The sequence below is a fragment of the Stygiolobus caldivivus genome (genome assembly GCF_019704315.1).
GTDB lineage: Archaea > Thermoproteota > Thermoprotei_A > Sulfolobales > Sulfolobaceae > Stygiolobus > Stygiolobus caldivivus.
In genome coordinates this window covers 2,794,150-2,909,492 of record NZ_AP024597.1, presented here as the reverse complement: position 1 = coordinate 2,909,492, position 115,343 = coordinate 2,794,150, and the positions used below count along the sequence as shown (strand labels likewise).

At 39.5% G+C, this 115,343-nt stretch carries 97 protein-coding genes and 2 pseudogenes (1 of these 99 running past the window's edge); 46 read left to right on the top strand and 53 right to left on the bottom strand.

The annotated features are described in order from the left end of the window. Positions 1 to 287 precede the first annotated feature (287 nt). The 5 genes and pseudogenes from KN1_RS14375 to KN1_RS14360 all read left to right on the top strand — a co-directional run bounded on the left by KN1_RS14375 (position 288) and on the right by KN1_RS14360 (position 6,477). Complete coding sequence (locus tag KN1_RS14375; RefSeq protein ID WP_221288482.1) at positions 288 to 1,877, top strand: APC family permease; 1,590 nt, start codon at positions 288 to 290, stop codon at positions 1,875 to 1,877. Between the two features lie 6 nt (positions 1,878 to 1,883). Next, positions 1,884 to 2,945, top strand: a complete 1,062-nt coding sequence (locus tag KN1_RS14370; RefSeq protein WP_221288480.1) for a saccharopine dehydrogenase family protein — start codon at positions 1,884 to 1,886, stop codon at positions 2,943 to 2,945. Between the two features lie 58 nt (positions 2,946 to 3,003). After that, positions 3,004 to 3,455, top strand: a pseudogene (locus KN1_RS14865) (RNA-guided endonuclease TnpB family protein); the annotation flags it as partial. 316 nt (positions 3,456 to 3,771) lie between these two features. Continuing rightward, entirely contained in the window at positions 3,772 to 4,959 is a 1,188-nt protein-coding gene (locus tag KN1_RS14365) for an FAD-binding oxidoreductase (protein WP_221288478.1), read from the top strand. A 408-nt stretch (positions 4,960 to 5,367) separates the two neighbouring features. Continuing rightward, positions 5,368 to 6,477, top strand: a complete 1,110-nt coding sequence (locus tag KN1_RS14360) for an MFS transporter (RefSeq protein WP_221288476.1) — start codon at positions 5,368 to 5,370, stop codon at positions 6,475 to 6,477. A 106-nt stretch (positions 6,478 to 6,583) separates the two neighbouring features. On the opposite strand, the gene KN1_RS14355 is transcribed toward KN1_RS14360, so the two are convergent. Beyond that, a complete protein-coding gene (locus KN1_RS14355; protein ID WP_221288475.1) occupies positions 6,584 to 8,029 on the bottom strand; it encodes a cytosine permease in 1,446 nt (481 codons plus the stop codon). 232 nt (positions 8,030 to 8,261) lie between these two features. On the opposite strand from KN1_RS14355, the gene KN1_RS14350 reads away from it, so the two are divergent. Then, on the top strand, positions 8,262 to 9,671 hold the full coding sequence (locus tag KN1_RS14350; protein ID WP_221288472.1) for a nitrite/sulfite reductase: 1,410 nt from the start codon (positions 8,262 to 8,264) through the stop codon (positions 9,669 to 9,671). Between the two features lie 43 nt (positions 9,672 to 9,714). After that, positions 9,715 to 10,344: a type 1 glutamine amidotransferase gene (locus KN1_RS14345; protein WP_221288470.1), complete on the top strand. Its 630-nt coding sequence runs from the start codon at positions 9,715 to 9,717 to the stop codon at positions 10,342 to 10,344. On the opposite strand, the gene KN1_RS14340 is transcribed toward KN1_RS14345, so the two are convergent. The 10 genes from KN1_RS14340 to KN1_RS14295 form a co-directional block, all read right to left on the bottom strand. After that, the gene (locus KN1_RS14340) at positions 10,341 to 10,934 is read right to left on the bottom strand and encodes an urease accessory protein UreD (protein WP_221288468.1); all 594 of its coding nucleotides are present in this window, start codon (positions 10,932 to 10,934) and stop codon (positions 10,341 to 10,343) included. The genes KN1_RS14345 and KN1_RS14340 overlap by 4 nt on opposite strands. Further along, the gene (gene ureG, locus KN1_RS14335; RefSeq protein WP_221288467.1) at positions 10,912 to 11,541 is read right to left on the bottom strand and encodes an urease accessory protein UreG; all 630 of its coding nucleotides are present in this window, start codon (positions 11,539 to 11,541) and stop codon (positions 10,912 to 10,914) included. The genes KN1_RS14340 and ureG overlap by 23 nt, the downstream gene beginning before the upstream one ends. Beyond that, positions 11,538 to 12,137, bottom strand: coding sequence for an urease accessory protein UreF (locus KN1_RS14330; protein WP_221288465.1), 600 nt, complete (start codon positions 12,135 to 12,137; stop codon positions 11,538 to 11,540). The genes ureG and KN1_RS14330 overlap by 4 nt, the downstream gene beginning before the upstream one ends. Continuing rightward, a complete protein-coding gene (locus tag KN1_RS14325) occupies positions 12,124 to 12,609 on the bottom strand; it encodes an urease accessory protein UreE (protein WP_221288463.1) in 486 nt (161 codons plus the stop codon). Before KN1_RS14325 ends, KN1_RS14330 begins: the two co-directional genes overlap by 14 nt. An 11-nt stretch (positions 12,610 to 12,620) precedes the next feature. Then, a complete protein-coding gene (gene ureC, locus KN1_RS14320) occupies positions 12,621 to 14,294 on the bottom strand; it encodes an urease subunit alpha (protein ID WP_221288461.1) in 1,674 nt (557 codons plus the stop codon). Continuing rightward, the gene (locus KN1_RS14315) at positions 14,291 to 14,953 is read right to left on the bottom strand and encodes an urease subunit gamma (protein WP_221288459.1); all 663 of its coding nucleotides are present in this window, start codon (positions 14,951 to 14,953) and stop codon (positions 14,291 to 14,293) included. Before KN1_RS14315 ends, ureC begins: the two co-directional genes overlap by 4 nt. Before the next feature lie 414 nt (positions 14,954 to 15,367). Further along, a complete protein-coding gene (locus tag KN1_RS14310; protein WP_221288457.1) occupies positions 15,368 to 16,444 on the bottom strand; it encodes a hypothetical protein in 1,077 nt (358 codons plus the stop codon). Positions 16,445 to 16,455: 11 nt separating this feature from the next. Further along, a complete protein-coding gene (locus KN1_RS14305; protein ID WP_221288455.1) occupies positions 16,456 to 17,181 on the bottom strand; it encodes a 7-cyano-7-deazaguanine synthase in 726 nt (241 codons plus the stop codon). Between the two features lie 21 nt (positions 17,182 to 17,202). Continuing rightward, entirely contained in the window at positions 17,203 to 17,505 is a 303-nt protein-coding gene (locus KN1_RS14300) for a hypothetical protein (RefSeq protein ID WP_221288453.1), read from the bottom strand. A 346-nt stretch (positions 17,506 to 17,851) separates the two neighbouring features. Then, positions 17,852 to 18,829, bottom strand: a complete 978-nt coding sequence (locus tag KN1_RS14295; RefSeq protein WP_221288451.1) for a metallophosphoesterase family protein — start codon at positions 18,827 to 18,829, stop codon at positions 17,852 to 17,854. A 239-nt stretch (positions 18,830 to 19,068) separates the two neighbouring features. On the opposite strand from KN1_RS14295, the gene KN1_RS14290 reads away from it, so the two are divergent. From KN1_RS14290 to KN1_RS14275, 4 genes are all read left to right on the top strand, one after another. After that, a complete protein-coding gene (locus KN1_RS14290) occupies positions 19,069 to 20,382 on the top strand; it encodes a circularly permuted type 2 ATP-grasp protein (RefSeq protein WP_221288450.1) in 1,314 nt (437 codons plus the stop codon). After that, positions 20,370 to 21,170 carry a transglutaminase family protein gene (locus tag KN1_RS14285; protein ID WP_221288448.1) on the top strand — a complete coding sequence of 267 codons (801 nt, stop codon included), beginning with the start codon at positions 20,370 to 20,372 and terminating at the stop codon, positions 21,168 to 21,170. Before KN1_RS14290 ends, KN1_RS14285 begins: the two co-directional genes overlap by 13 nt. After that, on the top strand, positions 21,167 to 21,562 hold the full coding sequence (locus KN1_RS14280; protein WP_221288446.1) for an alpha-E domain-containing protein: 396 nt from the start codon (positions 21,167 to 21,169) through the stop codon (positions 21,560 to 21,562). The genes KN1_RS14285 and KN1_RS14280 overlap by 4 nt, the downstream gene beginning before the upstream one ends. Before the next feature lie 67 nt (positions 21,563 to 21,629). Next, positions 21,630 to 22,088, top strand: a complete 459-nt coding sequence (locus KN1_RS14275; RefSeq protein ID WP_221288444.1) for an Lrp/AsnC family transcriptional regulator — start codon at positions 21,630 to 21,632, stop codon at positions 22,086 to 22,088. Here KN1_RS14275 and KN1_RS14270 read toward each other — a convergent pair. From KN1_RS14270 to KN1_RS14260, 3 genes are read right to left on the bottom strand one after another with little or no spacing between them, the layout of a single operon-like run. Then, positions 22,080 to 23,246, bottom strand: coding sequence for an amidohydrolase family protein (locus KN1_RS14270; protein WP_221288442.1), 1,167 nt, complete (start codon positions 23,244 to 23,246; stop codon positions 22,080 to 22,082). The two genes, KN1_RS14275 and KN1_RS14270, sit on opposite strands and share 9 nt — an antisense overlap. Then, positions 23,243 to 24,550 (bottom strand): amidohydrolase family protein, encoded by a 1,308-nt coding sequence (locus KN1_RS14265; RefSeq protein WP_221288440.1) that lies wholly within the window; start codon positions 24,548 to 24,550, stop codon positions 23,243 to 23,245. Before KN1_RS14265 ends, KN1_RS14270 begins: the two co-directional genes overlap by 4 nt. Before the next feature lie 2 nt (positions 24,551 to 24,552). Continuing rightward, positions 24,553 to 26,493, bottom strand: a complete 1,941-nt coding sequence (locus tag KN1_RS14260; RefSeq protein ID WP_221288438.1) for a xanthine dehydrogenase family protein molybdopterin-binding subunit — start codon at positions 26,491 to 26,493, stop codon at positions 24,553 to 24,555. A gap of 152 nt (positions 26,494 to 26,645) precedes the next feature. On the opposite strand from KN1_RS14260, the gene KN1_RS14255 reads away from it, so the two are divergent. Further along, positions 26,646 to 27,443: a carbon-nitrogen hydrolase family protein gene (locus KN1_RS14255; protein ID WP_221288436.1), complete on the top strand. Its 798-nt coding sequence runs from the start codon at positions 26,646 to 26,648 to the stop codon at positions 27,441 to 27,443. On the opposite strand, the gene KN1_RS14250 is transcribed toward KN1_RS14255, so the two are convergent. The 4 genes from KN1_RS14250 to KN1_RS14235 all read right to left on the bottom strand — a co-directional run bounded on the left by KN1_RS14250 (position 27,423) and on the right by KN1_RS14235 (position 32,331). Then, positions 27,423 to 28,655: an amidohydrolase family protein gene (locus KN1_RS14250; RefSeq protein ID WP_221288434.1), complete on the bottom strand. Its 1,233-nt coding sequence runs from the start codon at positions 28,653 to 28,655 to the stop codon at positions 27,423 to 27,425. The two genes, KN1_RS14255 and KN1_RS14250, sit on opposite strands and share 21 nt — an antisense overlap. After that, positions 28,652 to 29,803: an FAD-binding oxidoreductase gene (locus tag KN1_RS14245; protein WP_221288432.1), complete on the bottom strand. Its 1,152-nt coding sequence runs from the start codon at positions 29,801 to 29,803 to the stop codon at positions 28,652 to 28,654. The genes KN1_RS14250 and KN1_RS14245 overlap by 4 nt, the downstream gene beginning before the upstream one ends. Positions 29,804 to 30,095: 292 nt before the next feature. Further along, positions 30,096 to 31,352 (bottom strand): amidohydrolase family protein, encoded by a 1,257-nt coding sequence (locus tag KN1_RS14240; protein WP_221288430.1) that lies wholly within the window; start codon positions 31,350 to 31,352, stop codon positions 30,096 to 30,098. 31 nt (positions 31,353 to 31,383) lie between these two features. After that, entirely contained in the window at positions 31,384 to 32,331 is a 948-nt protein-coding gene (locus KN1_RS14235; protein ID WP_221288428.1) for an aromatic ring-hydroxylating oxygenase subunit alpha, read from the bottom strand. Between the two features lie 206 nt (positions 32,332 to 32,537). On the opposite strand from KN1_RS14235, the gene KN1_RS14230 reads away from it, so the two are divergent. Beyond that, the gene (locus tag KN1_RS14230) at positions 32,538 to 34,082 is read left to right on the top strand and encodes an APC family permease (RefSeq protein ID WP_221288426.1); all 1,545 of its coding nucleotides are present in this window, start codon (positions 32,538 to 32,540) and stop codon (positions 34,080 to 34,082) included. Here KN1_RS14230 and KN1_RS14225 read toward each other — a convergent pair. After that, complete coding sequence (locus tag KN1_RS14225; RefSeq protein ID WP_221288424.1) at positions 34,061 to 34,972, bottom strand: DUF1177 family protein; 912 nt, start codon at positions 34,970 to 34,972, stop codon at positions 34,061 to 34,063. The genes KN1_RS14230 and KN1_RS14225 overlap by 22 nt on opposite strands. After that, positions 34,962 to 36,146 (bottom strand): FAD-binding oxidoreductase, encoded by a 1,185-nt coding sequence (locus KN1_RS14220; protein ID WP_225905723.1) that lies wholly within the window; start codon positions 36,144 to 36,146, stop codon positions 34,962 to 34,964. Before KN1_RS14220 ends, KN1_RS14225 begins: the two co-directional genes overlap by 11 nt. Before the next feature lie 91 nt (positions 36,147 to 36,237). Between KN1_RS14220 and KN1_RS14215 the strand changes: the two genes are divergently transcribed. Further along, positions 36,238 to 37,227 (top strand): acetamidase/formamidase family protein, encoded by a 990-nt coding sequence (locus KN1_RS14215; protein ID WP_221288420.1) that lies wholly within the window; start codon positions 36,238 to 36,240, stop codon positions 37,225 to 37,227. Here the strand turns inward: KN1_RS14215 and KN1_RS14210 are convergent. The 3 genes from KN1_RS14210 to KN1_RS14200 form a co-directional block, all read right to left on the bottom strand. Continuing rightward, the gene (locus KN1_RS14210; protein ID WP_221288418.1) at positions 37,205 to 38,806 is read right to left on the bottom strand and encodes an APC family permease; all 1,602 of its coding nucleotides are present in this window, start codon (positions 38,804 to 38,806) and stop codon (positions 37,205 to 37,207) included. The two genes, KN1_RS14215 and KN1_RS14210, sit on opposite strands and share 23 nt — an antisense overlap. Positions 38,807 to 39,614: 808 nt before the next feature. After that, on the bottom strand, positions 39,615 to 40,859 hold the full coding sequence (locus KN1_RS14205) for an amidohydrolase family protein (RefSeq protein WP_221288416.1): 1,245 nt from the start codon (positions 40,857 to 40,859) through the stop codon (positions 39,615 to 39,617). A gap of 5 nt (positions 40,860 to 40,864) precedes the next feature. Continuing rightward, on the bottom strand, positions 40,865 to 42,457 hold the full coding sequence (locus KN1_RS14200; protein WP_221288415.1) for an APC family permease: 1,593 nt from the start codon (positions 42,455 to 42,457) through the stop codon (positions 40,865 to 40,867). A gap of 561 nt (positions 42,458 to 43,018) precedes the next feature. On the opposite strand from KN1_RS14200, the gene KN1_RS14195 reads away from it, so the two are divergent. From KN1_RS14195 to KN1_RS14175, 5 genes are all read left to right on the top strand, one after another. After that, positions 43,019 to 44,230, top strand: coding sequence for an FAD-binding oxidoreductase (locus tag KN1_RS14195; RefSeq protein ID WP_221288413.1), 1,212 nt, complete (start codon positions 43,019 to 43,021; stop codon positions 44,228 to 44,230). A gap of 305 nt (positions 44,231 to 44,535) precedes the next feature. Continuing rightward, on the top strand, positions 44,536 to 44,985 hold the full coding sequence (cynS, locus tag KN1_RS14190; protein WP_221288411.1) for a cyanase: 450 nt from the start codon (positions 44,536 to 44,538) through the stop codon (positions 44,983 to 44,985). Positions 44,986 to 45,209: 224 nt separating this feature from the next. Beyond that, a complete protein-coding gene (locus tag KN1_RS14185) occupies positions 45,210 to 47,327 on the top strand; it encodes a molybdopterin-containing oxidoreductase family protein (RefSeq protein WP_221288409.1) in 2,118 nt (705 codons plus the stop codon). Positions 47,328 to 47,840: 513 nt separating this feature from the next. Next, positions 47,841 to 48,047: a VapB-type antitoxin gene (locus KN1_RS14180; RefSeq protein ID WP_225905722.1), complete on the top strand. Its 207-nt coding sequence runs from the start codon at positions 47,841 to 47,843 to the stop codon at positions 48,045 to 48,047. Continuing rightward, complete coding sequence (locus KN1_RS14175) at positions 48,040 to 48,435, top strand: PIN domain-containing protein (RefSeq protein ID WP_221290827.1); 396 nt, start codon at positions 48,040 to 48,042, stop codon at positions 48,433 to 48,435. Before KN1_RS14180 ends, KN1_RS14175 begins: the two co-directional genes overlap by 8 nt. A 498-nt stretch (positions 48,436 to 48,933) precedes the next feature. Here the strand turns inward: KN1_RS14175 and KN1_RS14170 are convergent, their stop codons facing one another. Then, on the bottom strand, positions 48,934 to 50,067 hold the full coding sequence (locus KN1_RS14170; protein WP_221288407.1) for an arginine deiminase family protein: 1,134 nt from the start codon (positions 50,065 to 50,067) through the stop codon (positions 48,934 to 48,936). A gap of 46 nt (positions 50,068 to 50,113) precedes the next feature. After that, positions 50,114 to 51,700, bottom strand: coding sequence for an APC family permease (locus KN1_RS14165; protein WP_221288405.1), 1,587 nt, complete (start codon positions 51,698 to 51,700; stop codon positions 50,114 to 50,116). A gap of 300 nt (positions 51,701 to 52,000) precedes the next feature. Between KN1_RS14165 and KN1_RS14160 the strand changes: the two genes are divergently transcribed. Then, positions 52,001 to 52,927 carry a metallophosphoesterase family protein gene (locus KN1_RS14160; protein WP_221288403.1) on the top strand — a complete coding sequence of 309 codons (927 nt, stop codon included), beginning with the start codon at positions 52,001 to 52,003 and terminating at the stop codon, positions 52,925 to 52,927. Between the two features lie 428 nt (positions 52,928 to 53,355). Here KN1_RS14160 and KN1_RS14155 read toward each other — a convergent pair whose 3' ends face one another. Then, complete coding sequence (locus tag KN1_RS14155) at positions 53,356 to 54,147, bottom strand: hypothetical protein (protein WP_221288401.1); 792 nt, start codon at positions 54,145 to 54,147, stop codon at positions 53,356 to 53,358. Positions 54,148 to 54,481: 334 nt separating this feature from the next. On the opposite strand from KN1_RS14155, the gene KN1_RS14150 reads away from it, so the two are divergent. Further along, the gene (locus KN1_RS14150; RefSeq protein WP_221288400.1) at positions 54,482 to 55,252 is read left to right on the top strand and encodes a GNAT family N-acetyltransferase; all 771 of its coding nucleotides are present in this window, start codon (positions 54,482 to 54,484) and stop codon (positions 55,250 to 55,252) included. 48 nt (positions 55,253 to 55,300) lie between these two features. Then, positions 55,301 to 55,732, top strand: a complete 432-nt coding sequence (locus KN1_RS14145; RefSeq protein ID WP_221288399.1) for a GlcG/HbpS family heme-binding protein — start codon at positions 55,301 to 55,303, stop codon at positions 55,730 to 55,732. Positions 55,733 to 55,972: 240 nt separating this feature from the next. Here the strand turns inward: KN1_RS14145 and KN1_RS14140 are convergent, their stop codons facing one another. Continuing rightward, the gene (locus tag KN1_RS14140) at positions 55,973 to 57,277 is read right to left on the bottom strand and encodes an MFS transporter (protein WP_221288398.1); all 1,305 of its coding nucleotides are present in this window, start codon (positions 57,275 to 57,277) and stop codon (positions 55,973 to 55,975) included. Positions 57,278 to 57,349: 72 nt separating this feature from the next. Next, on the bottom strand, positions 57,350 to 58,312 hold the full coding sequence (locus KN1_RS14135; RefSeq protein ID WP_221288397.1) for an alkaline phosphatase family protein: 963 nt from the start codon (positions 58,310 to 58,312) through the stop codon (positions 57,350 to 57,352). A 222-nt stretch (positions 58,313 to 58,534) separates the two neighbouring features. Between KN1_RS14135 and KN1_RS14130 the strand changes: the two genes are divergently transcribed. From KN1_RS14130 to KN1_RS14120, 3 genes are all read left to right on the top strand, one after another. Continuing rightward, positions 58,535 to 59,860: a class-III pyridoxal-phosphate-dependent aminotransferase gene (locus KN1_RS14130; RefSeq protein WP_221288396.1), complete on the top strand. Its 1,326-nt coding sequence runs from the start codon at positions 58,535 to 58,537 to the stop codon at positions 59,858 to 59,860. 198 nt (positions 59,861 to 60,058) lie between these two features. Continuing rightward, positions 60,059 to 61,273: an FAD-binding oxidoreductase gene (locus KN1_RS14125; protein ID WP_221288395.1), complete on the top strand. Its 1,215-nt coding sequence runs from the start codon at positions 60,059 to 60,061 to the stop codon at positions 61,271 to 61,273. Positions 61,274 to 62,171: 898 nt separating this feature from the next. After that, the gene (locus KN1_RS14120) at positions 62,172 to 62,420 is read left to right on the top strand and encodes a hypothetical protein (RefSeq protein WP_221288394.1); all 249 of its coding nucleotides are present in this window, start codon (positions 62,172 to 62,174) and stop codon (positions 62,418 to 62,420) included. Positions 62,421 to 62,894: 474 nt separating this feature from the next. Here the strand turns inward: KN1_RS14120 and porB are convergent, their stop codons facing one another. The 5 genes from porB to KN1_RS14095 all read right to left on the bottom strand — a co-directional run bounded on the left by porB (position 62,895) and on the right by KN1_RS14095 (position 67,033). Further along, positions 62,895 to 63,800 carry a pyruvate synthase subunit PorB gene (porB, locus tag KN1_RS14115; protein WP_221288393.1) on the bottom strand — a complete coding sequence of 302 codons (906 nt, stop codon included), beginning with the start codon at positions 63,798 to 63,800 and terminating at the stop codon, positions 62,895 to 62,897. Next, positions 63,769 to 64,956, bottom strand: coding sequence for a transketolase C-terminal domain-containing protein (locus KN1_RS14110; RefSeq protein ID WP_221288392.1), 1,188 nt, complete (start codon positions 64,954 to 64,956; stop codon positions 63,769 to 63,771). The genes porB and KN1_RS14110 overlap by 32 nt, the downstream gene beginning before the upstream one ends. Continuing rightward, entirely contained in the window at positions 64,953 to 65,213 is a 261-nt protein-coding gene (locus KN1_RS14105) for a 4Fe-4S binding protein (RefSeq protein WP_221288391.1), read from the bottom strand. The genes KN1_RS14110 and KN1_RS14105 overlap by 4 nt, the downstream gene beginning before the upstream one ends. Then, a complete protein-coding gene (locus KN1_RS14100) occupies positions 65,203 to 65,754 on the bottom strand; it encodes a 2-oxoacid:acceptor oxidoreductase family protein (RefSeq protein WP_221290825.1) in 552 nt (183 codons plus the stop codon). The genes KN1_RS14105 and KN1_RS14100 overlap by 11 nt, the downstream gene beginning before the upstream one ends. A gap of 67 nt (positions 65,755 to 65,821) precedes the next feature. Further along, on the bottom strand, positions 65,822 to 67,033 hold the full coding sequence (locus KN1_RS14095) for a DmsC/YnfH family molybdoenzyme membrane anchor subunit (protein WP_221288390.1): 1,212 nt from the start codon (positions 67,031 to 67,033) through the stop codon (positions 65,822 to 65,824). 602 nt (positions 67,034 to 67,635) lie between these two features. Between KN1_RS14095 and crn1 the strand changes: the two genes are divergently transcribed. After that, positions 67,636 to 68,184, top strand: a complete 549-nt coding sequence (gene crn1, locus KN1_RS14090) for a CRISPR-associated ring nuclease Crn1 (RefSeq protein WP_221288388.1) — start codon at positions 67,636 to 67,638, stop codon at positions 68,182 to 68,184. Positions 68,185 to 68,250: 66 nt separating this feature from the next. Beyond that, positions 68,251 to 68,388, top strand: a complete 138-nt coding sequence (locus KN1_RS14085; protein WP_221288386.1) for an aCcr1 family cell cycle regulator — start codon at positions 68,251 to 68,253, stop codon at positions 68,386 to 68,388. Positions 68,389 to 68,445: 57 nt separating this feature from the next. Here the strand turns inward: KN1_RS14085 and KN1_RS14080 are convergent, their stop codons facing one another. After that, the gene (locus KN1_RS14080) at positions 68,446 to 70,044 is read right to left on the bottom strand and encodes a serine protease (protein ID WP_221288384.1); all 1,599 of its coding nucleotides are present in this window, start codon (positions 70,042 to 70,044) and stop codon (positions 68,446 to 68,448) included. 523 nt (positions 70,045 to 70,567) lie between these two features. Between KN1_RS14080 and KN1_RS14075 the strand changes: the two genes are divergently transcribed. Beyond that, positions 70,568 to 71,959 (top strand): outer membrane protein assembly factor BamB family protein, encoded by a 1,392-nt coding sequence (locus tag KN1_RS14075; RefSeq protein WP_225905719.1) that lies wholly within the window; start codon positions 70,568 to 70,570, stop codon positions 71,957 to 71,959. Here KN1_RS14075 and KN1_RS14070 read toward each other — a convergent pair. Beyond that, positions 71,938 to 73,065: an MFS transporter gene (locus KN1_RS14070; protein WP_221288382.1), complete on the bottom strand. Its 1,128-nt coding sequence runs from the start codon at positions 73,063 to 73,065 to the stop codon at positions 71,938 to 71,940. The two genes, KN1_RS14075 and KN1_RS14070, sit on opposite strands and share 22 nt — an antisense overlap. Positions 73,066 to 73,492: 427 nt before the next feature. Here KN1_RS14070 and KN1_RS14065 point away from each other — a divergent pair, with 427 nt between their 5' ends. The 3 genes from KN1_RS14065 to KN1_RS14055 all read left to right on the top strand — a co-directional run bounded on the left by KN1_RS14065 (position 73,493) and on the right by KN1_RS14055 (position 75,866). Next, positions 73,493 to 74,668 carry a DUF973 family protein gene (locus KN1_RS14065; RefSeq protein WP_221288380.1) on the top strand — a complete coding sequence of 392 codons (1,176 nt, stop codon included), beginning with the start codon at positions 73,493 to 73,495 and terminating at the stop codon, positions 74,666 to 74,668. 453 nt (positions 74,669 to 75,121) lie between these two features. Then, a complete protein-coding gene (locus KN1_RS14060) occupies positions 75,122 to 75,544 on the top strand; it encodes a HEPN domain-containing protein (RefSeq protein ID WP_221288378.1) in 423 nt (140 codons plus the stop codon). A gap of 55 nt (positions 75,545 to 75,599) precedes the next feature. Continuing rightward, the gene (locus tag KN1_RS14055; protein WP_225905718.1) at positions 75,600 to 75,866 is read left to right on the top strand and encodes a nucleotidyltransferase domain-containing protein; all 267 of its coding nucleotides are present in this window, start codon (positions 75,600 to 75,602) and stop codon (positions 75,864 to 75,866) included. A 733-nt stretch (positions 75,867 to 76,599) separates the two neighbouring features. Here KN1_RS14055 and acs read toward each other — a convergent pair. Further along, the gene (gene acs, locus KN1_RS14050; RefSeq protein WP_221288376.1) at positions 76,600 to 78,591 is read right to left on the bottom strand and encodes an acetate--CoA ligase; all 1,992 of its coding nucleotides are present in this window, start codon (positions 78,589 to 78,591) and stop codon (positions 76,600 to 76,602) included. 92 nt (positions 78,592 to 78,683) lie between these two features. On the opposite strand from acs, the gene KN1_RS14045 reads away from it, so the two are divergent. Next, positions 78,684 to 79,238 (top strand): acetate uptake transporter, encoded by a 555-nt coding sequence (locus tag KN1_RS14045; protein ID WP_221288375.1) that lies wholly within the window; start codon positions 78,684 to 78,686, stop codon positions 79,236 to 79,238. 408 nt (positions 79,239 to 79,646) lie between these two features. Here the strand turns inward: KN1_RS14045 and KN1_RS14040 are convergent, their stop codons facing one another. Further along, the gene (locus KN1_RS14040) at positions 79,647 to 81,704 is read right to left on the bottom strand and encodes a xanthine dehydrogenase family protein molybdopterin-binding subunit (RefSeq protein ID WP_221288374.1); all 2,058 of its coding nucleotides are present in this window, start codon (positions 81,702 to 81,704) and stop codon (positions 79,647 to 79,649) included. Positions 81,705 to 81,811: 107 nt separating this feature from the next. Further along, complete coding sequence (locus tag KN1_RS14035) at positions 81,812 to 82,426, bottom strand: helix-turn-helix domain-containing protein (protein ID WP_221288373.1); 615 nt, start codon at positions 82,424 to 82,426, stop codon at positions 81,812 to 81,814. Between the two features lie 185 nt (positions 82,427 to 82,611). Here KN1_RS14035 and KN1_RS14030 point away from each other — a divergent pair, with 185 nt between their 5' ends. After that, positions 82,612 to 82,902 carry a hypothetical protein gene (locus tag KN1_RS14030; protein ID WP_221288372.1) on the top strand — a complete coding sequence of 97 codons (291 nt, stop codon included), beginning with the start codon at positions 82,612 to 82,614 and terminating at the stop codon, positions 82,900 to 82,902. Between the two features lie 62 nt (positions 82,903 to 82,964). Here the strand turns inward: KN1_RS14030 and KN1_RS14025 are convergent, their stop codons facing one another. From KN1_RS14025 to KN1_RS14010, 5 genes are all read right to left on the bottom strand, one after another. Continuing rightward, entirely contained in the window at positions 82,965 to 83,825 is an 861-nt protein-coding gene (locus KN1_RS14025; RefSeq protein ID WP_221288371.1) for a fumarylacetoacetate hydrolase family protein, read from the bottom strand. A gap of 256 nt (positions 83,826 to 84,081) precedes the next feature. Beyond that, the gene (locus tag KN1_RS14020) at positions 84,082 to 85,545 is read right to left on the bottom strand and encodes a 4-hydroxyphenylacetate 3-hydroxylase family protein (RefSeq protein ID WP_221288370.1); all 1,464 of its coding nucleotides are present in this window, start codon (positions 85,543 to 85,545) and stop codon (positions 84,082 to 84,084) included. Between the two features lie 2 nt (positions 85,546 to 85,547). Further along, positions 85,548 to 86,489 (bottom strand): 3,4-dihydroxyphenylacetate 2,3-dioxygenase, encoded by a 942-nt coding sequence (hpaD, locus tag KN1_RS14015; protein WP_221290820.1) that lies wholly within the window; start codon positions 86,487 to 86,489, stop codon positions 85,548 to 85,550. A 64-nt stretch (positions 86,490 to 86,553) separates the two neighbouring features. Then, on the bottom strand, positions 86,554 to 86,676 hold the full coding sequence (locus tag KN1_RS15015; RefSeq protein WP_258712527.1) for a hypothetical protein: 123 nt from the start codon (positions 86,674 to 86,676) through the stop codon (positions 86,554 to 86,556). Beyond that, entirely contained in the window at positions 86,673 to 87,425 is a 753-nt protein-coding gene (locus tag KN1_RS14010) for a dienelactone hydrolase family protein (protein ID WP_221288369.1), read from the bottom strand. The genes KN1_RS15015 and KN1_RS14010 overlap by 4 nt, the downstream gene beginning before the upstream one ends. Positions 87,426 to 87,649: 224 nt before the next feature. Between KN1_RS14010 and KN1_RS14005 the strand changes: the two genes are divergently transcribed. After that, a complete protein-coding gene (locus KN1_RS14005; protein ID WP_221288368.1) occupies positions 87,650 to 88,369 on the top strand; it encodes a hypothetical protein in 720 nt (239 codons plus the stop codon). Between the two features lie 499 nt (positions 88,370 to 88,868). Here the strand turns inward: KN1_RS14005 and KN1_RS14000 are convergent, their stop codons facing one another. Beyond that, the gene (locus KN1_RS14000; RefSeq protein WP_221288366.1) at positions 88,869 to 89,642 is read right to left on the bottom strand and encodes an MBL fold metallo-hydrolase; all 774 of its coding nucleotides are present in this window, start codon (positions 89,640 to 89,642) and stop codon (positions 88,869 to 88,871) included. Continuing rightward, positions 89,626 to 90,645: a ketol-acid reductoisomerase gene (gene ilvC / locus KN1_RS13995; protein WP_221288364.1), complete on the bottom strand. Its 1,020-nt coding sequence runs from the start codon at positions 90,643 to 90,645 to the stop codon at positions 89,626 to 89,628. Before ilvC ends, KN1_RS14000 begins: the two co-directional genes overlap by 17 nt. A gap of 383 nt (positions 90,646 to 91,028) precedes the next feature. Here ilvC and KN1_RS13990 point away from each other — a divergent pair, with 383 nt between their 5' ends. Beyond that, positions 91,029 to 91,727, top strand: a complete 699-nt coding sequence (locus tag KN1_RS13990; protein WP_221288362.1) for a helix-turn-helix domain-containing protein — start codon at positions 91,029 to 91,031, stop codon at positions 91,725 to 91,727. A gap of 58 nt (positions 91,728 to 91,785) precedes the next feature. On the opposite strand, the gene KN1_RS13985 is transcribed toward KN1_RS13990, so the two are convergent. After that, positions 91,786 to 93,135, bottom strand: a complete 1,350-nt coding sequence (locus KN1_RS13985; protein WP_221288360.1) for an MFS transporter — start codon at positions 93,133 to 93,135, stop codon at positions 91,786 to 91,788. Positions 93,136 to 93,393: 258 nt separating this feature from the next. Beyond that, positions 93,394 to 94,563 carry an enolase C-terminal domain-like protein gene (locus KN1_RS13980; RefSeq protein ID WP_221288358.1) on the bottom strand — a complete coding sequence of 390 codons (1,170 nt, stop codon included), beginning with the start codon at positions 94,561 to 94,563 and terminating at the stop codon, positions 93,394 to 93,396. A gap of 51 nt (positions 94,564 to 94,614) precedes the next feature. Here KN1_RS13980 and KN1_RS13975 point away from each other — a divergent pair, with 51 nt between their 5' ends. Beyond that, positions 94,615 to 95,649 (top strand): NAD(P)-dependent alcohol dehydrogenase, encoded by a 1,035-nt coding sequence (locus KN1_RS13975; protein WP_225905717.1) that lies wholly within the window; start codon positions 94,615 to 94,617, stop codon positions 95,647 to 95,649. Between the two features lie 163 nt (positions 95,650 to 95,812). On the opposite strand, the gene KN1_RS13970 is transcribed toward KN1_RS13975, so the two are convergent. Beyond that, positions 95,813 to 97,528, bottom strand: coding sequence for an acyl--CoA ligase (locus tag KN1_RS13970; RefSeq protein ID WP_221288354.1), 1,716 nt, complete (start codon positions 97,526 to 97,528; stop codon positions 95,813 to 95,815). 870 nt (positions 97,529 to 98,398) lie between these two features. On the opposite strand from KN1_RS13970, the gene KN1_RS13965 reads away from it, so the two are divergent. The 5 genes from KN1_RS13965 to KN1_RS13945 all read left to right on the top strand — a co-directional run bounded on the left by KN1_RS13965 (position 98,399) and on the right by KN1_RS13945 (position 104,307). Next, positions 98,399 to 99,802: an ABC transporter substrate-binding protein gene (locus KN1_RS13965; protein ID WP_221288352.1), complete on the top strand. Its 1,404-nt coding sequence runs from the start codon at positions 98,399 to 98,401 to the stop codon at positions 99,800 to 99,802. A 13-nt stretch (positions 99,803 to 99,815) separates the two neighbouring features. Next, positions 99,816 to 100,652: a carbohydrate ABC transporter permease gene (locus tag KN1_RS13960; protein WP_225905716.1), complete on the top strand. Its 837-nt coding sequence runs from the start codon at positions 99,816 to 99,818 to the stop codon at positions 100,650 to 100,652. Beyond that, a complete protein-coding gene (locus KN1_RS13955) occupies positions 100,649 to 101,452 on the top strand; it encodes a carbohydrate ABC transporter permease (protein WP_221288348.1) in 804 nt (267 codons plus the stop codon). The genes KN1_RS13960 and KN1_RS13955 overlap by 4 nt, the downstream gene beginning before the upstream one ends. Further along, entirely contained in the window at positions 101,449 to 102,426 is a 978-nt protein-coding gene (locus KN1_RS13950; protein WP_225905715.1) for an ABC transporter ATP-binding protein, read from the top strand. The genes KN1_RS13955 and KN1_RS13950 overlap by 4 nt, the downstream gene beginning before the upstream one ends. A gap of 783 nt (positions 102,427 to 103,209) precedes the next feature. Next, positions 103,210 to 104,307 (top strand): cytochrome P450, encoded by a 1,098-nt coding sequence (locus KN1_RS13945; protein ID WP_221288346.1) that lies wholly within the window; start codon positions 103,210 to 103,212, stop codon positions 104,305 to 104,307. A 128-nt stretch (positions 104,308 to 104,435) separates the two neighbouring features. On the opposite strand, the gene KN1_RS13940 is transcribed toward KN1_RS13945, so the two are convergent. Together KN1_RS13940 and KN1_RS13935 are read right to left on the bottom strand one after the other, a co-directional pair. Beyond that, a complete protein-coding gene (locus KN1_RS13940) occupies positions 104,436 to 105,113 on the bottom strand; it encodes an HAD family hydrolase (RefSeq protein ID WP_221288343.1) in 678 nt (225 codons plus the stop codon). A gap of 354 nt (positions 105,114 to 105,467) precedes the next feature. After that, a complete protein-coding gene (locus KN1_RS13935) occupies positions 105,468 to 107,108 on the bottom strand; it encodes a hypothetical protein (protein ID WP_221288341.1) in 1,641 nt (546 codons plus the stop codon). A 606-nt stretch (positions 107,109 to 107,714) separates the two neighbouring features. On the opposite strand from KN1_RS13935, the gene KN1_RS13930 reads away from it, so the two are divergent. After that, positions 107,715 to 107,870 carry a hypothetical protein gene (locus KN1_RS13930; protein ID WP_221288339.1) on the top strand — a complete coding sequence of 52 codons (156 nt, stop codon included), beginning with the start codon at positions 107,715 to 107,717 and terminating at the stop codon, positions 107,868 to 107,870. A 166-nt stretch (positions 107,871 to 108,036) separates the two neighbouring features. Here the strand turns inward: KN1_RS13930 and KN1_RS13925 are convergent, their stop codons facing one another. After that, positions 108,037 to 108,666, bottom strand: coding sequence for an amidohydrolase family protein (locus tag KN1_RS13925; protein WP_221288337.1), 630 nt, complete (start codon positions 108,664 to 108,666; stop codon positions 108,037 to 108,039). Positions 108,667 to 109,023: 357 nt separating this feature from the next. On the opposite strand from KN1_RS13925, the gene KN1_RS13920 reads away from it, so the two are divergent. Together KN1_RS13920 and KN1_RS13915 are read left to right on the top strand one after the other, a co-directional pair. Next, on the top strand, positions 109,024 to 109,458 hold the full coding sequence (locus KN1_RS13920) for a molybdopterin-binding domain-containing protein (RefSeq protein WP_221288328.1): 435 nt from the start codon (positions 109,024 to 109,026) through the stop codon (positions 109,456 to 109,458). Continuing rightward, the gene (locus KN1_RS13915) at positions 109,455 to 110,033 is read left to right on the top strand and encodes a molybdopterin-binding protein (protein WP_221288326.1); all 579 of its coding nucleotides are present in this window, start codon (positions 109,455 to 109,457) and stop codon (positions 110,031 to 110,033) included. The genes KN1_RS13920 and KN1_RS13915 overlap by 4 nt, the downstream gene beginning before the upstream one ends. A gap of 616 nt (positions 110,034 to 110,649) precedes the next feature. Here the strand turns inward: KN1_RS13915 and KN1_RS13910 are convergent. After that, positions 110,650 to 111,174 (bottom strand): hypothetical protein, encoded by a 525-nt coding sequence (locus KN1_RS13910; protein WP_221288324.1) that lies wholly within the window; start codon positions 111,172 to 111,174, stop codon positions 110,650 to 110,652. Positions 111,175 to 111,376: 202 nt separating this feature from the next. On the opposite strand from KN1_RS13910, the pseudogene KN1_RS13905 reads away from it, so the two are divergent. After that, positions 111,377 to 111,712, top strand: a pseudogene (locus KN1_RS13905) (IS200/IS605 family accessory protein TnpB-related protein); the annotation flags it as partial. A 197-nt stretch (positions 111,713 to 111,909) separates the two neighbouring features. Here KN1_RS13905 and KN1_RS13900 read toward each other — a convergent pair. Continuing rightward, on the bottom strand, positions 111,910 to 113,487 hold the full coding sequence (locus tag KN1_RS13900; RefSeq protein WP_221288322.1) for a B12-binding domain-containing radical SAM protein: 1,578 nt from the start codon (positions 113,485 to 113,487) through the stop codon (positions 111,910 to 111,912). Positions 113,488 to 114,921: 1,434 nt separating this feature from the next. Between KN1_RS13900 and KN1_RS13895 the strand changes: the two genes are divergently transcribed. Then, positions 114,922 to 115,343 carry the beginning of a hypothetical protein gene (locus KN1_RS13895; RefSeq protein ID WP_221288320.1) on the top strand. It continues 1,078 nt past the right edge of the window, so 422 of the gene's 1,500 nt are visible here — the first part of the coding sequence; the start codon lies at positions 114,922 to 114,924; its stop codon lies beyond the right edge, outside the window.

The window sequence follows — 115,343 nt, the reverse complement described above, 5'->3', positions numbered from 1 at the left end:
GTAGATCTGAGGTCTCAATTCAACCACCTCAATTTACTATTCATGAAAAAGTATATAAATATTTGGTTGATCATGTTTAAGTTTACGTAAAAACTTATACCCAGATTTCACTTAATATTGATATATGTACGCCTATTATTGAATAATTTTCAAGATATCGGTTATACCTATAGAGAAAGTTAAGCTTAACTTACTTTAATACTGATCATTTTTACCCCTGATAACAGTAAATATGAATCACTAGTCTCCTTAGATATATTTTTTAAATGTTTATCAACTAACATGCTATGGAAAGCAAAAGGGTCTTCATAAGAGAAACTTCAGGACTCGTTAGGGAAGTAAGTCCTTGGTCTTCAATGTTAGCTACTTTTGCCCTAGTAACCGGAGGAGTGCCCATATTAATAATATCATGGCTCTGGTTAGCCCCTGGTATAAATTGGACTTTAGCGTTCCTGATAACACTTGTACCTACACTATCTATGGCATTCCTATTTTATCTTGCAGGGGTCTCAATGCCTAGGGCCGGAGGTGACTACGTTTTTAACAGCAGGGCTACACACCCATCAATAGGGTTTGTTAACTACTTTGCACTCTTCGTGGCATTTGCGTTATCATTAGGGTTGTATAGTTATTTAGGTGCAAGGTGGTTTGCGTACCTATTCTCGGGTCTGGGGATGTTTTTGAACAATAATGGTCTTATGAATTTAGGTTCCTTTTTCTCTAGTACTACAGGTAGTGTAATAGTTGGATTGTTAATAATAGCTATATCAGCAATATTATCCGTTTCTAATAGAACAGTTTGGAAATTTACGTTAGTTAGCGGGATAATAAGTATAATTACTACGATAATAATGTTCTACGCCTTATATACTATTAATCCTACAGAGTTCTCTAATTCCCTCTCTGCCTTTACTGGGATAAACAATGCTTACCAAGAGGTAATATCGTACTCCACTTCAAACGGTTTATCGTTCGTGGCAAACCCCGTGACAGCCGCTGTACTCGGGATCCCAGTTATTTGGTATTATTATACTTGGTATAATTTACCAGCTTCTTGGGCAGGTGAAATGAAAAATATAAGGATAAACGTCCTTTATTCTATTATAGTAGCTATATTAATTATAGCAGTTTACTATATCTTATTTACACAGTTAAATATAAACGCATTTGGTGAGAGGTTCTTAACCTCTTGGGGATATATAAGCTGTAACGGGCTAAATGATACTGTTTACAATAGCCTTTCTTCAATTGGTACATTTACACCTTTCTTTGCCCTTCTCGTAGATAAAAGTATTCCGCTGTATATTATTATGTTCATAGCCTTCTGGTTACCTAATTTCTACAGTAACCCACCGTTAATAGTAGGGCTTACAAGATATTTGTTTGCATGGTCTTTCGATAGGTTAATGCCTGAATGGATGGCAGACGTAAACGAGAGATTTCACATACCCTTAAAATCAACTCTATTAGTATCTATAGTAGGGCTTATCGGTGTCTTACTTTACGCCTACGTCCCGGTAATTTCAATAGTTGACGTTACAGTAATATTTGAGATAAGTTATGCAGTATTTGCTATATCAGCAGCGTTAATGCCCTATTACAGGAAAAACATATACAATAACGCAGTACCAATCAAGAGAAAGATCTTAGGTATACCGCTCGTCACTTGGATAGGTGTCCCTACTTTTGCGTTCCTAATTTACGCACTATATATAACATGGGGAAACCCAATACTTTTACCTATAAACCTACCTACATTAGCGTCATTAGCAATAATCTACGGTTTAGGCTCGGCGTTATATATTTACTCCTATTATGCCAATAGGTCTAAAGGGCTAGAACTGGATCTGGTCTTTAAGGAGATACCGCCAGAGTGAGTAAGGTTGAAAGTTTCCGTACTGGGGGGTTCTGGGCTAATAGGTAGGGTTATAACCAAAGAGTTACTGAGAAAACACGAGGTAAATGTTGTAGATATAATAAGGCCACCATATAAGGAAGTGGACTATATTTACGGTGATTTAAATAACGTAGACGATATTGCCAACAAGATAAAAAACAGTGATTATGTAATAAACTCGGCTCAGTATTACTTTAACTTAAATGCTATGAAAGCGTCGTTAAAGGCAGGAGTAAATTATATAGACCTAGGTGGGTTATATTGGATGACTAGGAAACAACTAGAACTAAACGACGAGTTTGAAAGGGAAGGGCTTTTAGCGCTCGTTGGGATGGGTGCAGAACCAGGTGTTACGAATGTGATAGCAAAATACATTTATAACAGGTTTGGGACTCCAGAGGCAATAAATCTTAGGGACGGATGGATAAATTATAGCGAGAAAATAGACTGGAGCATAGATACACAGATGGACGAAATGGTTATGGACGCACCCGTGTTTGAAAACGGTGAATACAAATATTATAAACCGCTTTCAAAAAGCGAAGAGGTTGACTTCACAATAGGTAGGATTAAAGTATACCTAACTATACACAGCGAACTCGCCACTTTTCCTAGTTCCTTTGAAGGAGTGAAATACGTAGATTGGATGGAAGGTGGGACAGGTTTTGAACAAGTGGCGTTTCTATCGAGATTGTTCGGAGATGACGCAGAGGTCATGGGAATAAAAGCAAGGAGGTATCTTAAAGAGCTCCTGAGGAGTAAAGGGCTATTGGGTTATAATAATGAAAAGCCTAATGAGATGGAAGCATGTAAAGTGATTTTTAAGTACTTAAATAAGGAAGTCTCGATGGAATTCATATCTGGTCCTAAAGGTGAGTTCGACGGTACCCAATACGTTACGGGTATATCGCCGGTAATTACTGTTGATATGAAAGTAGAAGGTAGAGGGGTTTTACCACCTGAAAAAGTAATTGACTCTGAAATATTCTTAAATAGGTTAAAAGAGAAAGAGGTAAAGTTAATTTATTCAGAAAAGATTATGTTATAATAATTTTTATCCTTTAAAATTTTTCTATGATAGAAACCTTTTTCCTAACAACAATTCAATGACTAGGAGGGATAACCCAATCAGATCCACGGTTTCTATAAAGGTTGGTTTATCAGACTCCCTCCTTAGTACTTGTTAATAACTATGTGAAAGCGTTAAAGGTAAACCTTGTTTTGGCTCAGACAGAACGTAAAAGATCCGAAAGAGGAGGGAGTACTAGAAAAAGTCCACGAGGAGTTATACTAAAAAGTTAAGGAGTGAACATACCTCCCTTCAAAGGTAGCTCAGGACTGTTACAGAGACGCATTATCAATCTACAAGGGTTGGTATAATAACCCGAGAAGAGGTAGGTTCCTTAGAGCGTATAAACAGTCAGTTTGGCTAACACCTTGGTTAAGCTATAACGTGGACTTAGATAGGATAGCTGTTAGGATTGCTGGCGTTGGTAGACTCCCCATCCTAGGCTACCTTAGGTACTCCTCAAAGTCATTGCGTGGGCAGAGGATAGTGGAAACTGGACACGATGGTTTAAATGTTCATGCGGTCATGAGGGCGACCGTGATGTTGGCGCTGTTGTGAATTTGAATGGGAGTGGGTTCTCTGAGCCTCTCGACTGCCCCTCAGATGAGAGATGTAGCTCCTGATCGATGAGGTGAACCAAACGCCCTTTAGGGCGTTAAGGAAAGTCTGCTTATAAAGCCTTAAGAAGCATAAGATGATGCTCTTATTGAATTGACAAAGTTTAATTCTGATGTTTAAAATCTTGGAAAATATCCAAGTAGATCCTAATAAATTTTTTATTTATTAAAAAGTAAAAGTGTGATAAATGAGCGTTTTTATTTACCTAACTAAACAAGGCATAGAAGTGTCACAAGATCCTAAAATAGTTGAAGATAAGAGTAAAGATTGGAGTTTTGTGTCTCCACTCTTATCCGAATATACCTCTTTAAAAGCCGACGCCGTGGCTTTCCCTAAAAACGAGGATGAAGTTATGAGCATAGTTGAGTTCGCTCTGCAAATGCACATCCCTCTTATACCTAGAGGTGCAGGTTACGGTACTGTAGGAGGTTTAATCCCCCTGAGGGGAGGACTCATTGTAGATATGACTAAAATGAACAAGATTAGGGAATACGAGGATTATGTGGAAGCAGAAGCCGGTGCAAAATTTTCCTTTAATGCAAGAGTATATCCCACTATATATCAGAAAACCACTGTTGGAGGTTATTTTTGCGGAGGTTCTTGGGGGATAGGATCTTATGAATATGGACCTAACTGGGATCAAGTGATCGAAGTGACTATGGTTAATCCTAAGGGAAAACTCGTTACTCTAAAAGGTGGAGATATTAAAATAGCTGCTCATGCTGAGGGCACTACTGGAATAGTTACCCAATTAAAAATCTTAAAACGAGAAGATACCAACGACACCAGCAAACTTTTCCTTTTCGATACTTATCAAGATGCAATTAAGTTTATACAGAAAATATATGAAGATGAAATACCTTTATATCATATAACTTTAAGGTCTCCAGAAATTGCAAAACTAACTGAAAAATCTACAGGGTTTTCCACTGATAAGTGGCAGGTATTAATTGCATACCCTGAGAACAGGGAGATAAAACTAGAAGGGGGTTACGATGGGACAATGTTATGGAGTAGAAGAAACTTGTTCTTTGCAGCAGTATACGTGACATCTAATATGCTAATGAAGGGGATCTACTATAATCAATATCATATACCAATAGAGGAGTTATCAGAATGGATAACTAAAACTAGAGAAATAAACCCAATAATAGAGAGTGAATTTGCGAATGATTGGAAGGGACATACTTACTTCATAGTCCAAGGAAGAGAAAGATTCAACAAACTCTTAGAACTGTTCTCCGAAAGTTCGTTCAATTTACATTCTATGTATATAAATGATAGATTACCGAGAGAGCATGTAAGTAAGATTGTAAACTATAAGAAGACATACGATAAAGAAGATCTATTTAACCCAGGCAAAGTCAAATTCTAATAAATATTATTTTTGACTAATGAAAAGCTATTTTTACTACGCTCTGACAATTCTTTTGCCTTAAAAACACTAATATTTAATGATTGTATCAATAGTATTATTATATTCACTCAAGCTTAGACATAAAAGCATCTGGAGAAATGCAATAACTTGTGATAATTATTTAACTAGATAGCTTTACAAATTTTTGTAAATAGATATAGAAATTAATGTTATATATAATAGAATAAATTTGAGTTATCTAGATAAGATTTAGTGAAGAACAGTAACATTATATGTACGATAAAAGTGCTGGAGTTATTCGGAAAGTTAAGATATAAGGTAAGAAGTTAAGTATAATACTATAAGGTGAGAAAGTGGTTAAAGTTAACAAATTTTTTTAATTTAAATAAAGAAACTAAATTATATATGTTATCTTCTATTTTAGCGGCTTTTGCTGTGAGAATATTTGGGACTATTATACAACCTTACTTAGGAATCCAATTACAATTTACTATATTTCAGATTTCATTAATTTATCTAATTTTAACTTTAGTTGAAGGGATTATAACTTTAAGCATAGGTATATTAGCCGATTTCCTTAATCCTTATAACTTATTAACGCTTTCATTAATGATAATAAGCATAGGTATTGTTTTTCTAATTTTATCAGATATTTTTCTAGTAATTTTGATTGCAATGACTTTAGTATATATTGGATTTAGTGTACGAGTACCGTTAATGAGAGTCATAATTGGAAGGAGGCTAAGTAAGAACGAGTTGAGCATCTATTTTACAATAGTCCCATTGGCCTCTATGGCAGCTCCATTAATTTCCGCTTATATTGCCCAAGAAAGTTACAAAGTTGATTTTATTTTAACATTTATTATTATAATTATCGTAATTTTAATTATATTACGAATAAGATCTATTATATTTGATGTACGGGTAAATAATATGAAGAGAGTAGATGTTAAATCGTATATAAAATTAGTGAAAGAGGATAAGAATGCTACAACCTTACCGTTATTAATAGCTATAATAAGATTTATCTTTGGAACAAGCTTTTTGTATATTCCGTTATACTTCACTGAGATAATTAAGGGTAGTCTATTAGAGTTAGGAATAATGTTTAGTACTGAGACCATTGGAATAAGTTTAGCTGCATTTCCATCAAAGTTCTTATCGGATAAACTAGGGGATATTAACACCCTAGCAATAACAAGAATATTAGCCGGTATAACTTACGCTTTACTTTATTTTACAAGATCTCCAATTTTATTCATAATAATAAATTTTATCGGGACGTTATTTATAGCTATGGACAATTTACCGGAGGTGAGTGTAATCTCTAGATCGAAAACAGCTAATTTATCCATGTCGTTAATAGATTCTGTATCTACATTACTATCAATATCTTCTCCCATAATTGCTCTCTACTTCTGGGTAGACATTTCTCCTGAAGCTGTATTCTTACTGTCCCTTTTAGTAATAATTCCATCAATAATAATGCTTAACTATAGACAGTTTATAAAATAACCATAAATTTCCTATTACTATGTATTTCTATTATATAGATATATTAAGGTACACAGTATAAGGAGTCAATTAAGACTCTTTACCTCTCTATAATTCATAGAAAAAATCAATAATTCTTAAATAGTTTCATGAAAATCAGGTATAGAATTATACTCAACGGTAAAGTAACCAAAGGCCCTAAACTCCCTATATATAGCGTAATTACGTTCTTTATCCCTAGATCGCTAAGATAGCCTATTAATGCCGAGATGCCGAATGCTAGAAACGCTGATGGGTTAAATCCCCTCAGATACCTATAAACTCCTCTAGTGGTAAATAGAGAATCTACATCAATGTCAAATTTCCTGATAAACACGTAATCAGCTATGTTAATACCTACTATAGAACCCAGTGCAGTACCATAAGTAAGTAGCCAACTCTCCATAAAACCATAAGCGCTACCTAAGAAGCTCCATGCTCCAACTAAAATCCCAACTAAAGTCGCTAATAATACTCCTCTAAACCACGTTATCTTCTTAGGGAAGATGTTACTAAGGTCATAAGCTGGAGGTAATAGGTTAGCAAGTGTATTAACTGCGAAAGTCTCTATTAAAAGTGGAGTTAGTAATAAAATCGAAATCGGAGCAGGTGCAGTTAATAAAGTGAGCAGGACTGGATCTATGACGAGGAGATGGGTTGAGGAATACACTATTCCAGACCCTATTATACCAAAAAGTCCGAATATAGCATAAGTGAATGGCAATATCACTTGTCCGAATATTTGAGCCCTTTGATTTACTGCAAATCTCGTTAAGTCAGGCATCGATATAGCCATTGTCAGCCAACTTGCCATGTTCCCTCCTAAATATGCTAAGATTGTAGGTAGAGAAGCATTGAAGGTCGTGGGTAATGTAAAACTTAGACCATATTTAGTAGCTTCAAACGCGAATATCGAGATTAGAGACAACATTACTATAGGTGCTACAACCCAACTCATCTTTCTTAACGGCTCTTGTCCTTTAAGTACGGGAGAATAATACAGTATTCCTATTTCAGCTAAAATTACTGAAACGAAAACTACCCAGAAAAGTGAAGGATCGGCAAGAGATATAGTGAATGAATTAGCTTGTCCACTTTTGAGTAAAGGACCTACAACGGACGTTAAATTTCCAGAAAGCTTAAGGTAAAGTCCGACTATGATCTCGGTTATTATGAACACGTTAATACCCCACCATCCTGTTCCTATAATCGCTCTTATTATCGAGGGTAATTGAGCACCCCATATACCCCATCTACTCCGTGTAACTTGAGGCTCAGCTATTCCATATTTTGCACCTGCATGAGACTGGATTATCATAGGGACTAAGGTCAGTAAGTTTCCCAAAAATTCTAGGCTAAGTGCAAGATACCAAGGTATACCCAAAAATATCCCGAACCAAGGATATTCCCACGTAAGAACACCTACTGACATTGTAATCCATGCCATTGTGTAGTCAGGAGCTTTCCACTTCTTTATTTCCTTGGGGACAGGTAGGATCTCAGGATTGACTATAATTGAATCTACATCTCTCATAAAAGCGATTTATGTTAAACGATATATTAATCTTATCAGGTATTTATTTGTACTATGTTCAAAAGTATAAACACAAAGGACGGGAATAAAGAAAATAAATTATTAAATATGCTATAGAATACTAAACGTTAGTAGCCCCTTAATTCAACTAAAAATAATTATAATGATATTTTAAAAATGTTTAATCAAATGAGGGTATTAGTTTATTTATTATTTCATGATATTTCGCATAATGAGTATATCTTTTAAAGATAAATACAAGTTATTTTATCCTAGAAGATACGAAGGAATATATACTAGTAGGGGGGATAATCCACTTATCTCGATAAGGATAAGACAAGGAAAAGGAAGAGATCCTTCTCAATGGACAGCAGAGCAATTTGAAAAACTTGTAGAAATTACAAGAGATTATGGTAATAATAAAATCCATTTAACGTCTAGAGGAGATGTAGAACTCTATGGAATAGATATGAAGCACCTTGATGAGATATTAGCAAAATTAGAATCCGTAGGTCTAAGTCCAAGAGACTCTTGCGGTGCTTCTGTGAGAAATGTAATCCCGTGTTTATCGCAAATATGTCCTAAAGCTAATGTAGACGCTGAGAAAGTAGCTATATATATTTCTAATTTTTTTAGGTACAATAAGGAATACGAATATCCGAACTTACCTAAAAGAGTTAAGATATCAATATCAGCATGTGAAGTTGGCTGTGCTCATCCCGTAATTATGGATGTAGGAATAGTAGGTAAAAATAACGGTAAGTTTGACGTTATGGTAGGAGGAGGTATAGGAGAGAAAGCCTTTGAAGCGAAAACACTATTTACTGACGTAACCCTAGACAAGTTACTACCAATTTGCGTAGCAGTAGCAAATATATTGAAGAGAGAAAACGAAAAGAGGGGTTTCAAACATATTGTAGAAAAATATGGAGAAGATAAAATTAAAGAAATGATAATCAAAGAGGCTAACGATATAGCACCGACCTTACCTCCATTGAAAGAAAATATAACGGTAAACAAGTTTATGTCAGTTGAGAGACTACTTAGGGTTAAGCCAATTGGTGGTTGGTTGGATATTCAAGACATCCCAGAAATCGTTTCTGTAATGAGGAGGAATCTAGGCTACGGCTACTTGTTTAATACTCAAGAACTATATATTCCGATAACGGCTAATGACTATTCAGTTAAACTGAGAGCGCCAAACGAAATTACAGATACTAATATATGGAAAAGGTCATTCAATGTAAACTCATGTATAGGTAACGACTATTGCCCACCTGCTTTAGTTCCTACGACCGAGATGGCATCTAAAGTTTATGAGAGGCTTAAGGATGAAGGGATTAATATAAGAATTTCGTTTAGCGGATGTACTCACTCTTGCGGTAAACATTGGGTTATGGATCTAGGATTTGGTGCTATCGCAAATAGAGGTGATGTCAGGCTGAACGTTGTGGTCGGTGGGGGGAACAAGAAAATCGGTAAAGTGATTGGTTCCATACCCGCTGATAAATATATGGAGGTAACAGATAAGTTAGTGAAGCTAGTTAAAGAAGGGAAAATAAACCTTGAAAACATTGACGAGAATGTATTGAGGGAACATCTTAAAGACGTAGAGGGATTCGAGGAGATAAAGAAAATTTAACGTTAAAAAATTATATAAATGTCGAGGTTATAGTGGTATAGCAATGTACGTTTTAGGAATATTAAACCATCCGATAGAGGGAATGGGAAACCTAGCGGAGGTCCTTAACGAGAGGGGGTTCAAAGTTAAAGAGAAGATGGCGACAGAACTTAAGGGAAATGAAGACTTCGATATACTTGTAATTATGGGAGGTCCTATGGGTGTATATGAAGCTGAAAAATACCCCTTCTTATACACCGAAATGGAGCTAATTAGAAAGGCTATGCGAGAAGGGAAAAAGGTGCTGGGCATTTGCCTCGGCTCGCAACTAATTTCAGCCTCCTTGGGTGGGAGTGTTAAAAAGGGCATTTTCGGACCGGAAATCGGGATAAGTAAGGTAAAGCTTTTACCTAGACTCGGAGATAAAGAAATTGAAGTATTCCAGTGGCACGGGGATACTTTTACCTTACCCCCTTCATCGGAACTACTGGCCTATAGTGAAAAGTACTTTCAGGCATTTAATACTGGACAAATAATGGCCCTACAGTTTCATCTAGAAGTAGACAGTAAAATGGTAAGTAGGTGGGTCGAAGAATACAAAGGTGATACTAGTCTTATCTCAGAGGTCAGAGAAAAAGAAGAGGTCCTGAGGAAGAACTTAGAGAGTATTGTAAACTGGTGGTTAGGGTACTAGAAATATATCCCGGTAAGGTCTCGCCATGTCTTGTCTATGTTTTGGTAGTCGGTGATTATTTTATTAAATTTATATTCTCCGTCTTCTACTTCATAGACCGTAAGTAGGGCTTCCTTACCCATTATATTTCTGCTCTTGTAATAGCCGTCACCCCTAAACACGTCATAAATTAGTAATTTATCCCCATAGAAAACCTCAGTGATAGCTAAAATGTCTCCTTCAACAAATTCCTCCATAGAGCCCTTACGCCCTAAAATATATGCCTCTATTATCTTTGCCCTCTCCCTAACTACGACCTTAGTGTACAGTCTAGCCCTGCTGGAATTATAAAAAATTATAGGGTGTGGGAAATAATCTACCTTATCCCCCGTGACCTCTACTACTATTTTTACATTACTCTTTCTCAATATTTTGGTATAAGCTTGGTCAGTTATCTTAAGGTCCCTCCCGGAAATTTTAACAATTAACTCGTCTTCATGGGCCAATACCTCTGAAGGGTTAGTAACTACTAGGTAAGTGTTACAAGAGAATATGTTCAGAGGTCCGTTCCTCTTTATCATATTCTCATCAAATTCTAAGGATCCCTTCAATTGATAACTCCTCCTTTAAAACGTTTATTAGACTTTCCACACCTTCTCCGGTCTTAAGGCTCACAAATACTGTAGGTTTTCCTTTCCTTACTTTTTCAGCGTCTCTTTTCATTTTCTCCAGGTCAGCACCTACATAAGGGGCTAGGTCGACCTTATTAACTACTAATAAGTCGCTTTCAGAAATCCCTAACCCGCCCTTACCTGGGTATTTATCACCAGCAGCTGTGTCTAAAACGAATATAGTGTAGTCAGCTAGTAGCCCGCTAAATGTACTCATTACATTATCTCCTCCACTTTCTATAAATATAACGTCTAACCTTACCCTCCTGGTGAGCCTTTCCAGTGCCCTTAAGTTCATTGAAGGGTCTTCTCTAATAGCCGTGTGTGGGCAACCGCCGGTAACAAGACCCACTACATTTTCTTTAGGTAGGACTTTTTTAGTGACAACTAGCTCTTCATAGACCCTTACTGCATCATGGTTAGAGACTACATCGTTAGTGATTATCCCTACTGATATAGCGAACTTCCTGACGAAGTACTCAGTGAGGAACTCGATTAAGGTAGTTTTCCCCGAGCCCACTGGGCCTAAGACCCCTATCTTCATCATGACATAAACACCTTCGGTTCTCTTACCTCGTGGTTTTTACTCAGGTTATCAAGGACGGGTGAAAAAGGCTTAAACTCAGTGTTTTCAATCCTCAATTTCTCTAGTAGCCTAGTGATTAGCTTTTGTCCCTCTATAAAGTTTATGGCTTTAAGCCTTACAGCTGAATATACTAGTTGGACTAGTTCAGAATAAGCTAGACCTACCATGCAGTCATCAACTCCGATACCGAGTTCTTTACAACATACCGCAATGACCACTGGATACGTACCATACGTTTCGCCATTCTTCACTTTTCGGATAAAGTCGTTTTCACAGAGTCCTAATGACGCGAGTGAGCTACCTAGGTTTACCGTCGCGTTTTTTAACTCAGGAGTTAGTTTTGAAGCGTAAGCAATTTGGTCAGCTCTGTAGGGGTCACTGAAGGCTAACTTTACTAGCTGTACGTCTCCCGGTAAGATCACGCTTTGGAAGATATCCTCTATGAAGGACGTGACCTCCAGACCGGCGTAGTAGGCCTCTTCAATACCAAAAGAGTGGTTAAATGACCCTATGGGTAACGAAGTATCAAAGAGTTGAAATACCCTAGGCGTTAGCAAAATCTATCACCACTGGTGAGACCGGTAATTCTAAATTCGGCTTAAATACAACTTCCTTTACCTGAGGCTTGTATTCTCTAAACCTTTCTAGTAAAAATTCCTCTCCTAATTCAGCCGATATATATACTTTGTTACCTTGTAGCATTACCCTCATATGGTAATTACCTAGAGCAAACCCTAGCTTAAACGCCTCAACAGGGTCTTTCAATTCGAACTCGATTACACGTTCTTCTTTTAATTGGATCAAGATAAGGAAACCGTTGTCGGCTTCTAATATATCACCCTCATTTAAAGGGATCCCCCTGAGGTTTATTACCACGTCTTCGTCCCTGTCAGTCTTACCCCTGCACCTCCCTTTCTCTATACACTCTCTCGAAAGTTTAACTAATCTAAGCAGCCCGTTCTTCTGGGCCTTTTCCACGACAGACTTAAGTTCATCTTTTCTACCAAGTTTCCTGACTACCACCATCATTTATATTCACCTCAGTACATGAAGTAGAGTTGAGTGAACGGGAGCCACTTAGACGGTGGCACCTCCGGGACTATACCGTTTACTTTAACTTCGTACGTATCAGGGTTTACATCGATTTTAGGCAGCGAACTATTATACACCATATCTTTTTTACTTATATTTCTCGTATTCTTTACCGGGACTACTCTCCTTTTCACTACATTGGAAATACTATTGACGCCTTCAGATGCCGAGAACCATAAAGATACAGTCTTAGCGGAGTAATACCCGAACATTGGTTTATAGAGTACGGGCTGAGAGTAGGCTATAGAGGCGTTTGTGTCCCCCATTAATGCCCAAGCTATAGCCCCACCCTTAATCACCATGTAAGGTTTAGCTGGGAAAAACCTGGGGTCCCACAGTACGATATCCGCAATATGTCCGGGAGACAGCGTACCTACGTAAGATGAAATACCGTGTGTGATAGCTGGGTTAATAGTAATTTTAGCTAAATAACGTAGAACTCTTTCGTTGTCGGTCACCTTGACTAGTCCCAATTCTTTCATCTTATGTGCTAATTGAAACGTCCTTATGCCGGTTTCTCCAACCCTCCCCATAGCTTGTGAATCGGATGACATCATACTTATAGCCCCAAGGTCGTGGAGGTAGTCTTCTGCCTGCATCGTCTCTTCTCTTATCCTTGACTCAGCATATGCAACGTCCTCCGGGACTTTAGGATTGAGGTGATGGACTGCCATTAACATCTCTAGGTGCTCCTCATAAGTGTGGACTGTGAAAGGTTTCGTGGGGTTTGTAGAAGAAGGTAATATGTTAGGTTCTCCGCATATTTTAATTATGTCCGGTGCATGACCTCCCCCAGCACCTTCTACGTGATAGGCGTGTATAGTCCTACCTCCTATAGCATTTAATGTGTCCTCTAGGTAGCCACTTTCGTTCGAAGTGTCTGTATGTATCGCGACTTGGACATCGTATTCATCTGCAACTGTTAAAGTCTCATCTATAACCCTTGGCATTGCCCCCCAGTCTTCATGGATCTTGAAACCCAGTGCCCCAGCCCTTAGAGACTGTTCCATCGTAATCCGGCTAGAAGAGCCCTTAGCCGTTAAACCAAAATTAACCGGAAAACTATCCAGCGCTTCAGCGACTACCTTAATATTCCAAGACCCCGGAGTTGCAGTAGTAGCTTTTGTCCCCTCTGCAGGACCAGTCCCTCCACCTATTAAGGTAGTAAACCCAGCTGAGAGCGCATCGAAAACTTGTTCAGGTGCAACCCAGTGGACGTGAGTATCTATAAACCCAGGAGTCGCTATGAGCCCTTCTGCAGAGATAACTTCCGTGTTACTGCCTAATACAAAATCTACTCCGTCCATTGTAAACGGGTTTCCTCCATGACCTATACCTACTATTACTCCGTTTTTAATTCCGATATCAGCCTTAATTACTCCCAACAGTGGGTCGAGTATAACAGCGTTCGTAATTATTACGTCCATAGTGTCCTCTTCTCTAGCCGTGGGTAAAAGCCCGAGCCCGTCACGAGCAGTCTTTCCTGCACCGAAGACTAGCTCCTCACCTTTTTGGATCAGGTCCTTTTCTATTTTTATATGTAGGTTAGAGTTCCCTAACCTTATAAGGTCCCCTTCCGTGGGTCCATAGAGTTCAAAATAGCGGTACCGGTCTATTTTCATACGAACCCCCTATCTTTTGCCCTTTTGATAGCCTGGTCTTTGTTATGGTCTAAAGAACCTTCTGTTAGGCCATTTAAACCTGTTACTCTGCGTGAACCCCCTATCTTTCTCAACCTTATAACTCTGGTCTGCCCAGGCTCAAACCTAACTGAGGTACCAGACGGTATAGCTAACCTCATACCGAAGGCTAACTGTCTATCAAATTTTAGTGCTTTATTAACTTCAAAGAAATGGTAATGGGAACCTACTTGTATTGGACGGTCTCCTGAATTTGTAACTTGCATTTCTACTTCATCTCCTTTTTCAACGTTTATTTCACCCTCACCGATTATGAACGTATTCAGTGATTTCTTACTCGACTTTATAGGGTTTCTAACGGTTACAAGTTTAGTGCCATCAGGGAATGTAGCTTCGACTTGGATTAGGTCTAGCATTTCAGGTACTTCATCCATTACATCATTTTCTGTGAGCAATTCTTGGGCCCCCTTTATGATCTCTTCCATCTTAGCACCTTCTCTAGCTTTCTCGAGGATGTAGTCTACGATAATTGCCTCTGCTTCTACATAGTTCAGTTTTATACCCCTTTCTTTCCTCCTCCTAGCTACTTCTGCAGCCCATGAGATTAGTAACTTCTCTTGCTCACGTGGTGTTAAAAACATTTTATATTCAAATGGTATAATGATAAATTATATTATAAAGTTAAATGGGTTTAGTATGTAAGTTATTCATTAATTTAGGTTACTTATTGAGCATTTAAGGCACTATAATTATAATTATATAACATAAAAATTAAACAATATTTATGCTCCTTTAGAATATAAAGGTCGAGGTGAAATTATACCTCGTCATACTTTTAAGGGCAAAGAGGCTACATTTAATACTGACGCCCACGGTCCACAGTATCTCTCAACACTATACTTAACGTCTTTTCCCCTTGGATATCGTTTATTCTTTTTTCCTAACTTTATGCCGTGCATTCCGGGCTTTGGCGTGGTTGTTTTTGGTCCTCAACGATAGGACCTTGCCCTTTAAGGTCTGCCGAGTTATAACCAGATAGTTGGCAGTTAGAATTTTTACTGTTTCCGTTGTAGTAAAACCTTGTATAAAAACAAAGACGGCAAGAATGAAGATAACCCTGCCATTATAAAAATACCGTAAAACAGGCCCAGTTTTACTATTAACGCAAGTAAGATCGCTGCTAACGCCGAGAAGATAGTGTCTATCAAATGGTAAAATGAAGAAATTTTTGTACTAAAATTAGATAATTTGATCACAGTCTCTTCAGCGACTGGGGCCCTCAAGGACGAAGTCATATTAGCCAAAAGTATTAAAGACAAGGCTAACAATATCGATTCTCGGTAAAATACGGAAAGTACCAAGAAAAGGATAAACTCCACCACAGATAAAACCATGAATAATTTTTCACTTATTTTGTGGCCTACATAGAAGAAAATAATTAGAGGGACTTGGAACACCATGAGGTATAAACTTATTTCTTGCGGGGTATATACAGAAAATGTTATCAGGAGGATTAAAGGTATATAACTCCCGATGATGACCCTCCTTAAGCTCGTAAAGAAGCCAAAGGCTAAGACCGACTTCCCGACTCCCTTTAGCCAGTGATAGATATCAGATAACCTCTCTCTCTTCTCTTCATACCTGAGCGTCAATGCTAACACTAAGTTTGAAAACAGTAAAGGGATAAACAACGCGAAGAGGACACTCACCCCTACTATTCCGCTCAAATAGAATATCCCTAACCCTGCTAAACTAAGAGTGTACGTTAAAGCCATCAGCACTGAATAGTCCTTTCTTGTAAACTCTTTCTGAATTATTATAACTGAAGAATTTATAGAGTTGGCTATACCCATAAGGACCCCGGAGAGGACAAAAGTGAAAGCGGACCTATCAACAATTAAAATTATCGGTATAAACAATTCTAGTACCGCTGAGACCATGATGTGCCTCTTCACTGAGAGGGCGATTAAAACGACATAAGAAATAAACTGGGATATTTGTATAGAACTTAATACCAACCCTATCTGAAAGTCACTTAGCCCTGATATTTTCATTAAGGCTATGAAGGCGTAACTCATGAAACCTATGAAAAAAGAGAGAATTGACCTATATGTTATGACATAATTCTTCATCAAGACCAGTCCTATTCTTTTAAAATATTGACTAAGTTATCTACAAACTCTTTAGGGTATTCTCCGGTATACTCTAAGAAAGGTCTGAAATACCTCTCTATGAACTCCCCCTGGCTTAGTTCACGCGATAACTTATCCACCTCATCAGGAGATAAATTATAGTAGTAGACTGTAGGGTCTTTGACTTTCGCCTCTTCAAAAGCCCTCCTCCTAGACCTACAAGGCATACATATACCGCAGTGCGTTTTTCCGGACACAATGCAACTGTGGGTTTTTGTGAAATCTACACCCAATTTCTCACCCAATTTAATAACTTCGCTTTTTACCATCGTATGAAAAGGTGTTATGACCTTAAAACCCATAATAGATTCAATTCTTTCCAGAAGACTCATCTTATTGTTCCATTCGTCTTTAAGCCAGCCCACAAACATCGTATTTAGGTCGGGATAAGCAGAAAAAGGTGCGAGGATTTCTACCACGAACTGGTACTTAATCTTGTATTGTATAGTATCTATTGGAGGTAGACCGAAAGACTTAACATAAGAAGAAAAGTCGATGACCTTTAGGGGGATCTCGAGCTTTTTAGACAACTCTTTAACTAATTCTAATTCTCTCGTCTGGGGAGGGTAACCATAATATAGGAAAGCCCCGTGCAGTGCGTACTTATCTTTAAGATAATACGCTAATACTGTGGAATCTATCCCCCCAGTAAGTTGAATAATAGCTTCCTCAACCATGATTATTTCCCGTAAGGGCCTTTAGCCAGCATATAATGTGGTATATGTGGCATTACCTATTCTTTTATTGTCCTTAGCCCTGGTACCATACGGACCGGTTGTGGGCATTCCACAAGTCACGTCGTTTAAGTTGACTCCAGTAATAGGAATTGTATCTAGTATAGGACTATCGTGAGGGCTACAATATGGTTTTGAGAAGTTTTTAATTTGTTTATTTCCAAACCCAGTGCCATCAATTTTTATTACAATATTTGAAAAATAAGGCTTTATTTTAGGTATTAAGTTTTTTTCTAATATATATTCAACTCCAAGGAAGGATTGCATATTTATATAACAAATATACTTAGTTTTTCAGTATAATAAATGTGTGGTACATATAGTATATATAGATAATGTAATCTATATAGGACAACATAAACTAAATATGTTTCGGTGGAGCTATAATACCAGAGCTATACTCGTGTAGCATTTATTGAAAAATCGTGGCAGCAGAGTGTATTACCTTAATACTTGTATGAATACTTATACTTAATTTTATGTTAAACACTGGAGAGTTCCAACTCTTAATCATTAAAGTATATAATAGCACATATCTAATTAGTAAAAACATACGATAGAATTTTAGTCTAAACCACCTATGAAAGTCCAAGAAGTGTAAAAAATCAAAGGATTAACCGGTAATAAATTGATGAGTCTTAACCTTTTCCCCTTCTAAGACTATGTAAACACCATGAAATATACCTGAACTATATTCACTACCTGGGTTCAATACTAAGGTACCAGCAACTCTATCAAACCCCCTTGACTCATGAATATGGCCGTGTATACCCATTAGGGGCTTAAATTCTTCAATGGTCTTTCGTACAGCTTTTGAGCCCACATGGGTCATGACTATTTCACCACCCCTAACGACAGGTTTTAACGTTTTATCCAGCAATGGAGCATTATCTAGGTTAGTGCCGTAAGGAGGTGCATGGAAGTTGAATATTGCTAGGTTAGGATTAGAGACTTTCTCGATCATTTTTACCATATTAGAGTACAGCTCTTCCTCACTCATTTCTCTTGGAGTATTCCAGGGCGTAGGGTTAACATACCCGAAGGATATCATCTCATATTTACCAAGAGGTATTATAAACCCTTCAGTCTTCTTTGTAACAGTGCCCTCGTCAAGAATATCAAACAAATATAACGGGTCATCATTACCTAGGTTAACGTAAATAGGAATGTTCGTCCCTTTATATCTCTCTTCGGCTATTTTTACCCATTCTCTTAGCCTCTCTATCATTGCGGTCTTAAAAGCCTCGTCTACTTTCCTTTTATCGTTGTTAAGCTCGTCATAACCCTTCTTATCTACTATAACATAATAATTTCCTTCGTTCTTTATTTTCTGCTTTAGTGTTTCTAACCCTTCCCTCCCGACCTCCGTCCCTTGTACATCATACTTTCCATTTCCTAATTCTACTATAGGTATTAAGGCTTTTCCCGCTACGTCCCCACCGATTATTAAAGCGTCTACTTTAAACATTTTTCCGGCGTTCAGGAATTTCTTAAAAGTCACCTCTGACCCGTGTACATCTGATGTATACAATATCTTATACTGCGTCTTACTATCTACGCCGTCTGGGTTCTTCTTCTTAAATAACCCCATGCTAATACATTATTTAAATGGTCATATATAAATGTTATTTTTCAACGGTAATAGCTTTCTTACTACAAATTGTTCACCTTAGCCCTTCCTTTTATCATTTGTTTTACGTAATTTTTTAAACTACATAGCCGTTCTTTTTGCTATACTCCCAAGAACCACCTTGACAAATGATCAATTTTTATCGCTTCAAGTAAAGTGCATCGTTCAAGCTTATAAACCAGAAAATAGAAATTAAAATTGTGATATCTTTTAAAAAAATTAACTCGTCAGCGTTTGTGGAGTATTATGATGAAAGATATAAACAAATTATTTCTGATGTGGAAAATTCTAAAGACTATTTCAAGTATGTTAAGCTGGTTAACGAACTAGCGTATAGGGAAGGGTTTACGTTTTATACTTCCTACTACTACAGGAGTATAAAAGTCGATCCACTCCCTAGAGTACTTACTCAAGACGAGTTCAGCCTAATATCAGACGGGTTAAAAAGGAGGGGCATGGCTATAAACAAGTTCCTCTATTCATGGTACCACGGCGATAAAGTAGTAGTACCAGAGGAAATTATAAAATCCTCAGTGTATTTTAGACCCGAAATGATGGGGTTTGACCCGCCCAAAGGGACCTATGTATACATATTCGGAGAGGACTTAGTAAAGGTACAAGGAATACCTTACATACTCGAGGATAACGTAAGGATACCTTCTGGTATGAGCTATGCAATTAAGTCTGTAGAACTTACGAACAGAGTGTTTAACGATATTTATTCGATAAAAGGGAGCACAGGTGATGGGCTAAGAAAACTGAGGACTACACTAGAAAAAGCTTCCGACACAAGGGACCCGGTAATAGTCATTTTAACAGAGGGTACTTATAACTCCGCATATTTTGAACACAAATTTTACTCAGATAACTTGGAAATTATTTTAGCTGAACCATCTGATATTAAAGTCAAGGACGGCGAAGTCGTAGTTAAGACTGTAGATGAGGGTGAGGTCCATGTTGATGTAATTTATAGGAGAATAGAAGACCTCGATATACTTACTCCGGGGCTCATGAACGCGTACCTCAGGGGGCGAGTGAATATTGTGAACGCCCCCGGGACGGGGATAGCAGACGATAAGATAACTTTCTGCTTTATGCCTAAGATAATGGACTTTTTGGGGATAAAAGAAGTGATCAGACAACCTTTTTCTTTGCCCTTAGAGGCTACTGAAGAACACTTTGAAAAAGAGATAGAAAAATTCGTTATTAAACGTAGAGAGGGATACGGGGGGTCGGGGACTTATGTTTTAAAAGACCTACCTTTAGAGGAAAGGATAAGGGTACTAAAAGAAGCGAGGAATTACCCAGAGGAGTTTATGGTCCAAGAGACCCTTGATTTCGACACTGTCGTATCAGCTATTGACGACAATTTTTATCAGACATATGCTGACATTAGAGTATTTATGTTCAATGGTGAAACGTCAACCTCAGTCCTTAGTAGAGTAGCGCCCTTTGGAAGTAGGATTACAAATAATTCTTCTGGGGGTCTGGTGAAGCCGGTATGGATATTGTGAATTATGAAGTGTTCTATGAAGCTAGATATGAATACGAGGACGTAGTCACCACAAATGATAATACTTTAAAGGTAGTCCCTTATGACGGTGATAACCAAGTCGTTATAGAAGAAAAAGTCGAAACAGAACCTGCAGGATACGTAACTAAATATAGGGACATACTGGGTAATAGTGTGTACAGAGTAAAAATCATAGAACCCCATTATTCAATGGTTATACGGAGCACTAGTAAGGTTAGAGTTAAAGTCTTAGACTTTATAGACTGTGAGTTGCCGTGTATTGTACACGAACCTATGTTTACCGATTCCACTAAGTTAATAAACGTTGAATATTTTAAGCCTATAGCTGATAAAATATATAATGGGTCAAAGACTCTAGATGAAGTATTACATAAAGTTGTTTCTTTTGTTAACGGCAAGGTCAAGTATAGAGAAGGGGTCACTAACGTTGATACTCCAGCACATAAGAGCTTTGAAATCGGACTAGGTGTCTGCCAAGATATAGCACAGATAACTATAGGGATCTTGCGTGCAATGGGTTTTCCAGCCAGATACGTAATGGGGGTCGTTCATGATAACCCCAGGACTACACATGCGTGGATAGAGGTTAAGACTCCAAACGGGTGGGTGCCTATTGACCCTACCAGAAAAAGGTTTTACAGTGAAATAAAATATATTAAATTCGCTATAGGAAGGGATTATTATGACGCGTCTCCTATTGTCGGTACTTTCGTGAGTAAGGGGAGGGGATGGTTGAAAAAACTTACAGTGGGGGTGAAAAGGGTTTGATAACAAAGAGCACTGCATATAAGATTTGGTGGGCAGGTAGGTACTTAGAGAGGATTGAAAATACGGCCAGAATGGGGCTAATTGCGCTAGAGTGCGGAAAGGACGTTAACGAACTCCCTAAAGTCCTTGGCATAAATAAGGACGTTTTTACCTACTTAAAGGACAACTTGGACGTCCTAAGGGAAGACCTAAGGAGCTTTGGTGATGAGGCTGTTATTAACTCTGTTGCTACGTTAGAAGGAGCGATATACGCTAAAAATAACGATTTGAAAGAGTATTTTAAAGGTGTCTTACAAGCAGCGCTATTTCTAGGTAGTATAATCGAAGATAAAATAGGGCCTACTATTACTACATTTTATCCAAGGAAACAAGAGGAAATTAAGACACAATAACTAGAAAGAAGGGAAATATTGTTTTTTATACAATACTTTAAAAAGGATAATTGTATGAGATATAATCATGCAGCTTGATGAGGTAGATCTTAAAATCCTGAAAATACTCCAAGATGACGCTAAATACCCGCTAGAGAAAATAGCCGAGGAAGTAAGGGCTCCTAAATCTACAGTTGCTTATAGAATAAAGAGACTTGAAAAATCGGGTGTAATAAGAGGCTATCATGCTTATATAGATCCTTCGTCTTTAAATCTAGATTACCTAGTAGTAACATTGGTTAAAGCTAAGTATGGTAAAGATTACCATGAGATCTTAGGTCAGAAAATAGCTCAATTACCCGGAGTTTGGGGAGTATATTTCGTGTTAGGAGATAACGATTTCATCGTACTTGCGAGATTTAGGAACAGGGACGAAATGATGAATAAGTATCTCGAAAAACTTATGAGCATGCCTGAAATTGAAAGAACCAATACCCAGATTATTGCTAAAATAATCCGGGAAACTCCGTTCTATATATTAGATTAAAGAATACGGATTGAATTTATTTCCGTCTAATATTACCTCGCCACTCTTATTCGTTTTTGCAATTACCTTATTATTTCTTATGACCATAAATCTACTAGCTAAAGTAGATAGTTGTTCTCTTATACTTTTCGCGTCAAGAATTACTAGATCATCTGTAGACGGTTTAGTGGCATAAGAAAATTCCCTTTCGGAATTAACGGTTATCAAACTAATTACCTCATCCACAGGGTCAATTTGCTCCAGTAATATTCCAAGATACAATGCTTGAATTATATCACCAAACCCTAAAGGGAAGAACGGATTTTGAAAATCGTCATGACCTAGACAAACGTTAATCCCTCTCTTTAACATCTCTCTTATTCTGGTAACCCCCCTCCTTTTGGGATAACTATCATACCTTGCGTTAAGGTATACTGTAGTTAAGGGTGAACTTATTACCGATGCGTTCTTTTTCTTTATCAAACCGAGAATTCTATTTGAATATTCATTAGAAGCAGAGTGAAGTGCTGTAAGGTGAGAAAGGGCAACGTGGGTTTGTTTTAAGGATAACAAATATTCAGTGAACCTCGTTAACTCGTCACCTTGATCTATGTGTACGTCGATAGGTTTACCAGTCTTTAGTGAGTATTCGGCTATAAGCCTCAATTGCTCTTTTCCCAAGTCCTCACTATCTTCGCCGTCAGGTTTTCCTCCTATAATGTCGCTTATTTGAATAGCCCTTATAAATTCCTCAGGGTTGCAGTTAAAAACACCTTGTTCAGGAAAAGCTACCACTTGTAAGTCAACGTACTTTCTCATTTCTTCTTTAACTTCTAACGCTGCTTTGACTGAGTTTAAGTTTTTTGAACACGTATCAGCATGGGTACGGATATGAGTTACTCCGTTATAAAGTTCTACTATTATAGCCTTTTTCATTATAACTTTTATATCTTCCTTACTGAGTGTATCTCTTACTTTAGCCCATTTTTCTACTGCTTCTGTAAGAGTCCCAGACTCATTTTCACCAGTGTACTTTAATGTTAATGCGTTTTCTAAGTGAACATGCATATCATAAAAAGAAGGGACAGCTAGTCTACCCTCTGCATCGATCACAATATTTTCTCCGTCATTTATTGTAATGACCCCACTAAACCCTGAGGTATTTTTTATGATTGTCATCTTGCTAACATCACTCCTTTACCACCTTTTAGATCTTCCTCGAAGACTAAATCACCCCTTAAAAACGTCTTCACTACCTTTGCATCAAACTCTATTCCTTCATAGATAGAGTGATCCATTTTACCGTGCCAGTCCTTAACCTTCCATGTCTCTCTCTTAACTACCGCAAAATCGGCGTCTCCCCCGACCCTAAATCCTTTATCCTTAAGGTTGTAAAGTCTGACTTGGTTCTCTGAAGTTATCTCTGCTACCTTTTGGGGAGTTATATAATTCTTGAACATCATGGTCATTATCGTAGGCACTAGGAACTCTGTTGACGCTACACCATTAGGGACTTCTAAGTAACTTAATGCTTTATCCTTATATTGCGACATATACCCTGCATAGTCACTACCTAATGTGCTTACCATGTCTAAATTACTTATAAGCTCCGCCCTAAGCTCTTTACTCCTTAGGGGAGGAGACATTATAAACCTCTTACCGTCCGGTCTTTCATAGTAGCTTTCGTCAAAGACTAGGTAATGCGGGCATGTTTCAGAATAAATTTCTGCTCCTCTTTTCCTCCATTCACTAACGATTTTAACTGAGTTCGGAGACGAAGTGTGGACAATGTATACTTTAGCTTTAGTAAGGTAAGCCATTGTAGCCACCCTATAAACGGTCTCTTCTTCAACTTCCGGCGGTCTGGTCAACGCGTGGTATATTGCTTCAGGCCTCCTCCCGTATTCCTCTTGGAGCTCATCTATTACATCACCGTTCTCTGCATGGACTGCCACAACCCCATTAAGCTGTTTTACTTTTTTCATTACTTTGAAAATATTCTCGTCATCAAGTTGCATTGAACCCTTATACGCTGTAAACACTTTTACGCTCTTTACACCTAACCTAAAAACTTCATCAAGATACTTTACGTGCTCGCCTCTTTTAACTATAAGATGAAAAGAAAAATCAGCCATGGACTGTTGCCTAGCTTTTTCAATTTCTTCTTTAACAGACTCTACGGGGTCTTTCATTGGATCAATGAAGTTGATAAAAGATGTTATCCCTCCAGCTAGGGCTACTTCGCTCCCACTCTTATAGTCATCCGCTGTGGGTATGATATCTCTAGCTCCTAGGTACCGAGAGTTAAAGTGAGTATGCCCGTCCACGACACTCGGAAGCAAAAAATACCCAGAAAGGTCTAATGCGTCTTCACCTATATTCACTATATTTTTCCTAATTTCTTGTATTTTTCCGTTAGCTATTTTAATGTCAGTATCTATAATCCCCTGTGAAGTAATAACCTTTGCATTTCGTATAATCACTCCTATTCACCTTCAAGGTTTATAGGGATTTTATTACATTTTATTCCTAGATCGTTTATTGCATTTGTAACAGCAGCATATGCACCGGTTGGCCCGTTTTCTCCAACTCCCCTAACTCCGCTTGGCGTTCTAGACGGAGCATGAAGCAAATCGACCTCAAAAATAGGAGACTCATTTGCTTTAGCTATAAGATAAGAGTACTCGTCTTGTATATTCTCATAAAGCGAGCCGCTAATTCCTTGCAGTGCACCTCCTATTAATTGACCTATGACATTGTTTGCATCACCTACTTCTCCAACATCAGCGATAATATAATGATATAGGGGTTTAATCCGCGAAAAGTCATCCACAGTGACTACGCTAATTTGACCGCTAACGGTGCCTACGAATTCTGACGGCTCATAACAAGCTACGCTAGATATGTCCTTAACTAACCAAGGCTGACTTCGCATTTTTAAACCTAGTTTTTCCCAGTTAAGTTCAGGATCAATAGCCTTCGCTATATCCTTTAGTTTTCTTATAGCTAATAAGGCTGCATTACCCATTGTAAGCATCGTTCTGCTTGCCCATACTCCCGAACCCTTAAGGTTAGTAACTGCTAACCTTACTCTTACCTTATCGTATCCTAATTCCCTTATTACCAAGTTTCTTATTGCCTTATCCATCATCTGACCTTGATCCGTAGCAGTTATCTCGATTTCTATCCATCCATCGGTATCAAGGATTGCCCTAACACATTCATAACCTGGTACCAGCGATTTCTCGTGTTTGATCATTATTTCAGAGTTTGGAGCGGCGTATTGTATATAAAAACTTACTCCTACGCCTTTCTTATATTTCTCTTTTAACTCAACATATTTCTGCCTTAACTTACCGAAAACAGTTTTTATATCACCAACATCTCCCGATGGCTCCTTTAAGTTGACCTCTCTTATATCGAGTGGGTCTTTCTTAAGATATCTAGCGACTTCATCCATAATCCTTTCAGTTACAAATACTGCCTCTGGCCTACCGAAGCCCCTGTATGCACCCTGAGGCGGTCTATTGCTCAACAAAGCTGTGGCCTCATAGTAAAACTGATACTCATATACTGCCCTTATGGTAGCTAATGTTACAAATAGAGGTGATATACCCGTCCATGGCAATAAATATGCCCCCACATCATAAGTTATTTTATCATAAACTGCTTCTACTTTCCCGTTATCGTTAAACCCTACCTTAACCTCGTGTTTCTGTCCTCTAGCTTGAGAAGTCATAACGCTTTCCGCTCTTTTTTCTATCCACTTAAGGTTCTTTCTTAGTTTATATGCTAAAGCGATAACACTCAGCTCTTCTAATATTAGGTCTTGTTTTGCCCCGAAGCCCCCACCTACTCTGGGAGTATCTACAATTATATTGTGTTGAGGAATCTCTAGCATTTCAGCCACAAGGAGCTTGACTACTGTAGGTATTTGGGTAGATATATGAAGAACAACATCGTCTCCAGTAAACCTGACCGCGACTATTCTACTCTCTAATGGGTATTGGGAATTTCTATCGAAATTTAACGTAAGAGTTATAACGTTCTTACTATCTACTTCTCCCTTTACCCCTTCTTTGTAGATTATATTATCTGGTATTTCCTCATATAGGGGTCCGGAGACCGGAGTATAACTAACTTCTATGTCTTCCACTAAGTCTTCAGCCTCATAAGGATCCTTTCCGATTACGACAGCAAGGGGCTGAAACTTGTATAATGCCTTAACCTTAGGAAGTAACGATATTTCGGGAAGTCTTAACTGACTTCTATCATATAAATACGGTATTTTGAATTCTTTCAAGTCATCATATGTCAATGCTCTGCCTGATATGTCGAACTTAGCGTGCTCATATCTAGACCTTACAAAACTCACATACTCATAATTGCCCATAATATCGTCTACATATGTTAGGTTCCAACGCATTTGATCTTTTTACTTTTAGACAATACTATTTAAACATTTAGCAAAAGACCTTTACGCATCTCAGTAAAAGGTTTACATTAAACAGTGAGACCTTATTTATTTGATTAAATAAATGAAAACAGTTAATAACTAGGATAAGGGAGTATTTAGTTATGCGAATAGCAGCTATTCAAACGTATATGAGCTGGGATAAGAAAGATAATGTGGAAAGGCAAGTAGAACTTGTCCATAAAGCTGCAGATAACGGTGCTAAAATAATATCATTAGATGAACTTAGTAACACGATCTACTTTCCGTTTGAACAGAACCCAAAATATTTTAGCTGGGCTGAAGATGAAAATGGAGAAACCATATCTACATTTAGAGAGGTTGCTAAAGAAAGGCAAATTAATCTAATTGTTCCAATATTTGAGGTAGATAACTCATTCTTTTACAATACCGCTTTTGTAATAAACGACAAGGGAGAAATAGTTGGAAAATATAGAAAAACTCACCTACCGCAAGAAGAATGGTTTAACGAATATTATTTCTTTAAAGTAGGAGACTTGGGTTTTCCCGTGTTTAAGTTAGGGGATATTACCATAGGTGTAGTAATTTGCCATGATAGGCACTTTCCTGAAACTGTCAGGAGCGAAGTAGTTAAAGGAGCCCAAATAGTGTTTATCCCGTCTGTGGCAGCGTTTAAGGAAATATGGGAATTAGAATTACAAGCACATGCCGTGTTCAATACCGCGTATATAGCTGGAATAAACAGAATTGGAAAAGAATACCCTTCCCAGAAAGAGGAGTACTTCGGAGATACTTTAGTAGTGAACCCTCTGGGAGAAATAATAAGTAGGCTAGGAAAGGAAGAGGGGATAGTATACGCAGACATTAATATTAGTGAACTAACACAAGCCAGAATAAAAAGGCCATTCTTGAAAAAGAGATTAAACAGTTACGGACTTTAAACTGTTAAATATGACCTTGCCATTAGCTATTACCATTCGTTCTGAAGGTATCTGTATCAGGGTATCTTTCAGGTTCTTGGTGTTAAAGATAACTAAATTGGCCTTTTTCCCTTCCTCTAGACCATAATTTTCGATTCGTAAACTCTTAGCTCCATTATAGGTCATCATCTGAAGGATCTGTTTAAAATACCTAGTGAAGAACATATAATCTCCTATCATTAGGGCAAAAGATGCCTTCAGTAAATCACCATCACCTATAGGATTTAGATGGTTTTGTATATCATCGTGACCTAAAGACACATTAATTTTCTCTTCTAATAAATCTCTAACTCTGGGTATCCCTCTTCTTTTTGGATAATTTTCATGCGCACCAGAACCTTGCATCTCAGTTATAGGGGATATAATAATGTTTATATCTGCGTTCTTTATCCACCTCATCAGCCTGTGGGCATAGTCCTCATAATACGAATGCATAGCTATTAGGTGACTCAACGAAACCTTACCGTATAATTTTCTCTTTATAGCCTCTGATACTACTACCTCTGAGAATTTTAAATCTGGCTCATCAGCATAATCAGCGTGAAAATCTAGGATCATATTGTATTGCTCTGCTATATCAAACAACCTTTTGATCATGTATATTCCGTCCTCCCGAGAGGGCTGTAAATGGGGTTGACCGCCTATCCCATCTATTCCCATTTCAATGCTTTTGATCACCCTCTCCTCTTGGTCTGTGTCAAAATAATCATAGCTCTGGACAAACCCTATTATTTGTAAGTAGACTTTATCTTTAAATTCCTCTCTTAACCTGATTAGGGACTTAACTCTTTCCCTCCATTTCCTGCCGTCTATCATTACATGACTACGTATAAAAAGAGTCCCATGCATTATATAATAATCCATTGATTTCTTAGCTAATCTATATATTTCATCCTCTGTTAAATTTTCCTTACATTCTATTAATGACCTTAGCGCTTCAGTGAATTTAGGGGTATCTACCTCCTTACATACGTCTAATAAAAAATTACTGTCTATGTGTGCATGGGAGTCAACAAGTCCCGGTGAGATAAATCTACCTCCCAGATCGAGAACGTTATCGTCATGATTATCATTATAATCTCCCTTAACGACCTTATTAATAATCCCTGATCCTTCATCTATTATAATATTTATTTTCTCACCATTCTCGTTAACGGCATTCTTTATAATCACGTATTCATCACCAATTTACCAGGGTTTAACAAGTCCTCAGGATCCACTACTCTCTTAAAACTTACCATCTTCTTTAATCTATCTGGTTCTACCCTATCATTAACCCTGAAAGAGTGAAGGTCAAATTTACTAGATTTCAAGTTAGGTAAAGATGTATATCCCAAAAAATACGTGTGAGAGAAGTACTTTCCTCTACTTTTAGCTAGTTCAGCGTCAATAAGGCACTTTACATCGTCTATTTTTTCCAGCTCATCTAAACTTATATCCATAGACGCATAATTTACTTTTGTCCTATTAACGACTGTAAAATACGCACCGGCAAACGTGGTCACTATATCCTTGAATGGGAGATCTTCCTCTTCATCAGGGTCATTTATCCCATAAATCAAATTCCATTTATCCCACTTATGGTAAGGCTCTATGATACTAGCCATAGCCTTGTTCCTTATGCTTATAAACTCCGCCACCTCCAGAAGGTCTAACGCTTTATCTATAGCCTTCCTTAGAGTGTTAAAACCGGCCCTAATTACGCTTATTCGTCTAGGTCTGTTGAGAGCAGCTATTTTTATCTGAGATATTATGCCGGTAGTTCCAGCTGCTTGCACTACACTGTATGTGTCTTCACCTTCTAAGGTATATCTACCTTTAGGTGTGTACACTACAACTTGTCTAACATTATCCCATATCGCACCATATTTGAGCGAGCCAAACCCAAGGGACCCTCCTGCAACATATCCACCTATTGTAGCCATATTAAAGCTTGTAGGGACTACTGGTAATTTTTCTATGCCTATTTCATTAAATTCTGTTCCTGGTCGGACTATTATTGAAGTCACTTTATCCTCGAAACCTTTCAGTTCTGACATATCGACTATTACGGAGTTTTCGTTAAGCGGAATTGCCTCTCCTAATGTATTTGTACCGTTTCCCCTAGGTATAACAGGAAAATTATACTCATTAACTAGATCCATTAGGATCTTTATTTCTTCTTCTTCTTTAATTTTTATTACCGCTTTTGGTATTTTCCTCAGTGACGATAGTATAGGTGAAAGGGATCCATAATCCATTGAATATTTTTCTAATATGTCCTTCTGAGTATACACAGTGAAGTACTTAGATAGTACACTCTCTATCATTTTACTCCACATAAATAATTCAGTTATATCTGAGTATATAAAAATTAGGTTATACTCGATCGGAGCATGAAGGACAAGAGACCCTTTCTAAAATCACGTCGAAGCTTCTGACAAGTAAGGAAAAGACCTTGTTCTTTTAATTCTAGCCAAGTATAAAATATACCTTGTTTGACTTTCTGATATTTGCCTTACAATTATCTTACAGAGGGCTTTTCGTCTTACCTTGAAAGATGCCCTTTATAGATTAACCATGTGAATATATAAGATTAAGCCTTACGGGTTTACTAGGTCTTTGGGAGCCTTCTTAAAGGTTATTATATAATAACTCTCCCCTCTTTTGGCTCACTATTTCGCTACCTTCAACTACTATTTCACCGTTGACTATTGTAGTATCCACTTTTCCGATAACTTCATATCCCTCATAAGGAGTCCAATCCGCCATATGGGTCGTATTTATACTGATCTTCCATTTCTTACTCAGGTCATAAAGGACTAGGTCCGCCCTATACCCTTCTTTGATAGCTCCGGTGTCGAGACCGTTAAGCCTTGCTGGGTTTTCCGATAGTAACTCTATAGCCCTATGTAGGGGTAGTCCCCTTTTTATAAACTCGGTAATAATCATAGGGACTCTAAGCTCTATACCCGGTAAGCCTGGCACTAGATCAGGGAATTGATTATGCGCCTCTTTGACGCTCTTATTAAACCAGTTATGGTCAGTAGCAATAACATAAACCTTATCTATCCTTTTCCACAGTTCCTCCGGATCCCTAACTGGGGGTGAGGTCACATACATATAAGAGTCTTTCCTGTCGTATACGCTTTTATCTAGAATAAGATGGTGGAGAACAGCCTCTGCCTTTACCCTCTTATGGTCTATGATATCTAGGGACTTTCCGGCACTAGTATGAGCTATAAGACCTCTGTCAAGGATTGCATTAACCCTTGCAACTGCAGATATCTCAGTCTCTTCAGGTCTAGTTAAAAGATGTAGAGCAGGCTCTCCCACCTTACCTTCAGACAGAACCTTAATTAGCTCCTCATCTTCAGCATGTACCATTATATACCCGCCTCTTTCCTTTACAAATTCATTCAATTTTATTAAATCTGACAAGCTACTCTTTAGTCCAGCATATTCGATCATCATAAATTTTACCGATTTGAACCCGCGCTCGAATATTTTACTTAGCTCACTAGAAACAGTGTTGGCAAAAATATGAAAAGAATAATTGGTAGCTGAGTCCTTAAATTGTTCAATCCTCTGGTCTAAGTTAGGTTCTCTATCCACGAACGCAAAATCAATTACAGTCGTAGTTCCACCTAATAGGGCTGCTGATGTGCTTTTCTTTACGTCATCTGATGTGGGGACCTTTAGATATGTCTTATATATATGGACGTGATTATCAACTCCACCAGGCAGGAGTAACTTACCCTTACCATCCAACACCATATCTGAGTTCCCAACGGATTTGCCTACTTTAACTATCCTATTCTCCTCTATTTTAATTTCGGCTTCTACAACTTCACTATTTTTATTGACTATCTTTATGTTTTTTATTATCATGTAAGTAAATAGAAAGATACTATAATTAAAGCTATTCTGTTAAACCCAGTTCCGGCATTACTCCCAACCTCTCTCTTAACATTCTTCTATAAAAAATAGATAATTTATCAGCTTTGACACTTATTTCTTTCCTTAAATCTAGATAATATTCTTTGGGCTGGGATTCTAAGACTTTCTTGTCTTGATTTATTATTTCATCCTCGAACTTTCTAATACTCTCTGGATCTACTTGATGAGCATAGTTCATAAATATCCACGCGTAAACAATGCTTTTATCCTTAGAAACGGGGTTAACTGCAAATAACATTGAAAATACATTCCCTTTATCTTCCTTCTTGAAATAGAGGACGAATGGTGTTAGCACTTTATAAGTATAGTTAAAAAATCTACCATTAGTGGTTCCATCTGGGTTAGGTTGCCACACTAGGATATTTTTCGCTATTATTTCTCCTCTATAATTCTTCTCTACTTCATACTCTGGGATCTGAGGAAATTTAGGATCGCCTAAATAATTTGAATGGACAAACGGAAAGTGGGATACGTCCATTAAGTTTTCCATAACCCTAAAAGGGTTTGCATTAATAACATAAGGGCCACATCTTATCTTTCTAAAATCTTCTTTCTCCCACTCACTTACAAAAGGGATCTCATGGAGTTCATGTGAAATAGATATCCATACTATTCCGTACTTCTCTAGTGTATTATATTTAGTCAGCTTAACGTTTATCTTTTTTCCTAATGACGGTACCAAAACTAATTCTCCGTTATGGTCAAAACGCCATCCGTGATAGGGACATTCTATCTCACCGTCTATTACTTTACCTAAAGACAACTTAGCCGATCTGTGAGGGCATAAGTCGTTAAAAGCTAGGATACGACCTGCGTAGTTCCAAAGGATAATATCTCTAGAAAGAGTGGTCACACTTAGAATACTTTTAACTTGGTCAGAAAATGAGACCGGTATCCACTCATTTAGCATTATTTTCTTTATATTTATTTGAGCTTATAAAAATCAGGTGTGATCTTACTAAAAACAACACAAAATGAGGGCCATTATCTGTCATTAGTTTTCCATTAATAGGAAAAACATTAACGCAAAAATTTAAACATTTTTTACCGTCCAACTTATCCAAATTGTTTAAGATAATGCATAAAGTTTTAAATATTTACTATCATAATTCCGTTATGGAAAAGAAACTATTTATTAGGGAGAGTTCAGGCTTAATAAAAGACGCATCGGTACTCGATGCTATAATGATAAATTTAGGTAACATGTCAGCTGGTGCAGGGATATATTTTGTCTCGTCTGCCCTAATACCAGGCAGTAATGCGATATTAACGTCAATAATAGGTTTACTACTTACCATACCTCAAGCAATAATGTACACACTATTAATGATCGATATACCCAGAACCGGCGGTGACTATGTTTGGATGTCAAGGTTGGTCTCACCGTGGATAGCGTCACCCTTGGCAATAGGATTAGCATTACAAACTCTAGCATACATAGCACTTATAGCCCTATCAGTACCCTCTTTTCTTAGCTCTTCTTTAGGGGCTCTTTCAGTAATTTACTCAAATCCAGGGTTATCAACGGTATCATCAATGCTCTTATCGCCAGTCTATACAGCAATTTTAGCTGCTGTAGTTTTTTCTATAGGTATAGCTGTAAACATTTTTAGACCTAAATTCGGTTTTATGTTTATATCAGTAACAGCTATAATAGCAATAATTTCTACTATAGTAACATTAGCGAGTATGCTATACTATGGGCATTCAGCCTTCGTAAGCTCTGTTAATTCTCTCTTAGCACCGTATAATACTACATATTATAAGATAGAGACCGCAAGTTCTTCTCCTTTCTCTTTTTTAGCTACAATGAGCCTTTTACCTCTATTCGTAGTGTTCATCTACCCATGGCTTAACGCCTCACCTAGCATAGCTGCTGAAATTAGAGGATTACATAAAAAAGGAAAATATAACCTTTACCTTTCTTTGTTATTCACAGGACTAATAGTAACATTAAGCCTTGCGGTAATGTATAACGTTGTCGGGATTAATTTTGCTAATAATGCCCCTTCCAACTGGCCTAGTAATGCCCCGATTTCTCCTAACTTCTTAACCTATGCAATTTTAACTATAAAGAACCCTATAATTGATTGGATCGTCGCAATAGGATTTCCCTTCTGGGATTTAGCAACAATAGGATACGGGATAGCTATCTTTGCAAGGTATGTCTTCGCTCTATCCTTTGATAGAGTTTTACCGGAAAAATTTGCTTACATAAGTGCAAAGTTTAAATCGCCGATATATATTCACCTCCTAGATTTTGCAGGGACAATGATAATAATACTTGTATCCATATTTTTCGCTTCTATATACGACTTATTCGGCACCACTCTTTTAGGAATGATATGGTTCGCTATAGTATCACTAGGAGGAATATTTTATGTAAAGAAATCCTTCTTTAAAGATTCTAATGCAAGTAGATTTAGAATAGGCAAAATACCAGTTATTGTAATAGCATCTGCTCTTTCATTCATATATTTCGTTTATCTCGCTTATGTATTTATTACTGACCCAGCCCTAGGTGGTAATACATTTGCTGACGAGTTTATTGGCATAGCTGTACTGGTAGGAGTAATAATTTACATTTTAAGGTATTATACCTTGAAAAAGAATGAGGGGATAGACCTCAGACTACTATATCAAGAAATACCACCAGAATGAAACCTCAATAGGTTAGAGTTCCCAATTTTTTCTTTAAGTTCTTTTAATTCATCATCATAATAAACCAAGTTTTTATCATTCAAATACTTTATTAACTCAAGGATAAACCTCGATGCATGTTCTAACATATTAATATCCATTACCCCTGTAGCATAGCCTGGCACAGGATAGGCCGACACTGTAGCTACTCCTAAAACAGCGGCATCAGTATATATCCAAGGTGAAACAAGAGTAGTACTAATGTGATACACCTTAAAGCTAAGTGGTGTTAGGTCACCCGTAGTAAGTGGGATAAAGTATGGTTCATGGTTTGTAACTCTAGTATAAATATCGATGATTTCCTCCGTTACCCTCAGAATATACCCCTCTTTTATAACGTGAGTTATGGCAAAGTCATTATATTTAGCTATTTTATTTCCCTTTGTAGAGTCTATCGAGATAAGCGTGTCAGCTTTTTTATCTACTTCATATTTAATAGCTTCTTCTAGACCTACTAAAGGTACCATGAAATAGAATGGCTGATGGGGTATTAGCATTGCATTAGTACTAACATTAGTAATAACGGTAACATTTATTGGAATATTAAATCCGTTTTCAATTAAATTCAATAACTCTAAGAGGACTGTTAACGACACTATTGCTCCATCAGCGTCTGAGACTAGTCCTATAGAATTATTTATTTGAACCGCACCAAGTCTACCTAATACTTCTACCGTCCTATTTTTAGAATTTTTAACATAAAATCTCAAGTACGTGACATCTTCATTATTTGCCTTAAGATTGATCTCCTCTACTTCAACGCCCCTATTTTTGATTATTTCGAGTATTTTCTGCTTAGGGTTTTTAGTTTCTAAGGCACTTACGGTTTTTATTAGACTTTCAAGTATCAAGTCTCAGTTTCCCTGGATTTAAAATATCTTTAGGATCTAATAACCTTTTGTACTTTTTCATCAGTTCTAATCTCTCAGGTTCATCTACCCTATCATTTATGTATATAGAATGGATCTCGAATGGAATCCCTTTCTTTTTCATTATGTCCTCGATAATCTTAAAGTTCCTCTTCTCGGACATGAACACAGTGTAAATAATGATCTTTCCTCTTAACGTCATTACATCACCATGGATCAGCACTTTTCTACCTAAATATTTCTTTATTTCGCTTATAACTTCATAGAACTCCTCAAGAGATAACAACCTCACCTCATAAAAATAATTTTTGAAACCAGATATTTTGCTAAAGGTTACATAGACTGCTGCAAATGCTAGTTCATCTAAAAATCTACCGTCTATTTCACTTCCTAATTTCAAAGTTGAAGAAATAATCAGGTTCCACTCGTTCAGCCCGGTCAACCTTCCTACCAAGCTTAGTGCATCAGAATCCTCTATGATGATTCTCCTTGTTTTTTCTCTCGGAAGAGTTTTTATAATTTCTAGAATCTGCAATAAATCTTTACTAGTTATTAATTGGTCCTTCCAATCATCACGATCCATTATTCCTATTTCAGCTTCAGTGATAACGCCATTAGTGCCTGCTGCTTGTGCAAATCCCAAAGTCTCTTTTTCCCTTACCTCTAAGATATTTGCATTACTACCGTAAACTTTTAGATACTTGATACCTGCGTGGAAGTGGTACCCAAATTGAAATGATCCAATCCCTACATCTCCCCCGGCGATATATCCTCCAATTGTAGAAAGATACAGACTACTAGGATAGACCTTCAATGTCTTACCATGTCTCTTCAAGTATCTTAAAATTTCAAAAACTTTATCTCCAGGGCGTACTCTGACGTATTCATTATCCATTTCAAAGTCACTCGTCAAATTATTTATGTCTACGACTATAGAAGGTTTAAGCGGGATTACCTGACCAATAGTTGAGGTGCCTCTTCCGCGCATAATCAAGGGAACATTATACTTATAAGCTAACTGTAAAATAGTCTTTATGTCATCTTCATTAGATACCTTAATAATACCTATAATATCTCTATTCATTTTAGACAGTATTGGAGAAACAACATAAGGTGCAATAGAATAATTGATTATTTGATCTATGTCAACTATCATTTTATTACCTAGTTCTCTCTCGAATTTACTGAGTATATTTGATTCAAACATAGCTCTTTACATTTTAATCTCGCTTATCGTATATTAAAATATGCAATACACTATACACGCAAAAACCCATAATAAATGGGATAGTTCTCTCCCTCCTATTTTCTCAATAAGTGATGGTGATATAATAACCGTAGAAACTAAAGAAGCTTCAGACGGGCAAATAAGCCCGTCTTCTACAGATAGAGAGCTATATAACTTAGATTTCGACAGAATCCATCCTCTGACAGGGCCCATCGAAATTAGAGGCGCTGAGCCTGGAGATGTCTTAGAGATAGAGTTCATTGATTTTAAGGATAAAGGATGGGGATGGACGGCAGTTATTCCAGGTTTTGGATTCCTATCAGATGAACAATACACTGCACCTATTGATCTAAAAGGACCTTCTCTTAAGATATGGAACGTTAAAAATAACAATGCCTATGCTAAGTTTGGAGAGATTGAGGTCAAGATTCCCACATATCCTTTCCCTGGTGTTATCGGAGTAGCTTTACCTCAAAGAGGTAAATTAAGTACTATTCCCCCTAGAGAAAACGGAGGCAATATGGATATAAAGCACCTAACTAAAGGTTCTAAGTTATATCTTCCGGTATTCATTAATGGGGGTCTACTCTCTATAGGAGACACCCATTTAGCTCAAGGGGATGGAGAGGTCTGTGGCACAGCTATTGAAGCCCCACTAGAGGTCACTATGAAAATAAGATTGATAAAGAACATAGGATTAACTCAACCAATATTTTATTCCAATAAAGTAAAAGACATGGAATTTAATGAGTATATAGCTTATCCGGGTATTGATAGTAACTTATGGGTAGCATCTAAAAAAGCTATTAAGGGTATAATTTCTATCTTGTCAAAGTATATGGCTCCTGTTGAAGCTTATATGTTAGCAAGTGTAGCGGTAAACCTGAGAGTTAGTCAAGTCGTAGATGTTCCCAATTGGATAGTTACAGCTTATTTACCTTTAGACATATTTGAAAATGACACTGTAAAAAATGAAATAAAAGAGATTACTCGGGTGGTATCTCCGTAAACACTAATTTTAAGTCTACTCCTTCTTTTTGCCTATAATATTTAGATATATAATATGTTATCACTCCAATTATCGGTATTATTGCTATCAGTGTGAGGTTCAGGGGCAAATTACCTGCTAGAACCATAGAGTTATACAAACTATTAATCAATGCGTAGCCTATAGCTGTTATGACTGCTATAACCAGAACTGCTGATGAAATTATCCCTGTTATCAGTAGCTCTTTCTTTTCTTTCTGTGATAGTTCAACGCTAGGTATACCTTTAATACCTGCTACAGTAGCTGATATTGTAGCTTGTAAAAATTGATAAATAAACAAAACAGCAATCAATGCAATAGTTGAAACAGCAAAACCTAAAAACTGAGTAGCATACTCAAAGAATACGCCTAACGCTAGAGCAACGCCTGAAGCTATAAGAGGACTTTGTGTCGTTGGGTTCACATAAGCTAGTTTCTCCGGTAGTATCCTATCAAATGCCATGGCAAGCATCACTCTAGCGGGGATCGCTAACGATAGAGGACCCGCTACGAACTGGATACCTATATTCAACACACCTACAAGCAGGGCCAGAATAGGTGAACTTACCACCATTACTCCTGCCCATGCTATATATCCTTCTGATGCGCTTACCGGATTACTGGAACCCCAACCGTTCAAAGCTACCTCATTAAAGAACGGTATCCCCATCGTAGTCGCAGTGTAAACTGTTAATCCTATTATTAAAGCTGTAGCTATACCGTAACCTATTAGCATTCCTACCTTTAGACTCCTGGTAGCTTGTTTATACTCGCCTGCAAAATAAGAAGGACCAAAAAACCATACAAAGAGCCACATAAGCATCAATATCGCAAAGACGAAAGTCTGCAACGGATCAGTGTAAGGTGAGTAGTAGCTTAATCCTTGTGAATATAGATCCTGGTAATTAGGCCCAGAGAACGTTGACGAGAATTTATTGAAATCATTTACAAAAGCTGTTCTACCTTGTGCAAATAAACCTATAATTAGGATAGCTCCTACAACCTGCATTGTGGCGATAGCAAAAAGGAAATTGGCCATTATTTTTTGCGGAGATATACTCACTATCCACATTAAGACTAATGATACTAAACTGGCTAGAAAGAAATAGTCTGGGTTTGAGAGTATTTCAGTACCTAGGTTAAATAATGCCGAGTTTTTAAAAGCAAGTCCTATTATTTGAAATGCCGGTCCTATCCCTGCGGATACCTCTATTTGAGATAGTATAGCAGCTAATAAAGGAGTTGAAATAATATTAGCCATCCCTTGTATAGTAGCGGGTAAAGGTCCTATGATCCTCGAAATGTAGATATACTCCCCTGAAGACCGTGGAATATACTCCGCTAATTTTAGGTAGACTAAAAATATAGGTAAAGCTATTATCGGTGCTATAGTTATACCTATGTACCAGTTAGCTGCTGGTATTGCTGGTGAATAAATTAGGGTATAGTAAAGTGATATTGGAACAATTAGGGCTAATACTTTTGCAAACGCATGCTTGGCTCCCATTTGCCTAACTAGACCTGAGGATTCCCTTATGAATAGTTTTTTACCTTGTGACATAAATGTAATCTTTTCATGAACTCTTTTTAAATGTAAAACCCATTTAAATTAAAAATATTACAAACTATTACACTTGAATTTTGTATATTTTTGATGAAGATTTGGGAAAAATCATGTGAAAATTTATATTGAAAGTATATATTCTTACTATTTAGATAACATTTTACCTAAAACTCTTGTGCCTAATATATTTTTACCAATTAGATGTGTAATATTAGATCTTCAGATCAAGATTTTGTGTTCCTAACTATTTAAGATAATAATGAAGTATAAGTATGCATGTAAGTGTTCAGGGTAATACTTTACTGCAACGATTTTTCAGTAAATGCTAATTATATTCTAGATATTTATTAAGAGTTTTTTAATTGGTACTCCTAAAGGATCATATTCCCAAAGTGAATCCATCTTGTATAGGGTCGCAGATAACTATAGTTGATGGAGGAAATGAAAGAGCGATATACTCGGTCACTTTATAAAGGACAAAAATAGCTTTAACTTAAAGTATACACATTGGCTATGAATATGACGAGAGACTTGCCCTTTAGTGCTTTGACCAAGTATTTAGATCATGCGTTAAAAAATTTCTTCAGTCTCGTGGACAGTAAGTACCATAAAGTAATATGTGATCCATGAGAGCAAAGCTTATTATCGCCACCGTAAGCCCGATTCTGGTTGACATTTATTCAAAAATCGTAACAGCTGAGTATTACCCTAAACATTTCCCTCGATAATTATACCTCAGTTTACGTTAAATACTTAGGCCCCCCACTAATTTAATCAGAAAATATATAAAATATCATACCTTAGCTCAATCTACTATGTTTATTACCTTATCAGTGATATCACTATCATTTACAAGAAAAGAAACATTATTATTAGCATAATATCTGCCGTTAATTACAAGAAATGGAGGCAACGCAGTCCTAATCGCGTCGTAATAGTTCCTAGCTTGCAAAATGATAAATTGAGCCTTTTGTCCTTCTTCAATGATAGGCGGAACTATACTAAGAGCTTTATAACCGTTTTCGGTAATTCCACTAATTAAAGAAGTTACTTCAGATGCTACGAAGTGGTCTACTAAGAACGCTTCTTGTACTACCCTTAACATATTATAATCCCCTAGAGGATAAATCGCATCAATAACGTTATCGCTACCTAAAGCAACGTTTACACCTCCTTTCATAAGCTCTCTAATCCTTGCGATACCTCTCCTCTTGGGATAGTTATCATAACGACCTTGTAAGTGAAGGCTGACTACAGGGTTTGAGATCACGGATACGCCACTATCCCGTAATAGGAGGAGTAATTTGTGAAAATACCAGTTATCATAGGAATGGGAAGCTGTCATATGGCTAATACTAGTTCTTTTCCCTATGCCCCTAACAAGGGCTTCTCTTGCTAAGGCCTCAGAAAAGCGAGATGAAGGATCATCGGTCTCATCAACATGTCCATCTATTAACCTACCGTATTTTACAGCCAAATCTGTAGCAATTTTTATTGACTTATATCCCTCTTCAATGCTACCTTCACTATGGGGTATTAATCCAACTACTTCCGCACCTTCTTCTAATGCTTTTTCTGCCCTCTCTATATTATCCCCATAAAAATACCCCGGAGTAGGAAAAGCTACTACTTGTATTCTTATTAAATTCGTGAATTCCTCCCTAATTCTCAACATCTTTATAGCTAAGTCATTTAATACTGGTTCATGTGTTCTGACATATAAAACCCCATTAATAAATAACATTTTTGAAATAATATCTAGTCTTTTTCTTAGGTCTTCCTCACTTATTTTAGGAATAATCTCTTCCCTTGTAATTTGTACACCTTCTAGCAATGTACCGCTTTCATTAAACTTGGCATATTTTAAGGTCAGGGCATAACCAAGATGAGAGTGAGGATTAACAAAGGGAGGGGAGATCAATCTTCCTTTAGCATCGATTACAGTACCGTCTTTTCTATTACAGTCAATACACTCTATCATGCCCTCATCGTTAACGTATATTGAGTGAATTTTATTATCAGAATTAAACTTCACGTTCCTTACTAACATGCCAATCACTCCGGTGGAATTTCCTTAAATGTTATAGTGACATCAATACCCTGGTTAAGTCTATAACGTCTAATTCCCTCAAACATGGCTATCGCAAATACCGGGACTCCAACTATTATCCCGAGGTTTAGAGGAAGATTTCCTGCAAATAACATAGAGCCGAAGGCAGAGTTTAAGACCCCATAAACTATTAGTAATAGAGCCGAAAATAGAAGGACTACTGCCGAAATATAACCTATTACTTCTATTGATTTATCATTAACACCATATAATTTCTTCCTTGCCAGAATTATCGCAGCAATTGCAGCTGGAAAATATTGGTATAAGATATAAATTATAATATCAGTCAATACCCCGATCGAAAATCCGAAATATATTTCTAGTATATCAAAAATTATCGCCATAGATGTTATAATCAAAACTGAGTATATGGGGGTCTTTAATTTTTCATGTACCTTTGAAAGAAAAGAAGGAGCCATCCAATCAAAAGATAGAGCAAAAAGCGTCCTAGTGGGTATAGCTAGGTCTATAATTGCATACAACAAATACCATGTTAATGCAGATAATACAATAATCGTAACTAAGGGGGGATTATTCAGAAAGGGTATAACAACGTAAGATAATAAGGAATTAGGAGCAATAGGTATTCCGTTACCATTTGGTGAAAACCACCCATTGACGCTAGTATAATCATAAAACGAAATCCCTATCTTATACTGTATTCCAGCTACTAGAGTGATAGCCATAATAGCTGTAATTATATACGATATTATCAGTCCAATTAACATGGTGTTTTTGCCCCTTTTAAGTTCTCCACCAAAATAAGTCGGTGCATTATTGTAAAGATAAAGGAAGGAGTTTATAGCTGCCATTAATACTAGAGTCTGTATTAAGCTAAATTTTCCTAAAGGCTCTATTAGGGAAGAATAAGACGGACCAGAATATGATGCAGAAACGGAATTAAATACCGCAGGATAATTACTCACTGTAAATATACTAATTATCATTGCAATTGTCCCAATTATCTGAATAAGTGTTAAACCTGAGACTATGGTAGCAAAATACTTAGTCCTAACTGCCGTAACAGCTGTAGCTAACCCTATTATCAATAAAGTAGCCACAAAGAAAACTGGAGTAGATTCAGCAGAAAAAGAGAAATTTTGAGCAAAAGTTATCAGGAAAGCGTTATGAAAAGTAATTCCTAAAATTTCAAGTGATGGCTGTAAAACTAAAGGTAATTCTAACTGCGCTAAAAGCGGTACACCTGAAGCGAACACAAATATATTTGCTATCGCTTGAATGTATCCTACTCTAGGCCCTATTATTCTTGAAATATAGATATAGTCTCCTGCACTTCTCGGCATTACCCATGCTAATTTATAATAAAGTATAGCTACTGGAAACATTAAGACGGCCCCTAAAACCGTAGCTAAAATCCAATTTGAGCCGAGTAATACTACTGCGAAAGTCAGAGGATAGGCAACACCTGCAGCTGGTCCTAAATAAGCAAAGTTCATAGAGAAAGCGTCTAATGCGCCTATTTCTCTAATTAAACCTGAACTTTCTCTAACGAAGACTTTTTTACCGCCTTTCTGCATGAGCTAAATTATAGTTTTAAACTATTTAATAAATTAGTCATGCATTATGATGGATAATATCTAATTTTTTGAACCTTTTTTTAAATATTTTTTAAATCTATATCCTTACTAATTAGTCTGAAGGTAATAATCTACATGCTTAATGCCTATGTTGCCCTTTAAAGCCGCATAAAGTGCAAAATAAGGGAGTATATAAAAGCGTATGATAAGGGTGTTATAATTGAGACTACCAAGAACAGCTCCACGTACATTGTATTATTTGTATACTGAATTATGTTAATTAAGAAAAGGATATTACAATTGGCAGTGGAGCACTTAATCCCTACTGTTATCTCTTACGGGTAAACGTTACATTGCTTTCCGCATTAATAGTGAAAAAGATATATTCTCGGTCAATTAATAAAGGCAAGAATATTATCGATATTAAGGTGGAAACATTTGCTTAACGGGAGGATAGGGACTTGCGCTTCAGTGTCTGACTGAATATAACGAAACTGATATCTACAATCTAAAAACTATGTTAAATATTCAAATACTCCAAAATCAATTGTAATCTAACACATGATCTCAAAGTATGTTATAAAATATTTAGATAGAGAAGGGATCCGGTTTTCCGACGATAGTGAGGTATTAAGAAAAGAATCTCGTGACATGACTTATATGTCTCCTTTTTTATCAAGATTTTCAGACATAGTAGGCGACATTGTAGTATATCCGGTAAATGAGGATGAGGTCATTAAGATTGTAGAGTTATGCATTGAAGAACACATTCCGATTATACCTCGTGGAGGAGGGATGAATAATATAGGTGGATTAGTCCCTTTAAGAGGTGGGGTTATTATTGATACAAGGTCAATGGATAAGTTTATCCTTACCCACAAGGAGTTTATCGGGGAAGCCGGAGCAAAGTATTTCAATAAGGGTAAGTTCAATTTTCCCCCTAGAGTATATCCATCTTCATTCGAGGATGGGGTCACCGTAGGCGGGCACATAGAAGGAGGATGTTGTGGGGTAGGGAGTTTCAAATACGGGTGGGTCTGGGATCAAGTAACGGAAATAAGGATGATAGACCCGAGAGGTAAGCCCAGGGTACTAAAAGGAGGTGATATAAAAATAGCTTCTCATGCCGAGGGGACTACGGGCATTATAACAATGGCCAGGTTACTTATAGATAATGAAAGGTATGTTACACATGTTGTTGAAGACAGTTCACCTGGCAAACTGCTAAATACCGTTATGCAAGCTTTTGACGAAGGAAGAGACTTTTATCATGTCACGTTAAGGAGCCCTCAAGCAAGCGAGGTCACGAACGTAATGCCCAGTGATAAGTGGCAGTTATTTATAGCACATTCTAAAGAGGAGAAAGTGGAGGGAATCGACGGAAAAGAGATCTGGGAAAATAAACACGTTTTTTATGGTGGAGTTACTAAAGCATACTATAAGAAATTTGGGAGAGTATATTATATGATCAAGGACGTCGACGTTAGTTTAGCCAGTGATGTAATTTCCCGTTTACCTAAAGGTACTATAACTCAAGTTGAGTTTATAGCTGGGAGATTGGCACACATATTTATACTAACGGATTCCGAAACTAAATACTTGAAAATAAAAGAGGATATGGAGAACCTAGAGGGGAGCATATTTGAACTGCATGACCTAAGGATAAACAGTCGTCTTGATAGCTATCATTTACAGAAAATAATTCAGTTTAAAAGGAAATATGATAAAGAAGACTTATTTAATCCGGGGAAGGTCGATTTCATTAGGCAATAGTCTTTATCATAATATTTGCAAATCGTAATATTTGCAAAGACATGAAAGGTATTACCTAACCGTGGTGAAGGCGAATAAATTAAGCCATGTGACTACGCCGAGCTCCAGTAGACGTTAGACCGCCTTCGCGTTTATTATGAAAAGAACTATAAGATAACAAGAGGAAAACTTCTTATAACTTAGACCATCACACACCTGATGTACGGCAACCTTTCACATATAAACATCATTTAACGTGTTTGGCTGAATACTTTAAACTCGCTAGGTGAGTAATATTAATTAGTAGGTTAAGAGTAGCCTTTCCTATGCTAGATAAGTCTAAGGCTAGAGAGCTCATGTTAGAGAGAAAGAGAGAGAAGAAGATAAGTTGGGAAGAGTTAGGGAAGGTGATAGGTAGGAGCCCAGTTTATACGGCCATGTTATTATACGGTTACGGACAAGCTACTGAAGAAGAGGCTGAAAAATTGGTCAAGGTTTTAGAACTTCCCCCTGAATATAAGGGAATATTGATGGAAGTCCCGATGAGGACGCCAGCTCAACCTTGGCCGCCGACCGACCCATTTATATATAGGCTCTATGAGGCCGTATTACTCTACGGTCCTGCTATAAAGGATGTCGCACATGAGATGTTCGGCGACGGGATAATGAGCATGATAGATGTCACAATAGACGTAGGTAAGACAAAAGACGAAAAAGGAAACGAAAGAATGGTACTAACATTTAACGGAAAATGGTTAAAATATGCAAGGTGGTAAAAAAAGACGGGATAAATCCCTAAGTATTATACAAAAACTTTGGGGATTAAGTTTGGTAGAACGAGATAACTTTTTATCTATTCCATCTATATACTTTCCGTATCTAAGATTTTAGAAACAGAAGACTAAGAATTAACTTGCTATACCTTATAAGGAGAAAACATACTTACGTTTCTTGAGTTTTTTATACTAATTTTTAAAACACGGGGTTAATAGATCATTATATGCCATTTGCAAGATGTTATATGTGTAAGAACGCTTGTGGGATTATAACCTCAGTAGAGGGTAAGAACGTTAGAGTAGCCCCCAACAAGGATCACCCCCAGCCCGGAATATGCGGTAGGGGTGCTGCTGGCCCTTATCTCTTAAGCCACCCTGATAGGCTAAAATCACCCCTCATTAGGCAAGGTGACACCTTAGTCCCTACGACATGGGATAAGGCGTTAGATACCGTAGTCAAGTACTTAAAGGAACTACTGGATCAAGGACACCCAGAGTATTTAGCAATCACCTTCCATGACTACGGAAAAGAGTTACTGGAAAGGTTTTCCGCTTTATACGGTACTCCGAACTTAATAGGACATGAGTCAGTTTGCCACGGGCCTAGGACTGTCGCCTCAGAATTAGTACTCGGGACAGAGGGCCCGAGGAGTGTAGACCCCGACTATCCAAATTCTAAGTTTGTCGTCTTTATAGGTAGGAACCCCTTGGAGGGGATAGTCCCCGATATTGTGAGGAGGATAGACGAAGGCAGGAAAAAGGGGCTAAAAATAGCCGTGATAGACCCGAGAAAATCAGCTATAGCGGAGAGGTACGCCGAGAGATGGGTACCCATCAGGCCTGGTACTGACACTGCGTTCCTATTGGGAGTAATATATTACATGATCAGGAACGAGATGTATGATAAGGACTTTTTGGTAAAGTATACTAATGCCCCCTTACTCGTATACGAGGACGACCTAACCCCTACCGGTATATATTCTCAACAACTTCTCGAAGAGAAATCCTTGAACGGGAGGAAAGCCATTACGGTATTCTCGCTATTAGAAAAGGAAGGGGAAAAAGTCTACCCTAGGCTACAACAGATCACCGGAGTGGGTTATGACGACGTTAAATACATAGCGGAAAACCTCTGGTCTAACAGACCCGCATCTGTTATAGATGACGGTTGGCACACCTCTTTCTCGAACGACTCTACATATACATGGATGGCGGCATTTACAATTAACGCTATGCTAGGCAATATAGATAAGAAGGGAGGGTTAATTATAGCTAAAAAGGCTAAGGTTAAACTCTACGATAAGAGTAATGTAAAGGCACAGAGGATAGATAAGATCAGGTACCCCCTTACATACGCGGCATTCCAGGAGGTCTATAGGGCTATCCTTACGGGTAGCCCCTATCCTATAAAGGCTTTAATGGTAATAGGTACTAACCTCGATGGTAGAGACCCCGACTCTGAGTTTGTAAGGAGGGCATTAAAGGCAGTAGACTTTCTGGCAGTGGTCGACGTAATGCCTTCCGACGTTACCGAATACGCCGACGTGGTCTTAGCAGAGTCTACGTATCTAGAGAGGGACGAATTACCTTTACCTGTGGGTTGGACTCTAGATAACTGGGTGGACATACACCAGAAGACTATAGACCCCCTATACGACACGAGACCTTTATGGTGGATTATGTTAGAACTAGAACATAGGCTTGGTTTGTCAAGCTCAACATTTAAAGACCTTGAGGAAATGGCCCTGAAACAACTTAACGTAAGTAAAGAAGAGCTAGCCCAAAAAGGCGCATTAAGGATCGAGGAAGAAGTGTATGAGGTCTATCCCTATAAAAAGCCGTTTAAGACACCGTCAGGTAGGGTTGAGATATACTCTGATACTCTGAGGAGAGCAGGGTATTACCCCATCCCCACATATATTGAGAAGAACATTATGCCGAGGGCTAATGACGAGTTTTTCCTTACGACAGGTCATACGCTATACCATACGCAAGACAGCATTACTTTTGACATACCTACTCTAGTTAAACTGGCCCCAGATAACCCGGTAATGATAAGTAAGAATAAGGCATCTCAACTCGGGATTAATGATGGGGACGAGGTAGAGGTAATATCACTAACTACCGGGCAGAGAGTAAGGTGTAAAGTAAAAGTAAGTAAAGGGATCAGGGACGATACAGTGTTTGCCTATTTTGGCTTCGGCAGGCACGCGAGGGGTGAGAGGTTTGCGTATGGACACGGGTTTGATGTAAATAGCCTCATAAGTGAACAGATAACCGACCCAGTCTCCGGGAGTATAGCTCAGTCTCTAAATATAGTTAAGATCAGGACTTTAAAGTAGCCTATAGTATGAAACTTCTGTGGATGTATTTTCTTAGGCCTTAAGAGTCTAATACGAAGCTATGGATAAAGATACCTCTGTATAAAATCAACTGTGTGATTTAAGGAATCGTTCACGGATCCATGTGATTTATCTTATTGAAGTGATATTTTAACTGTTAATTATACGTCAAGTAAAATTAATACTAAAAAGCTAGTAGGACGGATAACGAGGGGGTTATAACTTAAATTAGACAGGACGTTTAACAAGTAGCTGGTTATTTATACACCGAATTATACTAAACCGAATTATACTAATTCGAAGAATATTTCAATTTGCAATGGAGACGTGAGTGGCTCGACTTTAGGGCATAAAAGAATACACATAATCGACATTGTACTAGTTGACACCCCATTATTAACCAGAAGTTTAAGTTTACTTTATTTACACAAGCCTAGTATCATACTTACGTTAACCAGCTTTATAACCCCTTCCGAAGTAAAGTTAATATGGTAGAAAGTAGAAAGTAGAATTATGGAAAAGACGATAAAAGTGAGGGAGACCACACTTGAGATGCTAAAAAGGCTTAAGGAGGAGAATAACTTTTCGTCGATAGACGACACGATCTCATATTTAATAAAACTGTATAGGGAGGAGAAGTTGAAGAGCATGTTCGGTGTAGATAAGGGTAAGATAAATCCCTTCATTAGGGATGATAGGGTTGAGGATCGTGATGGATAGCTACGCTTGGGTAGAGTTTTTCATCGGGAGCGAGAAGGGGAAGAAAGTCCTCACATTCATGTCTTCTGCAGACGAGATAATAACGCCAGACCTAGTCCTAGCAGAGCTGGCCAGAAAATACGTAAGAGAAGGATTTGAGGAGAACAGCGTCAGAGAGAGGCTAAAATTTGTTGAAGAGAACAGCGTAGTCGTATGTATTGATAGAGAGTTGAGTGTCCTGAGTGCTAACGCATACCTCGAATTGTTAGACAAGGCGAAAAAGGAGGGTAAAAATAAGCCTAGTATAACAGATAGTATACTCCTTACGTTAGGTAGAAAGTATAATGCAAAAGTGGTTACCGGGGACGAACTGTTTAGGGATATGGAGGAGGTAATATTTCTCGAGTAAGTAGTTTGTCTCCTGTTGAGAAACCTTGACGTGTTTTATGCCCATGTGATAGATCAATTAACATTCCTATTTTTCTTTTTAGTTTACAGTCTTTCTCGCGGTAGTCACATAGAGATCAAAGGACAGAGTTATGTTACACTGCGTCAGGAAGGGGTAAAGTCATTGTGAGACGATATCCCGCATAGGCGAGCATTACATTCACTTCGCATTTGTTATGAAAGGACTTGTAACTGTTACTAACAGTTGACCCAATTACCCGCTACTACCCTTATTTCTCTACATAATTTACGGATAGATATAATATACTTTTGAAAATGTTGCGGTTTGGAGGGGTTTAGTAGGAACCACCTCGTAATGTTTATAAGTAAACTTGCCTTGTAGGCTATAAGACCTTAGCCTTTAAAACAAACTTAAGGAATTTTATACAAGAATATCATCCTTAAAATATTCGATTTGGCTGTGAAAAAAGTATGGACTAGGTGCCTATAACATTATCTACTACTTCTTTATTAGAGGTAATGTCATGCACCTCGGACCGCTCCTCTCTCCTCCTTCCTTAATTATCTCGTTTCCCCTGAATGTTATGACTTTAATTCCAGCTTCTGTCAATAATTTGTTAGTTATTCTATTATGTTCATATGCTACAATCTTATTGTTATCGACGACAATTATATTACTGGCTAATAACCAGTGTTCCCTTTCCTCAGAATAATACTCGCCATTACCTATAAGTACTACCCTTAAATCCCTCGCTAAATAGTCTTTCAACACTTCTCTTAGGGGTCTGTCAACCCTCCTCGTACCACCCTTAGAGTAGATGTAGACCTTCATGGAGTCAAGATATGAGTAATATATTATTACGTCTTTCGAAGGGATACCCATTACTGTGTCTAAGTGTCCTATACCTTTGTTGGGGTGATATTCAGGTGTCTCAAGTCTGACCAACACAGCTTCATCTAATTCCCCCTGGTCTACCAGCTTAGGTAACACATCGTTTATCCCCAGTGCGCTAGACCTTGTACCGAACCCCATAAGTAACTTTCCGTAACCTAAAGGCATAAAGTCACCGCCCTCGAAGAAGCCCCTCTCAGCCTTAACTACATTTTCCGGTTTAAGTATTTTTAACAGGAGTTCTGGTTCAGCTCTCCTGCTCTCCCACCTCATTTTCCCTGCTATATACGTCTTGCCCATTACCATTCCGGGGTCTCTAGTAAACATAATGTTGACGAGAGGTCTTAAACACAGGTCAGCCTCTTCTCCGACTATAGAGTCCTTTAATATCCCTAGTGCTTTTGCCTCTGTAAATGTAAGTCCCGAAATCGCTATATCGGCTAAAGTCGTTATGTCCAGGCTCTCAAGGGACGTTAACGCACATTCTGAACGCTTTATAATATACTCAATGATTTCCCCTTTAGGTAGCTTCTTTATTTCATCTCTTATGTCAACTACTTCAGCTCCTGCTTCAGAGAGTTTCCTTTTAAACTCGTCATGCTCGCTCCTCAACTCTTCGAGGTCAGGTATTTCTGCGTACTGTAGCTCATATAGTGTTTTAGGGGTTAGCCTTTCTTTTTCTTTACCAGGTGTTGAGACTACTACTTTTTTTAAGGGAGAGAACTCGGATTTTAAGTCCATATAATAAAAATAATTGTCTTAGTATAAAAATCTTTTCCTAATATTATTACTCTGGAGGTATTTCTTTAAACGTCATGGACAAGTCTATACCTTCTTTTTTAGCCCTATAATATTTCATGACATAATAAATAATGATCCCAGCTATGAACGGGGAAGCTATTAAAGCCCATGTAGCAGGGTTCATATCTATACCTAGGTAGATAGTCGAATTGCCGAACCAATAATATGCGTATACCGAAAGGACTATAAGGTCAATAACCGCCATAGATAATATAAGACTCCTGTTCCCCTTAAGGGCAGATAATGTGTTCCTTGCTGAGGAATATATCACAGCAAGGACTACTATAATAAAACCAAATAACAGTGCCATGGCATCTGCGGTGTCCATACCGTAGAAGAAAGCAGAACTCAACGGTGTTACCGTTATTATGACCAGACTGGAAATTGTAATTATTTCGTCTATTAAGTGGGCTACGACCGGACTGTGGAACCTTTCGCTTACATAAGACACTACAGTGGGTAAGGCTTTATCGAACGCTACAGCCATAAAATACCTAGAGACGAATAACGCTACTGCAAACATTACTGCAATATACCAGAAATAAGAGCCTATAGTTAGGAAAAGGTCTAATGGTAAGTTCTTATTAGCTAGTACCACGTCAAAAGTAGGATTATTCAGCAGTGATGCGGTAGGGTTAGAAGAAGATAATATTCCTGCGCCTATGAAAAACTTTGTTCCTAAAGAGGCTATACTTGAGGATATAAAGAATGTAATTAGAAGACCTGCTACTACTAGTGCCATAAATACTCCTCTTGTAAACGCCTTACTTCCCCCTCTGACTTCCCCAGCTATAGATGTAGCTCCGTTTACAAAAGGCAGGAAAGACGCTGTGAATACCATGAGCCCTATAGTAGCCAGACCGACATTAGAGAATAGAGGCGTTGCCTTACTGGACGCTTCTACAAGTTGCTGATAAGTTATACCTGAAGCAGCTACACTCTGGGGAGTAACAGTAAACATTAAGGCACCGTTAATCACAAATGTGATTAACGCTACCCCGGTTACTATTCCCATAAGCTCGTTTGTGAACTTAGGAGCAAAGATGTTAATTAATATGACAGCAGTAAATGTAACGGAACCAATTAAAAGGACTATATATGGGTTGGACAATGTGTTCGCTATCCCAGCATACGGTTGGCCAAAGTTTATTCCCATTGCTGAAAACCCGGAAGCTAATTGCCCTACACCGTCATATACTATAGCTGCATCAAAAATCATCTGAGATATACCGAATACTAGCCCTACACCTACACCTATTGCGGGGTGGAGTACTCTACTAGCGAACACGTAATCAGCTGCTGTTCTTTGATAGGTTTCGCTTATCTTGGTCCATATAAAAGCGTGAGGTAATAAAACAATCCAACTGAGTAGAGCAGCTAAAACTGCTAACCCGTTAGGGGAGACATAGAGCCCTGATAAAAATGATACTGGTAATGCATAAAATGCTATAAATCCCATGCTTATAAACATTGCAGTTGTCCAATTTATTTCTCTAACGAGACCAGATGATTCTCTTGCGAATAGATTTTTTTGAATATTATTATCTTTTTTTAACTCTTTATCCTCAGCCATTTTGCTATTCTCTACCTAAAACTGTTATTAAGCTTTAAGGAGAAGATAATTAAAACACTTAAAAAAACTTGGTCGTTACCTGAGAAACTGACTAAGTCGTTCATAATTTATCATTATAAAAAATATTTATTGCGTTATGAATTTTTTCAAAAGATTGGTAATTATTAATTATTTTTTAATTTCCTTGCTCGCTAAACCATTAGCTGTTAAGTTTGAAGCTTTCTCTAACTGGTGAATCATTATTAAGTTTTCAGTTTAGTTAGAAAAAAGCTTAAAAAGTAAATTAATTGACAATGTTCTATGCCTTTAGAAACCAAGATTTTGTTCGTGTCAGATATTCACGGATCTGAGATAGTCTTAAGAAAAGCCCTGAACGCCTCTAAGATGTTCTCTGTTAACTATTTAATATTAGGCGGTGACTTGTTTTCTAAGGACTTTCTGCTCATTAGAAAAGCGGGAAATAATTACTATGCGGGAGAACGAGAAGTTTCCTTATCTGAACTATATGAGGAATATAAAATCTCAGGCATAGCACCACTATTTTTTGAGAGAATAGAAGAAATAAATGAATTCAAGTCTAATTCACATTTTAGAAAAGAGAAGATATTGGAGTTTATAGAAGGTCAAGCCGCTGAATGGAGCAAGATATTTAACGAGAAAAAACAACCTAACATCAAAGTACTCTGGAATACTGGAAACGATGACCCGTTAGAAGTCGATAGTATTATGCAGAGATACGGGCTTGATGTCAGTGAAAATAAGATAGAGCAACTCGACGACCTCTTACTTCTCACCTGTGGATATGTTAATCCTACTCCTTGGAATACGTATAGGGAACTCCCAGAGTCAACCCTTTACAATAAAATCCTTGATAAGCTAAAGGGAATTGAACATTTTGACAATGTAATATTTAATTTCCATGCTCCACCTTATAATACTAAATTAGACTTTGCTGTTATCGACAAGGGAAAAAGAGACCATGTCGGCTCAACATCTGTAAGAGAAGTCATTGAGAAACTTCAGCCCCTTCTAGGTTTACACGGACATGTCCATGAATCAGCAGGTGTAGATAAAATCGGAAGTACTAATGTAGTTAATCCCGGTAGCGACTATAAAGAAGGTATATTAAACTATGCCCTCATAGCAATTAGGAGGGAGATGAAAGGGTTCGGAAAATTTTACGTCAAGAAATATGACGTCAAGGCTATCCATCTAGGGAAGGGGTAAGATAGTTAGTGATATTAAGGATCAATGAATAAAAATGTCTAGTAATAATTTTTGTGATAAGAAATTAATAATGTAAAACTGGATAACACCTTATAATTACACTTAATAATCTAGTATATAGGAAATTATACTCAGTCAGGCATAAATAGTAAGTCCCTCGTCATATACAAAGGGGATATGTATACTTTAAGGTAAAGCTATTGCCCTCCTTTATAAGCTGACCGAGTATAAAGTTTAAACAAAAATACTTTTTAGTCAATATTTCCTAAGTTATGCTAAAGGTTCACTTATATATGCATAATATTTTTGAGGTTTTATATTTCTTAGTACTAGTAACTACACAGTACTAATTATAAATTATAACCTCAAAAGGGACGGGCAGTTCCTATTACGGTTTGTGTCGAACTTGCGGAATACTATTAATATAGCTAACCAAAGAAGGATATCCTCCTAGTGAGAGGTATTTTATCGACCACCAGTTCGACACCGTTGTCCCTTAGCTTGTATACAGAGGTAGTTGAATACATTAACTCACTCCCATTTCCAGCTATAGCTGTTTGACCGAAAACCGGCTTAGGTAGCCTGATCCCCATATTGGACCACTCCTTACCGTCCCTTGTAAGGTACAGAGGCTCCCCCCTCATTATCTGGGCGACGATGCTCCCATTTAGTCCCGCAAAACCATGGGCATATCCTCCAAGTGTCAGTGTGAAGTTATTCAAGTCCTCCGTATAATACACACCATCGGCAGTAGCTATAAGCATAAACTTATCGTTAGTGAATACGTTATGCATATCAGCCTTGAAGTCAGTGGGCTTCAGACCTTCCAGCGATTCCCCCTTGAGTAAGTTCCCTTCTTCAATCACAGCTACCAAGCTTCCCTTAAAATATACGATATCGTTAATGTGAGGCAGAGTATAGTCGAAGCTCCAGCCCATCTCCTTAGCCTTTTTCGTTAAGTCCAGTACCACCTTCCTATCTATTATGTCATAAATAATAGGGCCTGCAAGGGAAGCGTAGAGTTGTCTGTCAATTAGCATCAGCCTCCAACAAGCCTTATCGATAATTTTTTCTTTTCCGTAAACCACTCCCTCTTGTGGAGAACATACGATATAATCGTCTTCAAACTTTAACGCGTCGTAAATGTTAAACTCATAACCCACCTTTCTCAGCGTCTCTGTGTACTCATATAACCCATCTTTAGTGGAAATTAGGTACACAGATCACATCTCTGAATCGCAGGTAATAAAATTTACATTGTCTATTAACTTGATTTAATAAAGTTATTTGCCTTTTTTCCCTCCTTCCTATTTGCTATAGGGTAAGTACAAAAATTGTACTTATTCATTAATCTAAAGTATGACGGCTTTAGAGACGCTCAGTATATGGAAAGTACGCTTTAAGCTCTCAGGGAATATAACGGAATAAAGGGGTTTATTTTTAGGTAAGGGTTTGAGGTCTAGGGAAACACTTTGCGCAACTTAATGATATTCTATAAACCACATGAGGATAGTTTTATTAAAAACATAATAAAAACAAAATACTGTATATCGTATGATAATCCGTGTAGCTACACATCAGGATATACGAGAAATGGTAGAGGTCTGGGGAGAGGCTATCGGTTCTACGAACACGGAAGCGAACAGAGAAGTCTTCCTCATTTTCCTAGAACTGGGAAAGTGTTTAATAGCTGAAGAGAGAGGAAGGGTCATAGCTACTTGCTGTTATATACCTTACCGAGATGTGTCATGGGTAGGAAATGTAGGTGTAAGACCAGAATACCAACATAAACGGATAGGAAAGAGAATAATGACTGAGCTACTTAGTGAGATAAAGACGAGGAGCGTTAGGCTCGATTCAACTAATCCCGGTATTATGCTATACAGAGGTCTCGGTTTTGAAGAGGAGTATAAGACGGTAGTTTATGATATTTCAGGAGTTAAAGATGGAAGGAAGGCAAATGTTACGGACAGGCTTGATAAGTGGATGCTCCATCTGGACGGAGAGGCCTTCGGAGATGATAGGTCAAAACTCTTATCACGAATTAGTGGTAAAGTAGTTTACAACGAGGGAGGTTTTGGTGTGATCTACCGTAATTTCATAGGTCCCCTAATAGCTGTTGATAAACGAAATGCGGAAGAGTTAATTAAATATAGCGTGTCCTCTCTGGGAGTAAAGATGATAATAACTATTGAGGATAAAGAGGAGTTTATAGAAAGCTTAGGAGGGAGGAAAGTATATGAATGCACTAGGATGAGGAGAGGTGGTATAGTGAAAGAGGATAGAGGGCTAATTTACGGTATTTTTAGGCACGCGTTTGGTTAAACTAGTTTGATGTAAAGGATAAAACTGCTCGATGGACACACTCTACTCATGATAATAGAGAAAAAGGGCATATCCCTAGAGCTGGCTGAAAGGATGATAGACGCTGCTGAGAAAAAAGCTAAAGACATGGGAGTCCCAGTGGTTATAGCTGTGGTTGACGAAGGAGGATCGCTCAAAGCCCTCAGGAGGATGGACGGAGCTCCGCTGCTCAGCGTTGATATTGCCATAAACAAAGCATGGACTGCAGTAGCTTTCGGTATACCAACGCACGAGTGGTATGAGATGATAAAAAATGATCCTCCGTTACTTCACGGTATTGTCCATACACCTAGGCTAATAATATTCGGAGGAGGTTATCCAATACATTATAATGGACAGCTTATAGGGGGAATCGGGGTCTCTGGCGGGACTTCCCAACAGGATATGGAATGTGCTAAGGCCGGGCTTGAAGTGGTAAAGAAACTTGAGGGATCTAATTAGGAAACTATCGCCAGGTTTTATAGGAATAGTATCTTATTTTTTATTCTTACGTCAACTTAAAAGTAAGTCCAATGTTAATTTCAATAAAAGTCAAAAATCATAAAGTAGTCTAGTTTTTATACTTAAATAGCCGATAAAGGGCGATATTATTGGTGCAGATCCAATAGCTGGGGATAAGGAGTTGCCCTTTATAGCGTGACTAAGTATAATAATATAATAATAAAAATTAGAAAAAATAAATTATATTGTTTCGCTTTCCACGAACTCGAATTCGTCTAAGCTTCTATGTTTAGGCTCCTTCAGGAAGAGCGTCGCCACAGCACCTACGAGTGAGACTACTCCTAGTAAAATCATTGTGAACTCAAGTCCTTGAGATTGTAATATTAAGGGCACCAGTAACGTAGTAGTTATTACTCCAGTCCTACCGGCCATCACGGTAACCGCTGAGGTTATCCCCCTTATAGACGTGGGGAACAGCTCTATCCCCCAAAAACCTACCACTGTTCCAGGCCCTATCTGAGACATTATATTGCTTAGACCGTATAGCGTTAACGCGACTAGCGCGGTCGACTTAAGGCCGTAAAGGGCAAACGCTATGGTCGTCGCCCCCATACCTGTAAAACCTAGTGCTTGTAACACCTTTCTACCTACTTTGTCGTTAAACGCTGTGGATATCAAATTACCCGGGATAGCAAAGGCTAACAAAATTATCAGTTCGAATATGACACCGTTAACCCCAATGCTCTGCGCGATTACATTGGGGCCAAAGAACACTCCCGCATAGGCGGCTACATCAAAAATATACCATGTCAGTGCTGCTAGTAGTAACATGACCCCTATTCTCCTCCAGCTCACCGCTGTAGCGGGCACATCTTGCACTTTTATACCGTATTTTTCCTCGAGCTCCTTGGGGTTTTTCTTGATATATAGCATATATCTTGGTGTCTCCGGGAACTTCCTCCTCGCGTAGATCACTATTAACGCCGGTATTGCACCTAGGGCGAGTACGAGACGCCACGCGGTGTCTGGCGGGAAGGAGTTTACAATAGCTAGAGTAGCAAATACGGAGCCTAAGGCACCTACATTCCACATCAGCCCACCTGATATGGCCATGAGCTTACCTCTGTCCTTCCTGTTTGCATATTCTGCATTTACTAAGGGGGATAAAACGTAATCTGCTCCTATCCCCAGTCCCAACAGGAACCTCACAATTGCCAGTTGAACCGGTGTTGACACGAATGCTTGGGCTAGAGCACCTAGTGTCATCAACATAGCGTCGATACCGTAAAACTTCTTCCTACCGTGCTTAGCTAGATAGCCGAAGATTATTGCACCCAAGAAGTTCCCCAAGATTATACTTAAGAAGAGTATTTCCGAGGCACCTTCCAGTCCTTGCCCTAAACTCTTCTCTATCAGCGGGAATACCAGAGACCCGGCCGTCAAGTCATATCCGTCTACGAATGTCCCTGCACCTGCTACAAGGGTCGTCTTTATGTGGAAAGTCGAAATACCTTTTTCGTCCCATTCCTTTAACGGATTTTTCATACACTCTGTATAAAAAAACATATTTATTAATATAACGTATAAAATCTATATAGGAATAAATTCATTATTTAGTCACTCATAGACGAATAACGGTATCTCCATCTCGTCCTTAGTGAGCCCTCCGTGGCTACCCTTATATTTGTGCTCCATATCATCTTTCCAGTAGACCACGTTGACGTTGTCGAACGGGACTAGGAGGTAGTCGGGTATGTTATTCGTACCTCCAACTAACTCCTCGACCTTCTCTCTTTCGTATAGTGTACCGTATTTTGAGAGTGATGCCAAAGGCCTCTTACTCTTGAACATCAGGCTCCTCGCGTCCCCGTAAGGCGGGAATTCCATTTCCCTCAGGAACTCTTCGTCTTCCCTCAAGTTCACACTCCTGTCGACCTGGACGTGGCCGTGGTCGGAGGTAATGAGTATTGAATAGGACTCCCTATAAACGTTGGTTATCTTTTCCAGCGAACCCATGACTTCGCTAGCTGTCTCTAAGGTGGGGCTACTGAACGGCCCGTATAAGTGGGACATAGCGTCTACATAGGGCAGGTAGAAGAAGACGAACTTGGAGTCCTTATTTTCGAGGGCTAACTTATACTTATACAGCCCGTCCCAATAAGTGTAATAAGGGATGACCTTTAGCTTGCTCATCATGCTCTTGGTCGCTACTTCAGGCATAATAAAGACTGAGTCAGTGTTAGAGAAGAACGTGTCCAGTTCCACGCTCTGCTCCTTGAGTACTTTCATCAGGTTCAATATCCTACCTTCCTCTCTGTCGTATATCCTCCAGCCCAGAATACCGTGTTCTCCCGGTCTCTTTGCTGTTAATAATGTCGCAAATACCGTGACTGTTATTGAGGGGAATATTGAATTTATTTTCTCGGGTTTTACGCTCGTGTTCAACCTCTGGGCTATATTCCAACCTAAACCGTCTACCAAGATCAGGGACATTCTGTCTTTGTGGACTATGTTACCTACGTCTTTTTTATCTTCTTTTAACACGGACTTTATCTCTCTGGACAAGTCGTGTAAATTCATAGTATTAACTAGACTGGTCGGGTTTTAAGCAGGTGATTTAACCGTGTAAATAAACCAATATAGTCCAAAATAGGATATATAGAGATTTAGACTGGACTTTACTCTCTTCTTTTCCCTCTTTTACTTTAAACTTAATCGACATTACTTGGAGTACGCATCGTTGGAATAATTCTAATATAATCGTCATAAAATTTATATATAATTCAATTTATTTGGCGAAATATGGATGAAATTTCAAAAGCAGTAAAAGAACATACATTTGGAACGTGGAGAAAACAGAAGGATTGGAATCCCTTAACGGTGACAAGAGCTGAAGGAGTTTATTTCTATGACTCACGCGGTAAAAAATATCTTGATCTCTCCTCTCAACTTGTTAACGTTAACTTAGGCTATGGAAATAAGAGGGTCATCGAAAGTATAAAAGAACAGTTGGATAAAATACAGTATATCTCTCCTGCATTTGCAACCGAGGTGAGAATGACGGCTGTAAAATCGCTCATAAAAGTCATGCCTAAGGGCATTACAAAATTCTTCTTTTCAACTTCGGGCACCGAAGCCAATGAAGCTGCAGTAAAAATAACGAGGTTAGCTAAAAACCCCAAGTACAAGATAATTGCTAGATATAGGTCATATCACGGTTCTACATATGGCTCCGTCTCGTTAACTGGAGATTACAGGAGGTGGTTTGCTGAGCCACATACACTAGGTGGTGTGGTGAGAATACCAGAACCGTACTGTTTTAGGTGTCCCTTAAAGCTCAAGTACCCTGAGTGTAATTTAGCTTGTGCAAATTATGTGGATTATGTTATTAAAAACGAACATAATGTCGCTGGGATCATAGTGGAACCGATCACGGGGACTAACGGGGTTATAGTCCCGCCTAAGGATTACTTGACTACAGTAAGGAAGATAGCAAAGGAAAACGACGTCCTATTTATTGCAGATGAGGTTATGACGGGGTGGGGTAGGACTGGTGAGTGGTTCGCGGTAAACCATTGGAATATCGAACCGGATATAATTACTACTGCCAAATCAGCTACAGCCTCTTACGTCCCTATAGGTATCACTGGTGTCAGTAAGGAGATCGGGGATTTCTTCGAAGATAACCTTTTCGCCCACGGTCACACTTTCGAGGCCCATCCAGTGACATTATCAGCAATCCCCGCCGTTATTGAGGAGTTCGAAAGGCTTGGAATACTCTCTCACGTAAATGCTATTGGCAAATACGTTGCTGATAGACTAAGTGAGCTAAAAGAAAGGCATAAAAGTATTGGTGATATAAGGGGAATGGGATTATTTTGGGCTATTGAGTTTGTCAGGGATAAGAAGAACACACCCTTTGCAACATACGATGATAAGTTTAACGGAAACTCGAGTGATGTAGATAAAATAGCCAAAAGACTGCTTGATGAAGGGGTTTACGTATTTAACGGACCTTCGTGGTTTATAATATCCCCACCTCTCATAATTACTAAGGAGGAGATAGATGAAGGGATTGATAAGATTGATAAAGTGGTCTCAGATCTAGATAGAGAGTTTAAAGACTAATCTACTCAGCCAGATACTAATAAAGTATAATTCTTATTCCCCCTTTAGCAGACATGACCTCTCCACATTAAAAGTCCCTTTGCTCTTTATAGACTCACAGCGTATAATTATGGATAAAAGGCTCATTATGAAAACTTTTGAACAAAGTTCAATATACAAGTTTAAAAATTTATAAATCGCTCAGTCTTTTATCAGCCTATGTTATCACAAATATTCCTCAGTAAGTTGAAAGAAATTGATTACTCAATTGATCCTAAAATTGTCTCATCACTTTCTAGAGATTTTAGCCATACTAGTCCTATAATTTCCCCTTTATTATCTAAGTCGGCTAATGCAGTAGTTTTTCCTAAAAACGAAGACGAAGTTAAAACTATCGTGGAAGCTTGCATTGAAGAACACGTACCCATAGTCCCGAGAGGAGGGGGAGTAAATAATGTAGGTGGTGTGATCCCAATGAAGGGAGGGATAATAATGGACCTCTCAAGGATGAAAACGTTTAAGGAATATGAGGACGAAATAGAAGTAGGGCCCGGGGTCTCTTTTTGCGATAACGGAAGGCTAAGGTTTAATGTACGTGTCTATCCTTCTACGTATTGTGAGGGAGCTACCGTGGCTGGTTTTTTTAGCGGTGGTTCAGGGGGCATTGGGGAGTTTAGGTATGGTCGTAATTGGGATTATGCAACCGAGGTAACCATGGTCAACCCTGTCGGTAAAACTGTAAAACTTAGGGGAGGAGATGTGAAAATAGCCGCTCATGCAGAGGGGACTACGGGGATAATAACTAAATTAAAGGTTCAGAAAAGGGAAAAGACTAAGGACATCCCTATTGTAGTCGAATTTGACAATTTACATAACGCTATGAATTTCATCCAAAGCCTTTATGATAATTATTCTCACACGGTGTATCACGTGACTTTAAGGTCTCCTGAAATGTCTAGACTTACATCTAACATTACTGGTTATTACACTAGTAAGTGGAATGTTTTAGTAGTATGTGAGGAGGAATGTCCTTTTAAAGGTAAAAGAGGCGACGGAGTTTGGGAAAAGAGGTTTCTGTTCTTCGGCGGGACTATTACCACAGCTATGGGGATTATGAAGAAGAGGTATTATTACGTAGTAAAGGATATACCTTTAGAGGAGACTGAGGAAAAACTGACTAAAGTTATAGAATCTAGGAAGGGCTTCGTGACTGACGTAGAGTTTGATATAGGGAGGAAGTCTCACCCCTTCATTCTAACCGATGAGGAGAAAGAATATTATGAGATACTTAAAATTTTAGGAGGGACTAATTTCGACCTGAACAGTATATATATAAACTCCAGACTTCCTAGAGATCACCTTCATAAAATCTTGGTCTATAAAAAGATGTATGATAAAGAGGATCTATTTAATCCAGATAAAGTGAAATTTTAATTTATTTCAGAAAATCCTTAAATATTGGAATAGGTTATTATGATAATTTGTGCCGTTTCCCCTCGTTTTAAATCTTCTAATATACTTTATTAGCTTCTGCTAATGGATAAACCTTAGTTTTTAGCAACACTTTTCCCTGAACGTATAAACTAACCAGCCCTGAAAGGAGGCTCCACATGCTTCGCCTCTAACAGACTTGGGTTTGCAACCGTGGGAGGTGAGGTAACGGATAAGACGATAGACTTTATAAGTAGGGAAATCAGCATCGTAGGTAATTTAGTAGGTTCATACAATCAACATACCCTACGATAGAGTAAATTCCTCCCTTTTTAAGTATCTTTAATCCGTTAGAGGGGGTAGAGTGTTCTCCAAAAATCTATAACTGTATCTGCCCCTTTAATCCTCACAACGATATCCTATAGGTTGTAATTTTAGGTTCAGTTACTTCACCGATCCCTAATGGCTTCTCACATTCATGTGTCCTTACAGTTCCCATCTACCCTGACCTCTGATACCGGTTTACATAAAATCCGTACGCCTGATATGTCTTCACCAATTAGGCTCCTAATATTATCCTTTCTGAGATTTTAAAGGGCAACGTAACCTCCCTGATATATCGAGGGACACCAGAGATTCGTTTGTACCTTAGGGTATACTTGGGAATACACAATTTATAATTGAAGCTTTAATTTTAAGGCGCTTAAAATAAACAAAGTATAGAATATCATCTCTATAACGGGAATGTATTGGGTTAACATTGTTTAATACTGTGAGGGATTTAATCAATTTAGAACCGAACTTTCTCAGTAAGTTGGGTATTGTGAGCCTTAATGCGAACCACTTATTGCAGATAATTTCTTGGAAAAAAATTTTAATTTTTAGGACAATATTTATCATCATGGATATTACAATAATTTTAAATAGGATTACAGCTAGGGTACTTCTATTTTTAGTTTTTGCTTCATTAAAGCTACTAAGCCTAGAAAAACTGGCAATATTGTTCCTACCGTTTATACTAGTAAACGATACCACGTCCTTCCTTCTCAATATAGGCCTTATACCAGTAGCTGCTTTCCTCCTGGTCATCGTAGCTCTAATAAAGTTCATGATGATTGTAAAGGACAAGTTGTCCTTACTACTCCAGTAAACCATTGAGTTATTAAATAGGCAATAAAGTCTCCTTAAGTTTGTACACATTCCCTCACTTACTCATACCTTATCTAAACCTTGAGTATGGGATACACAACATGGTGTAAAATTGGGTTTATCGGGTAGCCTGCACCCGGTATTTCCTTAGGTGGTAAATTGAATTTTTATATTTTATTTTGTGATAAACATAAAAACTTCTGAGAACTCACGTAAAATTATTGTATTAGCGCAATTATATAACAAAAAATATACTAGATACTAGCATTTTTGCATATGTTATTTTGTCCTATCCCACTTCTTCATGCACAGTCCAACATGTAGAGGCGATTACCAATTACCTAGTGCATGTCATAACCGGTAACATAGTGTATAGATTAAGTGCATAATTGCGTATACACCTTGACATAGGCTCAACGTTAAGTAAGAAGTTAGGCTCAAGGTTCAAAAAAAGAGAGAAAGAAAAACCTTTTGTTTAAAACTTCAACTTCTCCTCGTATAATAACTTTAGTCTATCCCACATCTCGTCTATATATTCTTGTAACTCCCTAACTTTCTCCTCGTCTGCGTGTTTGAACCTACCTTGTACCTTCAAGAACTCTTTCACGGGTTTCCTCGTCCTTTTATCTAAACAGTGCAGACATTCATCTGCAATCCTTAATCTCCCGTTTTCATACTCGAATAATGGCCAATAGCAAGTCTGAACTGCAAGCTTTGCTACCTCAGCTGTCTTCGACGGGTCGAACATCCACCCGTAAGGGTCAGGACACAGTACTTGGACGTACGAAAACCCGCGAATAGCCTTAGCCTTTTTGACCTTCTCCATTAAATCGTGGGGATAACCTACACTAGCCGTAGCTACATAAGGCACGTGGTGGGCCATCATTATGAACGGTATATTTTTCTTGTTATGTCTCTTTCCCATAGGTGTAGTAGTAGTAGAAGCCCCTATAGGTGTAGACCCACTCCTCTGCCCCCCGGTGTTCATATAAGCTTCATTGTCTACGCATATATACAATATATCCTCGTTCCTCTCTGCGGCACCGCTCAGCGAGGCCATCCCGATATCCGCTGTCCCACCGTCTCCAGCCCACACTACGGCTTTGACGTCCTTCCCTCTAGACCTCATAGCAGCAGCTATACCTGAGGCAGCGGCCGGGCCTGCTGCAAAAGCGATGTTGAGTACGGGGTAGTTGTACGCTGAGTTAGGCCCCATCCCTTGGATGACAGAGGAGCAACCGGCAACGACTACAAATACTGCGTTTTCACCTAGAGCTGTACTTATTAACCTCATTGCTATATTTTCAGGACACCCCGGACAAGCTGAAGTCCCGCTTAATAGCCTGTGCTTATTTAATATATCTCGGACTCCTAAGCTCAACTTTCTCGCCCTCCTTTGGGTAGAACCATTCTACTCCTTCCGGCCTTTCTACGAACTTACGTATAACCGTCTTTATTTCGTTCTTACCGATTGATACTCCTCCTAGTCCCGTTATAACTCCTTTTACTTCCGCGTTAGGTAGAGATGCCCTGACCTCTGTGTAAAGTTGCCCTCCCCTACCGAAGCTGACAGACCTATCGAGGACTAACACCCTCTTCCCGTCTAACGCTTTTACTACCTCTTCCTCCGGCCAAGGCCTTATAAACCTTACTCTGTAGACTCCTACCTTGAGCCCCTCATTCCTCAACTCGTCAACAGCCTGCATTGCGTCTAAAGACCACGCCCCCATTGTAACTACCGCATATTCTGCGTCTTCTAGCCTGTAGCTCTCGTTAAGTGTGGAATAAGACCCAATTGGAACCACTTTTTTCATATACTGTTTTCCTGCTTCTACAATGACCTCCTTAGAAGCTAACTGTGCTCTGTGGATGGACTCCCTCAGCCTCATATAGTCTGCGGGTTGGAACATATTCCCCATGGCTAGTGGGTCTTCCGGGTCTAAGACATAGGGCTGTCTCCTAGGAGGTAAAAATGAGTCTACTTCTTCTTGTGACGGCACATAAACTCTCGTCTTTGTGTGCGACAGTATAAACCCGTCCATACCCACCATCATGGGAAGGAAGACTCTCTCGTCCTCTGTAACCCTAAACGCTATAATTGTGAGGTCCATGGCCTCTTGCGGGGTCGAGGCAAAAGCCATTATCCAACCACTATCCCTCTCGCTCATAAAGTCAGTGTGCTCGTTCCATATGTTCCAAGGGGGGCCTACAGCCCTAGTACCTACAGTCATTACCACGGGTATCCTACTGCCTGCTACCCACCAGACCATCTCGTGCATGTAGAGTAACCCCTGAGACGCTGTAGCCGTATATGCCCTAACACCTGAAGCCGCTGCACCGAAAGTCGCTGCCATAGCTGAGTGCTCGCTCTCCACTCTTATTATCTCAGTCTCAAGTTCTCCCTTATCTTTCATTTCACTCAGTGACTCGATAATGTATGTCTGTGGGGTAATAGGATAGATCCCGGTGACTTTAACTCTGGACAGTTTTACTGCAAGCGCCACTGCGTCATTTCCTGAGATTACCTTTTCTATCATGTCTCACTCACCATTTCAATTGCTCTTGCGGGGCATACGTTGGAACATATACCGCACCCCTTACAGTACTCATAGTCCACGGTGACCTTTCCCCCTTTCACAAGGATTGTACCTTCAGGGCACCACATGTAACATGCTTTACACCCTACGCACTTGTCCTCATGGACTAATGGCCTTACTACCCTCCAGTTCCCGGTCTTACCGCCGGCACCTTTAGACGGCTTACTTATAGGGAAGACTTGGTATTCAAGCGACAACTTGTGACACCTCCTTTACGCTTTCGTATGCTACCTCTACGGCTTTTTTATTGAGCTCAGCTACCTTACCTTCAAATTCCTCGTCTATTGCCTTCTTTAAAGAGTCCAGTGTAACAACGTTTAACCTAGCTATACTTCCCAGCATAATAATGTTAACTAGGGGCCAGCCGGACTTAACTAGGTTTAAGTCTAAGGCTATCTTAGTAGCGTTAACGACAAACGTCTGGTAGGGGAGGGTTACGGGGGAGGGAGAGTTTATGACAACTTTCCCGTTCTCCTTTATACCCCTTAACGGGTTTGAGATCTTAAGTAATGAAGGGTCTAAGATGACCACAACATCAGGGTTTTCGATAGGTGATGTGATCCTAATAGGTGACGAGTCGATCCTGCAATAAGACTCTATTTCAGCTCCCCTTCTCTCCGCACCGTAGAAGGGGAAGGCGGAGGACCAGTTACCGTCAAGGTCTGCCGCGATTGCCAACAAGTTAGCCGCGGTAACTACTCCCTGCCCTCCTCTCCCGTGAAACCTGATCTCGAGCAATAAGGCACCACTTCCAAATATACAATTTATCTTGAACATTAAAAAAGTTTCGCATTAAAAAAATACACTACTTTGGAAGGCCGTAGTATAAAATATGTTCATAAAATCCCTTCCTTTGGATGAATTCCGATAATACAGCTACTGGAACTGTTATGAGACTAATTAACGGGAATAGAATAGAGAGTATAGCTAGCACTACATAAGCCGAATTGAGTGAAATTCTATATTTATTCTCTTTATTCACTACCATTTCAGCTACGCTGAATACTACCCCTACTACCAAGTATACGGGGTCGTGTGTCAAGAAATAACCTATAGGGAAAGTAGTAGTAAACGCTGTACCCACGAAAGATATGGGGGTGTCCAAATTATACCATGATGGTACGCTCTTAAGGAGGTATAGCATGATAGACGATAAGACCGCTAGAGAGACCAGTGTTACTGAGGAGATTAAAGTCACAGATGTGTCGGTCAGTGCATATAGGATTAGGGATAAGACTGAGAGGGAAGCGAAAAACACTTCTCTACTTAACCATGATGTCTTCAGGTTAAATATCACTCTATAAAACCTATCCTTCCTGTTAATATGCAATATTGACGGGACTAAACCCACCAGCATCAGTATTAACGGGATTACCCCCTTTACGGGTACGAAAAGGCTACCTAAGGCGAACTCTGAGAAGAGCGTAAAGAGGAGGAGTTGCCAGTAGTTTTGCTCTTTTCTCTGCTTTAGCGGAGAGGCCTTTATCTCGGTCTTGCTCTGCCTTACTACTAAGTTAGGTCTTGTGATGTCGTAAGGGGCTAAGTAAGGGGCACTGTATTCTTTTTCCTTTACCCACCCGAAGGATAGTGCACCGGTGGGGCACGACTCGACACAGAGGGGTAGCCCTTGTTTGTTTAATAGCCTGGCCCTACAGAAGTCACACTTGCTCATTATACCTTCTTTAGTGAACTTGGGTTCTTCATAGGGGCAGGCCCACGTACAATAACCGCAACCTATACACTCTTTCGGGTCTATGTAGACTATACCCAATTCGTCCCGTCTTATAGCATTTGCAGGACAAGCTTTCATACATAAGGGGTTTTCGCAGTGGTTACATGAAATGGACACACCTACTTTAGTGTCCTCACCAAACACTAACAATGTCCTCCAGTTTAACCCACCATAAGCTGAATTACAAGCGTTGACACAAGCGTTACAGATTATGCATTTATTAGGGTCAAAGATAAACGCGAGGTGCACCTTTTTGTCTTCAGTAGTTTTCAAAATCTCTTCCATATATTTAATTACAAATTTAAACTAAATAAAGCTGTATATAAACTCTGATCGACGTTAATCAAAGGGTGGTGTATAAAAGCCGCCCATAAGTCCCTGTTTAACCACTTTCCACCACACCTCAGGTACGCCGTGGGATAGGTGTCTTCGCTAGGGTATAAATTTAGTAAACTAAGTTATTAGCTCCTCACCTTTGCTTTTGCAAATTCTATGTATTAATATTGCTTAGTGTATATTTAATATGATAATCTCATCCTGTTGAGACAAATAAAAACCTCAAAGGGCCGTGAAAGACCCTATCGTTTCCTTTTATATTTTTCAAGATTCATTGAGAAAAATTACTATATCCTTAATTATTTAATGCTTGCAACAAACTATACCTAACGAGAATTGCCGAGACGAGTACGAGAGTAAGTATCTATAGGTCGAGAATAAGGAGGACTTTAGGAAATTTAAGGAGGACTTGCTAAAGAGGGCTAAGGAAAAAGCTAGCCCGTAAAACTTCTCAAAAGCCCCTAAAATGAAAACTATACAGTTTTAACACCTTACTGATGTCCCCTTTTAACAACCAAAAAGATATTAATGTCCCTATCACGATATCCCATATGGTCAGGTTAATAGCGACTTTAGGCACCTCTCCAGGAGGGATATTCGAGAGCTATAAGAACCTCATTAACGGTACATATGAAGAAGACAACCCGGAGAAAATAAGGGTAGATGAGGTGTATGTTATAAGGACAGCGGATAAGTCCGTAGAATTTGCTTGGAAGTTAGTCAAGGCTATATTCGTGTGTTGTGGAGGGAGGGACGTGGCGATTTATGACATACCGCTTAGCATCACTGATATATACAGCAGGAAGGACTACCTACTCTTCAAAAAGGAAGTAGAAAACAAGATCAGAGAGGGCGATTTTGTAGACATAACCGGTGGGAGGAAGTCGATGGCTGCGGCTGCTGCACTGTCTGCGATGAGGAAAAGGGCGAAGACAATAACGACCATAATACCCCAACCTGAGTATAATAGGATACAAAAGGAGATTGAGGGGCTTAAGAGTAGAGAGGCTGAAATAGAGAGTGCTGGAGATGGGAGATGTGAGGGTATTAGTGTATGTAGTTTGGTGAGCAAGTCCGCTTTAACCATAATGCTAACCTGACGAGTTTTTTCTAGAATTTTATATCATTGCGTAATACCTTTTAACCCCTATTGAGAAGTATTACCTATGAAAAAAGTCATTACATTTAAGGTGGAGGACGACGTAATAAAGGACCTCGATACATACGCTCAAAAGCACGGACTTAACAGGAGTGAAGTAATAAGGAAGGCTATATTGAAATTAATTGAAGAAGACAAAAACTAGGGGGCAGAAGGGAGGAGAAGGAAAGACTAAGTGAGAAAAATAAAAAATTTTTCTCTTTTAAGTCTGTATATACCAAGTGAGTTGCTCTACGTTCATCGTAAACCTAATGAACGGCATGGAATAGTATAAGTAGGTAAGATTATGGGAGCTTAAACCGTAATCCATCATTACATAACCGACCAAAGATGGCCCGTCATTATAAGCTGCCGCACTCTCTAGTATTTGAGTTTCATTAGCCATGTATTGATATATTGAATTAAGGACCAGGGCCTGATCAGTAGCATTCAGCTGTTTTAGAAAATAGTCCCTGAATGCGATGGCCATTTGGGCATAATAATTCGCATAAAATCCATAATCGTATATTACGTTAGGATCCCTATACACTTGGAGTAGTAAGCTTACATTTCCGAAATTACCGTTAGTTACTGAGTCTAAGTACTCTGCAGCATAAAGGTCTGTCAAGAACTCGTTGTAAAGCCCTTGGTAAAACCCGGAGGGTGTTATCGTAGGACCTGCACTTATGGAAAGGCTTAACGCAGCCCAAGCGTTAGCTAAAATTTGGTCAGAAATGTTTTCTTGGTTATAGAGGTAGTCAGCCTCAGCCGCGGTCTCTATAGTCCAGAGGTTACTTAAACTCTCAGCATTACTCACTGCTTTCATTACCTCTTGTGCTAAGTTTACTGATGGGTTAGATTGGTAAAGTATTTGGATCGCCTCGACTGCAGGGTTTTGGAAGGTATAAAATACCGTGTAATTTCCCTCGCTGGCTAGTTTTTCGGCCATCGACCAATACATCGACGCAGTTTCTTTAACTGAGGAATTGGTAGTGGAGTTGTAGAGCTGGTCATAGATCATAGACAAATAAGTATATCCTGCTGAAAGGTTTACCGGGAAGTCTATGTACCCTTTAGGTTGGGGTAATTGCTGTGATGTTACTATCTGATAAATTTGGGGGATTGATGAGACAGTGTACAGTACTTCTCCGTGTTCCTTGGCGAATTGCTGAGCCATTTGGTAATTCTGTCCCTCAGCTAATGCCATCATTTTGGGGACTACTAAATAATATATCCCTCCTTGGTAAAGTTGCACAATCCTCTGGTATACTACTCCAGTAGAATACATATAGCCTTCCAGTCCTACATCTCCCAAGAAATATAATGACCTGTTTAATGCTGATTGCTGACCCAACATTGAACTTAAGTACATTACGGTAGCCGAGTCAGTCTTTACTGCACCAGGGACGTTAATGTAATTAGGTGCAGTTATGTATAGGTAGTAGTTATACTCAGTTAACGGTTGATATGCAAGCATAGATGCGACCACGGCAGCACCCTTTGCACCTGCAAGATAACCGTTGCCGGTAGAGAAAGGGTTGCCTATAAATACTAACCCTTGGCCAGAAGTTACATATGCGTATTGGGACGCAATAGTCTTATCAGGGAAGACCGGGTTAATCAGATAGTCTTCGCCGTTCCCTATGCTTGCCGGGTCTGAATAGCCCGAAGAGTAAACTGTCTTTATGACCGTAGTCTCATTGACCACCTTTTGCTCGGTCAGTTTTCCGCCAGAGATATTTTTCCCTACGAGATAACCCACTATCCCAGCTAGAATAATTAAAATTATTAATAATATACCAATTAAATATTCTTTTTTCATTTTTTACTCAATTTAGTGCCTTTCTTCTCAGTATTTAAGAATTCTCCCAAATCCCTTGGTATTTTGAAAAACGGTTTACAATGGAAACCCAGTCTAATAAAGCCCGGTCACTAAAGTACACTATTGTAAATTGTAATATTTACTATGAATTAGTATAATTCGCGAGCAAATAATAAAGTTATGCAAAATCATTCTGTATAAGCTAAATTATAAACTAGTCACCTCACACGCTACTACACGGTCAATGTATTAACACTCTTGTACGTATATTCAATAATTGTTATAATCTTACCATACTTAAAACAAATAGAAGTCGTAAAATAAACATGAATTGCCCAAGCCCAAACCCATGGACGAAATACCAATACAACCTTTTTATAATAAAGTTAGAAAATTTATCAGAAAAATTTTTATAATTTATAAAGTTTTAAACAGAGAACCATTTTAAGACCCACTCAAGGTATGCTCTTTTAATTTTCATCATGAATAGATTTATTAACATGAAAGAGTAAAAACTCTTCTCGTGAATAAATTAAAATCGATAGTTTTGATAATTACAGTACTTTTTTTATTATTATCGGAATATTTATTTTTAACTAATTACTACACATCTCAAAAACACTACATTATATCACAAAACCAAGGTAAGGAGGTCGAGATAACCAGTTTACCTACGGTCACTAAATCTCCAACATATTCGGTCATACAGTCAATCCCCATTAAACCTAGAGGATACACTCCATCTACGTACATGTTTGAGGGAAACCCCCAACACATCTATTACGTCCCTATTAATACGGGCTTCTTCATGTTAAACTTGACCGGTGCTATAATAGTCCCGCCTACTATTTACGGTGACCTAATGTATGTAGTTACGTCTGGGCCGATGAATATGTCGAGTGGTGCGATGGAAGAACAAGTGGGTTGCCTTTATGCAATAAACATAACTAATGGACAGGTAATATGGTACGATAAATTCCCCAACCAAGTGATGACTGTCCCAATAACGTATGAGGGAGAAGTAATCATAGGACTAGGTAACGCGTGTTTCATTAACTCAACGGTCAGGGGGACTGGTGAAAACGCAATAGTTGCTGTCAACGCTACGGACGGGAAAATCTTATGGAATTACACGACGTTAGGCGAAGATATGCCCACTCCAGTAATATACCACGGGATGGTGATAGAAGCTAACGGAAACGATGAAGTCCTCGCTCTTAACGCTGATAACGGAAAATTAGTATGGGAAGAGGATATAGGTTCTTATGTCAGTATGTCCTCTCCACTGCTGGTGGGTAACATAATCTATTTCGGCTCTGCAAACCCCTATGTGTTCTGGGCTATAGACGCTGATAACGGAAAAGTAATTTGGGAATATAACTTCTCTACACAAGGTCTGGTGTTCGGAGGTCTGGACGACTCGTCCCCTGCTTACTATCGAGGTGTTGTGGTTACCTCTTACACCGTCCATATCACTAACGTTACCATGAGTGAATTCTTAGTAGCCTTCAACGCCACTGACGGGAGGATGTTGTGGTACCTAAATGAAGGGAATGCTCCCATACCTATGTACCTTGAATCACCGCCCCCCGTAATACTTGACGGTGTAGTATACCACGACTCTCCGGTGGGCATACTTTACGCTGTAAACATCACAAACGGAAAAGTATTGTGGGAGTTCTATACCGGTCCTACGGTGAGTAATGTTGACATAGTATACGGTAAGTATATAATTATACAGTCTAGGAGCGGTGAACTTTACGTACTTAAGCTAAACGGACAGTTAGTGAAGACGGTCCTGACGCCTGTCATACCGGGACCGGGGAACTTGCTATTAACCAAAAACTCTCTAGTAATGGTAGGACTTAACGGATTAATAGATGTAGTCCCGGTCTACGCCTTAATAGGTTCATGAAGTTTAAGGTAAAACAGGGAAGCTATGACCCTAAGGAGCGCGATAGCGAGCATCATTTCCCTTATACCCCGTACAAGACCAAAGGTATTCGTAACTATTTCAGCAGTGATTCCCCCTATACTGGAGCCCGTAAGATCCCCTAAAGCTGTAATTACATTATAAAGCCCTATGCTTTTTCTTGTGTCTTTAGAACTATCATATAAGTATGAAAGGTAAGCTGTTGAGTTAACAGAATTTGTAAACCCGGCTATAACGTTAGCTAAATAGATCTCATAAACTGAACTGGACAAAGCGTAAGCTAAAGGAAAGGTGGCTAGTGCAAGTCTCCCGGTGAACATCACCATCTTTCTGTTCTTATCGACTAGCCTACCGACCCAGTTCTGCATCAATAATGTAGAGACGCCGGAGATAGTGTCTATAATGGCTATGTTTTCGAAGTTCATGTTAAATACGTATACTTGGGCTAAAGGAAATATAGGCCATGCAGAGGACCATATGACGTTAAAGGCAAAAGTAACCACTAGGAAATCACGTAATTCCCTGCTCACCCTTAGCCCCTTTAATGGGGGCCTTTCGTAGTCCACATCAAACTTATAAGCTATATAAGAGTCGGTAACCATTAACAGCCCTGTGGTCATAAAGAAGGGCCTTATAAGGGCCTTATCATCACCTACAAAGAAACCTGTAATCAAGGTAGCTATGAGCCCGCCAAGGGTAGAGTAAAAGGAATATTGGGCGAGCACCCTACCCCTAGAGGACGTACTAACCTTGTCCATTATTAAATACCAGCCGAAAAGCGAGATACCCAGACCGGCCTCTAGCAGGACGTAGAAGACTACAAACACTACACTACCAAAAGGGATAAGTGAAAGTATTATCCATAAGCCCCCTACTATTGCAGAGCCTAAGACCACTAGCTGTTTTCCCTTAGCCCTCATGAAGCCTAATAAGAACTGGACTATTGAAGGCAAAACAGTGCCTGCTGACGAGATTATCGCCAATGCTTCTCCATTAACTCCCGAGAGGGCTGAGAGAAAGGCGATAAAGGGCTGTGTCAGGCTCAGTGCAAAGTTTTTCAGCATGATGTAAGTCCTTAATGGTTTCACAGACGAAAGTTAAACGGCATAACTTTAAGGTTATCTGATAGTATTTATTTGAAAAACCGTGACTGGGCCTTTCACGGAGTCCCCGCGAACCTTGTTTGTCTAAATAGAGTGAGGTCATAACTATTATCAGATATGTTCACAAGGCAATAATACGTGACGCCGTGTAGAAGCGTAAAGTGATGGGTTTAACAGCTTAGTTTATCTAGCGACCTTATGTGTTTTGTAGTGACCTTATGCGTACTGTGTTATTGGTCCACGAACTGTACTAGTTCGAGGTAAAATTACACTTCACAAAGAATACCTGAATCGCCTAAAGTCGTGAACCACCACTGCTACTGTCCTCGGGTAAATATACCCAAGGGAAAATTTTAGGAAATAGTGCATAAGGGATAGCTAAATTTTTAATTTTAATACTTAATCTTTAACTATGAGTAGTTCAGAAGGAATTGGGTTAAGAGAACTGAGGATCAGTAGCCTAATAGCGGTATTAGGGTCTATATTTTCCCTTATCGGGACTATTGTATCAGTCGTTATCTCATACGAGAATCCAGTTCAGTTAGGGCGTACTACGATCCAAACCTTGTCACTGGTAGTCGACGGTATGGCCGTTTTAGCTAGTGCTTTTGTGTTTATACAAGCTGTAATGGTCAGGAATGGCTTCGACATATTAAGGTACATATACCCGGAATTTGGTTTAGGGAAGACCGGCGGGACGACACTACTGGCTACCGCAGTGGTACTGATAATCTTCTCTGCATACATAATTGAGCTATCGACAATAAGAGAGAGTGCGTCAACGGGAATAGGGACTATCACAAGTGGGATTACCTCACTTACACTCCTAGGAGTAGTCACACCTATCATGGTCTTTGTAGATTTAGGCTATGTGCTACTTGGACTCGGACTTTACAGGGTAGGTAAGAAATACACTAATGGGTTGGTAAGGTTAAGTGGAGTCTTATTTATCGTCTTACTACCTATAGCTATTCTACTCGTACTCATAGGTTTGCACTACGATAACAAAGCCGTGTATTATTCAGGGAAGTTCTTATACTCGCTATCACCACTGATACCCGCTTTGCTCGCCTTCATAGGTATAGGGAAGACATTATCGACGCTTTTATTGCGCCAGTCCCCTCAACAGTTTAACTACCAAGTAACGTCACAGAGTTACAACTACCAACCCACTACCCTTCAACCTCAACAAGTCCCGGTACCACCTCCGCAACCACCCCAACCTCCGCAACCACCACAGCAGGCCAACTACCAGATACAAACTACACCGCCTCCTCCACAACAGCAACTTACTCAACAACAACCTACACAGCCTACCCCCTACCAGTACGGTTCAGGAAAGATTTACAGTAACGGTATCGCTGAATTTACCGTCTATTCTCCCTATCAGGTACAAGTGCTTAAGGCGAGCCTTTACGGGACTAACTACACGACTACCAACATTACACCGTATCAGCTAAACGTCGGTTACAACAACTTGCGAGCTGTATTTACACTAAACCAAGGGCTGGTTCCAAACACAGCCTATACGATACAACTATTCTTATCTAACGGACAAGTAATAAACGTCCAAGTCGTATCTTCTTAAAACCGAATTACTTCTTTTTTAAAATTATTAAAAGAAAGGTCCTTTTACCCATTAAGGTACCACGAGTCGTCCCTGAACGACGACAATGGTCTGAGTGATAAGACTTATCTCACGGATATACCAATATCGCGCTTAGGGTTTAACTCTCACTATAAGGCTAAACGGGGTACGTAGTAAGGCTGATCGACAAAATGATAAACACTTACACATCTACTCACAGTCTATCGTTCGGTTGCTTGAAGCGAAGAACGGTACTCCCGCTCATGACCCATTACGCGGTGAAGCCGGAGTTAACGTTAAGACAGAGGTACATGAGGATTGAACAGACAGGGAATATCCCTAAATTACGAGTAGTTTTAGTCCCAAAAAAAAAAACGTAGCAGGGAGGTTTTGCGACTAGTATAAGTCAAATCCTCTCTCTAAATTCTTAACCCTACACGAGTATATTAAGGTGTGAGCGGGATAAGGGTCTGGAGGTTAAAGAGGAGGGCTTTAAGGTTTTTAACAGACGCTAAGGACGACTACGTTGAAGGCTATTATGACGTTAGTGCCTTTCACGTCGGACAGTCGCTCCAACTTTATAACAAAGCCGTTATCCTCGAGATATTCGGAAAGGAGTATAGGGGGCACGGTATAAGGGAGTCGTTCAGCTACTTGTCTAAACTCCTGAGAGAGAATGGCTATAGCGAATTAGCTACTAAGGTCGACGAAATGGTAAGGGAGTACAGAAATAAGTTAGTATCGGTTGAAGACGCTTACCTAGACTCACGTTATGAGGACGTTGAATACGACGAAGGAGTAATGGAGTTAATCAGTTTTGCTGAAAAAGCCATTAATTTCCTTGAGGAGGTGGTAAAATCTGTCAAGCTGGGTTAAGTTCCGCTTTTCCCACTTAAGGAGGTGGAGGGAATACGCCGAGAAAGTAGCGAAGGTGACCCGTGATATAGAGCCTGGTGCTGAGGTATATGTTATAGGTGGTGTTGCTGAAGACCGCATAACAGTACTCAGTGACATTGATATACTTATCGTCGTTAAGAGGAAGTTAGAGGGGAAGGAAAAGATGGAATTAAGGAAAAAAGTGTTCTTTAGGGCAATGGACTTCTATGACCTACCCTTCGACGCCCCGGTGGAACTGCATGTGGAAGACGAGGAAAGTGAAAAGAAGTTTACGGGTAAAAGGATAAGAATTGAGACCTAGTCCCCATCATCAGCCTTTCCTATAATGTTACTCATGAGCTTGGCCCTTTAATATCGTTATCTAAGGTATCTATAGCCCGTGTAGCATTTACTTAGATGTGAAACATGAGCTATATTACCTAAAAAAATATTTTAGCTTAATATATTTACAGATGTAGAATTGTAAAGGCTTCGAGTGGCATTTATTGGAAAAACCATAGCAGTCAGGTATTACCTCAACCACTTACGTGAACACTTATAATCCCATTTCATTTTAAGTTTTTTAGAGTCCGAAGCCTTAATCATGAAATAATATAATACACGTCAAAACTAGTAAAAACATATAAGTCCTTTTATATTATAATAAATACGAAGACGGTCTAACGTCTGCTGGAACGCGGTGTAATCGCTTAAATTAACTTATTCACCTTCACCATGGATAGATCGTCCTTTCATGCCTTTACATCTAATTATGAACAAAGAATATATCAGAAACGTATCAGACGTTAAGGGTTTTATGTAAAATGCTACTCGAGGATCCTTTTACTATGCTTAAGACATACTTGACTAATAACGGGCATCCTTTATCTGAGTATAAATACAGACGATTAAAATATCCCATGGGGTTTAGGATATTGTAACTCTTTTAATTAAAAGAGAGGAGCTCGCTTAATTGTCATCTGCACCTACTCGATTGAGAGACAGAGAATATAAAATCAAGAAGAATATTCAAAAATAATTTATTAAAAAAATGATTAACTTATCTTCTGAAACTCTTGCTTAAACTCCTCATAAGCCTTCCTGATCTCATCTACAGATGCTTCATCTTCAAGTGTAGTTATATCGCCTACTTGAGAGTTAGTTATAACTGCCCTTACTACTCTCCTCATTATCTTTCCGCTCCTTGTCTTAGGCAACTTCCCTACAAAGAATACTTTATCGATTACTGCTATAGGTCCCACTTTCTCTCTTACAGTCTTCAAGATCTCCTGAGTCAACTGAGGAGAAGGAGAGTACCCTTGCCTTAGGATTATAAAGCCGTAAGGGACTTCTCCCTTAATGGGGTCTGGGACACCTATAACTGCAGCTTCAGCAACGGCTGGGTGTTCTATTAAAGCTGACTCGAGCTCGTATGTGCCGAGTCTGTGACCTGCTACTTTTATGACCTCATCAGCCCTTCCCAAGACCCAGAAGTAGCCGTCGTCGTCTTTTACAGCGTAATCGCCTGCATAAAACATGTTAGGGAACTTGCTCCAGTATACGTTTACGTACCTCTCAGGGTCTTTATATATGGTTAAGGGCATACCGGGCCAAGGCTGTTTGATCACTAGATAACCCCTCGTTTCGGGTTTAGCGGGATTACCGTTATCGTCGACCACATCTGCCTGAATACCGGGTAAGGGCATCCCGTTAGTCCCAGGCTTTAACGGGATAAGATAGAGTCCGGGTAGGTGGGAAATCATTATACCTCCGGTCTCGGTCATCCACCAAGTACTGCCGAAGGGGATCTCCTCTCTCCCTACTAATTTCCAAAACCACTCCCATGCCTCCGGGTTGATGGGCTCCCCCACAGAGTGCATTAACCTAACACTCGATGTATCGTGTGACTTTATCCACGAATCTCCATATTTCATAAACGACCTAATTGCAGTCGGCGATGTATATAAGACTGATACACCGTAACGTTCTATAATAGATACCCACCTATCTGGTTTGGGGTAATCTAATGCACCTTCATACATTACTTCAGTTGCACCTTCCATTAGGGGACCAAATACTATGTAGGAATGACCGGTAACCCATCCTATGTCTGCAGTACACCAATAAACGTCTTCGTCCCTAATATCGAACACCCATTTCATTGTAGCATGAAGTAACGTCATGTAGCCTCCAGTGTCATGGACGATACCTTTAGGTTTACCGGTAGTCCCAGAAGTGTAAAGGATATAAAGCGGGTCTTCCGACTTAACTCTTTCAGGCTCTACATAGGTATTTAATGGCACATCCTTCATCACATCATCGTAATATTCGTCTCTTCCTTCTACCATGTTTACTTTTGCTCCAGTTCTCCTCACTACAATAACGTGTCTTACGCTGGGAGTCTTTTCTAAAGACTTATCAGCTATGTTCTTTAACTCTACAATCTTCCCCTTCCTCCACCCACCATCTGCTGTGATAAGGAGCTTAGCCTCAGCGTCGTTTATCCTGTTAGCTAATGCGTCCGAACTGAACCCGGAAAATACTACGGTAAACACTACCCCCAATCTAGCTGCTGCTAACATAAATATGGGGAGTTCAGGGATCATGGGCAAATAAATAGCTATTGTATCTCCTTTCTTGAGCTTATATCTCTCCTTCATTAAATATGCTACTCTGTTTACTTCTCTATAGAGATCCTGATATGTAAGCTTTCTGACCTCCTTAGGGTTACCGTTATTGTCTAAGGGTTCTCCTTCCCAAATTAACGCTACCTTATTTTTCCTCCATCCTCTAGCGTGTCTGTCCACTGAAAGGTAGGAGGCATTAAGTTCGCCGCCAACAAACCATTTATAAAACGGGGGGTTAGAGTCATCCAGTACTCTTTCCCAAGGCTTAAACCAGTCTAGTTCTGTAGCTACGGAGGACCAGAAGGATTTGACGTCAGTTATCGATGCTTCATGGATTTTTTTATACGTATTAATGTCGATTTCCTTATTCGATTTTATCCTTATTTCTTTATCAAAAGGTAGTGCCCACGAAACTGACATTTAAATATTTCTCTTTAATTATAATAATAAACTTATTTTATAAAGATCCTTTATGAAATAATTTAAAAGGATTTAAGTAAAAAATAATTGTAATGACGGAACAAAAAAGGGCTAATCCTGCACCACTAGGTCTATCAGGGTTCGCACTGACTACGTTAGTACTGTCTGTCTATAATGCTGGTTTATTATCACAAGGTGAATCTGCAGTACTCGGGTTAGCTGCATTCTACGGCGGGCTTGCACAATTACTTGCAGGAATACTCGAGTGGAGGGCTGGAAATACATTCGGTTATGTTGCCTTTTTTACTTACGGGGCCTTCTGGGAGTGGTATTTCCTGACTTCGATGCTCGGCGGAGCTGCAGCCCAAGGGATAGGCTTAGTCCTCATAGCTTTCGGTATATTCACTTTAGTGATGTGGTTCGGGACTTTCAGGAGTAACCTTGGACTGTTTATGACTTTCCTACTGTTATGGATAACTTTCTTCCTCCTCGGAGCAGGTCTCATGGTTAACAGTACAGCTCTAGTCCATGCTGGAGGGTATGTAGGGATACTTACGGCCATTGCGGCTTGGTATACGGGACTTGCTGCCGTTGTCGCGGAAGCATTAGGTGTATCTCCTCCTTTGGGACGGCCTTTAATGAAATAAAAGATTTTTTAATCTTTTTCTGTTAAGAGAAGAGGGACCTTTTCTCCTTGCAGCATTTATTGAAAAACTGGAGTAACCGAGTATTACCATAAACACTCCCCCCTAACGCCTATACGCGTTATGTTTAATGCTTAAGGAGTGAAGGTTTAATCGGTAAAGCGGTAACATTATATGCCATATTTATACTTAGTCAGGCACTATAGGACGAGCCCCATCTTACTGCTTGCTAAATATCGACGTTTCTACACGAAGGTATTACTGTCCCTTATCAACTGACCGAGTATAATAAAAGTTTGTCAGACGTAAGTGTTATCACATAAAACGTTTTTTAAGGTTAGTGGTATATTATTCCAGACTAATGTAAGTTCTCCTAGCATATTTATTTTTAGACGACTATTGAGAGATACACTAGCCTAATATCTCCCATGGTAGTATAGGCGTCTTTGAGAACTTCTTTCCAGTAACTTTTTCTAACGCTATGAAGACTGCAGGTACAGCTCCGGTAGTTCCTGCTTCTCCGACTCCCCTGCTTCTTGAAGGTAGGGAAGAGGGGAATGTCAAGGTATTTAACTCAACCAAATAACTCGCCTCTTTAGCCGTGGGGACTCCGCAATCAGCGATAGAAGAGAATAACGGGTTACCGTTCTCGTCGTATGGTGCCTGCTCCCATATTACTTGGGATACCCCCTGAAGGATACCGCCTATAACTTGCCCCTCTACTTCAGCTGTTATCAACTCTCTCCCTACGTCTTCTACTGAGTAGTATTTCAGGACTTTAACAAAACCGGTCTCCTTGTCTATATCTACTACGGCTACATGAGCCCCAGGTGTAAATATGTCCTCTGCCTTGTAAAATACTTCAACCTCTATACCGTTGAATTCCTTTAACGCTCTCTCGATAGGTATGTTAATTTTTTGGAGGAGCTGTTTACTGGCCTCAATAACTGCAGACCCTGCTATAGTCCCGCTCCTTGAGCCGAAACTGCCTATCCCTTCTTTTACTGTGTCCGTACTATTAGTAAACACATCTATTAGGTCTTCACTTACCCCTAAAGTCTCAGAGACTAACTTAGCAAAGGTGTCCTCATGGGCTTGTCCGTGAGGGCCGGACCCCACAAATACCTTTACTCTGCCGTCCTCGATCCTTATCCTAGCTCCTTCACCTGGTGATAGTCTGTCGACATCCGTGAAAACTACTATAGATACTCCCTTATCTTTGTATTTCTCCTTACTCATCCTATAATATATCTCAGCTACGTTTAGCACACTCCTATACCCTGCTGGGTCCAGTCTTATACCGAGAGGTGTTATGAATTCTTCCATATCCCCTACTAAGTTCCTCTTTCTTATTTCTACCGGATCCATACCTAGCTCACTTGCAAGGTCTTCAACTAGACTCTCATGAATTAGCGCAGCTTCAGGCCTACCCGCTCCTCTGTAAGGCCCTGTCGGGGGAAGGTTAGTAAAAACTCCCATAGCTCTGATGGATGCAAATTTCATCTTATAAGGGCCGGTAACTAATCTGGCTATAAATTCCGGGGTAGTAGGGTTTATTGTGTAATCATAAGCTCCTAAGTCCACCGCAACATAACCCTCGACACCTAGTATTTCTCCAGTCCTCCTTGCGTACATGTTAACTTCTGATAGTACTCCCCTACCTATAGTAGGGTTTTTCAGGTGTTCCATCCTAGTCTCTATCCACTTTATGGGCCTTTTCAGTTTCATTGAGGCTATTGCCGCTAACGCGTACTCCGCATGTAAGGGAACCTTATTACCGAAGCCTCCTCCTACTAATGTAGAGTAAACCCTGATCTTTTCAGGGGGTAAGTTGAGGACTTCTCTTAAATCGCCCCTTATCCTAAACGCCGACTGGAAGGACCCATAAACATTTAGGTTATCCCCGTCCCAGTAGACTAAGACTCCCTTAGGCTCCATAGGATTAGAGACTATCCTATTCTGGTAAATTTTTCTGCTTACTATAACATCAGCACTTCTCTTCGCTGATAATTGGCCGCCTTCCAGCGTCTTATCTACTGAGATATTTCTCTCAACCCCTGAATGGATTTGCTCAGTAGAGTTCAATGCAGATTCAATGTCTAATATAGGTGGGAGTTCCTCGTAGTCGATGGACACTTGTTCCGCTATATCCTCACCTTCGTATCTGTCTTCTACTACAAAAGCCAGAACAGGTTGCCCTACGAAGTTAACCCTACCGTCAGCCAGCAGGGGCATTTTGACAATCTTTCCCATCTTCATAGTCTCGGGGTCTGCCCTGACGGGGAGGTAAGCCCTCACGTCCTCCCATGTTAATGAGAGGAGTACGTTATCGGGTCTTGAAACGCTTTTTATGATCCCTCTGGCTATAGGGGACCTCACTACAAAAAGGTATGCGGTGTTTTTTGGGGTAAAGTCGTCTATATAAACTCCTTCACCTTTGATCTTGGGTAGGTGATCCCTAAGTTTCATGAATTGAATCAGGTTTTGGTAATTTTAAAGCTTTACATCAAACGTGGTTAATAGTCGAAGGGCTGATAAATTATAGACATTTTCACATATTATTCAAATAACTAACGTTATTCTCCCGTATCTAGATACATAGATATTATCTTTTTCTCGGCAGTCCTCAAGTGATATAGAAAAGTAACCTTGCTGATTCCCAGCAGTTTTGCCAAATCTTCAGTCTTTGACTTCTTTGGGTAATCTAAGTATCCAGAGTGTAATGCCAAGAGTAATACCTTTCTTTCCATATCTGTTAGATATACGTTGCTAGGGGTATAGTCATCTATTTTTACTTCGCCCACTTTCGAAACGTTCTTTATCTCGTTCACAATTTCTCTTATAGATAACCGCGGGACTACAAAAGTCCATATCTCCTTACCTTCTCTTATCTCGTTGTCAAGGAGTAAGACCTCATAGTCATAGAGTATCCCAGCAATAGAGCCCTTGTACACGTTAAGGAAGTCCACTAGTGTCTTATCACGATTAGGCATAACTTTATTGACCTTCATTACCCCCTTACACTTGCCCATTTCCTTTACTACGTCTGGGTCATTTAGGTCAATCATTATTCTACTCCTCAAATAGTGCTTATTTGGATACACTTGGAGGCTTATCGTTTTTGCCCTGAAAGGGACTTGGCTAGTCCAACAGTCTTCATGCCTGACCGTAACCGTTACTTTCTTTAACATATATTAATTTATACTCTTAATAATATATAAATACATATTATATATAATCTTCATGATTTATGTAATAAATTAGAAATAATAAATTAAAAGATTTTTTAGTTTTATTACTGGTATACCTGAAAGGCAGATATACCCATAAAAGCTTCATAAAAAGTATTTTAAGGAAAACACCGCGTCCTTTTATATTGGATTTCGACTCCTCTGGTCAGAACATTTCAGGAGTATTACGACAAGCCCTTAAAGCATGTAAAACTACAATCCGTACCCCGATCATATGTTTAGGTGTGAGAGAAGGAAGAGGGTCTCAAGGAGAACAGTTGATACTAGTACTAGAAATTATACCTTTGTCAGGTTTTAAAGGAATACGTTATCTCCACGCTAGGCTGAGCGTCTTTGTAAGATCCCGTGCACTTTATATTATAACAGTGCACTTATCACAGTGGAATTATCAACTCTTTAGGGCTAATGATACCTGATTAATGGAGCTTATCTTGTATACATCATTGACGGTCTCGCTCTTAAAATTGAACTCCACCGTTTAGGTACTCTGTTCTACCACGACTTTATTCACGATCTTACCTATCTTATCAACTTCAGCTATCATTGTACCCTCACAATTCTTGGGCTTAAACTCCGATGGGTCTTCAGCGCCGAAATAACCTATAGTCCCAGTGGAAACTATCGAGTATTTAGGCAACGTCAGAATTTTTGACAGCTCTGTTAGAATTTCTTCTATGCTAAACACAAGTTCGTCGGAACTACCTTCTTGTATCACTTCATCGTTAATCTGGCTCCTCATCCTAAGCCCGTATGGGTCTGTAAGCTCGTCTTGAGTGACCAACCAAGGTCCCATAGGTGAAAACGTGTCTCTGTTTTTGTTCCTAAAGTGGTTCCCCCTTACGGTCATCTCCTTAACTTTACCGTCGTTGGGGTCCCTCCTAAATGCCTTGTACCAATCTTTCTTGAACTCATTTGGAGCCGTTACGTCATTGAATACTGTATAACCAAGGACTGCATCTCTAGCTTCAGCTGGGGTAGAGTTCTTCAGCTTCTTCTTAGTCACCACGGCAATCTCCACTTCAGGTCTTATACCCGATTTAGGTGATATTACGGTATCATATGGTCCGATAATAGTCCACGATAATTTTATGAAGAACTTAGGGGAGAATAATAGTTCTCTTGCTTTCTCTTTGCTGTCTACTCCTACCATCTTCGGTGAGTTGGTTAAAGTACATATTATCTCCCTCTGGGGGACCGGAGCATGAAGGACTAGTTCAGATAGTTTGTACGAACTACCTTTGGGTTCTTTTTCTTCCAGACTGTCAACTTCGAAAACACGATCTCCTTCAAGTATTCCAAAACGTTTTGAACCATCTTTCATAAAGGAGACATATTTCATTTTACCACAGCGACGTCGGTGATCAAAATTTATAATCATTTCATGAAACGCTTTTCATGAAGACCTTTTATAACCAAAGGAGGGTAAGTAGACTTAGAGAAAAAGAAGGATAAAAATTAATAATAGAAGAGAATTTCTTTCCTTAGGTTAATATATCTCGTCAAACTTCTTTACTGCGGTGTAGAGCTCGGCTACGCGACTGTTAAACTTGTTAAATACATATAGTGATTAAAAAACTACAAATACTACACATTCCTTAAGCTTTAGGGTTAGGCATCTGGTCTAAAATCTCTCTCACCAACTTCACAAACTCATGCTTCTTATCTCTGTAGACTTCTGAATACATCTGTGCCCACCTTATCGTAGGGTCTCCTCTGCTAAACCTATCGTACTGCTCGTACCTCATCCCCACTTCGGAGCCAATAACGTCCCATAGTAAGTTAAATAGCTTAACTCTTTCTAAGGCGTCTAGCCCTTTCATCGACATATACTTAAGTATCATTTCCCTTTCTTCAGGGTTTTCGAAGTCCTTGATCCCCGCAGGAATAGGGATTGAAGCACCTCCTGAGATCGACCTCAGTATCTCGTTAGCTCTAGGTACAGTCCTCATGTTAAAGTGACTAGCCCCTATGGAATAATATGGATTGGGTCTTACTATGTTAGGTAGTTCCTCAGCGTTCTCTACGGACGCTGTCAACACGGCTTCGTTGAGAGCTATGTAAATTAATATCTCACCTATTTTCTCCTGGACGTTTATGAAGTTGGAAGTCCCTGATGCTTCTGAAATAGCTATAGCTAGACCGGCTAGGAACTTGAGCCTTGAATAGTGCTGTATTACGAAGTGCCAATTGAACCACGTCCTTAGCCCTATAATCCTCCACATGAAGTCCTCTATAAGCTCCGGCCTCTTGTAGAATATTATCCTATCCCATGGTATTAACACGTCTTTAAAGATCATAATCGCGTCGCTCTCATCGAACTTAGACGATATGGGGTATTCAAATTCTCCACCTTCCCTGGGCTGAAAGCCCCTCCTTGCCAAAAATTTAACGCCCTTCTGGTAAGTCGGAATTGAGAAGTAAAGGGCATATCTCGTATCCGTATCCCTCCTTATATTTGGCAAATACCATAGCATCTCAGCATAAGGAGCAGCAGTACTGATCATAGCAGCCCCTCTTACAATAACCCCTTCAGGCCGTTCCTCCACTACGCCTACTTGTATGTAGGGGTCTTCCCACTGGGACGGGGGCCTTGACCTATCATACATCGGAGCTACGATTGCATGCGTGTAAAATAGGTCATTTCTGGTGGCCTCCTTATATATTTCGATCGCGTTCTCCTTATATCTTGATCCGAAGTGGTTACCGAAGTCCTCCGAATGGGCGTAAAATATCATGTTCCAGAGGTTTAGGTAATCCGGGCTCCTGCCGAAGAACCCCCGGTAATAGTCATAGATCTTTATTAACCCATCCCTTATCTTTGCTAAATCTTTCTTGCTCTTAGGTCTAAGGAAAGAGATACTAGTCTCTTCACCTACATCTGGGTTATAGACCCTTAAGTCATCATACTCCCAATGGAGGTCATAGTATTTTGCTACAGTCCTAACAGGGGTCTTAAAGGCGGGATGTTCCGTAACATCCTCTACCCTCTGCCCTTCATAATACACTTCGGGTGTGTGTGACTTTATACTTTTTATATAATCAATCCCCTTCCTGATCAATTTTACCACCTTTTCAGTTCTTTAGTGAATATGTCTTCAACCGGAACCCACTCGTTTAACCAGGATTCGGGTATAGGTCTCCCCCAAAAATCACTCCTATACTTAGCCTGGTCATGCGTCCAGACTACGGGTTTCCACTTATCCGGGTCTAAGACCACATAGTCCTGTGTAAAGAACTCTATCCTGTTTTTATCAAAGTCCCTCAAGTATATGTAGTATCCCTCAGTAACACCGTGTCTCCCCGGTCCCCTTTCTATACTGTCCCATAGTCCTGCAGAAGCGAGTATATCAGCAGCTTTAATAACGTCCCTTACATCATGGACGTAGTATGTCTCGTGGTGAAAGCCCGGGAAATTTCTAGGAGTCTTAGATATCGCTATTTCGTGCGAATCCCCTCTTCTGGTGAGCCATATTACGCTCCTTTCTCCGTTTTGGTCCAAAAACCACTCGGTCTCATAATAGCCCAGTGCCTCCTTCATGAACTTAACCTCACTTTCTAAATCCTTTACTATCAAGTTCACATGAGCTAACCTAACCGGTGATACTCCTCTGTGCATGAAGAATTTCATCCTCAGATCCCCTACATATTCCATGTCGTAGTAAAGGTATATGGGGATCCCCTGAGGTGTCTCGAATAGTAGACCTTCGTCTACACCCTTCTCTCTGTGTTTAACAAATTTTATATTTGATGAAGAGAAGAAGTCCTTAGCCTTATCCAGTTCCTCCGGTCTCTTAACCCTCAGTCCTATGTAAGATAATCCGGGGCTTTCTGCCTTTTTAAGGACAAGACTGTGGTGTTGCCCTTCCTCAATACCCCTTAAATACAGATAGCCCCCATCCTTCTCCGTCTCAACCAACCCGAGTAACTCTATATAGAACTTGTATGCTTTATCTAGATCTCCTACCCTAACTACCACATGTGAGATCCTCGATACGTCTATCATAAACTCATTTTTCACTATTATAAAATTTTAATTCGTAATTAAACTTGTTAAAAAAGAAAACGTGCTAGGGTGAAAACTGACTACCTCCATTTTTACCTTCTTTTCCCTCTTCATTTCCATCCTCCTTTTTATTGATTTTCTCAAGTAGATATACCCAAGCTAAAAAGCAGGGATCAACTTCACTCATTTTCTCACCCTCTTAAGGAAATTCTTTACCCTTTCCCAAGCATCTTCGGATGCATCTTTATTATATGACCTGCCTCTATCGTTAAAGAAAGCATGATATGCACCCGGGTAGATTTTTATCTCAATGTCCTTTTTGTATTTGATTACAGCAGAGACTAGTTCAGGCAGACCGGAGATTATAGGTGGGTCTTCACCAGCATAAAGCCCCAGTATAGGTCCTTTTATATTGCTCACGGCTTCAACAGGCTTTGGGTTTCTACCGTAAAACACTATCACACCGTCTAATGGCACTTCTATAGCGAGCTGAAAAGCTAACCCCCCTCCCATGCAGAACCCCATACCTACTACCTTTTTATAACCTTGTTTTAGGAGGTAATCATATGACCTCTTTAGTCCTTCCAACATTTCCCTCTCTAGCTTCTCCCTATTAGTAACTAGGAGTTCAACCACTTTTTTCCCAGTTTCATCGAGCTGGAGCTGAGAGTAAACGCTGGGGTCTCCTCTCTTTTCGGGAGGGATCGACCAGACCTTAAACATAACGCTCTGGATGTTTTCCGGGGTTAACACCTCATATTTAGAATAAAGGTGTGGGGCAAAAGCAGAGTACCCCTCATTAGCGATCCTCTTAGAGATATCAATGATATTATCGTTTAGCCCCCAGATCTCGTGAACTACGATTACAGCTAGGTCATCACTGTTTTTAACGAAGTAACTCTTTATCCCTTCTACTTCTAAGAACTGGTCTTTCATACGTAATACTCAAATTTAACATATTAAAAGTTAATTACCGAACAAATAATTGTTTGACGCGGGCAGTTCTCCTTGTGTGTATTGAGATAAGCCCGGTGGAAAGTTTCCTAAACGGGAGTTCAGGAAATGCCCATGAGAGCCATACTATATAGACTATAAAGCGACTATATATCTATGGAAACTATTTAGATAATCTTTATATCTGATAGTAAATAATCTAACACATGACCTTTAACGATATAAAGTTCGACACTTCGATTCCAGGAGAAATACCGTGGGAAATAGTAGTAGCATATTTTGTAATAGCGACAGCACTGACGTTTTATTTCTCTAGAAAAGTAGGGTTCAGCAAGTTCACCACAATAGACCTTGTGTACATAGGTATAGGGGCGGCTTTCTCTACAGTATGGGAGTTCTACATAGGGGCATTTGCGTCGAGGCTGGTCCCCCACGCTCCCTTCATAAGCATAGGCTTCTGGGGGAGGATGATCATAATATTTATCGTAGCTGCGCTAGTGAGGAAGCCCGGTGTCGGTATTCTAACCTTATTCGTCTTTGATGTCCTCGCTGACACGTTCCATTACGGTTTCGGCGGGCAGCCCTTATACTTCATCTATGAGTCTTTGACCTACGGCCTCTTCATAGACATGATGATAGTGGCTACAAGGGGTAAGTTATTCGGAGTAGGAATGGCCGATGGCTCTGTAGGAGTAATAAGGTCCCCACTACTACTCACAGTCATAGAAGGAGGGATACTGGGAGCACTATGGGCAACACCTGATCCACTACTTTATTACGGCTTCCTCAGGGCATTCATCTACGGCGCGGTAGTTAACTGGGGGTATATATTGTATTTACTTTCTACAACTGTACCAGTGAACGCGTTAGTAGGAGTAGTAGGGGGCCTAGCCAGTAGTAGGGTAGCCAGAGCTGTAGGACAGTAAATAGGTTAAAAATTTTCATTAAGTTATTTTATTTTTATTAACAGATCTTCATTATACTTCTATCTCTATTGATTTTTAGATTTCATCAGCTCTCTGTATTGAATATTAATGCTTTTGACGCTCTTTTCTCTATTCATATCCGACATGGAATCACAGAAATTACCCGTGATTTAGGGACTGTTTAGAGCAACACCGAAGATGTCATCAGAAAGATCCTTTGTAACTCAGTCACTATTATACTCAGTCAAGTACTAAAGGGCAGGTTTATCGCACTATATATGAAGGGTATATACGCCTTAAGTTAAAGTTACTGTTGCCCTTTATGGACTGACCAAGTATAATATTTGTTAATTTTAGGGGCAGGCAGACAAAAGTAGACTAAAGGAAAAAGTTAGTTACGCGTAAGTTGTATCAGGGTTATGATAAAGGCGTAGTGTTGTAAGTTTTATAGATAAACATAATAGTGATGTAATGTCAACACTTGTATTAAGGAAAATCTTTATGCCAAGTATTGGTTATACCTTACTACGTTCTCGGGGTCATAAGCTGGTATTACTACATCACATTCACTTCTCATATACTTATAAGCGGTAATACACTCATAAATGTCCTCAGCTATACCTATAGGAATAAGTTCCTCATAATTACCTAAAAGGAAGACGGCATCACTAATGCAGAATCTTTTCCCGTTAAAAGTAAACTGGACTAGCATTGAACTCCTATGATGACATCCAGTCCACCTTACGTTTATTCCCTTTACTACTTCTTGGTTTTCCACCAGCCTAATCCTATCCCATGCCTCCTCGAATAAGAAATCCCTGATATATTTAGGAAGGTATATATCTCTGTTGAGAAACGGGGAGGGTTCTGGATTCACTACATCGTGGTACCAACCGGTTTTCGAGAAATAGATCCTTGCCTTCTTAAATAAATTTAATCTACCTATTGCATAATCTTGTACGGGAGTAATGATTATGTGTGAAATATCGTTAACGTCTATGTTTAGCCTCCTTAATCCGTTTTCTATTTTTTCATCTTCACTATACGTGAACTTACATCTATCACTCTTAGCCCATTTAGCCAAAAAATCATTTCTCATGGTGACGTCATCAGGGAGCCCCGTGTTCACCAGGACATTGCCGTCTTCGCTTTCTATAAGAAATGAATAGAAATAAAGTTTGTACCATTTGTCAAAGTCTCTCATCCAATATACTTCCGGTCCAGGGACTTCGCCGTGTTCTCCTACTTTAAAAATTCTAAACGTTCTTACCATCCTTTATCCTCCCTAATGTCTTATATAGTTCTTTTTCTGCAATAGCCATATCACTTTCAGTAGCCATCTTCCATAGCCTGTAAAATACTGGATACCCTGTCAGTTGCTCTAGAGTCCACTCCTTAGCAAAATTACCGTTCCATATATCCTTAGCCTCGTCTTCCACTATCTTCTTAATTTGATCGTAATACTTGAAGAATCGCGTAAGAGTACCGTATTGACTAGTGGTGCTATGATGTATCATCTGGTTGAATATTCCCTCGTCAGCCATTAACCTTGCGATTTCCGAAAGCTCACCGGACGCGTAAAACTCGAGAAGAGCTGCCTCGGGTGAAACACCGTATTCCTTTACGGCTACATCATAACAAGCCTTTATAGCTGCGAATAATATGGGGACCCAGGTATGTTCACTCATGAGGTCTATTGCAGCTTCCTCTTCAAAAGAAGATTTTACAGCTACTCCTCCGGGTAATCCTATTGCCCCTATTCCCTTCGCAATACTTTTAGCGTAATCCCATGCTTTTCCTGAACTATCCTGCTTTACTCCAATGAGAACTGGATAGCCTTTTCCTTGTTTGTGGAGATCTACCATTCCTTCTCCTATCATTCTGGGGGCTACCATAACCACGTCGGTATTTCCAGGTGGTCTGATAAAGCCGAATGCCACATTATAACCACTAGCGAAATCAAGAACGTATTCCTTTTTTGAAGAGATTATAGGACCAATTTTCTTCTCATAAATTTCTTTCATTATTTCATCAGGAATAAGTAGGAGACCTATTTCTGATCTTTTAACCGCTTCTTCTATCTCATAAACTTCGAAGCCTTCCTTTTGTGCCAATTCATAATATTTGTCACGGATATTTCCTACTATTACATGTAAACCACTATCTCTCATAATACTGGCTTGTGCCCTTCCTTGATTCCCGTATCCTATTACCGCTATTGTCTTGTTTTTAAGTAGATCTAGATTGTAGTCTAAAATTATGTTATTGTTCGACATATTTGATCATTCGATATGTAGTTATAAATACCATTCCTTACTTATTTGGAGTCTGTTAGGAGGTTACGGAGAGATGTTATAATCTTTTTCATTATAGTTGTAAAGGAATTAGAGGCATGACCTTAGTTTATCCATCTCGAGAAAGGATAAGTTAAAGCCATAAGATTACGTCTCGCTTAGCTTAATGCTAAAATACCTTGCTTTTGACATTGATAATGACTGTAAGTCTTACCATTCCTTGTTTATAGACCTTGTTACTTTCTACTATAATTTTCTCATAATTGCCTGCTTTTAATAAACCTCTATTATTTTTTATTTAAAAAATTTAAATAATATTTATACTCACTAAAAGGTTATATACCGTATAAGCAAAGATTTTAAATGTGGAACAGTTGGAAACTACCTTAATTCTCTTTGAGATTGAACATGATGATTGTTGGAGTAAACTAACCTCAGATCATTCTGTTACAATTAGAACTGTTTTTGCAAAACCTAAGAGAAATGAATATATTTTAGGTATAGATGAGATTAAGGTTGCAAAGTCTAAGGACTTTAAGGATTTCCTAAGAGCTTTTAAAAAGGATAAAAGTGTACTTGGGATAACAAATGTTTCTGAAGTAGATAAAAAGAGGGGAATATATCGTATTACGTTTAAGGAGAAATTTGATCATATGCTTATGAGTGCTCTAAACAATTACACTGTGTTCTATTTTAAGGATCTGATCAGAAAAGGAAAGGAAAGGTTAATAGTGGTTACGCCGTCTGATGAAGTAGGATCATTGAAGGAAGAATTAGAATCCTTAGGAAAAATAACTCTCTTCAGATCTTCTTATATAAGTTTGGACTCCTTAATACCCACGTTTTTTGACCTCTCTGAGCAAGAACTTCACTCATTAACTGAAGCTATATCCAGAGGGTATTATAACTTCCCTAGGAGGATAAACCTTGATGAGCTTGGAAACATTCTAGAACTTTCTAAGCCTACTATTGAGGAATACATAAGAAAAGCTGAGAAGAAGATCATGATGAAGTATTATAATGAAATATGTCAACTCGATCTACTTGCGAAGAATATTGACTAGATTTAAAAATAACTATTTTTAAAATAAAAAAGAAAAACGTTTAAAAAGAAATTTTTACTTAGACGAACCCATAAAAGTCCATTAAAACTTCTTCTAACGTCTTACCTTCGGCTCTAGGCCCATATAGTCCTCCTAAGATCGCAGCTATAACGAAAAAGGCAGCAAATAGTCCTGCTACCCCCGCATAGCTTAAAGCGTTAATAATACCTAGTACGAACAAGCTCCATACACCTAATGAAAATCTCATAAGGGACCACACTATTCCTTGAGCTGTATTCCTTATTTCTGTGGGGAAGAGTTCTACAGACCACATCCTTGTTATAGGCCATAGTCCCATGCCTTGTCCAAAACCAAACAATATAGCGTTAGCTAATGCAACGGCTAGAATTCTAAAAGGTAGTATTGTAGGAATAGCAAAACCTATAGCACACACTACCGCAGATATAAGGTATAATAGTCTTCTACTTATTTTATCTCCGAGCCTCATAGGGACTAGGAGTATACCTATAATTGCAGTTGAAAACCATCCTATATCAACAAGATCTCCGACTACCGGGCTCTTACTGGCCCCTATGGCCGCTACTAAAAAAGGAAGGAAGAAACCGAATGTCCCTGCAGGAATCCCCCATAATATATACACCGGGATTATGAAAGCAAAACCCTTTGCATATCGGCCTAGAGACACCTTCTGGGCTGTCTGAGGTAATGACGCCCCTGGTGAGGATGAAGTTGTAGTCTGATTTATACCCAAGGCACTCTCAGCCTTTTTCAACTGTTCCTCTTGGCCTTTAACCGCTGCCCATCTTGGCGATTCTATTAAACTTCTTCTCAGTATATAAGTGACTATTGCCACTATTGCAAGACTGCCGAACAGTATTCGGAAGGAATTCACTCCGAGAGGCGAAGTAATAATCCCAAGAACCAAGATTACGATAGGACCTATATACCAGAATATATTAGTAAATGACATTAACTTTGCTCTACCCATCTTAGGAGAGTATTCTGCAATTAAAGCCCAAGAAGTAGGTACGTCTATTCCTACGGCAAGACCTACTAAGATATAGCCTGGGACTAACATGTATACGCTTGTGCTTGCTGTAATGATTATAGCTCCTATGATGTAAATGAGTAGATCGTAAGTGTATATTGTCTTCCTGCCGTATCTATCTCCTAAGGGTCCAGCTATTAATGCTCCTATAAAGGCAGCGAAAGCGTTAGGGCTTAAGGAAGCTATTAGCCCTAATAGGAATGAAGATAGGTGAAAATAAGATACCCAGAAAGTTGTAGATGCAGCTCCGGCCACTATTGAACCCGCATCTAGGTAATCTCCTATAGCAGCTAGAGTAGTCCATCTATAGTGTATGCCCTTAACTGGAGAATTATCAAAAGCTGAAAAATCCTTAGGCATAGATTATCTATCAACTATTAGCTACGTGCATATTTATTGTAGCTTCCTTACAAGTAAGGATATTTCACATTAAGTAAAGCATCATTTTTTAATTGTTTACATTTGATAATGAGCAGATAATATCTCTTTTGCTAATTATATAAATTTTTCCGTATTTGTTACTGCACACATTTTATCTTTCAAATATATTTTTAAATATGCAAAGAAATTTTGCTGTTTAAACTTAATTAAAATATACGTTAAAATATATTAGAAATTTTACCTTTCATTATCTACCTTAAATTTATATTTTATGCCGAATCCCTCTTCTTCCCCTAGTTTAAAGTATCCGTTTTCAGGTTTTGGCGGGTTCTCTACCTCATCCTCTAACCACCTATATTTAGTAAGATATTCAGCCATCGGTGCTATACTTTCTGGCTCTGATATTATAAAGTGAAGATTGTAAATATTAGATGTGTGAGGGATTACTACTGCGCCATACGCCTCGGCTATACCCACTATCCTCTTCATAGGAGTTATGCCACCTACCCATAAGGAATCGGGTTGTAATATCCTCACTCCTGAATCTAATAGTCTCTTGAAGTCATAAACGTGGTAATGATGCTCTCCTGCAGCTACGGGAGTATCTGTTGATTTGGTCAAATACTTATAACCGTCAAAATCATCAGGTAACAAAGGCTCCTCAACCCAACTCATCTCATATTTCTCTAAGCGCCTCATCATCTTCAGAGAGAAAATCAAGTTCCAAGACATCCACGCATCACCCGCTAACTCTACAGAATAACCTACAGAATCTCTAATCCTCTTCACCAGTTCGACGTTTTTATCTACAGCTAAAGGATCTGCAGGACCGCAACAAAATCTCATCTTCATTGCAGTATATCCTTCCTCAACATATTTTCTCGCTTCATCTTCTAATTCCTTCGAAGGATGTAGATGGCTCGCGTAAGCCTTAACCTTGTCTCTGGTTTTTCCTCCCAAAAGAACATATACTGGTATACCGAGGGATTTGGCTAACGCGTCATACATGAGTAGATTCACGGCACTTACAGCGTGTAGAGCCAATCCTGTTCTACCAATAGGCAAAGTGTAGCGATATAAAAGATCCCAAATCATAGTAATATTACTCAGTTCTTGTCCTATAAGATGAGTTGATAAAGTTCCAGATACAAAATCGCAGACTTGCTTTGAAGTTTCTAAAACGGATCTAGTACCGTCATCAGTATCCAGACTAATAAAGCATATCTCGTCCATAAAGGCTGATTTAAAAGGCGACATAGAATTTAAATTATAGTAGTCCGTGGGCTTTGCATACGGATAACTTTCTCTAGTGATCACCTTAGTTTTCAAAACTGATACTTTCTCGATCTTTATACTTCTTCTCCTCACAGTAAGAATATTAAGAACTGGGTCTACTTTACGTATCATCCAAACTGGTATGGAGTAATAATTTTAGTTTAAATGGTGATGAGTTTCAATATGAAGTCCAGAGCAGCTCTACTTAGAGAGATAAGAAAGCCCCTGAGCATAGAGAACATAGAAGTGAAAGAGCCCAAAGGGGAAGAAGTACTGGTCAGGGTTGAAGGCGCAGGGCTCTGCAGAACCGATTTACGTATTTGGAAAGGGCTTGAGGCTAGGCCTAGCTTTAGATTACCGATAGTCTTAGGTCATGAAAATGCAGGAAGAGTAGTTCAAATAGGCGATAAAGTAAACGGTATCAGGGTTGGAGATAGAGTTGTGGTATATGCCACATGGGGAGACCTTTCATGCAGGTATTGTAGGGAAGGAAAGTTCAGTTTATGTAAAAATCAAGTGATCCCGGGACAAACCACAAACGGAGGATTTTCAGAGTATTTACTCGTACCAAGTTACAGATGGTTGGTTAAAACTAGTGAATTGAACCCATTAGATGCAGCTCCTCTAGCAGATGCGGGAACCACGTCAATGGGGGCCGTAAGAAAAGCCCTTCCGTTTGTATATAAGTTTCCCTTACCAATTATAATAGTAAATGGAATAGGAGGACTTGCAGTTTATGTAATCCAGATTCTCAAAGCATTAGTAAATAACGCGATAATAGTGGGTATTTCGCGATCCGAAAGACATAGGGATTTGGCTGTAAAGTTAGGTGCAGATTACGCAGTAACTCCGAATGAAGCAGAAAAAATCGTTAATAAGCTAAGCGAAGGTCTAGGAGCGTCTGTAGCCATAGACCTTGTAGGGACTGAAGAAAGTACACACAGACTGGGGAAAATGCTTGCCCAAGAAGGGGGTATAATTGAAGTAGGCTTAGAAGGGAAAAACATATCTTTAGATACATTTGACCTAGTCGTATGGAATAAACAACTATTAGGCTCTAATTATGGGACACTAAATGACCTTGAAGACGTAACAAGACTGGCAGAAATGGGGAAAATAAAATCAGTTATAGTAAAAAGGAAATTAGATGAAATTAATGAAGCACTAAAGGATCTTGAGGCAGGAAACGTTGAAGGCAGAGAAGTAATAGTACCATAAAATCCGGTATCTAGAACTTGGAGTATTGAAACTAGCTTTTTCGTCAAAGAAAAAGTTTAATACACGATGACGAGGAAAAAGCCTATTATCTACCGGGAAGACTCACTAAGGGGTAAAAAGGGAGAGTGGTCACTATTGGGGGGGAATAAACTATAAACGTCCTTTACACAAAGTACTCATACCTCCCCCTTTCACCCTTCTTCCTCCTCTCCTCTTCAATTTTCCTTAGTTCATTCCTCTTAATTTTACCGCTTATAGTCTTAGGCAGTTCGTCCACAAATTCGATTATCCTAGGTACCTTATACGAGGACAGCAATTTCCTCATATGCTGGTATATGTCCCTTGCTAAGTCCTCACTCGGCGTGTAACCCGGCTTAAGGACAATAAACGCCTTGATCACTTGCCACCTTACTGGGTCGGGACTCCCGACTACAGCAGCCTCAGCTACTGCAGGGTGCTCTATGAGAGCACTTTCTACCTCAAAGGGACCGACCCTATAGTCTGAGGTCTTTATCACGTCATCCCCCCTACCTACGAAATACCAATAGCCCTTTTCGTCAAAGTATGCCTTATCTCCAGTATAGTAATAGACCCCTCTAAACGCAGCCTCGTTTTTGCTCGGGTCTGAATACCCCTTAAATAGTCCTATCGGTCTCCATTTGTCAAGCCTTATAACTATATGCCCTACCTCAAAGGGCTTCGTAACCTCATTCCCGTTATCGTCCACTAACCTCACATCATACATGGGGAACGGTTTTCCAAAGGACCCCGGGACTACATCATAATAGGGCAGGTTACCTATCATAGCAGTTGTCTCCGTCTGTCCGTAAAAGTCCCTTATTGTTAACTTGAACTTATCTCTCCATACCTTAATTATCTCCGGGTTTAACGGCTCTCCAGCTGAAAGCACTTTCCTCAACTTTTCAAACTTCCTTTTGTTCAGGTCTGTTAGGATGAACTGTCTCCATGCAGTAGGAGGGGCACAGAAGGAAGTTACCCCATAACTTTCTACGGCGTCCAAGTACTTATTGCTGTCCAACTTTCCAGCGTAATTAATACCTACAACGGTCGCTCCTACAATTAGCGGTGCGAAAAAGGAGCTCCACGCAAACTTAGCCCAGCCCGGAGCACTTAAGTTCAGGTGTACGTCGTCTCCCGAGAGCCCTATTATTGCCGCTGTGGATATATGGCCTACGGGATAGGATGTAGCTGTATGTATCACCCTTTTCGGGAGGCCCGTAGTCCCTGAAGTAAAGAAATTAAAAGTAGGGTCGTCAGGTGTAGTTAATTCAGCTTCGGCTTCACCGCTCTCCTTTTCTACTTCGTCGTAGGGGATCCAGCCGTCTCTCTTCCCCCTCACCACGACCCTTAGGGGGGAGGTATGTCCTATTGACTCGTCCAACTTTTCCGCACTCTTTTCATCGGCGATCAGGACATCGGGCCTTGATTCAGAAAACCTGATCTTTAACTCGTAAGGGGTAAGGTTTGTAGCGGTGGGTATTATTACCATCCCACCCTTGACCAGGCTTAAATAGGCTACCCATAACTCTGGTAAAACAGGGGTCATGACGTAGACTACCTTACCTTTTCCCACTCCCCTACTCCTTAAGAAGTTCAGTAGTTTGTTAGCCTTACTATGCAGTTCCGCGTAAGAGTACTCTTCTTCCTCTCCCGTATCTATATCAGACCAGATCAGGGCTAATTTTGAGGGGTGCTCTTTCAGGTGGATACCCTCATATATATCCTTTACCCAGTTAAAGTGTCCGGGTATCTCGGAGTCGTTTAACTTTGTCATTAGTGCTATCATCTCATTATCGTCGTTGACCTTACCTGCTCTACGGATGAACTCGTGTATAGTATTTATGAGGGGCTCTTTCATGTTATAAAACACGTAAATTAGGTAAATAAATCTTTATGAATGAATAAAGCATATAATAAAAATTATGCAAATTAAAATTATATTAATAAAAAACTTTATTGAGATCCAGTACATAACCGTTATTATACTACGTAAATTAGCTAAATTAATTAAATGACAATTTGTCTATCCGTAGAAAATAGTCGATAATTTTATGAGTTAGAGCAAGAGAACATATAGTAAATTATTAAAAACATAATAGTTAAGTATTATCCGCAGTGTTTATCTTGGTATTTACATTCACATTTTTTAGATTAAATGATTGAAGATATGAAGCTCTAATCGGAAAATATGATATTGTTAGTGCTTAATTTAGTAAAAACATAACAAGCAGTATGATTAGATCGTTTAAGATTTCTCTAGAAATTATCACATTAATTCAATATTGAATTAACTTAATTTAGTACACAAATAATACAATAAACGTAAAGTTGTTGTGAGTAGTTTAAATTTTAACATTCTCACTATAACGCTTTTATACGCTCATCCCTAGTATTAACATTACCTAGCTTGCATTAAATCGTTAAGATATAACTTTACGTCATACATATATAAATTCCAAAGTAGCTTAACTGTTCTTAATATTTTAGGTAAAATATTAATTCCATTTCACTTTAACATATCCTAATTTTCTATAACCTTTCATGTTACTAAGTATTCTTGATAATCTTCTCCCTAATTGTAAACATTAAATATCTTATAATAAGTTAGAATGACTAAAAATTCAGTCATTATGTTTGTAGTAAAGTAATAACTCTTTTTATTAATTTAAAGGTATATCGTAGAGTTAGATTAATTAATGATTATTTATATATTGATCGCTGATCTACTATGGCTTTTAGAGATTTTTTAAACAATAAGAAATTTTCAAATAAGGATATAAAGCTTAGGAGAGCAATCTCAGGTGCAGCATTAATCGCTATAATAGTAGTAGCTGCACTAGTAGTAGCCCTTGGAGTATACTTTTACATGTCTTCAGTTAAACCGACCACTACGACGTCTTCAACAATCACCATAACGTATTTTGACGACTTAGCCCCGTCTGAAGCTAAGGTTATGCAGACTGTAGTAATACCAATGTTCGAGAAACAGCACCCTAACATAAAAATAAATTACGTTGACGAGAGCGCATCACAGATAGTGCAGAGCATAGAATCTTTAGAACAAGCTGGGAAAATTGGGCCTACAATAATAGGTGAAGACAATATGGTCATAGGTGAACTTATTTACGGTGGATATCTGATGAACCTGAGCCCAATAGCGTCACAGATGATGCCTTCCTCACTTATCCCGTCTATGGTAACACTGACCAACTACGAGATAAAGGTATGGCATGCAATATACTTTATTCCTCTTAGAGCTAATATTCCGCTAGTTTTCTACAATAAACAAGCCCTAGAACAAGTAGGATTTACGCAACCGCCTCAAAACCTATCAGCTCTCATGGAAGCTTCAGAATTACTGTACCAAAAGACCGGTGTTAAGCCTGTAATGTTCCAAGGACACGGGGGTGCCAGTACAGCCACAGAATTATTCCAGTGGGCTGTCCAATTTGGCGGAAATCCTATAGTCTTTAATGACTCAGGGGACATACAGATGTTTGAATATTTATACAACCTGAGCAACTACTTTGCTCCAGCTTACATCCACGGCTACTGGGGGTCTTATAAAGGTTTAGCTAGCGGGGAATACTACATACTGGACTATCAGTGGCCTTACGTATATTCATTACTACAAGGACTTGGGATGAACTCGAGTACGCTTGGTGTCTACCCTGGCCCTGCAGGTCCAGTTAACAGCGACCATCTAGTGGGAGGAGATGTATTAGCAATTCCTAAGGGCGTTCCCTCCAAAGATCTACCTTACCTAATAGAGTTCGCAAAGTTCCTGCTATCTTCCGAGGTTCAGCGTATATTTATTGTAAACTTAGGTTGGCCTGCGGTAAACGCTAAAGCCTACGAGAACTTACCATCTAATATTTCATACCTATATCAGCAAGAAGAGGCAGCACTGCAACACTCCTTCTTTAGACCGCCGGTTCCATGGATTACGGAGTGGAACAACATAATGGATCACGTATTCGACCAGATCATAGTAGACCATGCTCCTTATAGCCAGATTCCTCAGATACTGAGTCAAGCTAATGCGCAAATGTACCAGTACTTAGCTAAGTACTACGGGCCTCAAGTCGCCCAACAATATGAACAAGGTGATTTCGGACCTTTATATGCGTGAGGTGCTAGTTAGATTGACCGGGAAAGGCAACCTAAGTTTTTTTGCCTTTGTCCTTCCTGCAGTAATTTATGTAACCGTCTTCTCTTTTTATCCTGCAGCAGAAGTAGTTTGGTTAAGCTTTCACTCACCTATTAATAACTCGTTTACGCTATCCAATTTTAAGTCACTGGTTTACTTCGGTCTCCCAAGCGCTATAGTTAACACCGCCGTAGTGACCGCAGGAGCACTAGCTATCCAGTTATTTTTAGGGATGGCTATTGCATCTCTTATTGTGTCGAAGGTAAGAGGGGCTAGACTGTTATATATCTTAGCGTTAATTCCCTACGGCATAGCTACCGTTGTTAATGCTGTTGACTTCAGCTTTATTTTCCAATCTACAGGTGGGTTCGCTAATGGGGTCCTAAAATTTTTAGGCTTACCCACGATAAATTGGTATGCTACTACACCCCTTGAACTATTAATAATAATAATTGCTGATAGTTGGAGGAATTTCCCGGTATTTATGCTTCTCATGTTAGCTGGGTACTCCAGTATACCGAGAGAGCTTTATGAGGCTGCAGCAGTAGACGGCGCAGGTATAGTAAGGAGGTTCTTTGAGATCACCTTACCTAATCTAAAGAAATACATAGCTATAGCGTTGATAATTAGGGGAATAAGTGAATTTAACATATTTGCTCTGCCCCTCATCCTCGTGGGTTATAGTCCTCCGTTACTCACCACATTAACCTATGAGTTTTACTCTACGACAATCACTCAATACTATTCATACGCCGCAGCCACTATACTGTTAGCATTTATAACTATATTCATAGTCATTGTATTAAAATTGGGAGGAGGGGGCAGGAGATGAATAAGTTAGCTTATATAGTTCTAGCCATTTTTATAGTATTTCTCATTTACCCTATCTACGTCTTATTCTTGGTCTCATTTGTCCCTCCCATCTACACAGTTGATAGGCTTTACCCTTACCAGTTCCCCGTGGCCCTAACTCTCTCTAATTTACAGCAAGCTCTCTCCAACTCGCAGTTAATACACGCCCTCTATAAGAGCTTGGAGACAGCGACATTAGTAGGGCTTATAGCAGTAGCTCTAGGTATTCCCACAGCTTACGGCCTTAGTAAGCTACCAGAGAAAGTAGCGTATGGGATTACAACGCTGCTATTTACGGTCAATATGATGCCTTCCATAGTAGTAGCGATTCCTATAGCATCCGATTTCATAAAGCTCGGCTTATTTGATAGTGCACTTGGCCTAGCGTTAGCACAAGAGCTTATAGCCCTACCTTTAACATCGTTTATCTTGCTTGGGACATTCCAGTCTATTCCCCCAGAACTTGAATTCCAAGCTAGAGTGGACGGGGCAGGCCTCTTTAGGTCGCTATCGGAAGTAGTATTACCCCTAGCCAGGGAAGGTATAATAGCATCTTTTCTGTTGAGCTGGATGTTATCATGGGACGAGTTCACTTTCGCAGTGCTAATTTCACCCATAAGGCCTACCCTTCCCGTTTTAATCTATCTATACACTACTAGGGGGAATATCTTAGAAGCTGCGTCATTCTCTCTATTCTTAACTCTACCCGTAATTATCCTCACGATTCTCCTCCAGAAGTATTTAAGGGGAGAATATTTAGGAGGTGGCTTAAAGGGATGATTAAACTAGAATTGGATTCTGTAACAAAGATATATAACAAGAGAGCAGTAATAGACAAACTTTCATTACAAGTCCGTGATAATGAATTTTTTGTTATTTTAGGCCCTTCTGGTGAAGGAAAGTCGACTCTCCTCAGACTGATAGCGGGGATAGAGAAACCAGACTCGGGAAAAATATACATAGACAGTAAAGACGTTACTGACCTACCCCCCAACAAGAGGAACATCGCCATGGTCTTTCAAAGCTACGCGTTATATCCTAACAAGAATGTCTTCGAGAACATAGCCTTCCCGCTTAAAATGAGTAAATTATCTAAGCAAGAGATCAGTAAAAGAGTCACCGAGATCGCCGAGAGGCTAGGAATAAAGGATATACTAGAAAAACCGGTTACAAAGATATCTGGAGGACAGCAACAAAGGGTAGCACTGGCCAGAGCTCTCGTTAGAGACCCTAGTCTGTTCTTAATGGATGAGCCGTTAAGTAATATAGATCCGAGGACTCGTTTCTCGGCTATTAAACTATTAAAATCTATACAGAAAGAGTATAAGAAGACATTCATTCTCGTAACCCATAACCACGCTGAAGCGGCTACCTTAGCCGACAGAATAGGAGTCCTACACAAAGGTAAATTCGAACAAATAGGGAGTTATACTGAATTATACGAGAGGCCTGCCACAAGATGGATAGGCGAATTTATCGGAGATGTACCTATGAATTTCATAGATGCGAAAGTATTTAATATTGACTTTAATGGCGAAATAGGGTTCAGACCGGAATGGGTCAGCTTGGAAGATAAAGTTTTTGAATGTGAAGTAGAGTCCACAGAAGTCATAGGAGACTCATACTACGTAAGCTGTAGAATAGGAGAAAACCAGATTGTGGTCAGGGCCGAAAGACAATACGAGATAGGAGAAAAATTAGGGTTTAGTATTAAGAAATACTATAAATATATAGAGGGTAAATTAGCAGAATAATCTCCTTATTTTTTCCGTCCTCCTTTACTACCGATAAAATTAACGGTGTTAAGATATAAAAACCAACTTGTGCAAAAGCTTCTGAGATAACATTTATGTATAGTTTGAAATAATTTTTAGATAACTTTTCCGCCATAGCTAGTCCTTTAATTCTTAGTAGCATATATTGAAAAATCGTTGCCGTGGGATATTACCCTACATTTACGTCTATGCTTATACTTAATCTTTGGACAGGAAATTAAAGAGCCTTAAACTCCTGACCTTGAAATATGTAACATCGCACGTTTTATTAGTAAAAACACATTATACGTAAGAGTTTTACGTGCTATCCCAGAGTCTATAAACCGTAGGTCTGATTAACACCTAGGTTAAACTATAACGTGGACTTCAGAGAGGATGACTGTTAGGATCACCGGTATCGGTGAACTCCCAATCCTAGGCCACCCTGAGGCCGCTTAAATTCTTATTAACTTGTTTACGAAAAAAAAAATAATAGTATTAATAAATCTTAAAAAATTTTGGAAATATAAGAGCTGAGAGAAGGGATAATATATAGAGAAAAATAGCTAAAATAGGTGTGGAATACCCCTCAGACGGTTAGATTGAGCCTTGATGATAAAAACACCGACAAAACACGTCTACTCACAGTTTAAGATGATTTTCTAAATAACCTTTTCCATTGTAGACCGGCTCTTTGATCCCCAAAAACACTATGGCCCACGTATTCAGTACTTATAATAGATATATCTAAAATCTTTTAAACTTTGGCTCGAAAATAATGTTATGTACGATTGGTTTAAGAAAATGAGAAAAGAGCAACCCGTCTATTATGACGGTAAGGTATGGAACGTGTTCTCTTACGCTGACTGCAAAGGAATACTTAACGACCACAAAAACTTCTCCTCCGACCTCACTGAATATAACGAGAAAGTGTCCAGTCTTAGGCAAGGCAAGACCCTCTTCGACCTACCTACTAGGTATACAATGCTCACCTCCGACCCCCCTCTTCATGACGAGCTCAGGAGTATCGCTTCACCTTTCTTCAACCCCGCAAAGGTCAGCGAAATGGAGGGGTATATAAGGGAAGTAGTAAGCGAGATTATAAAGGGGATAAAGGGCGGGGAGGTGGACGTTGTAAGTAAGATAGCCATACCCGTCCCAATAATAGTGATCATGAAGATGTTGGGTATTAAAGCTGATATTGATAAAGTGAAGGACTGGTCAGACTTAATAGCCCTGAGGTTAGGGAAACCCCAAGAGATATTTAAGATCGGCAGGAAATACTTGTCATTAATAAGCTTCGCTAAGGGAGTGGTTAAAAGCGAGCCAGAGACGGAGCTGGCTTCTGCAATAATCAACTCCGGTTTATCTGAGACGGAGAAAATGGGTTACATTATACTCTTAATGATAGCCGGTAACGAGACTACCACTAACTTAATTAGTAATGCTATCCACGACCTGACCACGCTAGGGTTATGGGAAAGTGTAAAGGGTAATTCCGTAAAAGTGGTCGAAGAAGCGCTGAGGTTCTCCCCACCCGTAATGAGGACGGTAAGGAAAGTTAAAAATAGAGTGGTATTAAGGGGAAATGAGATAGAAGAGGGTGAAATGGTCAGGGTCTGGATCGCGTCGGCAAACAGGGACGAAGAAGTATTTAAGGAGCCGGACAAGTTCATACCAGATAGGTCCCCTAACCCTCATCTGAGTTTCGGCTCCGGGATCCACTTATGCCTCGGTGCACCGTTAGCGAGGTTAGAAGCAAGGGTAGTATTAGAGGAATTAAGCGAAAAGGTGAAGCTCAAACGGGTGTTAGATAGAGAGAAAGTGGAGAACGAAGTACTTAACGGTTATAAGAAGTTGGTAGTTGAAATAGAGAAGTGACTCCGGATCAAACTGAGAGGTAGCCAAGAGTTTTTTTCCCTGGTCTTCTGGTAAAATTTATCACGTTATGAGGGTATTGTTGTCCTTTTTCCTTCCTTTCAATCCCTCCCCTTCTTGCTTTACCCTTCTTATTTTACAACTGCTTCCTCACTTTCGATTAAGTCCAACAAGTCCCTGAGGGAGAACAGCCTGCCGTCAATGTCGTCGTAGGCCCTCCTCCTGTCCAACAGTACGCCCTTGAGGCCGGCGTTAAGCGCTCCCAACACGTCTACCTCGTAGATGTCCCCCACGTGAATCGCCTTATCTCTACCTTCAGGGATAGCCAACTTGAATATTTCCGGGTCGGGTTTTACCCTACCCACCTCAAAAGAGAAGATAGTCCTGTCGAAGTACTTCTTCAGGCCGAAGTCCTCTAAGTACTTTTTTCCCTTCCCGTTTATCGCTGCGTTGCTTATAAGGACTGTAGTCAGGCCTAGCGACTTTACCGCCTCTAAAAACTCTATTACGTCGTCATAAATGAAGACTTCTTTTTCGGTGTTCTTCTTCCTCTCCTCGACCAACCTGACCTCGTCTTCGGAAAGGCTTAGGCCGAGCTCCCTAAAGATCTCCTCCAGAGACGGCGTGTTATTACCGTTAGGGTTAGGTTTGACTTTACTACCCCTTATCTTAGCTGAGGCCCTGAACAGTTCCTTTGCTGACACCTTGTAGCCGAGGTCTTTAAGCGCGTCAGAGATCACTTGATAACCCCAAGGCTCGTTATATATCAGCGTATCTCCCAAGTCGAGTGAGACCGTCTTTATTTTCATGGTATTAGGTAAAAATCATATGAGATAAAAAATTTTGTTAGGTTCTTGAGGACGGACAGGGGTTGTCCACATTATTAGAGTCCCCCCACCCGTGACCTCTAACAGGCACCGGGTTACCCGAACAGTATTGAGAAAACGGTACTGTTTAACAACCTTCTTTCATGGCGTTTAGCGGATGTTTCGGTAACCGACGAGAAAGTACCGTATTCAATAAGTTATATTAAAACAAAAGTTGCATTTTCTAAGAGCTAAGAGCGCACGCAAGCTGCTGTCCTGAGCGAGTGATTACTGACCTATATGTTACCCGCATACCCGCCGGGCCACTACAGCAGAGCAGTAAGGCACTAAACGGCACTACCGTCTCTTCGCTACTATTAACGCTACCCCTACTATTAACGCTACCAACACGAGGAATATTAAGACCGGTTCGTACTCAGAGGCTTGGACGTAAGTACTCACCCCTCCGCTTAACGCTAGGTGGTAGACCTCTATTAACCCAGCAGACTGACCTTGTCCGCTGCTCTCCTGAAGGGGGACTACCTTTATTATGTACATATCAGTCGAGTTCTGCCCCGGAATACTAACTGCTAAGACGTTAGGCCGTGGGTAACCTGCATCAGGAGGTAGGCCCCAGGGTGGGATATACCTCGTGGAAATAGGCCCTATGTAAATTGAGCCTATGCTCGTCCCGTTGTTATTTAGCAATAACAAGTTATAATAGTTACTTTGGTTCAATAGGAGTAAGTCAGGCCCGGGTTGATACCATACCACTCCCCCGTTAACGGTGTACTGCGTTATACCTCCGCTATAGATGTCGGTGATATTTGACAGAGTAGTGCCGTAGTTCACCACCAGCAGGTAATTACTAGGGCTGTAATATAACCCCGTAAGGACATAGGGCCCGTATTTAGACGCCTTGACCTCTATTGGGACTTTTACCACTTCTACTAAACCTCTACCGTTATACTTCTCTACTGTAAAATACGAACTCCCTAACATCGATACATATAAGCTGTCCCCTATCACGTTTAGTGAGACTAATGGGGAGACATTGAAAAGCCTTAAACTGCCGACTATATCCCCGTTATAGAGGTCTAATGCTAGTACTGTGACATTTACGGTAGAGTCCCTTTTAGCTACGAAGTTAGAGCTAGGGGCACTCTCGTTAGCTATAAATAGCTCTCCGCCCACGGTGACTATATAGCTCTCAGGCGTGTCGAAGAAGTTAACCGCGCTAAGCGGTAGGCAAGGACAGCAGACAGTGCCCCCGAACGGTACCCCGTTGATGACGTAGTCCTTGCTCCAGACTACCTTCCCCGTGTAATTTATCAGCATAAAGTCCAGTTCAGGTAGTCCGTGTATACTACCTACTTCAGATACTAGCAATACACACTGCGGCAGTTCCTCGATGTACTTCAGGTCAGCGTTTGTCAGGGTATATTTGACGTCGTTTATGGTGATACTGACGTTTTCTCGGAGGGAACCGTTCGCCGCGTTAGAGTGGCAAACTACGGTTAAATTATAGTAAGGGCTATTATACGTCTTCACGGAGTAGTACCCGGTGACCGTGTAGTCGCTCACTAACTTAAGCCCTTGGAATACGTAAACGACAGTGAAGTATTTGTAGGGACCGCCTGGATAGACCTCATAGAAGTATTGCACCATTACGTAGAGTTCTCCCCCTTTTACGGTAGTCAAAACCCGGTGGACGTTGGAGAACGTTGAATTGAGTAATACATGGCACCCATTGCTATTGACGAAGTCCACACTAACGTTTAGGGGGTAACTAGGTGTCAGCGATACACCCGTGAAAGAGGGCCCGGACGCGTATACGACTACGACCCCGTGGTCGTAGGGTATCGCGCGTAAGATAGAAAAAACTTTACAAGTAGTGTTTACCATTATCGTATTGACCTCGTTAAACCGTAAGGCACCCACCGGTGGAGAGAGTAGGACCAGTGTTGCCAGAGCGAGGACCACAATTAGTTTCCACATCTTAAGGTCATTATATAAAGGTATGTTTATAAACACGTTCCAAACACTAAGGGCTTTTACGTGTGAGACCTCTAGAGCCGGGGCGACTTAAGGGCTAGGTATTTCGATCAGTTAATTTACAAAAAACACCACTTTCTACTGCCAGTTTTTTCCTAAGTAGAAATCTTACTTCCTCCTTAACAGAAATATACTCACAACAACTATAGCAAGGGGTGTTCCACGGCTCCTCTACGGTTTCATATTTGTCTAAATATAGTGAGTTTTAACATTAAACATGCACTTAGCAATATTAATAAATAGTACATGTATAGGCGTAAAGTGATGTGTTAATAATTAGATTTAATAGAAATAATCTTTGCCTACTATATTATTTATCCACGAATTGTATTAATTTAATAGAGATAATTTCAATTCACAAGGGGCCCGTGAAACTCTCTAAATTATGGAGGTATTAGTTAAGGACTATCCGCCTTTACGGTTGACCTAACGTTTCTGTCAAAACGTATCGTTACTTTCGGAATAAGGTTGGAGAAACCCTTAAGGCATTACATGGATACGTGGAAAGTATTTAAAGTAGGAGTTAGAGAGTATAAAGTAATAAGATAAATGGCTAGAGTTGAAGAAGGAGAAATAGTCTTAGAGACCCAGAGGGAGGTTAATAATTTTATTAAGGCTATAAAGGAGGAGAGAGTTGATGAAGAATTGATCAGAAAAGCGTTATTATTGAGCAAGAAAAATCCATTATTACGTGACACCGTCTAAGAGGCATAAGGTGACGGGTTTATAATCTATTATGTAGAATGGCCCTACGTATACGTAATTATTTATAATATGCAGAATTATACTAATTTAACGGAGGAAATTATAATCCACAAAGGCATGTAAAAGGCCTTACTCCAGGCACCGTTCAGACTGTCTTAGAACCCCTTCACGGCTTTATGACCTTCCTGCCGTTATCCAGGATCTCTTTGTCTTCTAGCATAGAAAAAGGTACATAGGGGTAACAGCTACCGAACACCAACTTCTCCTTCGGGAACTCCTTAACTATGTGTAACGGTACTGAAGAGACTTCGCCGAACACCCTTTCGTCCTTTACCAGCTCTTTGGCCTCTTTGACGTAGTCGGGGTACCCAGACCTCAGGAGGACTACCTTCACCTTGAACTCCTCCAGTACACCTTTGAGGTCTGCGGGGTTCCCCTTCCCCTTACCCGTATATATGAAGAGCGGTAAGTCGTGGTCTTCGGCGAATTGGAATACCCTCCCTGCTTCCCTCAGGTAAAAGTCGTGGTTTATGGGGTTTAAGACAATCCCCACGATGCCCTTATCGTATTGCCTCCCCAGCTCTACCTCAGCTGGGACCCTACACTTAGGGTTATAAATACCGAGCTGCAGGTAACCCCTCCCTTTATTCCACAAGTACTGTTGGTAAAAACCGTCCACACAGCACATACAAGCGTACTTGTAGGCTGGGTTCAGGACTATGTAGTCGAATAAGTCCCTTATTTCCTCAGCTCTTATACCCCTTATCCCCAGGTGTTGGTGGACGTCTACCTTCACTTGATATAATAGTGTTTTGTAGGCTAAAAAGTACTCCTCCGTAGCCCCGACGTTATTGCCGATAGCACCCTCATCATTCCAACCGTCACCATATTACAAGCTTTTGGGCACCGCCTTGCATAGCGATAAAGGGTTAGTAACCGATACTACACTCTTTAACCTTCATGAGCGTTTAGCCTAACATTAACCTCCTTTTTTATAAAAAATGATAGAGTAAACCACTTTTTTATAAAAATGTCATAAGCCCGACACATGTCTATTAAAAATATTTAGACGACGAGTTTTAAGTAAAAACGATACAGTTATTCATTTTTAACACCGTATGACTTTATATATGAAGTTATCTACATATTTCCTATGAGATATATTCCCACAAAAGAGGCAGTAGGAAAAAAGTTAGGTTATGACACTACGTACGTGGACGAGAACGAACACATGACGCTCTTAGAAAGGGGGCATATAATCACAGAAGAGGACGTAAAGAGGCTCATGGACTCCGGTGTATACTATGTGTGGATAGACGACGGTGCCAAAGAAGAGGGGGTAATGTACGAATGGGAAATATCACCGTATGTAGGGTCAAAGTTAGTTGACGAAAATATCGAAGTGGTCTCAGGGAGACAAGGGCTGACCCTACTCTACTCTAAAATCCCGGGGTTAATTAAGGTCGACGTAGAAGGCCTCATAGACTTTAACCTGAACCAGAAAGTCCTGTTGATCACCAAGAGGAATAACCAGGCTGTAGGTAAAGGCGAGCTGGTGGGGAGTATAGAGGTAGTACCGTTTCTATGAAGAAGGAAGAGGTAGAGGGTATTATACCGGGGAAGAAGCTGATAAGTATTACTCCCTTCAAGTACTCTAAGGTAGGGGTAGTAATAACCGGGACGGAGATATATGAGGGGAGGAAAAAAGACCTATACATGCCGGTTATAGAGGAAAAGTGCAAGAAATACGGGTGGACTATAGTTAAGAGCGAGGTAGTGCCGGACGATGAAGACGCAATATCCAAAGCGGTCTTGAGGTCTATAGACAGCGGGGCTGAAGCCGTCATAGTCACAGGTGGGACTTCTGTAGACCCCACAGACAAGACTTATCAAGCGTTTAAAAAACTCAACGCTAATATAATAGCTTACGGTGTCCCGGTAAAACCGACTACGATGACTATTGTCGCCATGCTGAACAACGTCCCCCTTTTCGGGGTGTCTGCCGGGGGGATACACTTTAAGGAGTACAACACAATAGACATTATGTTCACCAGGATGATGACCGGCAAGGTCCCAGAACCGAGGAACATAGCTGAGATCGGCCACGGAGGTATATTGTGGAGCTTTGAGCAAAAGATGAAAGACTACGGAAGCGGGCACTGAAAGCGAGGACGACAGACAAGGACAGTAGTGTCATTTTTCCCTTAAGTTAAGACTCCCCTCCCCCCGACGTGCGTCATAACCTTACTAAAGATAGAGTTTGAGTTACTCTTCCCGACTAGTAACACAATTAAAAAGGGTAGAATGTGTCCAGTGGTACCTGTAAACCCCTACAAGCTGTTCAGGGCACTACACCTTTTTTCTCTCTGCTTTTACTACTGCGAGAAGGGCTAAACCTCGTTAGGCCTCGAAGCCCCTTACCTCACTTAAGGACTTTACGCGTTTGGTGGCTGTTCGACCTTACATGTTGACGGGTGTGATATACGCTTAGTTTGTAGAAATATCTTGAGCATAGCGGAGGAGTTATTGGTTATACTTACTTAAGCCTAAAAAGGGGAACTTTTCCCTAACCCTTCAAACGACTTGGGCTGACTTTGGAGTGCCCTGATCGAATAGTAGTTTATACAAAAGTCGTTTACCAGAATGGGGACAAGGGAGCGTAAAGCGTCACCAAGGGTTGTGTCTTGTATTTAAACCCCGAGTCCTCTTCTTCTTTTTCCCCAAACGAAATAACGGAAAAAAGGAGGTAGTATATTCGCCTCTTCGGGCTTTTCGCATATTACTTTGCCTCAGCCATTAGTCTGGAGTTCATTAATAGCCCCACTATCCCTACCATCTTCACTATATCTCCCGCAATAGACACGATACCTAGGTTGACTAAGTAAAGGGGGAGGCCGGCGGTAAACACTACGGCACCCCAGAAGAAGAGTGAAGAGTTAACATAACTGAACTTTTTAGTAGTGAGGTAAATAGAGATCCCGGCTACGGGCTCTAACGTGTACCCGAGTAAGATTATCTCTATCCCTAAAAAGTCACCGAGTGAAGCTAAGATTAGTCCGAAGAACGTTATTATTATCGCCGGTATTGCGAAGTAGTCCATGAGCTTCGGCCTTTCCAAATCCGACTTGTGGTAGGACATAAAGGACGGTATTGCTAGGAACCATACTACCCACATTATTGCTAGGAATTGGGGCGATAGCGCATATGATATACCTTTGAGGTCAAGGAGGACCAGCCCAGCAAGGATAATTAGGGAAGCGACAAGGCTTATTATGTTTCCTCTTTTTAGGTATGTCTTTATCATAAGTAGAAGTTTTCCTCTAAAATTTTAAAATTGTGTAAACAATATTAGTGTGCTGTCGGGTAATAGTACAATACTCTCTCATACAAGCTTATAGTCTACACTTAATTATACTTCTATGTGTAGTGCCCTAGCGTAGATGAAGACCGTGTCCTTATGCTCAGTCAAGTACTAAGGTAGTTTATCGTTACACGGGGTCAAGCCCTTTGGTAGTAATGTCATAAAGTTAGAGGAGTTGACTAACATGATTAAGAGAGTTATCGAACTCTCTAAGGAGTACCGGGATAGGCTGTACCTAATGCAGTACCGTAGGATTCAATTCCGGGTCGAGTGGAGGGCGGAAAAGCACGGTTTGGTCGTTGAGTACGTTAAACCCTAGTTACTCTTATGTGTCCGCCCTAAATGTGGGCGGAGAATGGTAGAAACTGGATACAAGTGGTTTAAGTGTTCGTGCGGTTATGAGGAGACCGTGATGTTATCGTTATTACGAACCTGAATGGGAGGGGGTTCTCTAACCCTCTCGACTGCCCCTCAGATGTAGTCCCGAACCGATGAGGGGAACATAACGCTCTTTAGGGCGTTGAGTCAACGGCTTTTTACCCAGTCAGGTCTATATTACTCAGGCCTGACTAGCATGTTTTATATAAGGAAGTCAGCTTACTGTCCTTTACACATAAAAGGATTAAGATCCAGAAAAAACAAGGGAAAAAAAGAGAAGAAAGGAAAAACCTTGCATGTTTACTGGGGTTTCGCAGATAACCTAAACAGCCAATAAATAGCCTTTATTACACCCATAGTATTATTTAGATTTATATTAGAAAAAGTCCTAGATAGCTCTCCTTTAGTTTCTTTAAAGCCTTTGAATATATCCTCGATATTGGAAAAGGTTTTGTTTATCATTACTTTTACTATATTTCTAACTAGCTTATTCTTAATACCTCCGGTGAGGATAGGGATCAATTCCCTCGTTACTTTTAAGTTATACTTCCATGCCATATAGAGTAAGTCCCAATAGCCTTGTGGCAGGGATTCAGGCTTAGGATAGGGATTCTTGGATATATAGGAAGTCGATATGGGTATTACCGGTAATGGGAAAATCCACGCAGTGAACTGATGGTCGATAATGGTCTGGACTAGGTCAATACTCTCTTTTACGTCTTCCTCAGTCTCTTCAGGATACCCTATTGTCATTGTATAACAAGGAAATATGTAGTTATCGTTCATAATCGCAGTTGCGTCGAGTATTACATCCCTCCACTCTTTCGGTCTCCAAGGAAAGGCTTTAGCCGGCATGTATTTCTCAAATATTTTAAGGCTACCGGTCTCAAGGCCTACTACCGGTGCCGCTGCCCTATCTATATTATACCCAGCAATTTCCGAGATGGATCTGACGGTCTTAGGGCTTTCCCTAACTGCGGGTGCTGAAATGTGTGGGAACCATATACCATCAACTCCCATTTTCATAACTTCAGAGAATAATTTAACTATGGCCTCGTGGTTCGTCCTCAGCTTCGACGAACCATATAGCATTACATCATCTGTTATAAACTCGACCCTTTTCCAACCTCCTCTGAGATTAACCTCAACTTCCTTCTTAATGTCTTCAAGGGGAATAGATCTAAAGGTCTCTGGAGTTATAGAGCAAAATCTACACCCTCTAGGACATCCTCTGGTAATCTGGACTTCTCCCAGTCTCGCCGAGTTCTTAATAGTCGGTATCTGTTCGGTTTTCGGGTTTCTCCCCCTTACAACTTTTGGAACTTCCTCCCCTTCAATTATTCTTTTCACTATAGCAGGTAAATCAACTTCAGCCTCCCCTAGGAATACCACGTCTATCCATTCGGGCTTATTTAAGCTGAGTTCCCAGGCTCCAGGCCCTCCAGCTATAATCTTGAAGTTGAACCTTTGTTTTAGAGCTGAAATTTTCTGCCCGAATTCATCAAAGAATTGAGCTGTCCACGTTGGACCTCCACCGAACAGAAAGCTGAGTTTTGCGCTCACCGGGTTTAAACCGAAAGGGTCATGAGCTGTAATCCCGACCACTTTAGTATTACGGGCGAATTTTTCTATATTTTCTGGGGGGACTACTACTACTTTATATCCTGCTTCTAGTAAAATAGCTTCTATTTTTCTTAGCGCATAAGGTGCATATAATGCCTTACCTTCTTCATCAGTCTTCACTTTTGGGGTAAAGAATCTGTCCATGAAGGATCTAGGGACAAGTCTCGACGGCATGCAAGCTACATAGCCTAAAACACTGGAACCCCCGTAGTCTGTGAAAGAACCTCTATCTGATGATAATACCACGTCATACATAAGTAAAAATTAGATATATCTAAAATAAATAGGTTTCCCATTATTTAGTATTTATTATCTTAAAAATTCTATTAGTAACTCTCTTATTGCTACGGTAATAATTCGGTAACTAACTGTTAGGCTTCAATCATTGTATAAATCTCATTCTAAATGTTATTTATTGGAAAAATCCATCGTAATCAATATTCCCTTAAATATTTACTTAACACTTATACTCTAACTGGTCAGATGACTGAAACTACAAGGCGTTAAAGAGAAAGTGCTATACATCAGCTTTATAAGTACTATACTATGTCAGTTAATAAAGGGCAAGAATACCTTCATGTAAAACGTACACGTGAGTGCTACAGAAGGATGAGGTCTTGTCCAATAGTGCCTGAAAGTATATAGTGTTTACCCATGGCGTGACCTATCCTTACTCCCAGAATAGCTGAAAAATTTCATAGTGCCGTTATTAACCTATAAATTAGCGTGCAAGGGACCTTATCCCAAAGCTACGGTATAGGACAAGGACTCAACATGCCTTAAGCAGTATTAAGAGACTTTATAGCTATGCAACAACACTATGAGAGTTGCGTACAAATAATAGTTGAAAATTCGTAAAATTTTTCTACACCACCCTTTTCGGGTCGCTAAGGCATTTATTGCATTGAAATTTTTTCCGAATCAGTTAATCCATAAGTAAATAATAAAGTGCATGCTAAATAATTCTACATAAACCAAATTATAAAGTAATTTTCCTACGCTTTTATACGTACTACGTATTAATAATGTTATGTGTGTATTTAATATGTAGCTATGATCTCATAATACTTACACAAATAAAAATTACAAAAGAAACATGAAGTATCCTGTCAAGTTTTAGACAAGTAGCCTCTTTTCAGGCCTATTCCAACATCTTCTACTAGTTTTTCACAAGAACGTGCTTAGACCTTAAGTCGACGTCCCCTAAACTTCCCGTTGCGTTTATTATGAATAAGGACTATGCCAAGACTTCTAGGTATTTGTATTTCAGTCTAGGATAGCATTATACCGTTATTATTGGTAACTATTAATAAAATTGCTCAGTTGATAAAAATGTGTATGATAAAATTTTTTCGGTTTTCCTTCGCATTATATCGCAGGCTATAATCAAACGTTGATAAGATATAGAGATAAAAGGTTTGTTATGATAAGTAATAAGGTAATAACGAATATATTTAGCAATATTAATAGTAAGTACTTTGATGCTATAAAGGCAGTTTCATCTACAACCTCATTTTTTAAGATTAGAAGGCTTAATCTACGCGTTAATTTTTACAATGTATTAGTGCATTTTATAAATCAATTTTTCAGTTATCACACAGTGTTATAAAAAGACCTATCACTTGTAGGGTGTTAAAATTGTTACGTTTACTTGATGATCTCAAAAACTATATACCTGTCGTAGAAAAATTGATACTTGAAAAGGAGAAAGGCGGAATAAAAAGGGAAGTAAGTTTGCATAGATGGTGGTCTAAGAGATATATATATTTATACCGAAGTATTCTGGCATCCTTTTTACTTGAAAATGACGAGAAATTTTACGAGGCGTTAATTAATCCGGAAATCTTAGATGCCCACGGCCTAACTTATTTTGAACCTTTAGCAGGCGGAGGAACCGGTTTGGTTGAAGCATCACTGTATAACTATAATGCTTACGGTATCGATATTAATCCTCTTGCAGTTAAGATAATTGAGGGATATTCTGCACTGCGAAATGATGTGAATTTTAATCATATTAACTCTATAATTGAAGAAGCTAAGAAAGAACTTTCTCCTATTTGGTCCTACAAAGGGAGTACGGTATCTTATGTATTAATTACGAGAGATAAGGT

What these genes read in the sequence shown, in the direction of transcription:
- KN1_RS14315 (WP_221288459.1), bottom strand. Translation starts at nt 14,953, where the DNA reads ATGTTTTTAACACCACGTGAGCAAGAGAAGTTACTAATCTCATGGGCT.
- KN1_RS14065 (WP_221288380.1), top strand. Translation starts at nt 73,493, where the DNA reads ATGAGTAGTTCAGAAGGAATTGGGTTAAGAGAACTGAGGATCAGTAGC.
- KN1_RS14110 (WP_221288392.1), bottom strand. Translation starts at nt 64,956, where the DNA reads ATGATAGAAAAGGTAATCTCAGGAAATGACGCAGTGGCGCTTGCAGTA.
- KN1_RS14345 (WP_221288470.1), top strand. Translation starts at nt 9,715, where the DNA reads ATGTACGTTTTAGGAATATTAAACCATCCGATAGAGGGAATGGGAAAC.
- KN1_RS14130 (WP_221288396.1), top strand. Translation starts at nt 58,535, where the DNA reads ATGGATGAAATTTCAAAAGCAGTAAAAGAACATACATTTGGAACGTGG.
- KN1_RS15015 (WP_258712527.1), bottom strand. Translation starts at nt 86,676, where the DNA reads ATGAGTGAAGTTGATCCCTGCTTTTTAGCTTGGGTATATCTACTTGAG.
- KN1_RS14270 (WP_221288442.1), bottom strand. Translation starts at nt 23,246, where the DNA reads ATGACAATCATAAAAAATACCTCAGGGTTTAGTGGGGTCATTACAATA.
- KN1_RS14180 (WP_225905722.1), top strand. Translation starts at nt 47,841, where the DNA reads ATGGAAAAGACGATAAAAGTGAGGGAGACCACACTTGAGATGCTAAAA.
- KN1_RS14275 (WP_221288444.1), top strand. Translation starts at nt 21,630, where the DNA reads ATGCAGCTTGATGAGGTAGATCTTAAAATCCTGAAAATACTCCAAGAT.
- KN1_RS13935 (WP_221288341.1), bottom strand. Translation starts at nt 107,108, where the DNA reads ATGTGGAAACTAATTGTGGTCCTCGCTCTGGCAACACTGGTCCTACTC.
- KN1_RS14045 (WP_221288375.1), top strand. Translation starts at nt 78,684, where the DNA reads ATGACGGAACAAAAAAGGGCTAATCCTGCACCACTAGGTCTATCAGGG.
- KN1_RS14300 (WP_221288453.1), bottom strand. Translation starts at nt 17,505, where the DNA reads ATGCAATCCTTCCTTGGAGTTGAATATATATTAGAAAAAAACTTAATA.
- KN1_RS13950 (WP_225905715.1), top strand. Translation starts at nt 101,449, where the DNA reads ATGATTAAACTAGAATTGGATTCTGTAACAAAGATATATAACAAGAGA.
- KN1_RS14005 (WP_221288368.1), top strand. Translation starts at nt 87,650, where the DNA reads ATGACCTTTAACGATATAAAGTTCGACACTTCGATTCCAGGAGAAATA.
- ureC (WP_221288461.1), bottom strand. Translation starts at nt 14,294, where the DNA reads ATGAAAATAGACCGGTACCGCTATTTTGAACTCTATGGACCCACGGAA.
- KN1_RS14295 (WP_221288451.1), bottom strand. Translation starts at nt 18,829, where the DNA reads ATGGGGTTATTTAAGAAGAAGAACCCAGACGGCGTAGATAGTAAGACG.
- KN1_RS14235 (WP_221288428.1), bottom strand. Translation starts at nt 32,331, where the DNA reads ATGCTAAATGAGTGGATACCGGTCTCATTTTCTGACCAAGTTAAAAGT.
- KN1_RS14175 (WP_221290827.1), top strand. Translation starts at nt 48,040, where the DNA reads ATGGATAGCTACGCTTGGGTAGAGTTTTTCATCGGGAGCGAGAAGGGG.
- KN1_RS14255 (WP_221288436.1), top strand. Translation starts at nt 26,646, where the DNA reads ATGCGAATAGCAGCTATTCAAACGTATATGAGCTGGGATAAGAAAGAT.
- KN1_RS13985 (WP_221288360.1), bottom strand. Translation starts at nt 93,135, where the DNA reads ATGCCTAAGGATTTTTCAGCTTTTGATAATTCTCCAGTTAAGGGCATA.
- KN1_RS13975 (WP_225905717.1), top strand. Translation starts at nt 94,615, where the DNA reads ATGAAGTCCAGAGCAGCTCTACTTAGAGAGATAAGAAAGCCCCTGAGC.
- KN1_RS13980 (WP_221288358.1), bottom strand. Translation starts at nt 94,563, where the DNA reads ATGATACGTAAAGTAGACCCAGTTCTTAATATTCTTACTGTGAGGAGA.
- KN1_RS14240 (WP_221288430.1), bottom strand. Translation starts at nt 31,352, where the DNA reads ATGATAATAAAAAACATAAAGATAGTCAATAAAAATAGTGAAGTTGTA.
- KN1_RS14210 (WP_221288418.1), bottom strand. Translation starts at nt 38,806, where the DNA reads ATGTCACAAGGTAAAAAACTATTCATAAGGGAATCCTCAGGTCTAGTT.
- KN1_RS14160 (WP_221288403.1), top strand. Translation starts at nt 52,001, where the DNA reads ATGCCTTTAGAAACCAAGATTTTGTTCGTGTCAGATATTCACGGATCT.
- KN1_RS13945 (WP_221288346.1), top strand. Translation starts at nt 103,210, where the DNA reads ATGTACGATTGGTTTAAGAAAATGAGAAAAGAGCAACCCGTCTATTAT.
- ureG (WP_221288467.1), bottom strand. Translation starts at nt 11,541, where the DNA reads ATGATGAAGATAGGGGTCTTAGGCCCAGTGGGCTCGGGGAAAACTACC.
- KN1_RS14375 (WP_221288482.1), top strand. Translation starts at nt 288, where the DNA reads ATGGAAAGCAAAAGGGTCTTCATAAGAGAAACTTCAGGACTCGTTAGG.
- KN1_RS14185 (WP_221288409.1), top strand. Translation starts at nt 45,210, where the DNA reads ATGCCATTTGCAAGATGTTATATGTGTAAGAACGCTTGTGGGATTATA.
- KN1_RS14000 (WP_221288366.1), bottom strand. Translation starts at nt 89,642, where the DNA reads ATGGTAAGAACGTTTAGAATTTTTAAAGTAGGAGAACACGGCGAAGTC.
- KN1_RS14195 (WP_221288413.1), top strand. Translation starts at nt 43,019, where the DNA reads ATGATCTCAAAGTATGTTATAAAATATTTAGATAGAGAAGGGATCCGG.
- KN1_RS14215 (WP_221288420.1), top strand. Translation starts at nt 36,238, where the DNA reads ATGCAATACACTATACACGCAAAAACCCATAATAAATGGGATAGTTCT.
- KN1_RS14035 (WP_221288373.1), bottom strand. Translation starts at nt 82,426, where the DNA reads ATGTTAAAGAAAGTAACGGTTACGGTCAGGCATGAAGACTGTTGGACT.
- KN1_RS14125 (WP_221288395.1), top strand. Translation starts at nt 60,059, where the DNA reads ATGTTATCACAAATATTCCTCAGTAAGTTGAAAGAAATTGATTACTCA.
- KN1_RS14310 (WP_221288457.1), bottom strand. Translation starts at nt 16,444, where the DNA reads ATGAAGAATTATGTCATAACATATAGGTCAATTCTCTCTTTTTTCATA.
- KN1_RS14285 (WP_221288448.1), top strand. Translation starts at nt 20,370, where the DNA reads ATGGATATTGTGAATTATGAAGTGTTCTATGAAGCTAGATATGAATAC.
- KN1_RS14365 (WP_221288478.1), top strand. Translation starts at nt 3,772, where the DNA reads ATGAGCGTTTTTATTTACCTAACTAAACAAGGCATAGAAGTGTCACAA.
- KN1_RS13910 (WP_221288324.1), bottom strand. Translation starts at nt 111,174, where the DNA reads ATGATAAAGACATACCTAAAAAGAGGAAACATAATAAGCCTTGTCGCT.
- KN1_RS14095 (WP_221288390.1), bottom strand. Translation starts at nt 67,033, where the DNA reads ATGGAAGAGATTTTGAAAACTACTGAAGACAAAAAGGTGCACCTCGCG.
- crn1 (WP_221288388.1), top strand. Translation starts at nt 67,636, where the DNA reads ATGGTCAGGTTAATAGCGACTTTAGGCACCTCTCCAGGAGGGATATTC.
- KN1_RS14350 (WP_221288472.1), top strand. Translation starts at nt 8,262, where the DNA reads ATGAGTATATCTTTTAAAGATAAATACAAGTTATTTTATCCTAGAAGA.
- KN1_RS14150 (WP_221288400.1), top strand. Translation starts at nt 54,482, where the DNA reads ATGATAATCCGTGTAGCTACACATCAGGATATACGAGAAATGGTAGAG.
- KN1_RS13915 (WP_221288326.1), top strand. Translation starts at nt 109,455, where the DNA reads ATGAAGAAGGAAGAGGTAGAGGGTATTATACCGGGGAAGAAGCTGATA.
- KN1_RS13920 (WP_221288328.1), top strand. Translation starts at nt 109,024, where the DNA reads ATGAGATATATTCCCACAAAAGAGGCAGTAGGAAAAAAGTTAGGTTAT.
- KN1_RS13940 (WP_221288343.1), bottom strand. Translation starts at nt 105,113, where the DNA reads ATGAAAATAAAGACGGTCTCACTCGACTTGGGAGATACGCTGATATAT.
- KN1_RS14170 (WP_221288407.1), bottom strand. Translation starts at nt 50,067, where the DNA reads ATGGACTTAAAATCCGAGTTCTCTCCCTTAAAAAAAGTAGTAGTCTCA.
- KN1_RS14360 (WP_221288476.1), top strand. Translation starts at nt 5,368, where the DNA reads ATGTTATCTTCTATTTTAGCGGCTTTTGCTGTGAGAATATTTGGGACT.
- KN1_RS14010 (WP_221288369.1), bottom strand. Translation starts at nt 87,425, where the DNA reads ATGAAAGACCAGTTCTTAGAAGTAGAAGGGATAAAGAGTTACTTCGTT.
- KN1_RS14205 (WP_221288416.1), bottom strand. Translation starts at nt 40,859, where the DNA reads ATGTTAGTAAGGAACGTGAAGTTTAATTCTGATAATAAAATTCACTCA.
- KN1_RS14080 (WP_221288384.1), bottom strand. Translation starts at nt 70,044, where the DNA reads ATGAAAAAAGAATATTTAATTGGTATATTATTAATAATTTTAATTATT.
- KN1_RS14200 (WP_221288415.1), bottom strand. Translation starts at nt 42,457, where the DNA reads ATGCAGAAAGGCGGTAAAAAAGTCTTCGTTAGAGAAAGTTCAGGTTTA.
- KN1_RS13965 (WP_221288352.1), top strand. Translation starts at nt 98,399, where the DNA reads ATGGCTTTTAGAGATTTTTTAAACAATAAGAAATTTTCAAATAAGGAT.
- KN1_RS14025 (WP_221288371.1), bottom strand. Translation starts at nt 83,825, where the DNA reads ATGAAATATGTCTCCTTTATGAAAGATGGTTCAAAACGTTTTGGAATA.
- acs (WP_221288376.1), bottom strand. Translation starts at nt 78,591, where the DNA reads ATGTCAGTTTCGTGGGCACTACCTTTTGATAAAGAAATAAGGATAAAA.
- KN1_RS14305 (WP_221288455.1), bottom strand. Translation starts at nt 17,181, where the DNA reads ATGGTTGAGGAAGCTATTATTCAACTTACTGGGGGGATAGATTCCACA.
- ilvC (WP_221288364.1), bottom strand. Translation starts at nt 90,645, where the DNA reads ATGTCGAACAATAACATAATTTTAGACTACAATCTAGATCTACTTAAA.
- KN1_RS14135 (WP_221288397.1), bottom strand. Translation starts at nt 58,312, where the DNA reads ATGAATTTACACGACTTGTCCAGAGAGATAAAGTCCGTGTTAAAAGAA.
- KN1_RS14260 (WP_221288438.1), bottom strand. Translation starts at nt 26,493, where the DNA reads ATGCGTTGGAACCTAACATATGTAGACGATATTATGGGCAATTATGAG.
- hpaD (WP_221290820.1), bottom strand. Translation starts at nt 86,489, where the DNA reads ATGATAGACGTATCGAGGATCTCACATGTGGTAGTTAGGGTAGGAGAT.
- KN1_RS14245 (WP_221288432.1), bottom strand. Translation starts at nt 29,803, where the DNA reads ATGTGGAGTAAAATGATAGAGAGTGTACTATCTAAGTACTTCACTGTG.
- KN1_RS13970 (WP_221288354.1), bottom strand. Translation starts at nt 97,528, where the DNA reads ATGAAAGAGCCCCTCATAAATACTATACACGAGTTCATCCGTAGAGCA.
- cynS (WP_221288411.1), top strand. Translation starts at nt 44,536, where the DNA reads ATGCTAGATAAGTCTAAGGCTAGAGAGCTCATGTTAGAGAGAAAGAGA.
- KN1_RS14120 (WP_221288394.1), top strand. Translation starts at nt 62,172, where the DNA reads ATGGATATTACAATAATTTTAAATAGGATTACAGCTAGGGTACTTCTA.
- KN1_RS13930 (WP_221288339.1), top strand. Translation starts at nt 107,715, where the DNA reads ATGGCTAGAGTTGAAGAAGGAGAAATAGTCTTAGAGACCCAGAGGGAG.
- KN1_RS14085 (WP_221288386.1), top strand. Translation starts at nt 68,251, where the DNA reads ATGAAAAAAGTCATTACATTTAAGGTGGAGGACGACGTAATAAAGGAC.
- KN1_RS14165 (WP_221288405.1), bottom strand. Translation starts at nt 51,700, where the DNA reads ATGGCTGAGGATAAAGAGTTAAAAAAAGATAATAATATTCAAAAAAAT.
- KN1_RS14140 (WP_221288398.1), bottom strand. Translation starts at nt 57,277, where the DNA reads ATGAAAAATCCGTTAAAGGAATGGGACGAAAAAGGTATTTCGACTTTC.
- KN1_RS13900 (WP_221288322.1), bottom strand. Translation starts at nt 113,487, where the DNA reads ATGTATGACGTGGTATTATCATCAGATAGAGGTTCTTTCACAGACTAC.
- KN1_RS13955 (WP_221288348.1), top strand. Translation starts at nt 100,649, where the DNA reads ATGAATAAGTTAGCTTATATAGTTCTAGCCATTTTTATAGTATTTCTC.
- KN1_RS14230 (WP_221288426.1), top strand. Translation starts at nt 32,538, where the DNA reads ATGGAAAAGAAACTATTTATTAGGGAGAGTTCAGGCTTAATAAAAGAC.
- KN1_RS14325 (WP_221288463.1), bottom strand. Translation starts at nt 12,609, where the DNA reads ATGATGGTGGTAGTCAGGAAACTTGGTAGAAAAGATGAACTTAAGTCT.
- KN1_RS14355 (WP_221288475.1), bottom strand. Translation starts at nt 8,029, where the DNA reads ATGAGAGATGTAGATTCAATTATAGTCAATCCTGAGATCCTACCTGTC.
- KN1_RS14040 (WP_221288374.1), bottom strand. Translation starts at nt 81,704, where the DNA reads ATGAAACTTAGGGATCACCTACCCAAGATCAAAGGTGAAGGAGTTTAT.
- KN1_RS14145 (WP_221288399.1), top strand. Translation starts at nt 55,301, where the DNA reads ATGATAATAGAGAAAAAGGGCATATCCCTAGAGCTGGCTGAAAGGATG.
- KN1_RS14220 (WP_225905723.1), bottom strand. Translation starts at nt 36,146, where the DNA reads ATGATAGTTGACATAGATCAAATAATCAATTATTCTATTGCACCTTAT.